The sequence below is a fragment of the Leucobacter komagatae genome (genome assembly GCF_000834055.1).
GTDB classification, from domain to species: domain Bacteria; phylum Actinomycetota; class Actinomycetes; order Actinomycetales; family Microbacteriaceae; genus Leucobacter; species Leucobacter komagatae_A.
The window spans coordinates 1-114303 of record NZ_JXSQ01000001.1 but is presented as its reverse complement, the minus strand read 5'-3'; the positions used below and the strand labels follow the sequence as shown (position 1 = coordinate 114303).

General features: G+C 63.9%; 109 protein-coding genes and 2 tRNA genes (1 of these 111 only partly in view). 38 read left to right on the top strand and 73 right to left on the bottom strand.

The features are described from left to right. The 3 genes in view from SD72_RS16685 to SD72_RS00535 are tightly spaced (at most 3 nt apart) and all read left to right on the top strand, a layout consistent with a single transcriptional unit that may run on beyond the window. On the top strand, positions 1-637 hold the 3' portion of the coding sequence (locus SD72_RS16685) for a copper resistance CopC family protein (protein ID WP_084766640.1). Its footprint begins 8 nt before the window's first position; 637 of the gene's 645 nt are visible here — the last part of the coding sequence; its start codon lies off the left edge, out of view; the stop codon is at positions 635-637. Positions 638-640: 3 nt separating this feature from the next. Next, positions 641-1255 carry a copper chaperone PCu(A)C gene (locus SD72_RS00540; protein WP_042542479.1) on the top strand — a complete coding sequence of 205 codons (615 nt, stop codon included), beginning with the start codon at positions 641-643 and terminating at the stop codon, positions 1253-1255. Further along, the gene (locus SD72_RS00535; protein ID WP_042542478.1) at positions 1248-2552 is read left to right on the top strand and encodes a Dyp-type peroxidase; all 1305 of its coding nucleotides are present in this window, start codon (positions 1248-1250) and stop codon (positions 2550-2552) included. The genes SD72_RS00540 and SD72_RS00535 overlap by 8 nt, the downstream gene beginning before the upstream one ends. Positions 2553-2656: 104 nt before the next feature. On the opposite strand, the gene SD72_RS00530 is transcribed toward SD72_RS00535, so the two are convergent. After that, positions 2657-3142 (bottom strand): winged helix-turn-helix transcriptional regulator, encoded by a 486-nt coding sequence (locus SD72_RS00530; RefSeq protein WP_232299591.1) that lies wholly within the window; start codon positions 3140-3142, stop codon positions 2657-2659. Between the two features lie 143 nt (positions 3143-3285). Between SD72_RS00530 and SD72_RS00525 the strand changes: the two genes are divergently transcribed. From SD72_RS00525 to SD72_RS00515, 3 genes are all read left to right on the top strand, one after another. Next, a complete protein-coding gene (locus SD72_RS00525; RefSeq protein WP_084766639.1) occupies positions 3286-3648 on the top strand; it encodes a DoxX family protein in 363 nt (120 codons plus the stop codon). Between the two features lie 263 nt (positions 3649-3911). Continuing rightward, on the top strand, positions 3912-5249 hold the full coding sequence (locus tag SD72_RS00520; RefSeq protein ID WP_042542477.1) for an NAD(P)-binding domain-containing protein: 1338 nt from the start codon (positions 3912-3914) through the stop codon (positions 5247-5249). Between the two features lie 170 nt (positions 5250-5419). Further along, complete coding sequence (locus SD72_RS00515) at positions 5420-8071, top strand: M1 family aminopeptidase (protein ID WP_052492346.1); 2652 nt, start codon at positions 5420-5422, stop codon at positions 8069-8071. A 55-nt stretch (positions 8072-8126) separates the two neighbouring features. Here SD72_RS00515 and SD72_RS00510 read toward each other — a convergent pair whose 3' ends face one another. The 4 genes from SD72_RS00510 to infC all read right to left on the bottom strand — a co-directional run bounded on the left by SD72_RS00510 (position 8127) and on the right by infC (position 10351). Then, entirely contained in the window at positions 8127-8927 is an 801-nt protein-coding gene (locus tag SD72_RS00510; RefSeq protein WP_042542476.1) for a TrmH family RNA methyltransferase, read from the bottom strand. A 94-nt stretch (positions 8928-9021) separates the two neighbouring features. Beyond that, the gene (gene rplT / locus SD72_RS00505; protein WP_042542475.1) at positions 9022-9408 is read right to left on the bottom strand and encodes a 50S ribosomal protein L20; all 387 of its coding nucleotides are present in this window, start codon (positions 9406-9408) and stop codon (positions 9022-9024) included. A 39-nt stretch (positions 9409-9447) separates the two neighbouring features. Next, entirely contained in the window at positions 9448-9642 is a 195-nt protein-coding gene (gene rpmI / locus SD72_RS00500) for a 50S ribosomal protein L35 (protein ID WP_042542474.1), read from the bottom strand. Positions 9643-9727: 85 nt separating this feature from the next. After that, positions 9728-10351, bottom strand: a complete 624-nt coding sequence (gene infC, locus SD72_RS00495) for a translation initiation factor IF-3 (RefSeq protein WP_084766637.1) — start codon at positions 10349-10351, stop codon at positions 9728-9730. Between the two features lie 223 nt (positions 10352-10574). On the opposite strand from infC, the gene SD72_RS00490 reads away from it, so the two are divergent. Then, positions 10575-10970, top strand: coding sequence for a DUF1844 domain-containing protein (locus SD72_RS00490; RefSeq protein WP_042542473.1), 396 nt, complete (start codon positions 10575-10577; stop codon positions 10968-10970). A 69-nt stretch (positions 10971-11039) separates the two neighbouring features. Here the strand turns inward: SD72_RS00490 and SD72_RS00485 are convergent, their stop codons facing one another. Then, positions 11040-12131 (bottom strand): aldo/keto reductase, encoded by a 1092-nt coding sequence (locus SD72_RS00485; RefSeq protein WP_042542472.1) that lies wholly within the window; start codon positions 12129-12131, stop codon positions 11040-11042. A 148-nt stretch (positions 12132-12279) separates the two neighbouring features. Here SD72_RS00485 and SD72_RS00480 point away from each other — a divergent pair, with 148 nt between their 5' ends. After that, complete coding sequence (locus tag SD72_RS00480; protein WP_042542471.1) at positions 12280-13011, top strand: AzlC family ABC transporter permease; 732 nt, start codon at positions 12280-12282, stop codon at positions 13009-13011. Continuing rightward, complete coding sequence (locus tag SD72_RS00475) at positions 13008-13328, top strand: branched-chain amino acid transporter permease (protein ID WP_042542470.1); 321 nt, start codon at positions 13008-13010, stop codon at positions 13326-13328. The genes SD72_RS00480 and SD72_RS00475 overlap by 4 nt, the downstream gene beginning before the upstream one ends. 62 nt (positions 13329-13390) lie before the next feature. On the opposite strand, the gene SD72_RS00470 is transcribed toward SD72_RS00475, so the two are convergent. The 4 genes from SD72_RS00470 to SD72_RS00455 are packed head-to-tail and all read right to left on the bottom strand — an operon-like array spanning position 13391 to position 16507. Then, entirely contained in the window at positions 13391-14125 is a 735-nt protein-coding gene (locus SD72_RS00470; RefSeq protein WP_042542469.1) for a glucose 1-dehydrogenase, read from the bottom strand. Beyond that, positions 14122-15126, bottom strand: a complete 1005-nt coding sequence (locus SD72_RS00465; protein ID WP_232299590.1) for an NADPH:quinone oxidoreductase family protein — start codon at positions 15124-15126, stop codon at positions 14122-14124. Before SD72_RS00465 ends, SD72_RS00470 begins: the two co-directional genes overlap by 4 nt. Then, a complete protein-coding gene (locus SD72_RS00460) occupies positions 15068-15703 on the bottom strand; it encodes a TetR/AcrR family transcriptional regulator (RefSeq protein WP_042542467.1) in 636 nt (211 codons plus the stop codon). Before SD72_RS00460 ends, SD72_RS00465 begins: the two co-directional genes overlap by 59 nt. Before the next feature lie 60 nt (positions 15704-15763). Then, the gene (locus tag SD72_RS00455) at positions 15764-16507 is read right to left on the bottom strand and encodes an SDR family oxidoreductase (RefSeq protein ID WP_042542466.1); all 744 of its coding nucleotides are present in this window, start codon (positions 16505-16507) and stop codon (positions 15764-15766) included. Positions 16508-16676: 169 nt separating this feature from the next. Between SD72_RS00455 and SD72_RS00450 the strand changes: the two genes are divergently transcribed. The 7 genes from SD72_RS00450 to SD72_RS00420 all read left to right on the top strand — a co-directional run bounded on the left by SD72_RS00450 (position 16677) and on the right by SD72_RS00420 (position 24302). Continuing rightward, on the top strand, positions 16677-17450 hold the full coding sequence (locus tag SD72_RS00450; protein WP_042542465.1) for an ABC transporter ATP-binding protein: 774 nt from the start codon (positions 16677-16679) through the stop codon (positions 17448-17450). Next, positions 17447-18181 (top strand): ABC transporter ATP-binding protein, encoded by a 735-nt coding sequence (locus SD72_RS00445; RefSeq protein ID WP_042542464.1) that lies wholly within the window; start codon positions 17447-17449, stop codon positions 18179-18181. The genes SD72_RS00450 and SD72_RS00445 overlap by 4 nt, the downstream gene beginning before the upstream one ends. Continuing rightward, the gene (locus SD72_RS00440; RefSeq protein WP_042542463.1) at positions 18181-19059 is read left to right on the top strand and encodes a branched-chain amino acid ABC transporter permease; all 879 of its coding nucleotides are present in this window, start codon (positions 18181-18183) and stop codon (positions 19057-19059) included. Before SD72_RS00445 ends, SD72_RS00440 begins: the two co-directional genes overlap by 1 nt. Beyond that, entirely contained in the window at positions 19056-20141 is a 1086-nt protein-coding gene (locus SD72_RS00435) for a branched-chain amino acid ABC transporter permease (RefSeq protein ID WP_042542462.1), read from the top strand. The genes SD72_RS00440 and SD72_RS00435 overlap by 4 nt, the downstream gene beginning before the upstream one ends. Positions 20142-20150: 9 nt before the next feature. Continuing rightward, positions 20151-21422, top strand: coding sequence for an ABC transporter substrate-binding protein (locus SD72_RS00430; RefSeq protein WP_042542461.1), 1272 nt, complete (start codon positions 20151-20153; stop codon positions 21420-21422). A 96-nt stretch (positions 21423-21518) separates the two neighbouring features. Continuing rightward, entirely contained in the window at positions 21519-22811 is a 1293-nt protein-coding gene (locus tag SD72_RS00425; RefSeq protein ID WP_042542460.1) for an ABC transporter substrate-binding protein, read from the top strand. Between the two features lie 201 nt (positions 22812-23012). Next, positions 23013-24302: an ABC transporter substrate-binding protein gene (locus SD72_RS00420; RefSeq protein WP_042542459.1), complete on the top strand. Its 1290-nt coding sequence runs from the start codon at positions 23013-23015 to the stop codon at positions 24300-24302. Positions 24303-24443: 141 nt separating this feature from the next. On the opposite strand, the gene SD72_RS00415 is transcribed toward SD72_RS00420, so the two are convergent. From SD72_RS00415 to SD72_RS00400, 4 genes are all read right to left on the bottom strand, one after another. Continuing rightward, positions 24444-25949: an AMP-binding protein gene (locus SD72_RS00415; RefSeq protein WP_332307484.1), complete on the bottom strand. Its 1506-nt coding sequence runs from the start codon at positions 25947-25949 to the stop codon at positions 24444-24446. 37 nt (positions 25950-25986) lie between these two features. Next, positions 25987-27201 carry an acyl-CoA dehydrogenase family protein gene (locus tag SD72_RS00410; protein WP_042542458.1) on the bottom strand — a complete coding sequence of 405 codons (1215 nt, stop codon included), beginning with the start codon at positions 27199-27201 and terminating at the stop codon, positions 25987-25989. Then, positions 27201-28223 carry a phosphotransferase family protein gene (locus SD72_RS00405; protein ID WP_042542457.1) on the bottom strand — a complete coding sequence of 341 codons (1023 nt, stop codon included), beginning with the start codon at positions 28221-28223 and terminating at the stop codon, positions 27201-27203. The genes SD72_RS00410 and SD72_RS00405 overlap by 1 nt, the downstream gene beginning before the upstream one ends. A gap of 175 nt (positions 28224-28398) precedes the next feature. Further along, positions 28399-29034, bottom strand: coding sequence for a QsdR family transcriptional regulator (locus SD72_RS00400; RefSeq protein ID WP_042542456.1), 636 nt, complete (start codon positions 29032-29034; stop codon positions 28399-28401). Between the two features lie 354 nt (positions 29035-29388). Between SD72_RS00400 and SD72_RS00395 the strand changes: the two genes are divergently transcribed. From SD72_RS00395 to SD72_RS00385, 3 genes are read left to right on the top strand one after another with little or no spacing between them, the layout of a single operon-like run. Beyond that, positions 29389-30612, top strand: a complete 1224-nt coding sequence (locus SD72_RS00395) for an acetyl-CoA C-acetyltransferase (RefSeq protein WP_042542455.1) — start codon at positions 29389-29391, stop codon at positions 30610-30612. A gap of 55 nt (positions 30613-30667) precedes the next feature. Continuing rightward, positions 30668-31417, top strand: coding sequence for an SDR family oxidoreductase (locus tag SD72_RS00390; protein WP_042542454.1), 750 nt, complete (start codon positions 30668-30670; stop codon positions 31415-31417). Continuing rightward, entirely contained in the window at positions 31414-31869 is a 456-nt protein-coding gene (locus tag SD72_RS00385; RefSeq protein ID WP_042542453.1) for a MaoC family dehydratase, read from the top strand. Before SD72_RS00390 ends, SD72_RS00385 begins: the two co-directional genes overlap by 4 nt. Before the next feature lie 22 nt (positions 31870-31891). Here SD72_RS00385 and SD72_RS00380 read toward each other — a convergent pair whose 3' ends face one another. From SD72_RS00380 to SD72_RS00345, 8 genes are all read right to left on the bottom strand, one after another. Continuing rightward, on the bottom strand, positions 31892-32776 hold the full coding sequence (locus tag SD72_RS00380) for an SseB family protein (protein ID WP_052492345.1): 885 nt from the start codon (positions 32774-32776) through the stop codon (positions 31892-31894). Between the two features lie 14 nt (positions 32777-32790). Then, entirely contained in the window at positions 32791-33540 is a 750-nt protein-coding gene (gene priA, locus SD72_RS00375; protein WP_042542452.1) for a bifunctional 1-(5-phosphoribosyl)-5-((5-phosphoribosylamino)methylideneamino)imidazole-4-carboxamide isomerase/phosphoribosylanthranilate isomerase PriA, read from the bottom strand. Further along, positions 33537-34208, bottom strand: a complete 672-nt coding sequence (gene hisH, locus SD72_RS00370) for an imidazole glycerol phosphate synthase subunit HisH (protein WP_042542451.1) — start codon at positions 34206-34208, stop codon at positions 33537-33539. Before hisH ends, priA begins: the two co-directional genes overlap by 4 nt. Continuing rightward, the gene (gene hisB, locus SD72_RS00365) at positions 34205-34813 is read right to left on the bottom strand and encodes an imidazoleglycerol-phosphate dehydratase HisB (RefSeq protein WP_042542450.1); all 609 of its coding nucleotides are present in this window, start codon (positions 34811-34813) and stop codon (positions 34205-34207) included. The genes hisH and hisB overlap by 4 nt, the downstream gene beginning before the upstream one ends. A 10-nt stretch (positions 34814-34823) precedes the next feature. Then, on the bottom strand, positions 34824-35648 hold the full coding sequence (locus SD72_RS00360) for a cytochrome c biogenesis CcdA family protein (protein WP_042542449.1): 825 nt from the start codon (positions 35646-35648) through the stop codon (positions 34824-34826). Between the two features lie 9 nt (positions 35649-35657). Then, positions 35658-36455, bottom strand: coding sequence for a DsbA family protein (locus tag SD72_RS00355; protein WP_052492344.1), 798 nt, complete (start codon positions 36453-36455; stop codon positions 35658-35660). Between the two features lie 104 nt (positions 36456-36559). Then, a complete protein-coding gene (locus SD72_RS00350) occupies positions 36560-37645 on the bottom strand; it encodes a histidinol-phosphate transaminase (protein WP_042542448.1) in 1086 nt (361 codons plus the stop codon). A gap of 91 nt (positions 37646-37736) precedes the next feature. Beyond that, positions 37737-38177, bottom strand: coding sequence for a LysM peptidoglycan-binding domain-containing protein (locus SD72_RS00345; RefSeq protein WP_084766670.1), 441 nt, complete (start codon positions 38175-38177; stop codon positions 37737-37739). A 286-nt stretch (positions 38178-38463) separates the two neighbouring features. Between SD72_RS00345 and lexA the strand changes: the two genes are divergently transcribed. The 4 genes from lexA to SD72_RS00325 all read left to right on the top strand — a co-directional run bounded on the left by lexA (position 38464) and on the right by SD72_RS00325 (position 42016). Further along, positions 38464-39126 carry a transcriptional repressor LexA gene (gene lexA, locus SD72_RS00340; RefSeq protein WP_042542447.1) on the top strand — a complete coding sequence of 221 codons (663 nt, stop codon included), beginning with the start codon at positions 38464-38466 and terminating at the stop codon, positions 39124-39126. Positions 39127-39475: 349 nt separating this feature from the next. Continuing rightward, positions 39476-40204 carry a lipoyl(octanoyl) transferase LipB gene (gene lipB, locus SD72_RS00335; protein ID WP_042542446.1) on the top strand — a complete coding sequence of 243 codons (729 nt, stop codon included), beginning with the start codon at positions 39476-39478 and terminating at the stop codon, positions 40202-40204. Next, on the top strand, positions 40146-41243 hold the full coding sequence (gene lipA / locus SD72_RS00330; protein WP_084766636.1) for a lipoyl synthase: 1098 nt from the start codon (positions 40146-40148) through the stop codon (positions 41241-41243). Before lipB ends, lipA begins: the two co-directional genes overlap by 59 nt. A 230-nt stretch (positions 41244-41473) precedes the next feature. Next, the gene (locus tag SD72_RS00325) at positions 41474-42016 is read left to right on the top strand and encodes a hypothetical protein (protein WP_157000392.1); all 543 of its coding nucleotides are present in this window, start codon (positions 41474-41476) and stop codon (positions 42014-42016) included. A gap of 30 nt (positions 42017-42046) precedes the next feature. Here SD72_RS00325 and SD72_RS00320 read toward each other — a convergent pair whose 3' ends face one another. The 4 genes from SD72_RS00320 to hflX form a co-directional block, all read right to left on the bottom strand. Next, positions 42047-42940 carry a methylenetetrahydrofolate reductase gene (locus tag SD72_RS00320; RefSeq protein ID WP_042542444.1) on the bottom strand — a complete coding sequence of 298 codons (894 nt, stop codon included), beginning with the start codon at positions 42938-42940 and terminating at the stop codon, positions 42047-42049. Further along, positions 42937-44148: a hypothetical protein gene (locus SD72_RS00315; protein WP_052492342.1), complete on the bottom strand. Its 1212-nt coding sequence runs from the start codon at positions 44146-44148 to the stop codon at positions 42937-42939. Before SD72_RS00315 ends, SD72_RS00320 begins: the two co-directional genes overlap by 4 nt. Next, a complete protein-coding gene (metE, locus tag SD72_RS00310) occupies positions 44148-46484 on the bottom strand; it encodes a 5-methyltetrahydropteroyltriglutamate--homocysteine S-methyltransferase (protein WP_042542443.1) in 2337 nt (778 codons plus the stop codon). Before metE ends, SD72_RS00315 begins: the two co-directional genes overlap by 1 nt. A gap of 162 nt (positions 46485-46646) precedes the next feature. Then, entirely contained in the window at positions 46647-48155 is a 1509-nt protein-coding gene (hflX, locus tag SD72_RS00305) for a GTPase HflX (protein WP_042542664.1), read from the bottom strand. A 194-nt stretch (positions 48156-48349) separates the two neighbouring features. Here hflX and SD72_RS00300 point away from each other — a divergent pair, with 194 nt between their 5' ends. Next, complete coding sequence (locus tag SD72_RS00300) at positions 48350-48997, top strand: class I SAM-dependent methyltransferase (protein WP_157000391.1); 648 nt, start codon at positions 48350-48352, stop codon at positions 48995-48997. A 9-nt stretch (positions 48998-49006) separates the two neighbouring features. On the opposite strand, the gene dapF is transcribed toward SD72_RS00300, so the two are convergent. Further along, a complete protein-coding gene (dapF, locus tag SD72_RS00295; RefSeq protein WP_042542441.1) occupies positions 49007-49888 on the bottom strand; it encodes a diaminopimelate epimerase in 882 nt (293 codons plus the stop codon). A gap of 164 nt (positions 49889-50052) precedes the next feature. Here dapF and SD72_RS00290 point away from each other — a divergent pair, with 164 nt between their 5' ends. Further along, positions 50053-50385, top strand: coding sequence for a PadR family transcriptional regulator (locus tag SD72_RS00290; RefSeq protein WP_042542440.1), 333 nt, complete (start codon positions 50053-50055; stop codon positions 50383-50385). After that, complete coding sequence (locus SD72_RS00285) at positions 50382-51482, top strand: permease prefix domain 1-containing protein (protein WP_042542439.1); 1101 nt, start codon at positions 50382-50384, stop codon at positions 51480-51482. The genes SD72_RS00290 and SD72_RS00285 overlap by 4 nt, the downstream gene beginning before the upstream one ends. 251 nt (positions 51483-51733) lie before the next feature. On the opposite strand, the gene miaA is transcribed toward SD72_RS00285, so the two are convergent. From miaA to dapB, 19 genes are all read right to left on the bottom strand, one after another. Continuing rightward, a complete protein-coding gene (gene miaA, locus SD72_RS00280) occupies positions 51734-52678 on the bottom strand; it encodes a tRNA (adenosine(37)-N6)-dimethylallyltransferase MiaA (RefSeq protein WP_042542438.1) in 945 nt (314 codons plus the stop codon). Then, positions 52678-54216 (bottom strand): tRNA (N6-isopentenyl adenosine(37)-C2)-methylthiotransferase MiaB, encoded by a 1539-nt coding sequence (miaB, locus tag SD72_RS00275; protein WP_042542437.1) that lies wholly within the window; start codon positions 54214-54216, stop codon positions 52678-52680. The genes miaA and miaB overlap by 1 nt, the downstream gene beginning before the upstream one ends. Positions 54217-54262: 46 nt before the next feature. After that, positions 54263-55204 carry a regulatory protein RecX gene (locus SD72_RS16680; protein WP_052492341.1) on the bottom strand — a complete coding sequence of 314 codons (942 nt, stop codon included), beginning with the start codon at positions 55202-55204 and terminating at the stop codon, positions 54263-54265. Positions 55205-55206: 2 nt separating this feature from the next. Next, positions 55207-56337, bottom strand: coding sequence for a recombinase RecA (gene recA, locus SD72_RS00265; RefSeq protein WP_042542436.1), 1131 nt, complete (start codon positions 56335-56337; stop codon positions 55207-55209). 246 nt (positions 56338-56583) lie between these two features. Further along, positions 56584-56808 (bottom strand): DUF3046 domain-containing protein, encoded by a 225-nt coding sequence (locus SD72_RS17210; RefSeq protein ID WP_084766634.1) that lies wholly within the window; start codon positions 56806-56808, stop codon positions 56584-56586. 6 nt (positions 56809-56814) lie between these two features. Next, positions 56815-57138: a helix-turn-helix domain-containing protein gene (locus tag SD72_RS00260; protein WP_042542435.1), complete on the bottom strand. Its 324-nt coding sequence runs from the start codon at positions 57136-57138 to the stop codon at positions 56815-56817. A gap of 169 nt (positions 57139-57307) precedes the next feature. Next, complete coding sequence (locus tag SD72_RS00255; protein WP_052492340.1) at positions 57308-57883, bottom strand: CinA family protein; 576 nt, start codon at positions 57881-57883, stop codon at positions 57308-57310. Beyond that, complete coding sequence (gene pgsA / locus SD72_RS00250) at positions 57876-58481, bottom strand: CDP-diacylglycerol--glycerol-3-phosphate 3-phosphatidyltransferase (protein WP_042542434.1); 606 nt, start codon at positions 58479-58481, stop codon at positions 57876-57878. Before pgsA ends, SD72_RS00255 begins: the two co-directional genes overlap by 8 nt. Positions 58482-58562: 81 nt before the next feature. After that, on the bottom strand, positions 58563-61457 hold the full coding sequence (locus SD72_RS00245; protein ID WP_042542433.1) for a DNA translocase FtsK: 2895 nt from the start codon (positions 61455-61457) through the stop codon (positions 58563-58565). A gap of 131 nt (positions 61458-61588) precedes the next feature. Further along, positions 61589-62953, bottom strand: a complete 1365-nt coding sequence (locus SD72_RS00240) for a M23 family metallopeptidase (RefSeq protein WP_052492339.1) — start codon at positions 62951-62953, stop codon at positions 61589-61591. Between the two features lie 120 nt (positions 62954-63073). Then, positions 63074-64666, bottom strand: a complete 1593-nt coding sequence (gene murJ, locus SD72_RS00235) for a murein biosynthesis integral membrane protein MurJ (RefSeq protein WP_042542432.1) — start codon at positions 64664-64666, stop codon at positions 63074-63076. Further along, entirely contained in the window at positions 64666-65736 is a 1071-nt protein-coding gene (locus SD72_RS00230; protein ID WP_042542431.1) for a lipid II:glycine glycyltransferase FemX, read from the bottom strand. The genes murJ and SD72_RS00230 overlap by 1 nt, the downstream gene beginning before the upstream one ends. Before the next feature lie 2 nt (positions 65737-65738). Further along, complete coding sequence (locus SD72_RS00225) at positions 65739-67415, bottom strand: ribonuclease J (RefSeq protein ID WP_042542430.1); 1677 nt, start codon at positions 67413-67415, stop codon at positions 65739-65741. A 14-nt stretch (positions 67416-67429) separates the two neighbouring features. Continuing rightward, a complete protein-coding gene (gene dapA / locus SD72_RS00220) occupies positions 67430-68407 on the bottom strand; it encodes a 4-hydroxy-tetrahydrodipicolinate synthase (RefSeq protein ID WP_042542429.1) in 978 nt (325 codons plus the stop codon). Positions 68408-68518: 111 nt separating this feature from the next. Next, complete coding sequence (locus SD72_RS00215) at positions 68519-69031, bottom strand: dihydrofolate reductase (protein ID WP_042542428.1); 513 nt, start codon at positions 69029-69031, stop codon at positions 68519-68521. Then, positions 69028-69837, bottom strand: coding sequence for a thymidylate synthase (locus SD72_RS00210; RefSeq protein ID WP_042542427.1), 810 nt, complete (start codon positions 69835-69837; stop codon positions 69028-69030). Before SD72_RS00210 ends, SD72_RS00215 begins: the two co-directional genes overlap by 4 nt. Before the next feature lie 201 nt (positions 69838-70038). Further along, positions 70039-71637, bottom strand: coding sequence for an APC family permease (locus SD72_RS00205; RefSeq protein ID WP_084766631.1), 1599 nt, complete (start codon positions 71635-71637; stop codon positions 70039-70041). Between the two features lie 98 nt (positions 71638-71735). Next, the gene (locus SD72_RS00200; protein WP_042542426.1) at positions 71736-72212 is read right to left on the bottom strand and encodes a tetratricopeptide repeat protein; all 477 of its coding nucleotides are present in this window, start codon (positions 72210-72212) and stop codon (positions 71736-71738) included. After that, positions 72209-72964 carry a 4-hydroxy-tetrahydrodipicolinate reductase gene (dapB, locus tag SD72_RS00195; RefSeq protein WP_084766630.1) on the bottom strand — a complete coding sequence of 252 codons (756 nt, stop codon included), beginning with the start codon at positions 72962-72964 and terminating at the stop codon, positions 72209-72211. The genes SD72_RS00200 and dapB overlap by 4 nt, the downstream gene beginning before the upstream one ends. Before the next feature lie 41 nt (positions 72965-73005). Here dapB and SD72_RS00190 point away from each other — a divergent pair, with 41 nt between their 5' ends. After that, entirely contained in the window at positions 73006-74526 is a 1521-nt protein-coding gene (locus SD72_RS00190; protein ID WP_052492338.1) for a hypothetical protein, read from the top strand. 45 nt (positions 74527-74571) lie between these two features. Here the strand turns inward: SD72_RS00190 and SD72_RS00185 are convergent, their stop codons facing one another. Together SD72_RS00185 and SD72_RS00180 are read right to left on the bottom strand one after the other, a co-directional pair. Further along, positions 74572-75927 carry a M16 family metallopeptidase gene (locus tag SD72_RS00185; protein ID WP_042542425.1) on the bottom strand — a complete coding sequence of 452 codons (1356 nt, stop codon included), beginning with the start codon at positions 75925-75927 and terminating at the stop codon, positions 74572-74574. 59 nt (positions 75928-75986) lie between these two features. Further along, a complete protein-coding gene (locus SD72_RS00180) occupies positions 75987-76472 on the bottom strand; it encodes a MarR family winged helix-turn-helix transcriptional regulator (RefSeq protein WP_232299589.1) in 486 nt (161 codons plus the stop codon). Between the two features lie 87 nt (positions 76473-76559). Here SD72_RS00180 and SD72_RS00175 point away from each other — a divergent pair, with 87 nt between their 5' ends. Then, positions 76560-76808: a hypothetical protein gene (locus tag SD72_RS00175; RefSeq protein WP_042542423.1), complete on the top strand. Its 249-nt coding sequence runs from the start codon at positions 76560-76562 to the stop codon at positions 76806-76808. 124 nt (positions 76809-76932) lie between these two features. On the opposite strand, the gene SD72_RS00170 is transcribed toward SD72_RS00175, so the two are convergent. The 10 genes from SD72_RS00170 to SD72_RS00125 all read right to left on the bottom strand — a co-directional run bounded on the left by SD72_RS00170 (position 76933) and on the right by SD72_RS00125 (position 87097). After that, positions 76933-79182 (bottom strand): polyribonucleotide nucleotidyltransferase, encoded by a 2250-nt coding sequence (locus SD72_RS00170; protein ID WP_042542422.1) that lies wholly within the window; start codon positions 79180-79182, stop codon positions 76933-76935. A gap of 286 nt (positions 79183-79468) precedes the next feature. After that, positions 79469-81058: a phosphoglycerate dehydrogenase gene (gene serA, locus SD72_RS00165; protein ID WP_042542421.1), complete on the bottom strand. Its 1590-nt coding sequence runs from the start codon at positions 81056-81058 to the stop codon at positions 79469-79471. Between the two features lie 125 nt (positions 81059-81183). After that, a complete protein-coding gene (locus SD72_RS00160) occupies positions 81184-81480 on the bottom strand; it encodes a hypothetical protein (protein WP_084766629.1) in 297 nt (98 codons plus the stop codon). Continuing rightward, positions 81477-81953 (bottom strand): hypothetical protein, encoded by a 477-nt coding sequence (locus SD72_RS00155; protein WP_042542656.1) that lies wholly within the window; start codon positions 81951-81953, stop codon positions 81477-81479. The genes SD72_RS00160 and SD72_RS00155 overlap by 4 nt, the downstream gene beginning before the upstream one ends. A gap of 63 nt (positions 81954-82016) precedes the next feature. Further along, the gene (locus tag SD72_RS00150; protein WP_042542420.1) at positions 82017-82814 is read right to left on the bottom strand and encodes an SDR family NAD(P)-dependent oxidoreductase; all 798 of its coding nucleotides are present in this window, start codon (positions 82812-82814) and stop codon (positions 82017-82019) included. Further along, positions 82811-83506, bottom strand: a complete 696-nt coding sequence (locus SD72_RS00145; RefSeq protein WP_042542419.1) for a GntR family transcriptional regulator — start codon at positions 83504-83506, stop codon at positions 82811-82813. The genes SD72_RS00150 and SD72_RS00145 overlap by 4 nt, the downstream gene beginning before the upstream one ends. Positions 83507-83578: 72 nt before the next feature. Further along, positions 83579-84322 carry an acetoacetate decarboxylase family protein gene (locus SD72_RS00140; protein ID WP_042542418.1) on the bottom strand — a complete coding sequence of 248 codons (744 nt, stop codon included), beginning with the start codon at positions 84320-84322 and terminating at the stop codon, positions 83579-83581. 38 nt (positions 84323-84360) lie between these two features. Continuing rightward, positions 84361-85107, bottom strand: coding sequence for an amino acid ABC transporter ATP-binding protein (locus SD72_RS00135; RefSeq protein ID WP_042542417.1), 747 nt, complete (start codon positions 85105-85107; stop codon positions 84361-84363). A gap of 2 nt (positions 85108-85109) precedes the next feature. Next, the gene (locus tag SD72_RS00130) at positions 85110-86189 is read right to left on the bottom strand and encodes an amino acid ABC transporter permease (RefSeq protein ID WP_042542416.1); all 1080 of its coding nucleotides are present in this window, start codon (positions 86187-86189) and stop codon (positions 85110-85112) included. 26 nt (positions 86190-86215) lie between these two features. Further along, a complete protein-coding gene (locus SD72_RS00125) occupies positions 86216-87097 on the bottom strand; it encodes an ABC transporter substrate-binding protein (RefSeq protein ID WP_084766627.1) in 882 nt (293 codons plus the stop codon). Between the two features lie 202 nt (positions 87098-87299). Between SD72_RS00125 and SD72_RS00120 the strand changes: the two genes are divergently transcribed. From SD72_RS00120 to SD72_RS00110, 3 genes are all read left to right on the top strand, one after another. Then, positions 87300-88247: a hypothetical protein gene (locus SD72_RS00120; RefSeq protein WP_042542415.1), complete on the top strand. Its 948-nt coding sequence runs from the start codon at positions 87300-87302 to the stop codon at positions 88245-88247. A 117-nt stretch (positions 88248-88364) separates the two neighbouring features. Beyond that, positions 88365-90998: an ATP-dependent helicase HrpB gene (hrpB, locus tag SD72_RS00115; RefSeq protein ID WP_042542414.1), complete on the top strand. Its 2634-nt coding sequence runs from the start codon at positions 88365-88367 to the stop codon at positions 90996-90998. 304 nt (positions 90999-91302) lie between these two features. Beyond that, positions 91303-93447, top strand: a complete 2145-nt coding sequence (locus tag SD72_RS00110; RefSeq protein ID WP_157000390.1) for an Ig-like domain-containing protein — start codon at positions 91303-91305, stop codon at positions 93445-93447. Positions 93448-93500: 53 nt separating this feature from the next. Here SD72_RS00110 and SD72_RS00105 read toward each other — a convergent pair whose 3' ends face one another. The 12 genes from SD72_RS00105 to SD72_RS00050 all read right to left on the bottom strand — a co-directional run bounded on the left by SD72_RS00105 (position 93501) and on the right by SD72_RS00050 (position 104847). Next, positions 93501-94226: an amino acid ABC transporter ATP-binding protein gene (locus tag SD72_RS00105; RefSeq protein WP_042542412.1), complete on the bottom strand. Its 726-nt coding sequence runs from the start codon at positions 94224-94226 to the stop codon at positions 93501-93503. A 5-nt stretch (positions 94227-94231) separates the two neighbouring features. Beyond that, positions 94232-94891 (bottom strand): amino acid ABC transporter permease, encoded by a 660-nt coding sequence (locus tag SD72_RS00100; protein ID WP_042542411.1) that lies wholly within the window; start codon positions 94889-94891, stop codon positions 94232-94234. Positions 94892-94962: 71 nt separating this feature from the next. Then, positions 94963-95745 (bottom strand): transporter substrate-binding domain-containing protein, encoded by a 783-nt coding sequence (locus SD72_RS00095; protein ID WP_042542410.1) that lies wholly within the window; start codon positions 95743-95745, stop codon positions 94963-94965. Positions 95746-95764: 19 nt separating this feature from the next. After that, on the bottom strand, positions 95765-96151 hold the full coding sequence (locus tag SD72_RS00090; RefSeq protein WP_042542409.1) for a RidA family protein: 387 nt from the start codon (positions 96149-96151) through the stop codon (positions 95765-95767). A gap of 2 nt (positions 96152-96153) precedes the next feature. Next, positions 96154-97203, bottom strand: a complete 1050-nt coding sequence (locus SD72_RS00085; protein ID WP_157000389.1) for an alpha-hydroxy acid oxidase — start codon at positions 97201-97203, stop codon at positions 96154-96156. Continuing rightward, positions 97200-98153, bottom strand: coding sequence for a dihydrodipicolinate synthase family protein (locus SD72_RS00080; RefSeq protein ID WP_042542407.1), 954 nt, complete (start codon positions 98151-98153; stop codon positions 97200-97202). The genes SD72_RS00085 and SD72_RS00080 overlap by 4 nt, the downstream gene beginning before the upstream one ends. A gap of 117 nt (positions 98154-98270) precedes the next feature. Continuing rightward, positions 98271-99188: a LysR family transcriptional regulator gene (locus SD72_RS00075; protein WP_042542406.1), complete on the bottom strand. Its 918-nt coding sequence runs from the start codon at positions 99186-99188 to the stop codon at positions 98271-98273. 116 nt (positions 99189-99304) lie between these two features. Continuing rightward, positions 99305-100321 carry a ketol-acid reductoisomerase gene (gene ilvC / locus SD72_RS00070; RefSeq protein ID WP_420038405.1) on the bottom strand — a complete coding sequence of 339 codons (1017 nt, stop codon included), beginning with the start codon at positions 100319-100321 and terminating at the stop codon, positions 99305-99307. Between the two features lie 85 nt (positions 100322-100406). Next, positions 100407-100916, bottom strand: coding sequence for an acetolactate synthase small subunit (gene ilvN / locus SD72_RS00065; protein ID WP_042542404.1), 510 nt, complete (start codon positions 100914-100916; stop codon positions 100407-100409). A 2-nt stretch (positions 100917-100918) separates the two neighbouring features. Beyond that, positions 100919-102721, bottom strand: a complete 1803-nt coding sequence (locus SD72_RS00060) for an acetolactate synthase large subunit (RefSeq protein ID WP_042542403.1) — start codon at positions 102719-102721, stop codon at positions 100919-100921. A 71-nt stretch (positions 102722-102792) separates the two neighbouring features. Continuing rightward, complete coding sequence (ilvD, locus tag SD72_RS00055; RefSeq protein WP_042542654.1) at positions 102793-104487, bottom strand: dihydroxy-acid dehydratase; 1695 nt, start codon at positions 104485-104487, stop codon at positions 102793-102795. A gap of 120 nt (positions 104488-104607) precedes the next feature. Then, complete coding sequence (locus SD72_RS00050; RefSeq protein WP_042542402.1) at positions 104608-104847, bottom strand: hypothetical protein; 240 nt, start codon at positions 104845-104847, stop codon at positions 104608-104610. A 169-nt stretch (positions 104848-105016) separates the two neighbouring features. Between SD72_RS00050 and SD72_RS00045 the strand changes: the two genes are divergently transcribed. The 3 genes from SD72_RS00045 (at position 105017) to SD72_RS00035 (ending at position 106787) form a co-directional block, all read left to right on the top strand. Further along, complete coding sequence (locus SD72_RS00045) at positions 105017-105229, top strand: hypothetical protein (RefSeq protein WP_232299588.1); 213 nt, start codon at positions 105017-105019, stop codon at positions 105227-105229. A gap of 110 nt (positions 105230-105339) precedes the next feature. Further along, the gene (gene nhaA / locus SD72_RS00040; RefSeq protein WP_052492336.1) at positions 105340-106650 is read left to right on the top strand and encodes a Na+/H+ antiporter NhaA; all 1311 of its coding nucleotides are present in this window, start codon (positions 105340-105342) and stop codon (positions 106648-106650) included. Between the two features lie 64 nt (positions 106651-106714). After that, a tRNA-Lys gene (locus SD72_RS00035) sits at positions 106715-106787 on the top strand. Between the two features lie 313 nt (positions 106788-107100). Here SD72_RS00035 and SD72_RS17625 read toward each other — a convergent pair. Then, positions 107101-107439 (bottom strand): helix-turn-helix transcriptional regulator, encoded by a 339-nt coding sequence (locus SD72_RS17625; RefSeq protein ID WP_157000388.1) that lies wholly within the window; start codon positions 107437-107439, stop codon positions 107101-107103. 174 nt (positions 107440-107613) lie between these two features. Here SD72_RS17625 and SD72_RS00030 point away from each other — a divergent pair, with 174 nt between their 5' ends. The 3 genes from SD72_RS00030 to SD72_RS00020 all read left to right on the top strand — a co-directional run bounded on the left by SD72_RS00030 (position 107614) and on the right by SD72_RS00020 (position 110374). After that, positions 107614-108369, top strand: a complete 756-nt coding sequence (locus SD72_RS00030) for a hypothetical protein (protein ID WP_042542401.1) — start codon at positions 107614-107616, stop codon at positions 108367-108369. Positions 108370-108486: 117 nt separating this feature from the next. After that, positions 108487-108548: transfer RNA gene (locus tag SD72_RS00025), tRNA-Trp, on the top strand. A 674-nt stretch (positions 108549-109222) separates the two neighbouring features. Then, positions 109223-110374 carry a hypothetical protein gene (locus tag SD72_RS00020; protein ID WP_042542400.1) on the top strand — a complete coding sequence of 384 codons (1152 nt, stop codon included), beginning with the start codon at positions 109223-109225 and terminating at the stop codon, positions 110372-110374. 607 nt (positions 110375-110981) lie between these two features. Here SD72_RS00020 and SD72_RS00015 read toward each other — a convergent pair. Together SD72_RS00015 and SD72_RS00010 are read right to left on the bottom strand one after the other, a co-directional pair. After that, positions 110982-111191: a hypothetical protein gene (locus SD72_RS00015; RefSeq protein ID WP_157000387.1), complete on the bottom strand. Its 210-nt coding sequence runs from the start codon at positions 111189-111191 to the stop codon at positions 110982-110984. A 127-nt stretch (positions 111192-111318) separates the two neighbouring features. After that, complete coding sequence (locus SD72_RS00010; RefSeq protein ID WP_042542398.1) at positions 111319-111531, bottom strand: DUF378 domain-containing protein; 213 nt, start codon at positions 111529-111531, stop codon at positions 111319-111321. Between the two features lie 921 nt (positions 111532-112452). Between SD72_RS00010 and SD72_RS16675 the strand changes: the two genes are divergently transcribed. After that, a complete protein-coding gene (locus SD72_RS16675; protein ID WP_052492335.1) occupies positions 112453-113961 on the top strand; it encodes a VaFE repeat-containing surface-anchored protein in 1509 nt (502 codons plus the stop codon). Positions 113962-114303 lie beyond the last annotated feature (342 nt).

Below are 114303 nucleotides of genomic sequence, written 5' to 3'. Positions count from 1 at the left end.
GCATACCCAAATCCAGGCTGCTTCACGGTGGCCGAAGGCGGCAGCAGCGACACTTATCGCTGCCATGATTGGCTTCGCCTTCACAGTGTTCCTCGCGCCAATATCTCCCGCGCAGGCACACGATCAACTCATTGACGTCGCTATTGAGACGGCCGAGAGCGGAGAAGCATCTTCGCTCAAGCTCACCTTCAGCGACAACGTCCTCGAAGTTGGCACCGAGATCCATGTGACAGCACCGGATGGGGGCGACGCAGCGAACGGGCTTCCCACGTTCAACGGCCGCGATGTCACCCAACAGTTTGCGACTCCGATGGCTGACGGCAACTACAAGTCAGCCTGGCGGGTCGTGTCGAGTGACGGGCACCCGATCGAGGGTGGCTTCACGTTTGACATTGTTGACGGCAAGGCCGGGGACATCAGCCCGTACACGGGCGAAGCAGAGGCAACACCCGAGGAGCAGCCGGAGACCGGCACCCCCGAGGGTTCTGAGAACTCCGACGGAGCAGGCCTCGCGCTTCCGCTCACGATCGCTGCCGCGGCAATTGTCGCCGTAGCGGTCGCAATCCCAATGTTTATTCGCATGCGCAAGAGCGCATCATCCGCGGAGGGCAACGACCCCCGCGCACACGAGGAGTAATCCATGTTCAACACATACCGCACCAAGCGTTCGCGCCGTGCGGCGGTAGGTCTTGCCTCCGCCGCCGCAGCACTCACCCTGGCACTCGTCGGCTGCTCCCAGTCGGAGGACTCCACAACACCTCCCGCGAGCTCATCGGAGCACGACACGCAAACCGTCGTCACCGCACAGGACATGTGGGTGAAGGCAACCGATCCAGACATCACCCCGGGCGAAGCGATGAGCGGCGTCTTCGGCACGCTTGAGAACCACGGTGACGAGAACCTTGTCATCACGGATCTCAAGAGCGATGCGGCGGACGTCGTCGAGCTCCACGAGGTTGTCGACGGCAAGATGCGCAAGATCGAGGGCGACGTCACCGTCCCCGCAGACGGGTCGCTCCTGCTTGAGCCTGGTGCGAACCACATCATGCTCATGCAGATCACCAAGCCGCTGACTCCGGGCGATGACGTCACGGTCACGCTGACGTTCTCCGATGGCTCAACACTCGAGATCGTCGCGCTCGTCAAGGACACCAGCGGTGCGAATGAGAGCTACGAAGACATCGACGGGGACGAGGCGATGGACCACGGCGACATGGACATGTCAGGTGACGCCGACGCGATGGACCATGGCTAAAGATCCACTGGAAAACACTGATCAGCTCGAGGCAGATCAGCAGGCTCGTCGCCTGAGCCGCCGCGCCCTCCTCACGGGGGGCGCGGTCGGCGCCGGCCTTGGCGCGCTCATCGGCGGCGCTGGCGGCGCGTTTGGAGGTTTCTCCCTCGGTCGTGCAGACGCTTCGGCCAGCGCCCGATTTGACGACACCACTGAGCCAGCACTGAGCGTAACCGGAGACGAGCCTGGATTTGGTGGTGAAGCACTCCCCTGCCACGGGGAACACCAGGCGGGGATCGTCAGCGTTCCTGCGACCAACGTCAGGCACATCGCATATCGGCTGCGTGACGAGACGGACCGTGCATCGCTCGCGGGCATGTTCCGTGTCCTCACCGGCGACATCGAGGCGCTAACCGCTGGCGTCGGACCGCTTGCCGACCCGGAGCCAGAGCTTGCGGCCCGTCCCGCCCGTCTCTCCGTTACCGTCGGCGTTGGCGCAGGCCTTGTCGACAGAGTTGATCCACGATTGCGCCCCGCGTGGCTCGCACCGCTTCCCAAGTTCGAGCACGATGAACTGGGGCACGGCTTTGACGGCGGGGACCTCCTGCTGATTGTGCAAGCTGACGATCCGCTTCCCGTGGCGCACGCCGCGCGCATGCTCCACCGCGACCTCGACCGGTTTGCAGAGGTCGCATGGGTGCAGCAGGGCTTCAGGCAGTCTCGTGGCTCTGAGGCCAGTGACCACACCATGCGCAACCTCATGGGTCAGGTTGACGGCACCGTCAACCCGACGCCTGAGGAAGACGATTTTGATGAGGTGATGTGGGTCGACCGCGGCGACGGGCAGGCCTGGCTCGCTGGGGGCTCGGCGTTTGTGCTCAGGCGCATCCGCATGGAGCTCGACAGCTGGGATCGCGTGGATCGTCCCGGCCGTGAACAGACGATGGGCCGGACGCTGAGCGACGGAGCGCCGCTCACGAACCCCACCGGCGGGGAACACGCCCCGGTGGATTTCGATGCGAAGAATGCGCTCGGGCTCCCGGTCATTTCTTCGGCCGCCCATATTCGGCGCGCGCACTCAGTGGATCGTCGAGAACGCATCGTTCGTCGAGCGGTGAACTACGACGATGGGAACGAGGCAGGCCTCCTGTTCGGCTGTTTCCAGCGCAATCCGCTCACGCAGTTCGTTCCCATCCAGCGTCGTCTCGATGAGGCGGATCTGCTCAATGAGTGGGTGACCCACACCGGGTCTGCGGTGTTCGCGGTTCTCCCAGGGTTCAAGAGCGGCGAGATTCTGGGCGCGACTCTGCTCGCGTAGCACCCGCCAGTTCGTGGTTCGGGGGTCGGTGATTTGGCCCCCGAACCACGATGCCTGGGGTCTGCGCCCGCCTGCTGCGCGCGCGATAGCGCGGAGCGGTCGCGCTAGCGCACCCTCGGCGTATCGCCGGCGTCGTCCTGCGCGGCGTCATAGGCCTCACGAAACCTCACGATCTCCCGCTGGTGCTGCGACGCCCACTCGGCGACCGCCATCACCGGGCCAACGAGCGTGCTGCCAAGCTCGGTGGCAGCGTATTCGACGCGCGGCGGAATCTCCGCGTAGACCGTTCGGGTGACGAGGCCATCGCGTTCGAGCTGCCGCAGCGTGAACGTCAGCATCCGTGAAGAAATCCCGCGCGTCATGCGTTTGAGCTCCGTGAACCGGTATGGGCCCTGCTGCAACATTCCGATGAGCATCATGCTCCACTTGTCGCCAACTCTGCCGAGAATTGAACGGAACAGCTCGGCCTGCTCTTCGTCGAGAGCGCAGAAGCGCTCCATGGTTACGTCGAACGCGGATGGATCATCCTCTGCGCCCGCTGTGTGCGCTGGCATCCGATGCGATGCAATCGCTCCATGTGTTTCCGTCATCTGCATTCCTCAGTGTTCGCTGCCGCTGGTGACCCCACCGGTTACACCGGCGTTACTCAGACACGTTGCGGTGCCTGACCCTTCATAGCCGATACTTACTCACTGTATCTCAGTTACTAATAGTTACCTTTGGAGTAGATCTCGTGCTTGCACTCACCATCATCACCTGGACCCTGTCTGGGATCCTCTCGCTCATCTTCCTCATGGCCGGAGCCATGAAACTTGTGAAACCTCATGCAGATCTCCCCATGGTCACGCTGCAGGCGCTCACGCCAACAGCGGTGAAGCTCATCGGAGCGGCAGAGGTGCTCGGCGCGGTCGCTCTGATCGCCGCCCCGCTCACTGGGATCCTGCCCGTGCTCGCCCCGATCGCCGCCATTGGCCTTGCACTCACCCAGCTCTTCGCGATCTTCGCGCACAAGCGAATCGATGAGCCCATCCGGACAAACCTTGTGCTGCTGTTGCTCGCCCTCGCCGTGACGGTGCTCGGTTTCGTCAGGCTCTGACCGGGTTCTCACTCTCAAAAAACGCAAATGATATGGTTGAAAGGTTGCTAGCCGACGGATGGTTGAGATTTGACAATCTCCCACCAGCGCTGGACACCACAACTCGGCCGACGAAACGCCAGCCAGGGAGCACCGGTTGCAGTCAACCGGTGCGGTGCACAGCTGTGCCTGAATGCGCGGCTAGCGACCACAACAGAGTGAGGAAGCGTAGTTACGTGAGTGAGAAGAAAAGAGTCGCAATCATCGGGTCTGGCCCGAGCGGAATGGCCCAGCTCCGCGCATTCGAGTCGGCAGAGCGTCAGGGTGTAGACATCCCAGAGCTCGTCTGCTTCGAGAAGCAGTCTGACTGGGGCGGCCAGTGGAACTACTCCTGGCGCACCGGCCTCGACGAGTACGGTGAGCCCGTCCACTCGAGCATGTATCGCAATCTCTGGTCGAACGGCCCGAAGGAGGGCCTGGAGTTTGCCGATTATTCGTTCGATGAGCACTTTGGGCGCCCGATCTCGTCGTATCCCCCGCGCGAAGTCCTCTGGGACTACATCGCTGGCCGCCTCAAGCACAGCGATGTGCGCAAATATGTTCGCTTCACGACCGTCGTCCGCCTGGTAACGTTCGACGAGAGCACTCAGCTATTCACCGTGACGAGTGAGCACCTGCCGTCAGGAGAAACGACGACGGAGACATTCGATCACGTGGTCGTGGCCAGCGGCCACTTCTCGTTCCCGTTCACCCCCGAGGTACCGGGTATCGAAACGTTCACCGGGTTCATCACCCATGCTCACGACTTCCGCGGCGCAGAGTCACTCGCAGACAAAGATGTGCTCGTCGTTGGCTCGAGTTACTCAGCCGAAGACATTGGCAGCCAGGCATACAAGATGGGCGCGCGTTCCGTCACCGCAAGCTACCGCACCGCACCGATGGGTTATGCCTGGCCGGATGGCTTCGAGGAGCGGCACAGTGTCGAGCGCTTTGAGGGCAACACCGCCTTCTTCCGCGACGGCACTTCCAAGCACATCGACGCCCTCATCTTCTGCACCGGCTACGTCCACAAGTATCCCTTCCTGCCAAAGGACCTCGCTGTTTCCGGGCCAAACACCCTGTATCCAGAGCACCTGTACCGCGGCGTTGTCTGGGACGGCAACCCCGCCCTGTTCTACGTTGGCGCGCAGGATCAGTGGTTCACGTTCAACATGTTCGATACCCAAGCCTGGTATGTCCGTGACCTCATTCTTGGACGCTCCCAGATGCCCGATGCTGAGGAGCGCGCCGCATCCATGGCACAGTGGCAGAGCCGCTACGCCGCGACACCAACGAACTCCGCTGATCAGATTCGGTATCAGGCCGACTACGTTCGCGACCTGATGGATGCAACCGACTACCCGGAGTTTGACATCGACGAGGTCAGTGACACGTTCATCAGATGGTCGAAGGACAAGCGTGAGAACATTCTCGGGTACCGCGACATCTGCTACCGCTCGGTTATGACCGGCACGATCGCTGCACCCCACCACACCCCGTGGCTCGAAGAACTCGACGATTCACTCGAACGCTACCTCTCCCCAGGCAACCCAAGCCGGGAGCCCGCTGGAACGCAGGCGTAGCGCCATCCTCGCAGCGCGCGAGGCACCAGAGTCTCGCGCGCTGCTTTGGGGCTTGGAAATTCTGGTGCCGCGGCAGTAGAGTCGAAGCAGCGGCCGCGCTTTTCCTAGCATCCGCGACGATTCGCGCGGGGCCTCGCTGGCTCGCATCTCCCTCAACGCTGAAGGATTCCATGACCGCCACCAGCCCTCAAGGAAACACACGCCGAAGCGTCGCTGCCGCCCTCGCGTTCGCCCTCTCCATCGGGCTATCGCTCATCCCCGCGCAGGCAGCGCTCGCCGATCCGGGTGCCGCTGCGCCGATTGATGGGGCGCAGACGTCTGGCGACAGCATGTTCCCGAACGTCGGCAATGGCGGCTACGACGCTCTCGACTACGACGTGAGCATTTCCTGGTCCCCAGACGCCGAGCAACGAGGATCGCTCCTCGCTGGCAGCATTACGCAAGCTACGACAACGATGACGGCGCGAGCAGACCAACCACTCAGAACCTTCTCGCTCGACTTCGAGGGCATGGAGGTCGACGCCGTTAGCGTTAACGGCCAGGCCGCGGCATGGGAGCGCATTTCAGATGCCGCGACAATAACGCACAAGCTTGTTGTGGAGCCGCAAGTGCCCGTGTCAGGCGAGTTCGCAGTCACCGTCGATTATCACGGTGTCCCGGTCACGCACATCGATGCAGACGACTCCGCTGAGGGGTGGAGCCCGACGCATGACGGCGCGATCCTCCTCGGCCAGCCCGTCGGCATGATGGCGGGTTTCCCGCACAACAACACCCCGGGTGACAAGGCGACCTATACGTTCGCGATCGACATCCCGTCAACGCTCGCCGATGCAGACGGTTCCAACCCCGGACCGGCGGCAGCGGTCAGCAACGGCGAGCTGCACAGCAGAGTCCCTTCAGCTGATGGTGCCCGCACGACCTGGAAGTGGCGCCAGGACAAGCAGATGGCGTCGGAACTCGCCATCATCGGTATTGGGCGGTACGACATCATCGAGTCGACTGTCTCCCTAAGCGATGGCCGCACGATTCCGAGCTGGTCATTCATCGACTCTGAGCTGAGCGAGGCCGACAAAACCCTCGTCCTGAAGCGCATCAATGACATCGAGGCCGTCACACGGAACCTTGAATCAGTTTACGGACCCTACCCTGGCAACAGCACCGGCGTCGTCGTCGATACCGTTCCAACGGAGATCAATTACGCGCTCGAAACCCAGGATCGCTCCTTCTTCCCGTCACCGCGTTCTCTCGCAAGCAATACGTTCCTCCACGAACTCGTGCATCAGTGGTACGGCAACAACGTCTCACCAAGTACTTGGACCGATATTTGGATCGCGGAGGGGATGGCGTCATGGGGCCCGACCCACTACAACAGCGCGAACGGCTTCGGCACCGGGGGCACAACAGAGAAATCCTACTTCGATGCGTGGAACCGCATGCCAGCATCGTCCGCCAACTGGAAGATCCCTCCCGGCGCTCAGACGGACTCCGCAACGGTCTACGGCTACCAGACGTACACGCGCAGCGCACAGTTCTGGGAGGCGCTGAAGATCGCGATCGGCGACGACGTGTTCTTCACGCTGCTGCCGGAGTGGCAAGCCCGGTACGGGGGCACGAGCCAGAGCGGGGCCGAGCTCAAAGCGCTCGCCGAGGAGCTGTCCGGTCGCGATCTCACGGCTTTCTGGGACGCGTGGATCATGACGCCGGAAAAGCCCGCTTGGCCGGAGAAGCTCACCGCAGAGCTGAGCACTCCCGCTGAAGGCGCGGAAGCCGAGCGCGGCGATGAGCTGAGCTACACTCTGGTCGCGGACAACACCGGGATGGTCGATCTAGAGACGTCGGTGGTCGCGGTCGACGTCTCGTCGCTGCTGCGCAGCGCCGACCTCGAGAATCCGCTGCCTGCCGGGCTGGTGCTTGACGGTACAACCCTCAACTGGGCAGTGCCAAAGACCGCGCCTGGAGCGCAGGCGTCGCTCACTTTTGGGGCGACGGTCACCGCATCCGCCTCTGGCGGGTCGATCGACGTTGCTGCCAGCGTCGCAACGCTTGGCGGCACGTGCACTGAGTGCGCCACAAGCCTGAGCATTGCGGAGTATGAGATCTCGCCGGCGCCGGCGCCGACCCTCAGTGGTGAGCCCCGAGTTGGTGCGACCCTCACGGCTCATCCAGGGTCGTGGCCAGCGGACACCAAGCTCAGCTTCCAGTGGGAGATTGCAGGGGCTACTGTGTCTGGTGCGACAGACGCCTCGTTCGTCGTACCCGCCTCGGCGCTTGGGCGCACCGTGGCGGTCTCCGTGACCGGCGTTCGGCCAGGTTTTCTCCCGACGACCGTCTCGAGCACGCCCTCGCCCAAGATACAGGGGGCCGCGACCGATCCTGGGCCGGGAGTCACCCCGAAACCGGACGAGACAGAAACTGTTCCGCCAGCCCTCGATGCACTCACAGCCGCGCTCGAAGGCGCGATCACGTTCCCGCGAACCGTTCACCCAGGCGAGCGGATCACCGTTGGCATTCGCTCGGAACTGGCCGGTGAGAGAGTCGAAGCTTGGCTCTTTTCAGATCCGCGACACATCGGTTCAGCGTCGGTCCGCGCAGACGGGAGCATCGAGTTGACCGTGCCAGCTGACACCGAGATCGGATCGCACCGGCTGGTCATCGCCACTCCGGGCGGCGACGTCATTGGGTGGGGCCCGATCACCGTGGAGGCGGCTGCCGTGGCCGCAACCGGCGACTCTATCCCTATTCTCGGTGGCGCCGTCGGAGCGATGCTACTCATTGGCGGTGCAGCGGTGCTCCTCGCGCGGAGACTGGAGCGCACTCCGTAGGGAGCACGGCGCTAGCCCAGCCCATTTGGGGGCTCAGTGAGAGGGGCAGGCCACTCTATGCTCGCTGTGCGAATGCCGTCTCGTAGAGCAGCACACTCGCTGCGGTCGCGAGGTTCAGCGACTCAGCCTCGCCAAAAATTGGCAGCTTGATTGAGCGGCCAATCACGGCTCGCTCTGTCTCCCCGAGCCCGCGCGCCTCGTTACCGAACACCCACGCGACGTTCCCGCGGAGCTGCTCGCGCGCGTCTGTCACCTCCGTGCCGCGGACGTCGGCCGCGATGGTCTCCAGTCCGGCAGCCTGCGCGGCCTCGACGACCTCGCTGAGTGAAGCTGCCGTGGCGACTGGCAGGTGGAAGAGCGATCCGGTCGTGGAGCGCACCACCTTTGGGTGCCACGGGTCGATTGACTCCCCCGAGAACACGACGGCGTCTGCTCCCGCCGCGTCGGCGGCGCGCAGCACCGTTCCCGCGTTGCCCGGATCGCGGACCTCGTGCAGGATCGCGACGAGTTTCGCGCCGGCGAGCGCTTCGGTGAGCGTTATCTCTGGGATGCGCGCGACCGCAACCACACCCTGCGGTTGGACGGTCTCGGCCATCGCGGCGAGCACCTGAGGAGTCACGCGCTCGATCTCGACTCCCGCTTGTGCGGCAAGGTTATCGATCTCGAACTGCCACGCTTCATCCCCCGTCGTCGCATAGACCACGTCGGCGAGCCGGGGGCGGTAGGCGAGCAGCTCGCGCACAGCCTGCGGGCCCTCAACAAGAAATCGGCCCGTCTCGTTCCGTTCCTTCTTCTTCGCGAGCGACGCGACGCGCTTGACGCGCGGGGCCTTAGGGTTCTCAATGAGTTCATGCACGGATCAAGCCTACCCGTGGCCGGCTACGCTGCTTGCCTGAATACCCAAAAACCCCGCCACCGCAGAAGCGGGGCGGGGTTTCTTGGAGAGCTACTTACGCAGCAACCTTCGGTGCCGAAGTGTCCTCGGGGAGGGCCTTCTTGGCAACCTCGACGAGCGTCGCGAACGTCGCTGCGTCGTTGGTTGCGAGCTCGGAGAGCATGCGACGGTCTACCTCAACACCGGCAAGGCCGAGGCCCTGGATGAAGCGGTTGTAGGTGAGGCCGTTTGCGCGTGCGCCAGCGTTGATGCGCTGGATCCACAGGCGACGGAAGTCACCCTTGCGCTTGCGACGGTCGTTGTACGCGTAAACGAGCGAGTGCGTGACCTGCTCCTTGGCCTTACGGTACAGGCGCGAACGCTGTCCGCGGTAGCCGGAGGCGCGCTCAAGAATTACGCGACGCTTCTTGTGGGCGTTGACGGCCCGCTTTACTCTTGCCATTTCAGTTCTTCCTTAACAGAGATAAGTTGTGGGGCCGGCTTAGAGGCCGAGGAGCTTCTTCGCCTGCTTCGCATCACCCGGTGCGAGCGCCTGATCGGCGTTCAGGCGGCGCTTGCGGCGCGAGGACTTCACTTCAAGGTTGTGGCGCATGCCGGCCTGCTGCTTCATCAGCTTGCCGGAGCCAGTTACCTTAAAGCGCTTCTTGGCCCCCGAGTGGGTCTTCTGCTTTGGCATCGGTTTTCTCCTTGTTGTGGTGCACCGCCTGGGCGGCTGCGTCATGGGCGCGCGGGGATACTCGATCCCCGCGCCGCCACGGGTCTTATTCGGCGGTGGTGTTCTCGGCCGGCTTCTCAGCGCGGCGGCTCGCCTTTTCCTCGGCGCGACGAGCGTTCTGCTCAGCCTTCGCTTCGGACTTATTCTTCACGGGGGCGATGACCATCACCATGTTGCGGCCATCAATCCGAGGGTTCGACTCGACGGTGCCGTATTCGGCAATGTCCTCGGCGAACTGCTGCAACAAGCGCACACCCTGCTCCGGACGCGACTGCTCGCGGCCACGGAAGAGGATCATTGCCTTTACCTTGTCGCCCTGCTCAAGGAAGCCGACCGCACGCTTCACCTTCGTGTCGTAGTCGTGCGTATCAATCTTCAGGCGGAAACGAACCTCTTTGAGGACGGTGTTCGCCTGGTTGCGACGTGCTTCCTTCGCCTTCTGAGCTGCCTCGTACTTGAACTTTCCGAAGTCCATGATTTTGGCAACGGGAGGCTTTGAGTTCGGGGCGACCTCAACGAGATCGAGATCCGCCTCCTGGGCAAGGCGCAGGGCGGTATCGATGGGCACGACTCCGACTTGCTCGCCACTGGGTCCTACCAGTCGCACCTCGGAAACGCGGATTCGGTCATTCGTACGGGGCTCGCTGATCGCCTGCTCCTCTGATCTCATGTGATTAAGACTGCTCGACGGTGTCGAGGCTCACGGAAGCGAGATCGGGAACGCAAATGTACCCACACCCTTTAGCTGCCGCGTGAGCGGCGGAGTGCCAACTACCCGGTAACCTTAAGAGGTGCCGGGTGGGAGAAATTCCTCTTCCGTAGTTCCGGCAAGTTTGCCGATAACCTCAGCAAGCTTAGCACACCGATTGCAGACACAGACAGGGGCGCTTTTCATGAGCGAGCAGGACACCGCAGCGGCAGCACAGCCAACGGACCACGACGCGGTTTATCCGGACGGCGATGAGGCTACGCAGGCCGTTCGCGATATCGCAGACGTCGCAGCCGTTGAGGTGATTACCACCGCCGCCGTCCACCTCCTCAGCGCTGCAGCAGTGAAGGTCGGCCTTGCAGACGATCCAGACAACCAGATCGATCTCGATGAGGCTCGCAAGCTCATTAACGCGCTCGCCGGGCTCATCACCGCAGGTGCCCCAGAGGTGAGCGACATGCACGCTCGCAGCCTCCGCGACGGCCTCCGCTCAGTGCAGCTTGCGTTCCGTGAGGCCTCCCCCATCCCCGACGCGATCGGCAAGGGACCTGGCGAGAAGTACACCGGCCCCGTCAACTAATCGCATTCCCGTGCCCCGGGGGTATTGGCGCACAGCGTGCCGATTCCCTCGGAGCTCCGGGCGGTGGCGTCACCCGAGCACGGGCGTCTGGGCGAGCGGATCCCGACCCCGCGCCGTGTAGGGCGGCAGCGGCCCTCCCATCCGAGGAGCCTCCCACAGGTCGATGCCAGCGTCGACCGCGAACGCATCAATCTCGGCGAGCTCTTCGGCGGTAAAGGATGTGTGCGAGACCGCGCCGAGGTTTTCGGTGAACTGTTCCGCACTACTCGCCCCGGCGACGAGGCTCGTCATCCGCTCATCTCGGAGCGCCCAAGAGATGGCGAGCTGGGCGAGCGACTGCCCGCGGCGCGCAGCGATATCCGCTAGGCCACGTAGCCGTTCGACGACCACGGGCGTGAGGGCCTTGGTCGTGAACGATCCGCCATCAGCCGCCCTGCTCCCCTCGGGAATGCCAGCGAGGTACTTGTCAGTGAGCATGCCCTGCGCCAGCGGGCTGAAGCCGATGACTCCGAACCCTTCGTCAGCAGCCACGTCGAGCAGCCCGTCAGTCTCCACCCACCGGTTCATCATCGAGTACGAGGGTTGATGGATCGCGAGCGGCGTGCCGAGGTCGCGGAGCAGCCGAGCCATCTCGCGGCTGGCAGCAGCGCTATATGAAGAAATACCCACGTAGTGGGCGCGCCCTGAGCGCACAACGAAATCGAGCGCTCTGGCGGTCTCCGATGCGGGCGTCCCCGGATCAGGTCGATGGTGATAGAAGACGTCGACCCGTTCGACACCGAGCCTCCCGAGCGAGCGATCTAGGCTCTCAACCAGGTACTTCCTGCTTCCGCCTGAACCAAACGGACCGGGCTGCATGTCCCATCCGGCCTTCGTGGAGAGCACGATCTCGTCGCGGTGCGCCGCCAAGTCTTCTCGGAGGATGCGCCCGAGCGTAATCTCAGCCTGCCCTGCGAGCGGCCCGTAGTTATTTGCGAGGTCGAAGTGGAAGACTCCGCTGTCGAACGCGTCGAGCACTGTGGCACGCTGCACGGCAGGGTCGCGGTCGCTTCCAAAGTTCTGCCACAGCCCAAGGGAGAGCGCGGGAAGCTGCAAGCCGCTCCTCCCCGAACGGCGAATGGGGGTGCTGTCGTATCGGTCTTGCGAAGCAACGTAGCTCATAGCGACAGCCTAGTGCCGGGCGGATCCGGCACGGAAGAGCTGCCTCGCGCGAGCGGTTCGCTCCGCGCGTGGTGCCGGGCAGCACCGGCGGCGCATCCCGCAAAACCACGAGTGGCCCGCGCGCCTGAGAGTAGGGAAGAATGGGGGCATGTCGTCCCCCACCGCCGCACCCGACCACGGCGCCCGGCGGGGTGAGTCCCTCAAGGGCATCCGCGATTCGCTCGGTGTGGGAATCGCCATTTTCCCGCTCGGCGTCGCGCTCGGCATCCTCGTCGTACAGGCCGGACTCCCGCTGTGGGTTGCGCCAGCGCTCTCGATTGTCATTTTCGCCGGCTCTGTCGAGCTGCTGCTCGTCGGCATGCTCGCAACTGCGGCACCACTCATCACGATCGCCGTTACCGTGTTTGCGCTGAACTTCAGGCATGTGTTCTATGCGCTGTCTTTCCCGCTCTCCAGGGTGCGGCAGGGTCTCCCCCGCGCATACTCCGTCTACGCGCTGATCGATGAGGCGTACGCGACGTACGTGCTGATGCCCCCTGACAAACTCACGAGCAGGCGCATCGTGAGCGGGCAGCTTATGATGCAGCTCTATTGGGTGGGAGGCGGTCTCCTCGGGATCGGGATCGCCTCAGCACTTCCTGCACCCATCGAGGGTTTCGAGTTCGCGCTAGCGGCCACGTTCACGGTCATGACGCTCGACGCGGTGCGTTCTCGCAGGCAAGTCCCCTCGGCCCTGCTCGCGGCCCTCGCCGTCGCCGCCGCACTGACCGCGTTCCCCGAGAATACGATGCTCGCCGCGCTCATCATCTTCGCCGCTCTGCTCGCCGTACGCTACGCGGTCGAGGCTCGACGGCAGCGCGAGCAGGAGACCGACGCATGACCTGGTACCTCATCGCAGCGATTGCGATCGCCGGCATCATCACCTTCCTGCTCCGGGCGCTCCCATTCGCGATGCTCAAGCCGCTTCGCCGCTCGAAGTTCGTGCGCTCGCTGGGAGAGTGGATGCCCGCCGGCATCCTGCTGATCCTCGCGGTGGTTGTGCTGCGCGACGAGATCGTTGCTCGCGGCAGCGATTGGTGGATGGCGCTCGTTGCTACGGCTGTCACTGTCGCCGTGCATCTGCTCGGCGGACGGCGGGTCTTGCTCAGCATTGCGGTCGGCACCGCTTGCTACGTCCTCCTCGTCAACCTGTTCTAGCGCGACGCATCGCGGCGCCCTGACGGGAGACCGTCAGTGGCGCCGCGATGTTGCGCGGAACACTAGCGGTGCGGGATTCCCGCGATCATGCCGCCGTCGACCACGAACTCAGCCCCGCTCGTAAACGATGAGGCTTCGCTTGCGAGAAACACGATCGTTCCCACCAGGTCTTCGGGAACGCCCGGCCGCCCAAGCGGAATATCGAGCTTCTCGGGGTCGATCCGCGCCGACATAGCGGTGGTGATGTACCCGGGGTGGACTGAGTTCACCCGAATACCAGCCGGGCCGAGCTCTACAGCGAGTGACGCAGACATGCCGCGTACGCCGAATTTCGCAGCCGTGTAACCGTGCAGTCCGGGGCTACCGCGCATCCCCTCGACGGAGGAAATGTTGATAATTGATCCGCCGCCCTGTCCTTTCATCACCGGCACAACGGCGCGGCAACCAAGGAACACTCCGGTGAGGTTCACGGCGATCACGGCATTCCACTTCTCGAGCGTGAAATGCTCGATCGGCGCCGCGTTGGCGATACCCGCGTTGTTCACGAGCACGTCGAGCGAACCGAAGGCCGCAACGGTAGCGTCCACAGCGGATGCCCACTCGGCTTCCTCCCGCACATCGAGCGCAACGAACCGTGCGCCGTCACCGAGTTCTGCTGCGAGCGCCTCGCCCTCGTCCGTGAGCACGTCAGCGAGCATGACGCGTGCGCCGGCAGCGTGCAGCGCCCGCGAATACGCGGCGCCGATGCCGCGCGCGCCGCCAGTGACCAGTACGACTTTGCCTTCCAAGGTGATCATGGCGCGACCTCCACAACGACACGACCAACGGTATTTCCGGTCGCGAGCGCGGTGAGTGCTGCTGGCGCCTCGGCGAACGGGACCGTGTGGTCAACGACGGGCGAGATTTTTCCCGCCTCAAACAGCTTGATGAGTTCCTCGTGCGCCTCGGCCACGAGCTCTGGGGCACGCTCCTGGTAGAGCCCCCAGTAGAGGCCGAGGACCGCGTAGTTCTTGATGAGTGGCCGGTTCATTGCGAGCTCCGGAATTGTTCCGCTCGCGAACCCGATGACCACGATGCGCCCCTCGAACGCGATCGACCGGGTAGAGGCTTCGAACGCCGCCCCGCCAACCGGGTCGAATGCGACATTTGCGCCTCGCCCCTCCGTGATTCGCTTCACCTCTGCCGCAACATCGTCGCTTCGCAGCACGACGTGTTCTGCCCCGGCGTCACGGACGACTTGCGCCTTTGCCTCGGAGCCAACGACTCCGATCACTCTCGCGCCAGCTGCGACTCCGAGCTGCACGGCCGCCGCGCCGACTCCGCCCGCTGCGGCGTGCACGAGTAGCCACTCTCCCGACTGAATCTGGGCCCTGCGATGAAGCGCAAACCATGCCGTCTGATAGGCGATCATGAGCCCAGCCGCCCGCACGTTGTCGAGCGACTCTGGGATCCGCCGCACCGCGTTTGCCGGAACGGCCGCGTACTCAGCAAGCACTCCAATCATCGGCACCACGATGCGTTCCCCGACGCTCAGTCCGGTCACGCCCTCACCCAGCTCGGCCACGGTTGCGCTGCACTCGACCCCGGGGGTAAACGGAAGCTCAGGTTTGACTTGGTACTCACCGCGCGCGAGCAACACGTCAGGGAAGTTCGCTGCGACCGCGCCTACGCGGACGAGCACCTCCCCTGCGCTCGGGCGGGGAGTGGGGACGGTGGTGAGTGTCAGCGCCTCTGCTGGCTCACCGAGCGTTGTGACGCGCCAAGCTTGCATCGTCTCCGGCGCTTGTGTATTCGACATCTGCTCTCCTTAGGCTAGACATAAAGAGGTCGGTGATATGCACTGCTGTCAGCGTCCTGTCCTCCGGTTTCTCTTCCGAGTACCAGTAGGAGAGATAGTGAACGTCGCTGAAGAAGTGGGCGATGAGAACTGCGAGAGGAATGTCGTCTCGGTACTTCCCCTCGCGCTGCCCCCGCCTCACGAGGGCAGCGAACTCATCGTTGTACGCGCGACGGCGGCGCACAACTTCCTTCCGCCTCGGCTCAGAGAGCATGTCCATGCTTCGAAAGAACACGGTGCCCTCTGCGAGGTATTCGATTGAGGTCTCGAGTACGTCGACGCAGGCGGCTCGAAGCACGTCGTCGACATCACCACCGGCCTCGATGATTGCGTCGAGGTTGTCCTTTTGGAGAGAGAGCAACGAGTCGTAGATGCCGAACAGCAGATCGTCTTTGGACTCGAAGTAGTGGTACATCGCACCCTTCGTGACACCCGCTCGAGCGACAATGTCTTGAACGCTGGTGTTCGCGTAGCCGCGTAGCGCGAAAAGCTCAACCGATGCACGAATGACGTCTGTGGCTACCTGAGATTGCTTCATTCGAGCCATTCTTCCCTACTGCTCACGCCCGCCGAGAACCCCGGCTGGCACTGGTCCTGGTTAGAGGATGGGTCGGATGCTGCCGCCGCCATCGATCGGAACGGTCTGGCCGGTGATCCACGCCGCGTCAGCTGACAGCAGGAACGCAACGGGACCGGCGATGTCCTCGGGCTCGCCAAGCCTGCCGAGCGGGTAGGCTGCAGACACTTCTGCTTCCTGCCCCTCATACAGGGCGCGCGCGAACGCCGTCTTCACGACCGCCGGCGCGACCGCATTCACGCGGATCTTGGGCGCAAGCTCGAAGGCGAGCTGCACCGTCAGGTTCATCAGTGCCGCCTTCGAGATCCCGTAGAAGGCGATCCCCGGGCTCGCTCCAAGCGCGGACGCTGACGAAATATTCACGATGCTCGAGCGAAGCCCCGCGGCGACCGCGTCCCGGCTCCAGTCCAGTGATGCGATGACGTTGACGTCGAGAATCTTGCGAGCAGCACCCGCGTCTACGTCGACGATCGGCCCATACACAGGGTTGATGCCGGCGTTGTTCACGAGGTGGTCAAGCCGCCCGTGCCGTTCTGCAACGTGCGCAAATACCGCGGCGCGGTGCTCCGTGTCGTCTGCGCGCCCGGCCACGCCGGTTGCATTCGGCCCAAGCCCAGCGACGGCCTCGTCGAGCGCCTCCTGATTGCGGCCGGTGATAATCACGGATCCACCCTCTGCGACAAGTCGCTGAGCGATTGCGAGCCCGATTCCTCGGCTCGCGCCGGTAACAATGGTGACCGTTTCAGCGAAACGAGATGTAGTCATGGCGCCTCCTTGCGTCGTGCATACCGTCCAGTCGGTATGACTACCCTAGCACCGGTCACCCCACTCGCGCACGGAGCGCAACACCCTTCGGTAACTAATGCAACAATCGCATACCGTCCGGTCGGTATTTGATGTACTGTGATGCCACGAACGACACGAAGAGGTGCCGATGAAGTCTCAACTATCCAACCCAGCACAGACCACTCCCCGACTCGAGGTGGAGCAGCTCACCGTAAAGTTTGGTGGGCTGACCGCGCTCGATGACGTCACTTTCGACGTCAGACCGAGCGAAGTTGTCGCCCTGATCGGCCCAAACGGCGCGGGGAAGACGACGGTTTTCAATGCCGTGTGCAGTCTCCTGCGGAGTTCGGGCTCCATCAGGATCGACGGCAGCACCGTTCCGCGGAAGACCCCGCAGCTCGCGCGGCTTGGCCTTTCGCGGACGTTACAGGGGCTCGGCCTGTTCCCGACCATGACCGTGGCTGAGAACGTGCGGGTCCCGGTCGCCTACCGGAGAAACGCGGACGAACTCGTCGGCGCTCAGCTCGAGCGACTCGGTCTGAGCAGCATCGCCACCCGCCCGGTCGGCGAACTCCCCTTCCCGGACAGGAAACGGGTCGCGCTTGCCCGCGCTTTAGCAAACGATCCGTCGCTACTCCTCCTCGACGAGCCAGCCGGCGGTCTCAGCGTCGAGGACATCGACTCACTCAGCGACACGGTCAGGGACATTGCATCAAGCGGCAGGTCCGTTCTTCTCGTTGAGCATCACGTCGACTTCGTCATGGGCCTCGCCGACCGCATCGTCGTTCTCGACTTCGGCAGGGTCATCGCGCGCGGAACACCTGACGAGATACGCGCGGATCCGCGAGTTGAGGAGGCCTACCTCGGCGTCGCAGCAACCAACGGAAACGGCAGCGGCCCACGGACCGGAGCACACGCATGAACACAGAGACACAGCTCGGAGCCGCGCTCACCATCTCGGACCTCACCGTTGACTACGGTGGCGGGCCCGTGCTCCATGGAGTGAACATGGACCTTGTCCCTGGCGAGGTTGTCGCCCTTCTCGGCGCGAACGGTGCAGGCAAGACAACGCTCCTCGGCGCGTTAACCGGCCGAGTGCCGGTGTCTGACGGCAAGTTGATTTTCGACGGCACCGACCTCCGGCAACTTCGCACCGAAGACCGCGCGCGACTGGGCCTGGCGCTCGTTCCCGATGGCCAGAGCATCGTCGCGGAACTCACGGTCGAGGAAAATCTGCGGCTTGGAGCGCTCTGGCGGCACCAGGGGCATGCCCGCGAGCGCGCCATTCGAGGGATCTACGAGATGTTCGAACCGCTCGAGCGCCGCAAGCATGCCGATGGACATCAGCTTTCCGGCGGCGAGCGCCAGATGCTCGCCCTTGGACGGGCACTCATAGCGGAGCCCCGGCTCATAGCGCTCGATGAGCCGTCACTTGGGTTGGCCCCGCTCGTAGTCGTTCAGATCATGCGCACTCTCCGCGCAACGGCCAAGGAGCGCGGTTTGACGGTGCTCCTTGCCGAACAAAACGTCACGGGAGCACTCTCGATAGCCGATCGAGGCATCGTACTCAATCTCGGCAGGGTGGTTGTGGACGCCGAGGCATCCACGCTCGCGGACGATGCCGCCCTGCGACACGCATACCTGGGGTTCTGATGGATAGATTTACGTTCCTTTTCGCAACCGGACTCGCGCGCGGAGCGATCTTTGCACTGTTCGCGCTCTCGCTCGTGTTGATCTGGCGGGCTACCCGAATCATCAACTTTGCGCAGGGCGCCATGGCGCTCGTCGCGACCTACGTTGCATTCGCCGTCACTGGCGCGACAGGGAGTTACTTCACGGGATTCGCTGCCGGGATCCTCGCCGGGGCGCTCATGGGCTTCATCGTCGAGCGCGGAGTGATGCGCTTCGCGCCGCAGTCCTCGCATCTCACCGGCGTACTCGCAGCGATAGGGATAGTGATGGTGCTGCAGTCGCTGCTCGGGATATTCTTCGGAGCGCAATACCGGGCCATGCCAGCACCGTTCGACCGCAGCGCGATCGTCGTCGGCGGCGTGCCCTTACTCTCACCAAACGACCTCTTCACCATTGGGGTGACCCTCGTCGTGATGATCGGTCTTGCCATCGTGTTTACGCGCACGTCGCTCGGACTGCAGCTTCGCGCGTCGGCGTTTGCGCCAGCCGTATCCAGGCTGCTCGGGGTCAGGGTTTCCCGAATGACCACTGTCGGCTGGATGCTCTCGAGCGCGGTCGCGGCGCTCGCGGCGATTCTGCTCGTCCCCACTGAACTCGGGTTGAACCCCCACGCGACAGACATGCTCTTCGTGTACGCGTTCGCAGTTGCCGTGATCGGCGGCCTAGATTCCCCCCTCGGGGCACTCGTCGGCGGCCTAATCGTGGGGGTGGCGATGAGCTTGCTCACGGGATATCTCGGGGCGACAGTCGCGCCGATCGGAGTGCTCGTGCTGCTCGTTCTCATCCTGGTCGTTAGGCCAGGAGGGGTGTTCTCTACTCGGAAGGAGCGCAGCGCATGAACCGCGTATTGCCCTCACTGCGCGGTAACAGCCGCATCATTCTTTTCGGTGCGATCCTCACCGTGCTCGCTATCGCAGCGACGTTTGCTCTCGACCCGTACCGGAATTTCCAGTTTGCGACGATCGCAGCCTACTTCTGTGTGGCTGCCGGACTCACACTCCTCATCGGGCAGAGCGGTCAGCTCTCTCTCGGGCATGCCGCGCTCATGGCCTCAGGCGGGTACGGATACGCCCTCACGGCGAACGCGCTCGCTGCCGCCGACATCGGAGGGCTCCCGCGGTTCCTCATCGCGCTCCTTGCAGCCATGCTCGTCGCCGGGGTGCTCGGACTGTTGCTCGGACTCGCAGCGGCCAGGCTCCACGGCCCGTACCTTGCCGGGATCACGCTGGCCCTCGTTGTGGCGGTGCCAGCGGTGGCAGCGACGTTCAAGGCGCTCGGAGGCGATCAGGGGCTACCGAGCCCCTACCAAGGTGTTCCCGATCCGCTCCGCAGCCTGCTGGCCACTGAGCAGTGGCACGCGTGGGTGGCAGTCCTCGTCGCCGGAGTGCTCGTCACCTGGCTCGCAGTGCTGCGCGAGGGATCCTTCGGACTGAGGATGCGCGCGGTGCGAGACGACGAAACCGCCGCACGCCTCAACGGCATTCCGGCAGGCAGGGTAAAGGTCAGTGCCTTTATCGTGAGCGCCGTCTCAGCAGGTGCTGGCGGAGCATTGCTCTGCTTCATCACCCAGTCAGTGAGCCCTGGCGCGTACACGCTCCCGTTCTCGCTGCTGCTCGTGGTGGCCGTTGTCTTGGGGGGACTTGGCAGCATCGGCGGAGCGGCGCTTGGCTCCGTGCTCGTCGTGATGCTGCCGTGGCTCATCACTTGGGGCACCTCCCAGTTCTCGCTCTCGGCGGATCTCACGCAGCGTCTCACAGGCAACCTGCCAGTACTCGTCTTCGGTGCGCTGCTCACGGTGACGATCCTCGTGCGCCCTGGCGGACTTGTCGACCTGCTCCCCAAGCGAGGGACGAGGAACGCAACGGTCAGCCCGCAGCAACCCAAACGAAAACAGCGGAGCAGGGACATCTCCGCAACATAGGAGGCAGCCATGGTTTCAAGACGATATCGCCCCCAACGCACGCTTCTCGCAGCGACGGCTGCTTTCGGCCTGCTCCTCGCAGGCTGCAGCACACCGGCAACCACCGACGATGCGGCGACGCCCGGTGTCACCGACGACGTCGTGAAGATCGGCACTCACACCGCCCTCACTGGCCCTGCTGCTCCCGGATACACCGTAATCTCTTCGGCCGCGCGCGCGTATTTCGACTATGTGAACGACAGCGGAGGTGTTCACGGTCGCACCATTGAGTACATCATCAAAGACGACGCCTACAACCCCGCGAACACCCAACGCGTCGTCAGGGAGCTCGTCCAGGAAGACGAAGTCTTCGCCATCTTCAACGGCCACGGCACGCCGACCCACGCTTCAGTCGTCGACTACATCAACGAAAACGAAGTACCCGATCTCTTCGTCGCATCCGGCTCGACGCTACTCAACCAGCCGGACAAATATCCCTACACGTTCCTCCTCATCGCCAGTTATATTGCCGAGGGCGCGGCACTTGCCCAATACGCGGTCGACGAGAACCCAGGTGCAACCGTGTGCGTGCTCGGGCAAGACGATGACCTCGGGGAATCGATCCTCGATGGCGTGAAGCTCGTCCTCGGGGAGGACGGAATTGCCCACACCGTGCAGTACGCGACGTCCAACCCCGATCTCACCGCCCAGGTCGGTGCGATGCAGACCGCGGGCTGCGAAGTCAACATTCTCGCGTCGCTCACCCCGTATACGGCGCTCGCTTTGGGATCCGCCGCCCGAATCGGCTGGTCGCCGCAGTGGTTCGTTACCTCGGCTGGAAACGACCACGCAACGCTCGTCGACATACTCGGCGCAGACTCGGATCTCACCGAGGGGCTCGTCGGTGTGAACTATCTTCCCTCCGCGGCTGGCGACAGTGAGTGGATCGAGCTCTTCAGAGAGATCAATGACGACTACAACGACAGCGCCCAGTTCAACGGCAACGTTGTCTTCGGGATGAGTGCGGCCTACCTCTTCGTCGAAGCGCTCGCGGCTGCCGGCGAGCAGCCCACTCGGGAATCGATCGTGGAAGCGATCAACTCAGGAAAGCTCAAGGGAAACGGCATCGCACCGCTCTCATACGCGCCAGACAACCACGGCTCCTACTTCACGCTCGGCGTCTCACTCGTCCAAGACCAAATCCAGGATTTCATCGGAGTCGCGTATACGACAGCCGGAGACACCGTGAGCAGGACGAAGATCGATCCCGTGCCCTTCGTGCCGAACGGCATCCCCGGGTGAGGAACGATCGTGCGTCGAAGGCACGCCGAACTCCCCCGCCTCGAGCACACACACACACACACACCCTTACGACAACGAGAAAATGAGGTGACCACCATGTCTCGCACCCCTCGACGACCCGGTACAGTCGCAGCTGTCGCCCTCGTATCCAGCGCGGCGCTGCTACTTACGGCCTGCAGCACGCCAGGCGGCCCGGCCGCTGACTCCCAGGCGACGCCAGGGATCACTGCGGACACCGTAACGATCGGCACGCACACGCCGCTCACCGGGCCGGCTGCCCCCGGCTACTCGTCGGTCTCTGCGGCTGCGCTCGCCTACTTCGCGTATCTCAACGACAACGGCGGCATACACGGCCGCACCATCGAGTACATCGTGAAGGACGACGCGTACAACCCTGCAAACACACAGATGGTCGTGCGCGAGCTCGTGCAAGACGACAACGTGTTCGCGGTGTTCAATGGCATCGGCACAGCGCCACACACATCAGTGCTCGACTACCTCAACGAGAACGAAGTCCCCGATCTGTTCGTCGCGACGGGCTCACGGAATTGGAACCAGCCAGAGAAATATCCGTACACCTTTCCCTTCAATGCCGACTATGCGGTTGAGGGGGCTGCCCTCGCGCAATACGCGGCAGACGAGTACCCGGGTCAGAACGTTTGCGTGCTCGGGCAGGACGACGACCTCGGAGGTTTCATTCTCGAGGGTGTCGAGGGCGCGATCGGGCCGGAAGCGGTCACCCTCGCTGCGGAGTATTCGACGTCGAACCCCGACCTCACCGCGCAACTCAGTGCGATGCAAGCCGCCGGCTGCGAGGTGAACATCCTCGGGACGATCCCCGCGTTCACCGCACTTGCGCTCAGCACCGCCGCCCGGATCGGTTGGGATACACAGTGGTTCGTCACCTACGTCGGGCTCGATCAAACAACGCTCCTAGACATCCTCGGAGAAGCTGAAGGCCCCTCCCTCTTAGAAGGGCTCGTCGGGGTGAACTACCTCCCGATGACCGGAGGCGACAGTGAGTGGGTCGCACTTTTTCGTGAGATCAACGACACCTACAATGCGGGTGCTCCGTTCACCGAAAATGTTGTGTTCGGGATGAGCGTTGCCTATCTCTTTGCAGAAGCGCTCGAGAAAGCCGGGGAGACACCGACGCGCACGGGAATCCTCGATGCCATTCGCTCCGGCGAGCTTCGGGGCAATGGTGTGACGCCGCTCTCGTTCGGGCCCGACACCCACGGCTCATACTTCACTGTCGGTGTCGTCACCATCGAGGGCGGGAAGCAGGACTACATCGACGTCGCATACGAGATAGAGAACGGCGTTGCCACGCGTACCGCGTTAGACCCCGTGCCTTTTGTCCCTCGCGGGATCCCGGGAGGACAGTAGCCCGCGCCGCCCTGTTTGGATCTTGCAACCGTGCATCCACCACTGAGACAACGCCGAACATGGCTTTCCGAAAGAGCGCGGCGAATCTCCTTGCTGAGGCCTTCGAAACAGCAGAGCCGCGACCTGCACGTGCCCGGCTCATACTCCAACTCCAGTTTCCTCACCCCGATTTACCGACCTCGCAATCGAAGGAGCCAGACCATGAAATCACAGAAAAACAAGACCTTGCTTGTGCCCATTGCGGCGCTCGCCGCCCTCGGAATCGCGCTCTCCGGGTGCAGTACACCGTCGAGTTCCAACGGGGATGGCGTGGCCGCGTCTACACCGGGTGTCACTGATGACACCGTGACGATCGGAACCCACACCCCGCTCACGGGACCGGCCGCGCCAGGCTACTCGCAGGTGTCGGCCGCGGCGCTAGCGTACTTCGATTACGTCAACGACAACGGCGGCATTCACGGCAGGAACATCAAGTACATCGTCAAGGACGACGGGTACAACCCCGCGAACACGCAGATGGTCGTACGCGAGCTGGTGCAAGACGACGAGGTATTCGCCATTTTTAATGGTCTCGGAACACCGCCGCACACCTCGGTCATTGACTACCTGCATGACAACGACGTCCCTGATCTCTTCGTTGCCTCGGGGTCGACCACCTGGAATCAACCCGAACAGTACCCCAATATGTTCCCGTTCAACGCTGACTACGTCGTCGAAGGATCGGCGCTCGGGCAGTACGCCTCAGACGTCTATCCGGGCGAGAAGGTGTGTTTCCTTGGCCAAGACGATGATCTGGGCGGGGATTTGCGCCGCGGCGCCGAGATCGCGCTCGGCGACAACGCCCTCGTGCAGGTCGAGGAATACTCCGCGTCGAATGCCGACCTGACCGCGCAGGTGGGTGCGATGAAGGCCTCCGGATGCGAGGTAGCGATCCTCGCAACCATTCCCGGGTTCACGGCGCTTGCGATGACGACCGCGGCACGCCTCGATTGGGAGCCGCTCTGGATCACGTCTTCAGTCGGCTCGGACTACCCCGTGCTCCTTGAGCTCTTGGGAGACGCTGGCCCCGCCCTCCTCGACGGGCTCATCGCGACCGGGTATCTGCAATCGGCGGAGGCCGACAACGGCTGGTCGCAGCTCTTCAAACAGATCAACGACGACTACAACGGTGGCGCGCCGTTTACGGGTGCGGTTTTCAACGGCATGAGCGCCGCCTACCTCTTTACCGAGGCACTCGAGGCGGCCGGAGAACACCCCACTCGCGAGTCAATCGTCGAGGCCGTTCGCTCGGGGAAACTCGTCGGCAACGGGATGACCCCCGTTTCATTCAGTGAGGAGGACTACTCCGCCTACCGCGCCGTCGGCATCGCAGTCATAGAAGACGGGCTACAGGACTTCACTGAGTACGCATACCGCCTCGACGGCGAGGTCGTCACGGCAATTGAGCTTGACCCCGTCCCGCTCGTCGGCAAGGGGATCCCGGGATCCTAAACCGCGCACACACGAGAGGGGGTTCCGGGCAGATACCCGGAACCCCCTCTCGTGTCGCGCAATCACCTCCCTACGCGGGGGTATAGACCCGCTGCAGCTCGCGCTTGAGAATCTTGCCGCTCGCACCGAGCGGGAAGTCCGTCACGATGTGCACGACCCGCGGGTACTTGTACGCAGCGACGTGTTCTTTCGCGAACTCGATGATCTCGTCAGGTCGATCTCAACGCCAGCGCTGGGGAGCACTGCCGCATGGATCTCCTGTCCGCGCACCTCGTCGGCGACACCGAAGACGGCGGACGCGGCAACCTTGGGGTGCCTCGCAAGCACCGCTTCGACCTCCGTCGGGTACACGTTGTAGCCAGAGCGGAGGATCATGTCTTTCTTCCGATCAACAACAGTGAGGATCCCGTCGGCGTAGGTCCCGAGATCGCCCGTGCGGAACCACCCGTCGACGATTGCCTCGCGCGTCGCCTCCTCGCGGCCGACGTATCCCTTGAACACGTTGTGCCCGCGCACGATGATCTCGCCAAGCTCATCATCACCCTCGCAGAGCTCGATGCGGTCTTCCACGTCGGGATTGGCGAGCGCAACCTCGACTCCCCACAGGGTCTCGCCGACCGTGCCGGGAACGGTCGGCTTGCCGAAACTGTTCACGGTTACGGTGGGCGCGGTCTCCGTGAGCCCGTAGCCCTCGTGGGGTGGCACCCCGTACGCCTGCTCGAACGCATCGAGCAGCGCGACCGGCAGGGCGGCACCGCCGGAGTTCGCGAACCGCAGCGGCGGGCGTTCGTCGGAACGGCGGGCCGCTTCGACGAGGCCGACGTACATCGTTGGGACCCCAACAAACACGGTAGCGCGGTGCTTCACCATGAGCGCAAGCGCTTCGTCGCCATCGAAGCGCGGCATGAGAATCACCGCGCTGCCAGCACGGAACGCCATGTTCAGCACGGAGGTCTGTCCGAACGTGTGAAACAGCGGCAGCCCGCCGAAGGTCACGTCTTCGTTCGAGACCCCGATGCCATCGATGAGCACGGAGTGCACCTGCTCGATGATCGACAGGTGGCTTCCGACCGCGCCCTTTGGCGTTCCCGTCGTACCGCTCGTGAACAGGATCGTCGCAGCGTCGAGCGGCGCAGTGGGTTCGAGTCGCGTGATCGGTTCGGCCGCGGCAGCCTCGGCTTCGAGGCGCGGGATCCCACCAGGAGCGTCGGCTGGCAGCAGCACCGTCAGCAGCGGCACGCCGGTCTCCGCGGCCGCTGGGGCAGCCTCGGCGAGCGACGTCGCCGAGGCGACGAAGAGATCCGCCCCTGCATCCTGCAGGGCCACGGCGATCTCTTCGGATTTGAGGAGCAGGTGGATCGGCACGACAATTGCCCCGAGCGCGAGCACCGCGTAATACACCCGGGGGAAGTCCGGGACATTCGGGATCATCATCGCAACGCGATCGCCTCGCCCGATCCCCCTCGCACGCAGCGCGCCGGCATACGCTCGGGTTTGCTCCCATAGCTCGCGGTAGGTAATCGCCTCATCGTTGTAGAAGAGCGCGGGTCGGTCAGCGTGTCTTTTCGCCGACTCGCTGAGGATGCTCGCGACCGAGAGAGTCGTGAAACCTCTCCCGTCTACTGCTGGATCGTGCGGGTGTGCCATCGCTGTCTCCTTTGACATGTTGACGGTTTCTGAGGGGCTACTTTCTCAGCTGGGCCCTGCCGAGACTGTTGAGGTGCACCTCGTCTGGGCCGTCGGCGATCCGCAAAGTGCGAACCCCCGCATACAGGCCAGCGAGCGGTGTGTCGTCCGAGACGCCTGCCGCGCCGAATACCTGGATCGCCCGATCGAGGATGTCCCCGACCGCTCTCGGTACGGCAATCTTGATCGATTGAATCTCGGTCATCGCAGCTCGGTTCCCGACGGTGTCCATGAGCCACGCAGTTTTGAAGACAAGCAGCCGCAGCGCGTCGAGCTGGATCCGTGCCTCAGCGATCCACTCGCGAATCACGCCCTGCTCCGAGAGCGACTTGCCAAACGCGTGCCGCGAGTTCGCACGCTCGATGGCGAGGGCGAGTGCTCGCTCCCCCATTCCGAGCGCACGCATGCAGTGGTGGATGCGGCCGGGACCGAGGCGCGCTTGGGCGATCGCGAAACCGTCGCCCTCCGCGCCGATGAGGTTACTTGCGGGAACGCGCACCTCGTCGAAGCTGACCTCAGCGTGGCCGCCGTGATCCCTGTCGTTGTAGCCGAACACGGTGAGCGGGCGGACGACCTCAACACCGGGGGTATCACGCGGCACGATGATCATGGACTGCTGCCTGTGGCGGTCGGCCTCGGGGTCCGTCTTGCCCATGACGATGAGCAGCTCTGCTTCGGGGTTCATCGCGCCCGTTGACCACCACTTGCGGCCGGTGATGACGTAGTCGTCACCGTCGCGCCTGATGAGTGTGCCGATGTTCGTCGCGTCGCTCGAGGCGACGTCGGGCTCGGTCATGCAAAACGCGGAGCGGATCTCCGAGCGGAGCAGTGGCTGGAGCCACCGTTCCTTCTGCTCTGGGGTGCCGAAGTCGTTGAGCACCTCCATGTTTCCGGTGTCTGGCGCGGCACAGTTCATGGCCGCTGGCGCGAGCCGCGGGCTCCACCCTGTGAGCTCAGCCACCGCTGCGTACTGCAGGTTTGTGAGCCCGGCGGCACCGGTCTCGGCTGGGTCGCCGGGCAGGAACAGGTTCCAGAGGCCCCGCTCGCGAGCCTCAGCCTGGAGCTCGCGCACGATCGGCTGCGTGCCCCAGTTGTCGGGGTCCGAGGCGAGCTGTTCCTCGAGCACAGGCTCGGAGGGGATCACCCGCTCATCGAGAAACTCACGCACCTTCGCCGTGAGTTCGAGTGTTTTTTCGTCGAATGCGAAGTCCATCAGAGCACCTTCAATCCGTTCTCGGCAAGTGGCCCTACGAGCTCACCTATCCGGTCAAATCCTTCGCCGACGGTGTCGCCGGCCTGATAGCGGTAGTGGATCCCCTCGAGGATCACGGCGAGCTTGTACGCGGCGAACGCGCGGTACCAGCTGAGGTCTGGCAGTGTGATGCCAGATTGGGTTGCGTAGTATTCGGCGAGTTCGGCGAACTCCGGGTAGCCAGCTGCCGGGTCGACCGCACTCGCGATTGCGCCACGGTGCGGGAGCTTGCTGATGTCCCAGTACAGGGCAAAAATGCCGAGATCCACGAGCGGATCCCCGAGCGTCGCCATCTCCCAGTCAAGAATTGCTGAGATGCGCGGCGGCTTCCCCTCAACGAGCGCGTTGTCGAGGCGGTAGTCGCCGTGCACGATCCCCGTGCGCACCGTCTCCGGCACGCCTTCGTCGAGCGCGGCCTGCAACCGGTCGAGCGCCGGGGTTTCCCGTGAACGCGAGGCGTCGAGCTGCCTGCGCCAGGTCGCGAGTTGCCTCGCGAGGTAGCCGTCAGGTTTGCCGAATGTCGTGAGGCCGACCGCTTCGACGTCTACGGAGTGCAGCGCTGCGAGATGGTGGATGAGTTCAAAACTCAGCCCGCGCAGCTCTTCACGAGTGTAGGCCGCGTTCTGCTGTGGCGACCGCACAACCTCGCCCGGAGCCTTCTCCATGAGGAAGAATGGCGTCCCGGTGATCGCCCCTCCCGTGTCGTCAACGAGGTCGATCGCGCGGGGAACAGGGATCGCCGTTCCTGCCAAAGCAGAAATGACTCGGTGCTCACGCCCCATGTCGTGGGCGCTCGACAGCACGTGGCCGAGCGGGGGTCGCCGCAGAATCAGCGGGAGCTTCGCCCCCTGAACAGCGTATGTAAGGTTCGAGCGTCCACCGGCAATCACCGTGGCGCTGAGTGGACCGAGGGCAAGCTCGGGATGTGTTTCGCTCAACCACGCGGTCAGCGCAACAAGGTCTAGACCTGGAATCTCAGGCATCTGCACCGTCTTCCTGCGGCTCTTCCTCGGGCCGCACTCACAGCATACCGGATGGTCGGTATGTTCGCGAGCTGTCTTCGCCCAGACGCGTGCCCGCCCCTGCGGGCCGCGCGACGGCACACCGCCCACCCAGGTCAGGGCGGGACGGCGCTACGTGCGGGCCGGTGCGCTCTCGCTACGCGTCGACGCGCAACAACAAGCGGAACGCGACGCTCGCGCGCTCAACGCTTGGCTCGTCCCCGGAGATGAGGTCGGCGTACGAGAACGACTCCGAGACACGCGACAGCAGGTACGCAAGCCCTGCCGGGTCAATCGCTCCGCCGAGCGGACTCTCGCCGAGCTCCCGCCGAACGAGCCACTCGACAGTCGCGAGATAGCGCCGCTGGATCGGGCTCTCCTTCGTGGTGAGGAGCCGCAGCGCACGCGCCGGTTCGCGCCGCAGGAAGGTGCGGAAGTACGTCGCGTTGATGAGACCGTCGACAAAGTCCGTGAGGATCGCGACGAGGCGCGGCGCACCTGAGAGATGACTCGATGCCTGTTCTGCCTGCACAAACGTTGGGACGGCCAGCGACCAGAGCACCTCACCCAAAAGCGCGTCACGGTTCCCAACCCAGCGAAAGAGCGAGGTGCGGTCCACCCCGAGGTCTGCCGCTAGCTCACCCATGCTAATGCGATTTCCAGCAATGAATGCCTCGCGCGCGCTCTGAAAAGCGCGCATGACCTCGGGCCGGGCCTCGATACGCTCCGACAACAGTGACGGTGCGGCAACGAGGCCAACCTGGGCGATCGGCGCGCCTACTGTTGTGCTCATTCGTTTACTCTATCCGCCCCCTATCACCTCGGTGCAACATTTCTCGAAACAGTGTGCACATTCTGAAATATGATGCATACTGGTCACGATCACCGATGATCGGAGAGACGATGCCTCAGCCCAACGACGCGCACCAAGTCTGCGATGCCCCAACGGCAATTTCTGCCCGCCTGCTCGCTCGGCGCAGCGACCCCGCAGCCCCGCTTCGCGCGAATCGTCCTCCAGCTCCCACAGGCCAGCACACGTTTCTCCCCGTCTCGAACGCCCAGACACGTGTCATCACCTGCGCTCCGCCGAACCGCCGGCAGCGCCACTCTTAGCTAAGCCACCCCACCACTCACTGAGGAGATCCAGATGCCAGAGGCATACATCGTTTCAACCGCACGCTCACCCATCGGCCGCGCACGGAAAGGGTCGCTGGCATCGCTCCGCGGCGACGACCTCGCAGCGCGCATGGTGCAAGCGGCACTCGACAAGGTCCCCGGCTTAGATCCCACCAGGATCGAGGACATCATCCTCGGCACAGGCCAGCCAGCAGGCGAACAGGGCTTCAACGTCGCCCGGATAGTGTCTGTCCTGCTCGGCCTCGATACGGTGCCTGGCACGACCGTCAACCGCTACTGCTCATCCTCATTGCAGAGCACCCGCATGGCCTTCCACGCTATCAAGGCCGGAGAGGGCGACATCTTCGTGTCGGCAGGGGTCGAAATGGTGAGCCGTTTCACCCAGGGCATGGCCGACGCAACACCAGGGGCTGACATCGAGAATCCCGTCTTCGCTGAGGCCGTCGCTCGCACAGCAGCTCGCGCCGACGCTGGCGCGCCAACGTGGACGGACCCGCGTGCGGCTGGCAGCCTTCCCGACGCCTACATTGCGATGGGCCAGACTGCTGAAAACGTCGCCCAGCTCAAGGGAATTAGCCGCGATGAACAGGACGCGTTCGCAGCGCGTTCGCAGCAGCGAGCCGAGGCAGCGATTGCTTCGGGGTTCTGGGCTCGCGACATCACCCCGGTCACCCTCGCAGACGGCACGGTGGTCTCCGCCGACGACGGTCCGCGCCCGGGCGTGACGCTCGAAGCGCTCGCGGGTCTCGATCCCGTATTCCGCCCTGATGGTACCGTCACCGCAGGCAACTGCTGCCCGCTCAACGACGGCGCGGCAGCGCTCGTGGTGATGTCGGAGCGCGTCGTGAATGAGCTGGGACTGCAGCCACTCGCGCGCGTAGTCTCCACAGGCGTCAGCGGGCTCTCTCCCGAGATCATGGGGCTTGGTCCGGTCGAGTCGTCCAAGCGCGCACTCGCCAACGCCGGGCTCAGCATCGGAGATATTGATCTCGTCGAGATCAACGAGGCCTTCGCCGCGCAGGTCATCCCGTCGGCCCGCGAACTCGGGATCGACGAAGACCGCCTCAACGTGCATGGCGGCGCGATCGCCGTCGGTCACCCGTTTGGGATGACAGGGGCGCGCATCACCTCAACCCTCATCAACGGGTTGCAGGCGACCGGCGGGCGCTACGGCCTTGAAACCATGTGCGTTGGCGGAGGCCAAGGCATGGCAATGGTGCTTGAGCGCCTGTAGCCCCACTCCAGCGATCAAAGACAGCGAACGACACTCCCCCGAGAGGACACCACTAATGACCCGCATTGCAATTGTTACCGGAGCCGCCCGCGGCATCGGCGCCGCAACCGCCATCCGCCTCGCAGCAGACGGCCATGCCGTCGCGGTGCTCGACCTCGACGAGGCAGCCTGCTCAGGCACCGTGGAGGCGATCACCAACGCAGGCGGCAAGGCCACCGCTGTCGGCGCGAATGTCGCGGACAGCGCAGCGGTCGAGGCAGCGGTCGCTCGCGTCGCCGCTGAGCTCGGCGCACCAACGATCCTCGTCAACAACGCGGGAATCATCCGCGATAACCTACTGTTCAAGATGAGCGAGGACGACTGGGACGCGGTGCTCGGCGTCCACCTCCGCGGCGCTTTCCTCATGAGCCGCGAGGTGCAGAAGCATCAGGTTGAGGCTAACTGGGGCCGCATCGTGAACCTTTCGAGCACTTCAGCGCTCGGCAACCGCGGCCAGGCAAACTACGCCGCGGCAAAAGCCGGCATGCAAGGGTTCACGAAAACACTCGCGATCGAACTCGGCCGGTACGGCGTGACCGCGAATGCCATCGCCCCGGGATTCATCGTCTCGGATATGACGAAGGCTACCGCTGAGCGGATGGGCGTCCCGTTCGACGACTTCGTCGGCCACATGGTCTCGGAGATCCCCGTAGCCCGAGCAGGCAAGCCGGAAGACATCGCCGCAGCAGCGGCATTCTTCTGCTCGGAGGAGGCGAGCTTCGTCTCCGGACAGGTGCTCTATGTGGCGGGAGGTCCACGCGCATGACCATCAAAGTCTCAACCGCGGCCGAGCTGCCCCAACTGGTTGGCAGCACGGCGACCGGCGAGTGGCTGGACATCGATCAAGAGCGGATCACGGCGTTCGCCGAAGCGACTGGCGATGAGCAGTGGATCCACCTCGACGCCGAGCGGGCTGCTAACGGCCCGTTCGGCGCGACGATTGCGCACGGCTATCTCACGCTTTCGCTCATCCCGCGCCTCGCTTCTGGGCTCGTGAGCGTCGAGAACGCAACGATGGTCGTGAACTACGGACTCGACCGGGTGCGCTTTCTTCAGCCCGTCCGTGTCAACTCACGGGTTCGCGCAAGCATCGAGATCGTCTCAGCTGAGGCGAGCCGTCAGGGCTGGCGGGTAGGCAATCGCACGACCATCGAAATCGAGGGCAGCGAACAGCCAGCACTCGTCGCGGACACCATCGCCCTGTACGTCGCGCCGTAACGGGCGACTGCCCGCGGCGGCTTCACGCCACCCGAGGTACGAAGCGGAGCGAGTCGACGCGCTCAGCGATGAGCGCGTCGCTCGCCCAGCGTTCCTGCAGGCGTGTGAGCATCGCGGCGAGCGCATCCCTGTCGAGCCCCTCCTCAATGAGTAGGTGCACCTCGGTTTCAGGAGCGGTGAGATCCCCGATGGGATCTCCCGGCAGCAGGGCAAGCGCGCGCAGCGGCCCCTCGCCCGCGGCCGCCGTGAGAAACGCCGCCCGTACCTGAGGGTCTGCCCACGCCGGAACTCCTGCCTCACCCAACGCGACAGCCTCAAGCTCGGTCCGACGAACCCCAAACTGTGTTTCGGGCGAACCCGGGTCGACAATGATGAGATCGGTCCCCTCCTGTGCCGCTGCTACAGCGGCCTGCGGACCGGGGACCGGGATCGGGCGTGACTGCGGGTTCCAGCGCTGCATCGCATCAACCGAGGAAAACACGGGCATCACGCGCCTGCCGTCGGGGCTCGCGACCGTGACGATCGACAACTCTTGGGTTTTCTCGACGATCCTCCCGTCAGGCGTCTCCCCAAGTTCTCCTGCCTCAGCAAGCAACGGCACAAGCAGCCGCGAGCGCGACAACTCACGGAGCACCGCTTGACGCAGCCCCGCGAGCGCCTCGATCGCGGCAGGATCCGCCCCGCCAGCCCGATACTGTTCGCCGGCCTGCCGCATCGCCGAGATCGCGGCGGCGAGCGCCGCAGGCGTTTTCCCGTCGTCGTCAGCGAAGGCTGTTTCGTGGTGATCGAACGTTCGCCCGGCCCACGGGAACCCCGCGGAGTCGGCAGGCCCGCCTGGGACGAGGCTCTCTGGCACACCAGTCGAGCGTGGCGTATCCCCCGTTGAAGGAAGCTTCTTGATCGCCATCTCGGCCTCCGCCGCTACCTGCCCGCGACGTCGAGCGCTGCGGGGAGCGTGAACGCGCCGTCGTAGAGCGCCTTGCCGATGATTGCGCCCTCGACTCCGCGCGACACGACCTCGCGCAGCGCGGCGATATCGTCCAGGCTGGAGATTCCGCCCGATGCGATCACCGGGCGGTTGGTGCGCGAGCACACCTTCGTGAGCAGCTCAACGTTCGGCCCGGCCATCATGCCGTCCTTCGTGACGTCGGTGACGACGTAGCGCGGGCAGCCAGCTTCCTCAAGCCGCTCGAGAACGTCCCAGAGGTTGCCGCCCTCCTCTGTCCAGCCGCGCGCCGCGAGCGTTTCACCGCGCACGTCGAGTCCGACAGCGATCTGTTCCCCGTAGTGCGCGATAACCGCGCGCGTCCACTCGGGGTTCTCGAGCGCCGCAGTGCCGAGGTTCACCCGTGCCGCACCCATTTCAAGTGCGGCTTCGAGGCTCTTGTCGTCACGGATGCCGCCCGAAAACTCGATCTTTACGCGGTTGCCAGCGCGGGCGATTATCTTGCGGGCGATACCAACGTTGCTGCCACGCCCGAACGCCGCGTCGAGGTCGACAAGGTGGATCCACTCCGCGCCCTGTTCGATCCAGTCCATCGCCGCGTCAACGGGGCTGCCGTAGTTCGTTTCGGTGCCGGCAGCACCCTGCGTGAGCCGCACTGCCTTGCCATCGACCATGTCAATGGCGGGAAGCAGCTGCAGTTTCGGGCTCGTCGCGAGCTCGGTCATCGGGTCTCCTTGGTGGTGCGTGTGGGGGTGAGGGAGGCAATCCAGTTGCGCAGCAGGTGGATACCTGCCTCGCCTGACTTCTCTGGATGAAATTGCGTCGCGCTGAGCGGGCCGTTTTCGACCGCCGCCACGAAGGGCTCTCCGTACTCGGCCCAGGTGACCTTCGGTGCCGTTGCCGGTGTTCGGCCCTCGAGCGTCCACTCAGTGGCGGCGTTGCTGTGCACGAAATAGAAGCGCTCTGTCTCGATCCCGTTCAGCAACACGGTGTCAGCTGGGGCGGTGACCGTGTTCCAGCCCATATGCGGGAGTTTCGGCGCATGCAGCTCGCGCACGGTGCCTGGCCATTCGCCGAGCCCCTCAGTCTCGACCCCGCGCTCGATCCCGCGTTCGAACAGCACCTGCAGCCCGACGCAGACGCCAAGCACCGGGCGTCCCCCCGCAAGCCTGCGGCCGATGAGTTCGTGCCCCTGGATGGCACGGAGTTGCGCAATCACCGCATCGAACGCGCCGACTCCTGGCACAAACAACCCGTCGGCTTCGAGCACCAGTTCAGGGTCGTTCGTGAGTTCAACGTCGGCTCCTGCGCGCACGAGTGCCTTCACAGCGGAATGAACATTGCCCGAACCGTAGTCGAGCACAGCGACGCGGGGAGCAACAGCTCCGCTCACAGTGCACCCTTGGTCGAGGGAATGCCGGTCACGAGGGGATCCTTAGCCTTCGCGGTCCGGAAGGCGCGTGCGAATGCCTTGAACTCTGCCTCAGCGATGTGGTGTGGGTCGCGGCCGGCGAGCAGGCGCAGGTGCACGGACAGGCGCGCGTTGAGTGTGAGCGCCTCGAAGAAGTGGCGCACCATCGACCCGGTGAAGTGCCCGCCGATGAGGTGAAACTCGAACCCTTCAGGCTCGCCAGAGTGCACGAGGTAGGGGCGGCCAGAAATGTCGACGACCGCCTGCGCGAGTGCTTCGTCGAGCGGCACGCTCGCGTCGCCATAGCGTGAGATGCCGTGCTTGTCGCCGAGCGCAGCAAGAATCGCCTGCCCAAGGAGAATGCCGGTGTCTTCGACCGTGTGGTGCACGTCGATGTGGATGTCGCCCTCAGCGTGCACCGAGAGGTCGGTGAGCGAGTGGCGCGCGAACGCGGTGAGCATGTGATCAAAGAACGGCACCCCGGTGTCGATATCGGCCTCGCCCGTTCCGTCAAGGTTCAGGCTCAGGCGAATAGAGGACTCACTTGTGGCGCGCTCAAGCGTCGCAATGCGTGCAGCTTCGGTCATGCTGTCGATCCTACCGCGCGGCGTTCCCAGCGCGCAGACGGGTCCGCCACCGCACGGTGAGCCACACAGCGATGCCGATTAGGGCGGCGACGCCAACAACGAGCAGGTTCGAGACTCCCGAGGTCGCCCGCATCACTCCCGCCTCGATCTCGGCTTGGGCGCTCGCATCGAGCATGCCGCTAAAGCGTTGCGCCCCGTCGGTTGCGAGCATGAACACCCCAACGGCGATGGTGATGAGCCCACCGATCACGTTCGACCACGCGTTGCGCCAACGCCCAATCACCAGTTCGCGCGGACGCATGAGTTTCCTCACCCCCGGGATCCGGTTCCACACCAGCGCGAGTAGTGCGAGCGGCACCGTCATGCCCGCGGCGTAGGCGAGCATCGTGAATCCGCCCATAAGCGCGTTGCCGCCGAACGCCGCCATCGCGAGCACTGCCCCGAATACGGGACCAGCGCAGCCCCCGGCGAGACCGTACACCGCTCCGAGCGCGTACACGGATGCGACCGACGTGCCCTGAGCACTCTGCTGCTTCGTCAACGTGGGAAGCGGGATGCCAAGGAGCATGACCGCGCCGAGCACGACGACGATGATCAGCACGATCGTCATCAGGCCGCTGCGGTTCGCCGCAACCCAGGCACCAAGGGTGCCGGCGAGCAGGCCGAGCGGCACGAGAGCCGTTGCGAGCCCAAGGAAGAACGCACCTGTGCGAGAAAACAGGTCTCTCGGGCTGTGGAACGCGTAAGCAAAGAACGCGGGCAGCACCATCACAGAGCACGGGCTCAGCAGCGCGAGGGTTCCCCCGAGGAACGCTCCGAGCAGGCTCAGCTCCATGCGACCGCGCTACTTCTTCGCCGCGGCAAGCGCTGCATCGATCTGGCTGCGGAAGGTGTCGACAGGCTGCGCGCCGCTCATCACCTGCCCGCACTCACTCGTCGCAAAGAACGGCACGCCGGTCACGCCTATGCGCTGCGCCTCAGCGGTGTCCTCGCGCACGGCTGCTTCGAATTTTCCGCTCTCGACGGCGTCGGTAAACGCCTGAATATCGGCCACGCCCACAGTCTTCGCATGGGCGACGAGCGCGGCGAGATCGAGCTCGGCGTGGGCGTCCTCAGCAGCGCCCTGTGCGCGGTAGACCTCGTCATAGAACTCGAAATACTTGCCCTGTTCACCCGCGGCGCGCGCTGCGGCCGCGATGAGTACAGAATTGTCTCCGCCGACGAGAGCGGCGTCATGGATCTCGAGCCGCACTTTCCCGGTGTCGACGTATTCCTTGATGAGCACTGGCAGGGTGTCGCGCGAGAACGAACCGCAATACGGGCAGCGGAAATCTGTCCATTCGTGGAGCACGATCGGTGCATCGATGTCCCCGAGTGCGCGTGGGTCATCCTCATCGAGCCGGTCAACGACGGGGCAGCTTTGCGCCGCCGTGTCCGCTTCCGTGCCGTCTGCCTTCTCGTCGCTCGCCGGGGAGCCGGAGTCTGCGCCCGCAATGGGTCCGTCAGTCCCGCGGATCCCCTGCGCCCCGAGGGCTGCTCCAAGGAACACTGCTGCGGCTGCGAGAACAACGGTAGCGAGTCGCATCCGGCGGTACCGTCGTTCGAGGGTCGGGCGGTCGAGCGCTTCAATCGGCTTCGGCATGACTTCGAGCCTAACTGCCTTTTCCGGGAGCTTGCCCCACGATCCTTCACGCACGAACTTTCTGCGTCGAGGGATGCTGCGCTGAGGGGCAGCGCAACCGCGAGCTACACGGTGCCGGCTGCTCCGAAGGCCGTGATCGCGTCGATCACTGCCGTAGTCTCCTCCGGCGTACCGGCAGTGATTCGAATGTGGCCCTCGATCCCCAGGTCACGCACAAGGATGCCCTGTTCGCGAAGGCGCGCAAACACGAGGCCCGAGTCAACGAATCCTCCGACGAGCACGAAGTTCGCCCCCGAGTCGTGGACGGTATACCCGAGGGAGGTGAGGTGCGCGCCGAGCCGATCTCGTTCTGCACGAATTTCGTCGACGGTCGCAAGCATTGCAGCCGAGTGCTTCACCGCGGTTGTCGCCGCAGCCTGCGTAAGCCCGGAGAGGTGGTAGGGCAGGCGCACGAGGCGCAGCGCGTCAACCACTGCGCTGTCCGCCGCGATGTACCCAAGCCTGACTCCGGCGAACGCGAATGCCTTGCTCATCGTCCGGCTTACGATGAGGCGGTGCCGACCGGGCAACAGCGAGATCGCTGTCTCCGTAGCGGAGTCGAACTCTTTGTATGCTTCATCAACGATGAGAATGCCGTCAAAGGCGTCGTACGCTGCAACGACGGTCTCGAGACTCATCGGGGTGCCCGTCGGGTTGTTCGGTGCGCAGAGCACAACGATGTCTGGCTGGTGTTCGGTGATTGCAGCAACTGCGAGCTCAGGCGAAACGGTGTAGTCCGCCGCCCGCGGGACAGCAATCCATCCGGTGTCGGTGCCGTCGGCGAGGAGCGGATACATCGAATATGTCGGCGTGAAGCTCAGGAGGGTGCGGCCAGGGCCGCCGAAGGCCTGGAGGATCTGCTGGAGCACCTCGTTGGACCCGTTCGCAGCCCACACCTGCTCGGGAGTCAACCCATAGCCGAGATAGCCTGCGAGCGCCTCGCGGAGCCCCATAAACTCGCGGTCTGGGTAACGGTTGACGCCCCGCAACGCTGCGGCCAGCGCCTCGGTTGCTTCAGCGATGAACGCTTCCGGCAGTGGATGCGTGTTCTCATTCACGTTCAGGCTGACCGGGACGGCTGCCTGCGGGGCACCGTACGGGGTCTTGCCGACAAGGTTGTCGCGGAGCGGGAGATCGTGTAGTTCGGCCACCACGCCAGTCTAGCGAGCGGCGAGCCGCTCCCGAGCGTTGGCAATCCGCGCCGGATAACTCGCGTGTTGCCACACCCGAGCCACGCGCAGGTTACAGCGCCGAAGCGGCGAGCGTGTGCTCGCTCCCCTCAAACCGGAGCGGAACGGCGATTGCGTCACCGGCCTGCAAGCTTGCGCCGTCTATCTGGTTGAGTCGCACGATCTCTGCGACAACATCACGCGGGTCTGCTCCGGGTTCGAGTGCGGAGGCGATGCTCCACAGGGAATCCCCGGCTTGCACGAGCACGTAGGGGAACTCCTGCGTGCTCTCCGCACCGTTTGCGACTGCGCCTGGCGCCGCGAACGCGGCACCGATAGCGAGGGCACCGGCTACGAGTACGGTCGCGAGACCGCCAAAGACAACTCGACCCCTACGGGTGAGACGGAAGCGCGTCTGCGGCGCCGTAGCCACCGCGGCGTCACCGACGCTTGCGTTGGCGCGCGCCGCGTCCGTGCGGCGGATAACTGGGGTGACGATAGCTGTTGCAGTCATGAGGAGTTCCTCTCTCGAGATTGTTGGAGCGAATTCACTTCGTTCGAACATCTCTTTCGAATATATCTTCGATCTTTCGAAACCGCAACCGGTGTATTCGATGAAATACCGCACCAACTTGGGCGACACTCGAACGAATGTTTGCCTCGCATCGAACATACGGGCTATGGTTTCGAACAGTAGGGCCACTCAAGCAGTGACCACCGACATTCGCTGAGCGGCCCGGGAATTCGCGGAGATTGCCGCTCACGTCGAACCCCAGACACCACTACCGAGAGGACATGCGATGAGCGAACTGGCCTCAACGCCGATGAAGCCGCTAACTGAGAAGCAGCAGGCGATCCTCGAGTTCATCGCACGCTCCGTCGAATCGCGCGGCTACCCGCCGAGCATGCGAGAGATTGGCGACGCCGTTGGCCTCTCGTCGCTCTCGAGCGTCACCCACCAGCTCAGTCGCCTCGAACTTGGCGGCTACATCCGCCGTGACCCGAATCGCCCTCGCGCGCTCGAGATCCTCGTGGAGCTCGCGGTGACGAGCAGCGCGATTGCGGATGCCCCGACCACGCAGGCACAGGAGACAGCATTTGTGCCGCTCGTCGGACAGATCGCAGCAGGTGTCCCCATCACTGCCGATCAGCAGGTTGAGGAGATCGTCCCGCTCCCAAGGCAACTCGTTGGCGACGGCCAGCTCTTCATGCTCAAAGTCGTTGGCGAATCGATGATCGACGCCGCAATCTGCGACGGCGACTTCGTCGTCGTACGCCAGCAGCGTGAGGCAGACAACGGCGACATCGTCGCAGCCATGCTTGATGGGGAGGCAACGGTGAAGGTCTTCCGCCGCCGCGACGGTCACACCTGGCTCCTCCCCCGCAATAGCGCGTTCGAACCCATTCTTGGCGATCACGCAGAGGTACTCGGCAAGGTCGTGGCCGTCTTCCGTTCGGTATAACCGCACGCCACCACCCGTCGCATCACGCGCCGCACCGAGGCCGGCTTTCGGGAACCCTAGCCCATCCATCCGGTTCGTCCCGAACCGCACAGCATAGCTACTGGCGCCTGCCTTCTGGCGACCCGCGCCCCGCGGCAGCCGCATAGCCGCATAGCCGCATAGCCGCATAGCCGCATAGCCGCATAGCCGAGTGTCCGCATAGCCGGGCGTCCGCATAGCCGGGCACCTGCATTGCCGTCGACAGCAGGAGGGGCCCCGCTTCCCAACCCCTGGTAATGCCCCAGCTGCGCCGACGACGGTTTCTCGCCGCAGTTTGCTTTGTTGGACTGCGTCCATTTACTATGTTGGCATGCGTTCCACGTTCGATGTACGCCCCGCGCCCAGCGCGCTCCCCACACCCGAAGCCAGCCGAGCGACACCATCGCCGCGTTTCGAGACCGTTGGCCTCGCCCCCGAATTCGTCCCCTACGAGCGCGGCCTTGCGCTCCAGCAGGCTGCCGCCGACCGCCTCGCCGGCGACGCGGATGGCGGCACCGTGCTCTTTCTTGAGCACGAGCCCGTCTACACCGCAGGAAGACGCGCCGAAACCCACGAATACCCCGATGACGGCACCCCCGTTGTGCCAGTCAACCGTGGCGGCAAGGTGACTTGGCACGGCCCAGGGCAGCTCGTCGCGTATCCGATCGTGCGACTCGCGGACGGCCTCGGAGGAGTCAACCTCGTGCACGCACTCGAGGAGGCCCTCATTGCCACAATCGGCGACCTCGGTGTCGTCGGCTACCGCATCGCCGGGAGGACCGGGGTATGGACAGATCCGCCTGCTGGCTCCGCGCCAGGCACCCCCGAAGCCAAGCTCGCACAGATCGGCATCCATGTGAGCAGGCGGATTGTTACCCACGGCATCTCACTCAATTGCAACAACGCCCTCACCCCATTCACCCGCTTCGTGCCGTGCGGCATCACCGACGCGGGCGTCACCACACTGAGCGAGCGAGCCGGACGAACCATCACACCGGCGGATGCGGCCCCCGCGCTGCGCGAACGCCTCGCCCCCGTACTCGAAAGGCTCTCAGCATGACTGTCAAGATCCTCCCGTCGTCGGAACCCGACCCGAGCCGGAGGAGCGCCGGCTACTCCGGGTCGAGGCGAAGAACGCCGAGACCCCCATCGAACGCAAGCCCGAGTGGATCAAGACCCGTGCGCGCACCGGCCCCGAATACAAGGCCGTGCAGGAACTCGTGAGCCGTGAAGCCCTCCACACCGTGTGCAAGGAAGCGGGTTGCCCGAACATCTACGAGTGCTGGGAGGATCGCGAGGCGACGTTCCTTATCGGCGGATCGATCTGCACGCGCCGCTGCGACTTCTGCATGATCACGTCGGGCAAGCCGCTCGCGCTCGATCGCGACGAGCCCCGCAGGGTCGCAGAGTCCGTGCGAACCATGGGGTTGCGCTACGCGACGATCACGGGGGTCACGCGCGACGATCTACCAGACACTGGCGCGTGGCTGTACGCGGAGACGATCCGCCAGATCCACGCGCTCAACCCGGGCTCGGGTGTCGAGGTGCTCGCCGACGACCTCGGCGGACGCCCGGAGGATCTCGCGCAGGTGTTCGAGGCCCGCCCGCAGGTGTTCGCGCACAACCTCGAGACCGTACCGCGGATCTTCAAGCGGATCAGGCCGGGCTTCCGCTACGAGCGCTCGCTCGAGGTGATCACGCAGGCGCGCGACGCAGGGATGATCACGAAGTCGAACCTCATCCTTGGCATGGGCGAGACGCGCGACGAGATCATCGAGACGATGCGCGAGCTGCGCTCGGCCGGCTGCGACATTCTGACCCTCACGCAGTACCTGCGGCCCTCGAAGCTGCACCACCCCATCGACCGCTGGGTGCGGCCTGAGGAGTTCGTCGAGTTGAAGGCCGAGGCGGACGCTCTGGGGTTCGACGGCGTGCTCGCAGGGCCGCTCGTGCGCTCCTCGTACCGCGCCGGCAGACTCTGGGCTCAGACGATGGCGCGCAAGGGCATCGAGGTGCCTGAGCACCTCAGGCATTTGGCCGAGCGGGCTGCGGGTGCGGAGGCCGGTGCCGAGTTCCCGCAGGCGGTCGCCGCGGTGTAGCTGCGGGGGCCTCCCTTCCCCATCCCCTTCTCCCTCTCCCGCCGAAAGGACACGACCTCACCCAGGTCATGAGTCTTTGCCGGTTGAAAAGGCCTGACCTGGCGGAAGAGGCCTGACCTGACGGAAGGCGCGGGAGGGGCCGGGCGAGGGCGGATCGGGCGGGATCACCGCGATCGCGCTTCCGTGGTCTCAGATCGCTCAGATCCTCAGCGCGCCGCTACAGTGGCCTCATGGCTATCTCAGGGCGTCCTACCCGGTTCTTGCCAGTGGCGGCAGTCGCCGCACTGCTCGCTATCGCGCTGTCCGGGTGCTCGTTCAACTACCCACACGGATTCTCCTTGGGCCGCCCTCCTGGCGAATCCCCGCGGCACGGAGAGCAAATATGCGCGGAGCTCGCCGCCAGCGAGCTCGCCCCAACCCGCTGCGACGCCTGGGTCGGTTTCGGCAGCAAGGGCAAGGCATTTGCCGTTACCCTCGTCATCGAGCCGAGCTCCGTCAGCGCGGATCAGGTGCAGGAGATGTTCTCGGCGGTGAACGCGCACCACGATTCCTTCGGAATCGATGTGGTGACGATCCACGTCTACAACGATAACCCCGACTCGCCGCGCACGAACTACCTGGAAGATGTGCTCATGAACGGCCCTGCCCGCGAGGTCAACGCCCGCTGGGGGCTTGACGAGAGCACAGGCATCGCCGTGCGTCCGGCCTTTGACTCCGCGTACATGTCGGTGGCGACCAAGCGGCTCCCCGGGCTTGTCAAGAACTGGGAGTAGTCGGCCCCGCCCACAGGCCCGCCCGCTGCCCTAGCCTTCCAGCAGGTTTAGCTCCGCGAGCACGGCGAGCACCTGCTCGTGCCTGTTGAACGTGTAGAGGTGAATCGACGGCGCACCGCCCTCAAGCAGCTCCCGCGCGAGCGAGACCGTGTGCTCGACCCCGAGCTCCGGCGCGAAGCCACCTGCTTCCTCGAGCGCACGCTCAAGTGCCACCGGCGCAGGCCTCCCCGCGAGCGACGCGACCTTCCGCAGCTGCCCGCTCGTTGAGACGGGCATGAGCCCTGGCAGCAGCGGCATTGTCAGCCCCGCCGAGCGTGCGGCGTCGGCGAACGAAAGGTACTCCTCCGCCCGAAAGAACAGCTGCGTGATCGCGAACTGCGCCCCGGCCGCCTCCTTCGCAAGCAGCCAGTCAATGTCGGCCGACTGCCCCTGCGAGAGCGGGTGGCCGTTGGGGTAGGCGGCGACCGCCGTGCGGCCGACGCTCGTGAACGCAGGCCGCTCGGCACGGGCCTCGGCGATGAGCTCTGTGAGCTCGAGCGCGCTGAGCGATCCGGCAACCTCGGGGTCGTCTTCGTCGGTGCCGCGGGGCGGGTCGCCGCGAAGCGCGAGAAAGTCGTGGATCCCCGCATCCATGATGCGGTGGATCGTCTCCCGAATGACCTCCCGCGATTCCCGCACGGTCGTAAGGTGCGCCAGCGGCAGCGCCTCAGTGTGGTCGCGCAGGTAGGCGAGGAGGTCGAGCGATGCGTCACGGTTGGAGCCGTTCGCGCCGTACGTGACCGAGATGAAGTCGGGCCCGGCCGCTGAGAGGTGCTGCACGGAGCTCCCCAGCGCGAGCGCTGCTGCGCCCGAGCGCGCCGGAAACACCTCGAACGAAAACCGCGCCCTGGTTGGCGCACTTCCGGTGAGCAGTGAAGCCGTCATTGTGTACTCCCCGTTGGTGACCCGGACAGCTCCGCCGAAGCCAGCTGCGTGCCGCGCACGCGAGCGGCGATCTTGGCGAAGGCAACGTCGCGAGCGAAATCGGGTGAGCCGTGCCGTGGCTTCTCATCGACGAGGTAGGGCGAGAACCCGCAGTCGTCCGTCGAGCCGAGAAGCTCCGCGGGCACGAACCTCGCCGCGCGCACAAGCTGATCGCGAATCTGTTCGGCTGTCTCGAGCTTCGGGTTCGTCGGGTTCGTCACCCCGAGCAACACCCTCGGCGTCCGCCGCCCTGCCGCGCTGAGCGACGTGATCTCACGGCCGACGAGCCGTGCGACCCTGTCTTGATCCTTCTCTCCTGCTGCCTGCACGAGGAAGTATCCGGCCTCAATTTGGAACAGCTCCGGGATGAGTTCCGCATAGTCAACATCGGCACTGTGCTCGGAGTCGTTGTCGTTGCCCGGACAGGTGTGCACCCCAACTGCTTCGCGCTGCTCCGGCGTGAGCTCGCCAAGCACACGGTTGAGGAGCTCGATGAACCCGCCGAGCGCCAGCGGCCCGGCCCACGGTGCGCGCAGGTCACGGCGAAGCGCAAGCCTGCCCTCGGTGAAGTCGATCGACACACGGCTGGCGCCCGCAGCAAAGCAGCGCCGAATATCCTCAGCGCAGCCCGCGACAACGTCGCCGATGAATTCCTCACGCGTGTACCCGCCAAGGCCATCCTCTGGAACCGTGAGCGAGAGCATCGATGGCGAGATGACCGCCTGCTTCAGCGGCAACGTGGTGTGCGCGCGCGCTCGCGCGACGTCGTCCGCGGCCCACGCACGGAACCGGAATGGTGCGGTGACGAGTCGCGGAACGACCCGATGGTGGCCATCGGCAAAGACCGCAAAGACTGGCCCCTCGGTGACCTCGCCGCCGGCAAGCGGGTAGCTCGCAAAGCTCTGCCTGCGTTGCTCGCCGTCGCTAACGATCGGCGATCCGGTCTCGGCGAGCCTGGCGAGGGTATCTCGAACGGCAGTCTCCTGCTCTTGCGCGAGTTCCTCCGCTGACGCGGCACCAATCTCAGTGTCGAGCACGGCTCGCTGCAGGCGCGCCGGCCGCGGAAGCGATCCAACCTGTTCGGTCGGTAGAGCGCCGACGGGCCAGGCGGCCGCCGCCGCGGGGGCGCCGCCGTCGCCGGCGCCGCCCCCGCTCGCTGCCCCCGTCACTACGCGCCCGCGCGGACGGCCTTCGCGGCCAGCACGAGGTTCGTGAGGCTCGCGACGGTCTCGTCGTAACCGCGCGTCTTCAGGCCGCAGTCGGGGTTCACCCAGAGCTGCTCACCGGGGATCCTGGCAGCAGCGATGCGGATGAGTTCGGTCTGCTCGTCAACGCCAGGCACTCGCGGCGAGTGAATGTCGTAGACGCCTGGGCCGATGCCGCGCGAGTAGCCGTGGTTACCAAGCGGCTCCACTACATCCATGCGGCTGCGCGCAGCCTCGATGCTTGTCACGTCGGCGTCGAGGCCGTCGACCGCGTCGATGATCTCGCCAAACTCCGAGTAACACAGGTGCGTGTGGATCTGCACCTCCGGTGCCGCCCCACCCGTCGCGAGCCGGAAGGAGCCCACCGACCAGTCGAGGTACGCAGCCTGGCGCTCGCGGTCGAGCGGCAGGAGTTCGCGCAGTGCGGGCTCGTCGACCTGCACGATCGTGATCCCCGCATCGACAAGGTCGGCGATCTCACCACGAAGAGCGAGCGCGACCTGGGAGGCGGTATCGCCGAGCGGCTGGTCGTCGCGCACGAAGGACCACGCGAGGATCGTCACCGGGCCGGTGAGCATGCCCTTCACTGGGCGCTCGGTGAGCGACTGGGCGAACGCAGACCAGCGGACAGTCATCGGGGCCGGACGAGATACGTCGCCCCAGAGAATCGACGGCCGCGTCGCACGGCTGCCGTAGGACTGCACCCAGCCGTGCTCAGTGACGGCGAACCCATCAAGCAGCTCGGCGAAGTACTGCACCATGTCATTCCGCTCGGCCTCGCCGTGCACGAGGACATCGAGACCGATCTCCTCCTGCAGCCGGATGACACGCTCGATCTCGGCCTCAAGGAATCCCTCGTACGCCTGCTCGTCGATCTCGCCCTTCACAAAAGCGGAGCGGGCCTTCCGGATCTCACCGGTCTGGGGGAATGAGCCGATCGTCGTTGTCGCAAGCTGCGGAATACCGAGGCCGCGCTGCGCCTCACGACGATCCTCTTCCGAGGCACGATTGCGGTCGGCGTCGCCCGCCGCCGCGACCTGCGAGCGGATATCGTCGATACGAACACCAGGGGCAGCGGCGCGGTCTGCGAGAACGCGATCCACCTCGGCGAGGTCTTCCTCGATCGATGCTGCGCCCTCAGCTAGCCCGCGAGCGAGGACGGCCACCTGCGCCACCTTCTGATCGGCAAACGCAAGCCACGACTTCAGTCGCGCATCGAGCTTCTGCTCGTCAGCGACGTCGTGGGGCACGTGCTGCAGGCTGTTGGAGGTGCCAACGACGGTCTCGACGCCGGCCTCCGCGAGCGTCGTCAACGTCGCGAATGCCGCACGAAGGTCGGTGCGCCAAATGTTTCGACCATCAACGACGCCGGCAACAAGCTGCGTACCAGCGAATGCGCGAGCAAGCGAGCCGTCTGCGAGCGCAGCTGCGGGGAGGGTGCCACGCACGAGATCAGCTTGCACGGCTTCGACCGGCAGCGCGCCGAGTCGTGCGAGCGCTCGCGACGAATCGCCGTAGGGCGCGGTGATGAGGATCTGCGGGCGGGCAGGCGCCTCGCCTGCCGTGCTCGCAGCGCCAAGGACGGCGTACGCGCGCTCGACGAGTGCGAGCGTGTCTTCGCGGCTGGTGCGAAGCGAATCTGAGACGAGCGCTGGCTCATCGAGCTGCACCCAGGTGGCGCCAGCAGCGGCGAGCGCCGAAAGGATCTCGGCGTAGACCGCCGTGACCTCGTCGAGGCGGTCTACCGGGTCGAACCCATCAGCGGCACCATCAGCGGCCTTCGCAAGGAGCAGGTAGGTGACGGGCCCAACCAGCACGGGACGCGACTCGATGCCCGCCTCGGCTGCCTCAGCGAGCTGGGTGAGCAGCTGCGCCGGGTTCGCGGCAAACGGGGTGCGCTCGTCAATCTCGGGAACGCTGTAGTGGTAGTTCGTGTCGAACCACTTCGTCATCTCAAGCGGCTGGTGCTGTTCGTCGCCGCGGGCCAGCGTGAAGTACGTACCAAGGTCTGACCCCGTTGCGCCCGCAAAGCGTTCGGGGATCGCGCTGAGCGCGAGCGTCGCGTCGAGCACCTGATCGTAAAAACTGAAGCTCTCGGGAACGGCTCCGCCGGCAGCCGGCAGCCCGAGCTCAACGAGGCGGGCGCGAGTCGCAGCGCGCAGCTCGCTCGCCGTTTCGATGAGCTGCGCCTCGGTGATGCGTCCGGCCCAGAAGGACTCGACCGCGCGCTTGAGCTCGCGGCGTCGGCCGATCCGGGGGTAGCCAAGGATCGTGGCGTGTGGGAGCGGTGCAGCGGTCATGGTGGGTCCTCCGTCTGGGCAATGCGGTGCGAAAGACGGGCGGTTCACTGCGCCCGTATGCTGCAAAAGTACCGCGCACACTCGGGCAAACAGGCCTGAATTGCGCACTGTTACAGCGTGAGACGAAGTGTTACGACCGCGCTGGGCCGCAGCCCACCGAGGCTATACGAGGAAGTCGTCGAGCTTAGAAAACATCTCGGGAGTGACGAGGGCACGCACGCGTGTACCGGCCTCGTCGTAGTCCAACTCGAGGATGCGGTTGCGCTCGTGAAGCTCCGCGACAAGGTCTCCCCGATCATAGGGAACCACGACGGTGACCTCGCGGTCGGGGGTCGGGAGCGCGGCGTCGATGCGCGCCTTGAGCTCGTCGATTCCCTCACCCGAGCGAGCGGACACGAAGACTCCGTCAGGAGCGAGTCCGTGGAGCAGCATGCGCCGGGAGTCGTCGATGAGGTCCGCCTTGTTGAAGACCACCACTTCGGGGATCGCCTGCGCGTCAACCTCAGCGATGACTCCGCGGACGGTGTTCAGCTGCGCCTCGGGGTCGGGGTGTGAGCCGTCAACAACGTGGAGGATCACGTCCGCCTCGCCAACCTCCTCGAAGGTCGACCGGAACGCTTCAACGAGTTGGTGAGGCAGGTTGCGCACGAAACCGACAGTGTCGACGTAGGTGAAGGTGCGCCCATCGGTGGTCTCCGCGTGCCGCACAGCCGTGTCGAGTGTCGCGAAGAGCTGGTTCTGCACGAGTTCCTGCGTGCCGGTGAGCCGGTTCAGCAGGCTCGACTTGCCAGCGTTCGTGTACCCGGCGATCGCAACCGACGGCACCTCGCCGCGCTTGCGGTTCGCACGCTTCGCCTCGCGGGCGGGAGCGAACTCTGCGATCTGCTTGCGAAGTCTCGCCATTCGGGTGTTGATGCGACGCCGATCGAGTTCAATCTTGGTCTCACCCGGGCCACGGGAGCCCATTCCGGCGCCGGCCGCGCCGACCTGGCCGCCTGCCTGACGCGACATCGAGTCGCCCCAGCCTCGCAGGCGAGGAAGCAGGTACTGGAGCTGCGCGAGTTCCACCTGCGCTTTGCCCTCGCGGCTCTTCGCGTGCTGGCTGAAGATATCGAGGATCACCGTCGTGCGGTCGATGACTTTCGCGTTCACCACGTCCTCAAGCACACGCCGCTGGCTCGGTCCAAGCTCGTCGTCAGCGATCACGGTGTCTGCACCGAGTGCCGCGACCAGCTCAGCGAGCTCCTTCGCCTTGCCCTTGCCGAGGTAGGTGGCAGGGTCTGGGTTCGCGCGTCGCTGCAGTACGCCGTCGAGCACTGTCGCGCCAGCGGTCTCAGCGAGGGCGGCGAGCTCGCGCAACGAGTTCTCTGCCTCCTCAAGCGCGTCCTGTGCTGACTGCGAACGCGACGAGGAATACACCCCGATGAGTACGACGTTCTCGAGCCGCAGCTGGCGGTACTCAACGTCGGTGACGTCTTCAAGCTCGGTCGAAAGCCCCGCGACACGGGTGAGGGACGCCCGATCCTCGCGATCCATCTGGATCCCGTGGTCCGCGTCACCAAGGCCGTCGTCGGCTGAACTGCCGAGCGCTTGCGCCTCGGAGAGGTCACGGATTACGGAGGCGCCAGCGCCAGCGGCACGGCGCAGCACCCGCTCAAGCGGGTCGGTCATCTCATCCGCCGGGTCCGCGGCGTGTTCTGGCTCGCTCGCGTCAGTCACGGCGGCGTCGCCGGTCACGTTCTCGTCAGTCTGGTCTTCGGTGAAATCGCTCATGTGCTTCCTAAGTGTACGGTGAGTGGCCGCTTACGGCACGGATGTTCGCTTCGAGCACGCCCGCCGGCCAAGTCCCTGGGATACTTGACCTCGTGAATCAGCACTACTTTTCCGAGTCCCCAGCTGGCGACTTCACTCCGCGCGAGATCGAGGTCGAGCTCCAGGGCGCCATCCGGAGCGTCCACACCGCTGGCGGAGTATTCAGCCCGGAGCATCTCGACCAGGGAACGGCGACCCTGCTCGACGCCCTCCCCGCGCTCTCCGAACTGCCTGCAACGGCACCTGACGCGGACGCCGCTGCCGCTGGGACTGGGGCAATTCTTGACATCGGTTCCGGATGGGGCCCGATCGCGCTCGACGCGGCACTCGCATACCCGGATCGCGAGGTCTGGGCAATCGACGTGAACGAGCGCTCGCGGCATCTCACGGCCACTAACGCCGAACGGCTCGGCCTCACGAACGTACACGTGGCCGCCCCCGAGGAGGTGCCGGCTGGCCTGCTATTCGCAGAGATCCGCTCGAACCCTCCGATTCGAGTCGGCAAGGAGGCGCTCCACGGCATCCTGACGAGCTGGCTCCCCCGGCTTGCTCCCGGTGGCGCGGCATACCTGGTGGTCGCGAAGCACCTCGGCGCCGATTCACTGCAGCGGTGGATCGACGAAACGTTTGCGGAGCTCGCCGTCGACCGCGCCGTGCGCAAGAAGGGGTTTCACGTCATCCGTGCCGCACGTGCGAGCTGACCCGGCGAGCTAGAAGGCAGGTACCTCGATCTCGCCGCTGTAGACGAGCTCGGCTGGGCCCGACAGCGACACGTGTTCGCCCTCTTCCGTGGCGAACATGCGCACGGCGAGCCGACCGCCAGGAACCTCAACGCTCCAACTGTTCGGCATCTGCTCGCCGCCCCAGTGCCGGAACGCCAACGCCGAGGCCGCAGCTCCGGTGCCACACGAGAGGGTCTCGCCCACGCCGCGTTCGAATACCCGCATGCGGATGTGCGCGATTCCGTTGTGCAGCAGCGGCTCAGCAGGCACCACGAACTCGGCGTTCGCGCCGGCCGCCGGGGTGGGCTCGAAGCTCGGCTGTACCTCAAGGTTGAGCCCGTCGAGCTCCGCCTCGTCCGCGAGTACCGCAACGACGTGCGGATTTCCTACCTCGATACCGAGGCCGGGGCGGGCGACATCGAGACCACTCGCGGCGACGAGCCGTTCCTTCCCCAGGCGCCAGCGCCCAAGGTCGACGGTGTAGCCCGATGCGCCAACGAGCACGTCTCGCACGCCAGCGCGCGTTCCGAGCGGCAGCGTGTCGTTGGACTTCGGCGCAACCAGACCCTCGGCGATGAGATAGTGGGTATAGACCCGGATACCGTTGCCGCACATCTCGGCGACGGTGCCGTCGGCATTCCAGTAGTCCATGAACCACTCCGCCTCTGGCTCCTGCTCGAGGATCGTTTCCCCTTCGGGCAGTGCGCGCGACCGGACAGCACGGATCACGCCGTCGGCACCGATTCCGAATCTGCGGTCACAGAGAAAACGCACGAGCTCGGGAGTGAGGTCGATCGCCCCTTCCGGATCGGTCAGCAGCACGAAGTCGTTGCCTGTTCCGTGGCCCTTGGTGAACGAGAGTGTGGTCATGGGGAGCTCCTTCGATGGGCCTTGGCAACTTTCCTGCCGTTTAGGCTATCGCATAGTCCAGGCGCCTTCGCTTGACGTACTACGTTAGGCGTAGTACGTTTGGCGGAGCGAGGTTCGGCCTCGTTGGAACAGCACGCAAACACCCAACCCAAGGAGAGGCCAACATGATCGGTGCCGACGCAATCCGCGGCTACGTCGACCTCATGGTGCTCTCCCTGTTGCGCAACCGGCCCTCGTACGCCTACGACCTCGCGCAGCAAATCAGTGCCGTGACCGGCGATGCCTACGCCATCAAGCAAACAACCCTCTACTCAGCCGTCAAGCGCCTGGAAGCAGCGACCCTCGTGACGTCATTTGCTGGCGCGTCCGACTCAGGCAAGCCACGCACCTACTACCAGATCACCACCGCGGGCCTCGAGCATCTCGAGCAAAAGCTCGCGGAATGGGAAGTCACAAAGTCCGTCGTCGACCGGTTTGTCGAAGGAGCCGCATCGTGAACGTCATCATCGCCTATCTCGAAACCATGTTTAGCGCATACCCTGTCACCCCGAGGATGCTCGAGGCCAAAGCCGAGCTCCAGGCCATGATGGAGGACGCGTACGCGGCGGCAACAGCCGCCGGGCTCTCCGAGAACGAGGCGGTCGGCAAGGTCATCACCGAGTTCGGCAACCTGGACGAGCTCGCGCCCGTGCTCGGCATCTCCCGCGAGATCCACCCTGAGATTGCGCCGCCACACCCCGATCCAGCGCTCACGCAGCCAGCACTCGCGAGCCCCGCTGCCGCGAACGTGACGGCCCAACCTGCACCCGCGCCCGCCGCAGCACACGCGTACCCGCCGATCACGACGGCAGAGGCAACCGGATACGCCGCAGCACGTGAAACGACCCGCTACCGCAGCGCCCTCGCCGTTGCGCTGTTCGTCGTCTCGCCCTCGGCCGTTATCCTGCTCCCCACCCTCGCGCAGCAGGGACAGCTCGGCCTCACCGCGGGCACGGCGACCCTGATCGGTATCCTCGTGCTTTTCGCATGCGTCGCCACCGGCGTCGTGATGCTCGTGCGCACAGGCGCCTCGGTCTCTGAGTTTGCTCGCGTGAGCGCACTCCGCTTCTCTGCGGACCCCGGTGTAACGCGCTGGGCAACGGACCTCGCCAAGCAACACGAAGCTGGCCGCCTCAGGGGCCTGCAGTTTGCGGTACTGCTCTTCATCCTGTCCCCCACCCCGCTGATCGCGCTCGCGCTCGGCATGACGGGGTCACCGCACCATGCGGCGTGGACCGTGTTCGGCGTGGTGATCCTCCTCTTCATCGTGGCCGCCGGGATCCTGTGCATCATGCCAGCGAGTTGGGCCAAGAGCGCCGCTGAGCAGCTCACGCTCACAGCCGATGACGGGGCCTCCGACAGCGATGACAGCAGCATCATCGGTGTCATTGCCTCGTTCTACTGGCCGATGCTCGTCGTGATCTACCTTGCCTGGAGCTTCATCGGCAACGCCTGGAGCCACTCCTGGATAGTCTGGCCGATCGGTGCGGTGCTCTTCGGGGCGATCTCCGCAGGCAGCGGGGCTCTCGAATCGTACCGCTCCTCGAAGCGGTAGCTGCGGCTCCCCTGCCCGGTAGCTGTTGCCGTTGCCCGGTAGCTGTGGCTCCCCTGCCCGGTGAGCGCCCCGGCCCTCCGCAGCGCAATATAGGCAAACTGCGATAACTCTTAGGATTTCCGGCGAAATCTCGATACCTATCGCAGATTACCTACGTTGTGCGCTGCCCGGCCGGTGTTCCGCACCGACCGAGTCGCGCTGCGAGATTACCGACCCCGGTCCCCCGGTCGGCGGGCGGCATCCAGCCGCGGCTAGCGCGGAGCTTCATCCACGAGTGCGTCGAGTGCGGCGGTATCCCGCCCTGCCGTCTGGTCGATCCAGTGCACGGCCGGGTAGCGTTTGAACCAACTGACCTGCCGACGTGCGTAACGCCGAGTCAGGGCCTGCGTCTCGGCAATCGCGTCGGATTCACTCAGTTCGCCACGCAGCTGGGCGAGCGCCTGAGCGTAGCCGATCGCCCGGCTAGCGGTCTTGCCCTGCTCAAGGCCTTTCGGAAGGAGCCCGCGCACCTCCGAAAGCATGCCCCCAGCCCACATCCCCTCAACTCGGCGATCGAGCCGTTCGGTGAGCACCTCTCGCGCGCACGCCACACCGAGAATGCGGGTCGCGTCGTGCGCGTCACCCGCGGACCAGTGCTCGGGCTCGCTCGGAAGCGTGACGCGTGCGTCTCCGCCGAGCAGCGCGACCTCGAGCGCGCGCACAACGCGCCGCGGGTTTCGCTTGTCAACCGCGTCCGCCACGTCGGGCGCGAGCGCGCGCAAGCGTTCGACGAGGCTCGCAACGCCGCTCGACTCAAGGTCAGCCTCGAGGCCCGCTCGCACAGCCTCATCGCGGGGCGGGAACTGGAAGTCGAAGACCACACTCGAGACGTACAGGCCCGAGCCCCCGACGAGGATCGCATCGGCCCCGCTGGCGAGAATCTCAGCGATCCGCGCCCTCGCCTCGGGCTGGTAGCGGGCCACCGTCGCCTCCTCGTGGGGCTCGAAGGCGTCGAAAAGGTGGTGGCGGATCCCCCGCCGCTCTCCCTCAGGGAGTTTGGCGGTGCCGATGTCCATGCCACGGTAGAGCTGCATGGCGTCGGCGTTCACGATCTCGGGCTGCTCGCCCGTTGCGGCAGCGAGGCGCTCAGCGAGGTCGAGTGAGGCCTCGGACTTTCCGGTGCCCGTCGCACCGACAACGGCCCACAGTGTTGCCACTACTCGCCGATGCGCAGCGTCGGGAGCCCGAGGTTCACGGCGCGGCCGCCGCTCGCCGCAGCGGTGCCAGCAGGCACCCCGCAGCTCTCGGCCTGCCGGCGATCCCACGCGTCGCCAGCTCGCGTGCGCCGGACCGCGTAGGCCGCGGTGTCGTCTGCAATGAGGAAGTGCGGTGCGGCCGCCGTGATCGTGGCCTTGACCGTGTCACCCGGACGCGGCTCGTCCGCGCCATTGGGAACCGCGAAGTGCACGAGGCGGTTGTCTGGCGCGCGGCCGGACAGGCGCAGCGTCGCACCGTCCTTGCGTCCCTCGCTCGCCTGGACAAGCACCTCAACCGTGTGTCCGATCTGCGCCTGGTTCTCTTCGAGCGAGATGCGCTCCTGCAGCGCGGCGAGCCGCTCGTAGCGCTCCTGCACGACCTCCTTGGGGATCTGGTGGTCCATTGTGGCGGCAGGGGTGCCTGGGCGGATCGAGTACTGGAACGTAAACGCGCTCGCGAACCGCGACGCCTCGACGACCCTGAGGGTGTCCTCGAAGTCTTCCTCGGTCTCCCCGGGGAACCCAACGATGATGTCGGTGGTGATCGCAGCTCCCGGGATACGGGCCCGAACGTCGTCCAGGATGCCGAGGAACTTCTTCGAGCGGTACGACCTGCGCATCGCCTTGAGGACCGTGTCGGAACCTGACTGCAGCGGCATGTGCAGCGAGGGCATCACGTTGTGCGTCTCGGCCATCGCAGCGATGACGTCGTCGGTAAACGCTGCGGGGTGCGGGCTCGTGAAGCGCACGCGCTCGAGCCCGTCAATCTCGCCCATCGCGCGCAGCAGCTTGCCGAATGCCTGACGGTCGCCGAACTCGACGCCGTAGGTGTTGACGTTCTGGCCGAGGAGCGTCACCTCGATGGCGCCGTCGTCGACGAGGGCCTGCACCTCGGCGAGGATGTCGCCAGGCCTCCGGTCTTTCTCCTTGCCGCGGAGTGAGGGGACGATGCAGAACGTGCACGTGTTGTTGCAGCCGACGGAGATCGATACCCAGCCGCTCGACGCGGAGTCGCGCTTCGTCGGAAGCGTTGACGGGAACACCTCGAGTGCCTCGAGGATCTCGACCTGCGCCTCCTCGTTGTGTCGCGCGCGCTCAAGCAGGGTGGGGAGGGAACCCATGTTGTGAGTGCCGAACACGACGTCAACCCAGGGCGCCTTCTCGACGATATCGCCCTGGTCCTTCTGAGCGAGGCAGCCGCCGACGGCGATCTGCATACCGGCGCGCTCACGCTTCACCGCCGCGAGCATGCCGAGGTTGCCGTAGAGCTTGTTCGCCGCGTTTTCGCGGACGGCGCACGTGTTGATGACGTACACGTCTGCATCATCAGCGCTGTCAGCTGCGACGTATCCTGCGGCCTCGAGCGAGCCAGACATTCGCTCGGAGTCGTGGACGTTCATCTGACAGCCGAGTGTGCGCACCGTGTAGCTGCGCGGCGAGCCGTCAGGGCGGATCGCGGCTGGCGAGGATTCGATCTTCACTGCTTCGACGGTAGGCATGGCACCGATTCTACCCGCGCCGACCGTCCGGTTCCGACGCCAGCACTCAGTTGAAGCGGACCGTGCCGCGACCACCGCGGGCGCCGCCGGTGGTGCCGTCGAGCGCCTCCCGTGCCGCTCGCGTGGCCCGCTCTCCAGACCAGCCGCGCCTGGCGAGAAAACCGAGGAGTCGGCGTTCAGCCGTCTGACGATCAAGCCCCGTCATGCGCCGCGCACGATCGACGGCGGTTTGTGTGAGCAGTTCCAACTCCGCCTCGTCGTCAAGCCCGTCGAGAGCCGCTTCAATCGCGGTGTCAGGGAGGTGGCGTTCGCGGAGCTTTTGTCTGATGCGGGCCTTACTTTCTCCCTTCGATTCGCGAAGCTTTGTCGCGACCGTCGTGGCGAGGTCATCATCGTCGAGGTACAGCGACTCCTCGCAGCGCGCGACGGCCTCCTCCGCGTCAATCTCTGGGTGCCCTGCGGCGATGAGGGCGCGCTGCAGCTCACCGCTCGACAACGCTCGCCGAGCGAGCAGCTTCACGGCAGTCTCGTAGGCGGTGGGGCCGTCATCGATGAGTTCGTCTTCGACGGCGGCCGCGTGCGGTTCACCGGCCTGTGCGCCCTCGAGGTCGTTGGCCCAGGGAGAAGCGGTCGCTGGCGCCTCGGCGGACGAGGGGCGAGCCGCTCGAGGCGCACCAAACGGCACCTCGATGAGCCGCGCCCAGCTGCGCTGGGCGCCGGCAGCGCCTGCCGCTGGCTCCTTCCCCGTCGCCTCAGCCTCGGGCCGCTCGTCGGCGGCCTCGGGCGCTGGAGCCCACGACCCCGGTTCGTCGCTGCTGCCGGCATCCCCGCCTTCGGAGTTCGCCGGAGCCGGCTCAGCAGCCCACGCGGACGCCGGCGCGGGCCGACGTAGCTTGCTGCGGAACTCGATGACCTCGGCGAGATCTCCTCGTTCCTCACGTTGCGGCTTCGGGCGCTCCTCGGGAGGGGGAAGGAACCTGACGGCCATGGCTACGCGCTCGCTGCGAGTTCGTCGCCCTTGCCCTGCGCCTTGACCGCTGCTTGTGCCTTCGCCTGTGCGCTCGTCTTCGCGGGAGCATCAGTTTTCGCGGGAGCTGCGGCCTCGGCTGGCTCTTCTTCTGTGCGCCCGTTGACACCGAGCTTGGTCAAGATCTTTTCTTCGATCTCGAGCGCGGTTTCCGGGTTCGCGATGAGGAAGCGGCGTGCGTTCTCCATGCCCTGGCCGAGCTGGTCACCGTCGTAGGTGTACCAGGCACCGCTCTTCTTCACGAGGCCGTGCTCAACGCCGTAGTCGATGAGTGAGCCCTCGCGGGAGATGCCAGTGCCGTAGAGGATGTCGAACTCTGCCTGCTTGAAGGGCGGAGCCATCTTGTTCTTCACAACCTTCACACGGGTACGGTTGCCCACCGCGTCCTGCCCGTCCTTAAGGGTCTGGATGCGGCGAATATCGAGGCGCACGGAGGCGTAGAACTTCAGCGCCTTGCCACCAGAGGTCGTCTCAGGGCTGCCGAAGAACACGCCAATCTTCTCGCGGAGCTGGTTGATGAAGATTGCGGTGGTCTTTGTGGTGCTCAAGCTGCCGGTGATCTTTCGAAGCGCCTGCGACATCAGTCGCGCCTGCAGGCCAACGTGGCTGTCGCCCATGTCACCATCGATTTCCGCCTTCGGAACGAGGGCGGCAACCGAGTCAATGACGACGAGATCCACTGATCCGGAACGAATGAGCATGTCAGCGATTTCCAGCGCCTGCTCACCGGTGTCTGGCTGGGCAACCAGCAGCGCGTCAATGTCGACGCCAAGCTTCTTTGCGTACTCGGGGTCGAGCGCGTGCTCAGCGTCAATGAACGCCGCGATGCCACCTGCGCGCTGCGCATTTGCAATCGCGTGCAGCGTCAACGTCGTCTTACCGGAGGACTCGGGGCCGTAGATTTCAATGATGCGCCCGCGGGGAAGCCCTCCAATGCCGAGCGCAACATCCAGCGCAACGGAACCGGTCGGGATCACCTCAACCGCGGCCCGCTCCTGGCTCCCCATGCGCATGATCGCGCCCTTGCCGAACTGGCGGTCGATGAGGGCGAGGGCCGATTCGAGGGCCTTTTCGCGATCTTTTGGTGCTGCCATGATGACTTCCTTCGTATTCGCGCGGACTGACCGCTGAGTTGCTGCCTACCGACTGTCACTGCATCGCTCTCGATGCTGACAAGGCTGGGTATCTCCCTGACTTCAGACCCTAGACCGGGCCTCCGACATTGAGCGTCGGAGGCACCGGACTGTGGATACAGCAGACCAGTTTGCTACCTGTGGACGAAGATAACACTCTTCGAACACATCTTCGAATACGGCGCGACGGCGTGTCGCGCAATGGGGTCATTTTTCCTGTGGATCGCTGAGCCCACGGCCATGGCGGCGGGACTCGGGGACGTCAAACTCGGAGCAGAGCGCGTCCCACACATCGCGTGGGGACACGCCTCTCGCAAGGGCATCATCCGGTGTCGAGCCGAGAGTCGCGAGCCAATAGTCGCGCAGCAAGACCCCGGAGTGCGCCTCGCCAAATTCCTCGGCTACCGCCGTGCGGAAAGCGCGATGACGCATAACCCGCTAGCGGGAAACGAGCTCGGAACCGTAACCGGAAACGAGATCGACGGGAACCGTGTCTGGTACGCGACTCGGCATGGGGAGAGCGAGTCCTTCGACAATCGCGAGGCGTTCACTCACCTCGCCAAGAATCACCGAGAGTGGGGTGTCCAACGCATCTGCGACAGCAGCGAGAATCTCGCTTGACGCTTCCTTCTGCCCGCGCTCTACCTCGCTGAGGTATCCAAGCGCCACGCTTGCGTCGCCGGCCACCTGTCGGAGCGTCCGCCCCTTCTGCAGACGGAAGTCGCGAAGCACATCACCAATTTCTTGACGTACTAGCAGCATGTGCAACCTCCTTGAATCTGCGCGACCCCTCGGTCGTGCATGTTACTTTACCCGGCAAACACCGATTCGGCACTCGCCGTCACTTATCGTGACACTGGGAACAACCAAGAGACTACCCGGTCTATTCCCGAAAACTCCTGAACTTGAGTCGGGTACGCTCAGGTTTTTGCTAATTCTCAGGGTTTTCCAGGGAAACACTGTGGCTCGAGGCCGCAAGAGCCTCCAGCTCCTCCAGCACGAGTTCGAGTGCCCCGGTAACCGAAGCCTCGCGGACTCCCGGCCGGTCGAGCCCAGCTGCGGGCAGCAGCACCGCCCGGTCCCCCAGTCGCGAACTGACCCCCAACCAGACCGTCCCAGCAGGCTGACCTGACTGTGGGTCTGGAGCAGGGCCGGCCACGCCCGTCGTCGCAATACCGACATCTGCTGCAACAACTCCGGCGTCGGCCACATTCCCGCCGCCTCGGACGGCGCACGCAAGGCGTACACCCGCGGCCATCTGGCGTGCCACCTCGCCGTCGACGGGGCCGCGCTTCAGCAGCAGCGACCCGTCCACTCCCAGCAGTGTGTGCTTGAGCCCGGTGTCGTATGCGACCACGCCCCCACTGAACACCCGAGAGGCGCCAGGAACGGACACGATCTCTGCGGAGAGCAAGCCGCCAGTCAGTGACTCTGCAGCCGCGATCCGAACACCCAGGGCAGCAGCGCGCGCGACGACCTCCGCAGCAAGCACCCCACCATCACGCATTGCGGGCCGCGGTTCCTCGCCCCCGGACATAGGCGATGATGTAGTCAATTCCGCTCGCGAGCGTGAGCAGCACCGCGACCGTCATCGTGATGATGTTCAGCCACGTGAAGATTGTGCCTGTTGCCCCGTCGAGATGCGCAAGTGGGGTGAGTGCGAGAGTGATTGCGACGGACTGCGCTACCGTCTTAAGCTTCCCCATCCACGCAGCAGCAACGACAACGTCGCCCGCAATCATCAGTCGGTGAATCGTGACGCCGATCTCACGCACAAGCACCAGGGCAACGATCCACCAGGGCAGCTCGACGAGGATCGCGAGCCCGACAAGAGCCGCCCCGGTGAGCGCCTTATCCGCGATCGGATCGAGGAGTTTTCCGAGGTCGGTGATGAGCCCTCGTGATCGGGCCAGGTAGCCGTCAAGCGCGTCCGTGGCGATCGCAATGACAAAGAAGGCGGCGGCCCCCCACCGCATCGCGACACTGTCACCAGCGGCGAGCAGCAGCCACAGGAAGAACGGTGTCGCGACTATGCGCGCCATCGTGATGATATTCGGGGCGTTCCAATTGCTTGGCTTCGCGCCAGTGACCGCCTGAGTGCTCATACGCCCACTCTACCCGGCACGGACGCTCGCCCTGCTGGCAAGCGCCGTGAGGCGCCGCTCCCGCATCCCAGGGCGGCTAGCTTAGTCGCGGCCGGTCAGCTGCCACGCGTCCTCTGAACCCTCGTCATCGTCGCTGTCGCCGTAGTCGTACGCCTCGGTCACTGCCGATTCGCGCTGGGCCAGTGGGTCGTCGTACCTGGAATCGCTACCAAAGCCCGGTGCCGCGTCTCCGGCAGCCGCAATGACCTCGGTTGGCGCTTCTCCTCCGGCCGCAACGTGCTGCTGGGGAGGCTGCTGTGGAGGCTGCGGTGCCGGCGCTACAGGCTCGGCGAAGCCGGGCTGTTGGCCGCCACCGCGGATCCGGTTGAGCACTTCGCCGAGTTGCTCGGGTGCTACGAGGACGTCGCGCGCCTTGGACCCTTCGGAGGGGCCGACGATGTCGCGTGACTCCATCAGGTCCATGAGCCTGCCAGCCTTCGCGAAGCCCACACGGAGCTTGCGCTGCAGCATGGATGTTGAGCCGAACTGGGAGGTGACAACCAGCTCGATGGCGGCAACCAAGACATCGAGATCGTCTCCGATGTCGGCGTCGATTTCCTTCTTCTCAGCAACCTGGGCGACGTCGGGGCGGTACTCGGGTGTTGCCTGCTCCTTCACGTGCTTCACCACGCGGGCGATCTCGGTCTCGTCGACCCATGCGCCCTGCACGCGAATGGGGCTGGATTCGCCGTTCAGCAGCAGGAGACCATCGCCCTGCCCAATCAGCCGTTCAGCTCCCACCTCGTCAAGGATGACGCGTGAGTCCGTGCCGGAGGCCACTGCGAACGCGTAGCGGCTGGGAACGTTCGACTTGATCACACCGGTCACAACATTCACCGAGGGGCGCTGTGTGGCAAGCACGAGGTGGATACCGGCCGCGCGCGCAAGCTGGGTAATGCGCTGAATCGAATCCTCAACATCGCGCGGAGCAACGAGCATGAGGTCCGCGAGCTCGTCAACGACCACGAGCAGGTATGGGTAGGGCTTGAGCTGACGCTGACTGCCCTCTGGGAGCTGGATCGAGCCGTCACGCACTGCAGCGTTGAAGTCGTCGATATGACGGTAGCCGAACGACGCGAGGTCGTCGTAGCGCATGTCCATCTCTTTGACGACCCACTGCAGCGCCTCCGCAGCCTTCTTCGGTGCGGTGATGATCGGGGTGATGAGGTGCGGAACGCCCTGGTAGACCGTGAGCTCAACACGCTTCGGGTCGACGAGCACCATGCGAACATCTGCCGGTGTGGCGCGCATGAGGAGGCTCGTGATCATCGAGTTGATGAAGCTTGACTTACCCGAGCCAGTCGCGCCAGCCACGAGCAAGTGGGGCATCTTCGCGAGGTTTGCGAGAACGAACTCCCCCTTGACGTCTTTGCCGACACCGATGGTCATTGGGTGCGCGTTGCGCTGTGCCTTCGCAGAGCGCAACACGTCGCCAAGCGCGACGTTTTCGCGATCCTTGTTCGGGATCTCAATGCCAATCGCGCTCTTTCCGGGGATGGGCGACAGGATGCGCACCTCGTTGGACGCCACGGCGTAGGAAAGGTTGCGCGAGAGCGCCGTTACCTTCTCGACCTTTACGCCTGGACCGAGCTCGACCTCGTACTGCGTGACCGTCGGGCCACGCGAAAAGCCGGTGACGACCGCGTCGACCTTGAACTCTTCGAACACCCGCGCAACGGCGGCCATGATCTGCTCGTTGGCTTCGCTGTGTGTCTTCGGCGGCGTGCCAGCGGAAAGCAGCGTCTGTTCCGGAAGGGCGTAGTCAGCTTGCGCTGCCGGTGTGTGCGGCGGGGCAACTACGAACTCGCGCCCCTCGTTCGCCGGCTCATCCGCTTGCACAGGATCAGCGAAGCTGTCGAAGGAATCGTCCCCGAGGCCGGACCCGCGGTGCGAACCGGACGCGGCCTGTTCGACGCCCTCGAGGCCTGCGAACAGGTCCGTCTCGAAGACATCCGTCGCCTCCTCAACAGCGAGAGCGGACTCAAACGCCCCTGCTTGCGCTTCTTCGCTCGGGGCGAGGACCTCGTCGATGGCAGTGGGCTTCGCCGCATAGTCAGGGTCTTCCTCGCGACCTGTCGCGTTGCGCCGCCACCACGGGAGCGCTTCGTCCTTATCGTCCGAGTGGTCAAACAGCTCGCCTGTTTTCTCCGCATCGGCTGACTTCTCTGCGAGCTGCTTGCTTTCCCGCGGTTCAGGCGCCGGAGCGCCAAACAGGTACGCGTATCCCTCGCGCAGGCGATGGGCGATGCGGCTTGGCGGGGTTTTCGTGATGATGAGCAGTGAAAACGCCAAGACAATGCTCAGAACAGGCACTGCGACCCAAACCGTCGCAAGATTGAGCGGCGCGCCAATGAGCCAGCCGAGCAGGCCCCCAGCTTCGGCGAGCCCAGCCATGCCGTCGCGCGGTTTCGGTGCGCCGCCGAGCACATGTGCGAGACCCGAGGCGCTGGAAAGCGCAAGAAACAGCCCAATCGCTATCCTGCGGTTGTCGTTCACCGTCGAGGGATTATTGAAAAGCCACAGCGCAAAGCCAGCCATGATGATGGGAAGGCCGAATGCCACCCGACCGAACAGTGCACCAAACGTCCACATGTCGAGCTGGGCTGCGACACTATTGCCAATCAAGAACCACTCGACGATTGCTCCAACAAGTGAAAGTAGGAGCAGCAGCATCGGGAAGCCGTCGCGTCTGGCCTCAGGCTCGAGCGGTTCAGCGCGGAACGCACGCGCCCCGGCCCCGACGGCGTGCGACAGGCCGTTCCAAGACCGAACGATGACGCCCTCGCGCTCGTCCTCCACCATCAGCACCTTCGTCGTCGCCGAGGTGCGGGTCGAGCCCCGCGAAGAGGAGGTGCGCGATTGGGCACCCTTCGAGCGGGTGCTCTGCGTCGATTTCGACTGTGCAGAGCCCCCGCGCGGCGAAGCGTTTTTGGCCATGTGAATACGGTACAAGGCACCGCTGACAATGGCGGGACGGCCTGCGGCGTGGCCCCAGACTGGCCCGCAACGACCGCCGCGGAGGCGGTCGTTGCCCCGGAGCGGAAAACCCGCTCCGAGTTGGCGTGAGGTTAGAAGTTCACGCCTCGGTTCGCCATGAACGGCCGCGGGTTCTGTGGCACGCCGCCGACGAGTGTTTCAAAGTGCAGGTGCGGCCCGGTCGAGTTTCCAGTGCTGCCGACATAGCCGATGAGCTGGCCCGCACCCACGCGCTGGCCGTATGCCACCGATGGGGTGTACTGCATGTGCCCGTACAGCGTTGATACTCCGCCGCCGTGGTCGATGCTCGCCATGTTTCCGTAGCTGTATTCACCGGCCCAGCCTGAGAATGAGACAACGCCAGCTGCGGCCGCGTAGATGGGGGTTCCCTGGCCGATGGCGAGGTCCATGCCGGTGTGCCCGTAGTATCCCCACCACTCGGTCGATACCCAGTAGCCGCGCGGAAGCGGCAGGGTCCAGCCCGACGTGTTGCCGCCACCTGGGTTGCCACCACCGGGGTTACCGCCACCGGGGTTGCCACCACCTGGGTTGCCACCACCCGGGTTGCCACCACCGGGGTTACCGCCGCCGTTGTTCGCGTTGTTCGCGGCTTCTTCCGCAGCCTTGCGTTCGCGCTCGATGCGCTCGGCTTCGAGGCGGTCGCGCTCCTGCTGCTCGAGCACGAGGCGCTGTTGGTAGCCCTTAGTGGTGTTGGTCGTCTTGTCTTCGAGCGCTTCGAGTTGCTGCTGGAGCTGTTCCTGCTGTTGCTCCTGCTCGATCTGCTTCTCGCGCGCCGAAGCCGCGATCTCTGCTGCCCGCTGCTGGTTGTCTGCGGCTTCCTTGGCAAGCTTGTCGCGTTCTTCACGCGCTGCGTCTGCCTGGTCGCTCAGCGTCTGTGCTGAGTTCATGGCGCGCTCTGCGTTCTGCCAGATCGTTGTGTTGCGCTCCGTGGCCTTCTCGGTCTGCGCGAGCCGATCGAGGAGCGCGTCCGCCGTGCTGCCGTCCGATTCGAGGAAGAGGCTAAGGTTACGGTCAACGCCGCCAGAGCGGTAGATCTGAGAGACGAGGGCTGCTGCCTGCTCCGAGGCCTGTGTCGCCTCGGCTTCGCTTGCCTTCGCCTGCGTGTCAAGCGCCTCCATGCGCGCCTGAGCGTCGCGGAGCTGGCTCGCCGCCTGATCGTATTTCACTGAGGCAGCCTCAGATTCGGCGCGGGTGCGCTCAACTTCTTTCTGCACCTGCACGAGCAGCGCCTTGATCTCGGTCACCTTCGCGGATGCTGCCGACTCGTTCTGCTTGGCCTTCTCGACGTCCTGCCACGTTGGGAGGTCTGAGACGATGGCTGACGCAGGCGTACTCGCGCCCATGCCGAGTCCGCTGATGAGGATCGCGCCGACAGCGGCCATTCCGAGTGCGAGGCCTGCCCTGCGGCGGAATCCGTGGTGTGACGTGCTCGTCATCGTAAAATCTCGCTCCCTGAGTACATCGGTGCTGCAGCCGGTCCGGCGGAAACAACCATCCACCGTAACCTATCAGTTGAAGTGTAAGGTTTCCAGGCTGGTTGTGCCTGCATGCCTGCCTTACCTCTTCCCGAGGCGTCGCAGGATTCCCTGTACCTCCGGGACCCGGAGCAGGATGAGCATCACCAGGTAGATCACGCCCATGACAGCGGCAATCACAAACGCGAATACGACGGCGAGCCCCATTCCGTAGTCGGGTGCGATGCGTGTCGCGGCGCCGACGAGCAGCATCCCGACAATAATCGTCGGGATCGCCGCGATGACGTAGCGCGCGATACCGGACAGCAGTTCTCGCCCGCCAATGGAGCCGAGCCTGCGGCGCAGCAGCCAGAGCGCGAAGGCCGATTGTCCGACGGTAGAAGCCGTCCAGATCGCAGCGTAGGTCACCCCAATATGCGCCGCTTCGACGAATGACACCGCGATGAGGAGTCCCCCGATCAACGCGACGAGTTGCGCGGTGATGAAGATGAAGGGCGTCCGCGCATCCGAAAGCGCGAAGAATGCGCGCTGGGTGGTGAACATGAGGCTGTACGCGGCGAGCCCGATCGAATAGACGCGCATGACGAGGGCCATGGCTTCGATGCCCTCTGCTGTGCCGGTCGGCCAAAGCACACGTGTGACAAATGGTGCTGCCATGAACATGAGCGTTGCAGCAAACAGCATGAGCATCGTGACCTGCTTCGCCGCGGCAGTGTAGGCCTCGCGGAAGTCAGGCATGTTGCCGGTCTGGCCAAGCTCCGAGAGTCGCGTGAAGTATGCGGTGACCAGCGAAACGGCGATCACCGAGTGCGGCAGCATGAACACCAGCCAGATGTTTTGCATCGCAGCAGTGGCTGGCCCCTCCCCCGATGCGAGGTTCATGATCGGAGTCACGACAAGCCCGCCCATGGTCATGAGCGTCGCGGTGAGCAGCGCCCAGAACGCGGTTCGTCCTGTCTCGCCAAGTCCGACACCTCGCCACTTGAAGTCAGGCCTGTAGGACAGCCCAGCTTTGCGCCAGGGAACGATGAGGATGAGCGCCTGCGCTGCGATACCGAGTGTTGCGCTGCCACCAAGGATTCCGATGGAGAGCGGCGACCAGTCGGAGATCGGCGGGTTGTTGTCTGTGCCAAACAGGAAGATGTACACGAGGATGCCGGCGATCGCGACAACGTTCGCTATCGCCGGGGCCCAGGTGAAGGGTCCAAACACTCGCTTGGCGTTGAGCGCCTCGCCGAGGACGGTGTACCAGCCGTAGAACATGATCTGCGGAATGCACCAGTAGGCGAACGCAACGGCGAGCATGCGTTGCGAATCTGGCCAGCCTGGCGTGAGCAAGTGCAGCACATACGGCGCGCCGATCATCGCGAGGGCCGTGACCGCGAAGAGTGCGACCGAGACGAGCGTGAGTACCTTGTTCAGGTAGGACTTCCCGCCGTCTGCGTGTTGCACAGACTTCACGATTTGCGGCACGAGGATCGCGTTGAGCATGCCGCCAGCGAGCAGCATGTAGAGCGTGTTCGGGAGAATGTTGCCGTTCGCAAACGCGTCAGCGGATCGCGAGAGCTGCCCAATGGCTACGCCCAGCAGCGCGGTCTTCACGAATCCGAGGATTCTCGAGACCATCGTGCCTGAAGCCATGATCGCGCTCGCGCGCTGCAGGGCTGAAGCCATTAGTAGAACACATCCTTGCGTATGGCGAGCGTGTGGCGCCGGGCGATCCGATCTCCCACGGTGCTCCACAGCATCGCTTTTCGCGGTAGCAACGCGAGATCGAGGGTCCCGACGAAGTCCGTCACGTCTTTTGAGAGCCGCAGCTTATACTGCCCGACTCCATAGAGCCTGTGGGATTTATCGTCGAGCCGGTCGCTCGGTGGTGTCCCAATGAGGTCGTGGCGGGTCGCACCCTGCTCTTTGCCCCAGCGAATGAGTTCGAGTTGCATCCGGTACATCGCGCCCGTCGGGAGCTTCGCTTTCGCGGACGCGCCATCCTTGTAACCGCTCGTCTTTCCGAGGGCAGTGACAAACATTCCGGCGACGGGTGAATCCCCGTCGTAGCCGAGCACGAGCTGACCGCGGCCTGCGGCCTGGAAGCCCTGCCAGAAATCACGGAAGTACTCGTATGGGCGGAGCTCGAACTTGTTCTCCGCTGTTCCCGAGAGGAGGTCGAACATGATGCGGCAGTTCGCCTCAGTCGCCTCGACACGGCGGACGTCAAAGCCTTCGCGATCCGCCTTGCGGATCTTTGTGCGCGTGCTGGCGGAGAACCCGGCCATGATCTCGTCTTCGTCGCCCGAAATATCGAGCACAATCGTAGACACGTGCGGCAGCACGTGCGTGCCGAGTTCGTAGCCAGCTGCGCGGAGCGTCCGCACTGCCTCATCGCTCGCGTGCAGGCGAGGTTCAACCTTGAGCAGGAAGACGCCCTCCGCGCGCGCAAACGCGGCAAGGCGCTGGCCCCTCGCGACATATTCCGCAGCACTCATGGGAGTGCCGTCCGCGTCGATCGAGACGTCGGGCCCACCGGGGACGTACCAGAAGCGACCGAGGAAGGGGATCCGCTTCTCGAGTACGAGCGTCGCGGGATACTCCTCGCCGACAATGTAGCGCGGTGTGTAGCGCTGGTGGCGCTTTACCTCTGCGTATTCACGGCTCTGCCAGATCTCGCCCCCGCCTGGGGCGAGCTCGACGAGCTCGTCCCAGCGGTGAACTTCTTCTGCGGTCGCGTAACGGAGTTTCCCCACTGCTAGACCACTACCACGACAGGAACAATCATTGCCTTGCGGCGCAACTTCGTCCCTACCCAACGCCCGACGGTGCGTCGCACGACCTGCTGCAGCGCGTGCTGGTCCGTCACGCCATCCTTCATTGCTGCTTCAATGGCATCGGCGACCTGCGGCTTGATCTTTTCAAACACATGGTCGGCCTCGGCGACGCCCTTTGCGTGGAATTCCGGGCCTGACACAATCTGTCCGAGCGTGGTCTCCACAACGGTGATCACCGAAATGAAACCCTCCTCGGCGAGCGTGCGACGGTCTCGCAGGTCGTCGTCAGTGATCTTGCCGACGCTCTTACCGTCAACGTAGATGAAATCGATCTGCAGCTGGCCGACCTCGCGCGCGACGCCGTCGTGCAGGTCGACAACGGTGCCGTTCTCGGCAATGATCGTGCGGTTCTGCGGCACACCGGTCTCGATTGCGACGCCGGCGTTTGCGATGAGGTGGCGGTACTCGCCGTGGATCGGCATCACGTTCTTTGGGCGAACGATGTTGTAGCAGTACATGAGCTCGCCGGCGGAGGCGTGCCCCGAAACATGGACCTTGGCGTTGCCCTTGTGCACGACGTTCGCGCCGAGCTTCATGAGGCCGTTGATGATTCGGTAGACCGAGTTCTCGTTGCCTGGGATGAGGCTCGAGGCGAGGATGACGGTGTCGCCCTCTCCGACCTCAACCTGGTGCTCCTTGTTCACCATTCGGCTCAGCACAGCCATAGGCTCTCCCTGCGACCCGGTCGACATGTAGACGATGCGGTGGTCGGGGATGTCGCCGCTCTTCTTGAGATCGACGAGCACGCCCTCAGGGACATTGAGGAATCCAAGGTCGGAGGCGATCTTCATGTTGCGCACCATGGAGCGGCCCAGCAGTACGACGCGGCGACCATTCTTTGACGCGGCATCGAGTACCTGCTGCACGCGGTGCACGTGGCTCGAGAAGCTCGCAACAACGACCTTGCCGCTTGCCTTCTCAATCACACGCTCAAGCACAGGACCAATGTCCTTCTCGAGTGCGGTGAACCCGGGCACTTCAGCGTTGGTTGAGTCGGTCATGAAGAGGTCTACGCCCTCTTCGCCAAGGCGCGCGAACGCTCGCAGGTCGGTGATGCGCCCGTCGAGCGGGAGCTGATCCATCTTGAAGTCACCCGTGCCAATGACCATTCCGGCGTCGGTGCGGATAGCGACCGCGAGAGCGTCGGGGATGGAGTGGTTCACCGCGATGAATTCGAGGTCAAAGGGGCCGAACTTCACTCGGTCGCCCTCGGCAACAAGCCGGCTCTTCGGGCGGATGCGATGCTCCTTGAGCTTCGCCTCAACGAATGCGAGCGTGAGCTTCGAACCAACGAGCGGAATGTCCTCGCGGCGCTTCAGCAAGTACGGAACGCCGCCGATGTGGTCTTCGTGACCGTGCGTGAGCACGACCGCAACGATGTCCTGCAGGCGGTTCTCGATCTGCGTGATATCGGGGAGGATCAGGTCGACACCCGGCTGGTGCTCCTCGGGGAAAAGCACACCACAATCAACCACAAGCAACTTGCCGTCAATCTCGTAGACGGTCATGTTGCGGCCGACCTCACCGAGGCCGCCGAGTGGCGTAATGCGAAGGGTGCCCTTGTTGAGCTTGGGCGGAGCGTAGGGTGGGTTGGGCACTTGGCCTCCTGTTATTAGCGGGTGGTGCCTGCAATCTTGGGCAGGGCACCGCCGGCAGCCGCGTTGCGGTCCGGCCTGAAGTTTGAAAGGTCGACGCCCGGCACGTCGCGTACGAGTGCGAGGTCGTCTTCGATGAGCGCGGCTTCCCACTCTTCCGGCCCGACGAGCGGGAGGCGGACGCGGGGGCTCGAGATACGGCCGAGGCCGTGCAGGATGTACTTCACCGCGACTGTGCCAGGCACGTGCGTCATCGCAGCGCGGACAAGTGGCTCAAGCTGCTGGTGCGCGGCCTTGGCGGTGTGGAGGTCGCCAGCGTTCACCGCGTCGACGATGGCACGGTACGGAGCGGCTGCGACGTTCGCGGTCACTCCGATCAGCCCGGTTGCGCCGATTGAGAGGTGCGGAAGCACATTCGGGTCGTCGCCCGAGAAGTACATGAGGTCTGTCTGGTTGAGCACGCGGCTGACTTCGCTGAAGTCGCCCTTGGCGTCTTTCACAGCAAGGATATTCGGGTGCTTCGCGAGACGGAGAATCGTCTCGTACTTGATTGGCACGCCAGTGCGACCGGGAATGTCGTACAGGATCACTGGCAGGTCGGTCGCGTCAGCGACCATCCGGAAGTGCGTGAGCAGGCCCGCCTGCGTTGGCTTGTTGTAGTAGGGCGTGACGATCATGACACCATCGGCGCCAGCCTTCTCGCTTGCACGGTACAGCTCGATTGCGTGCGCGGTCTCGTTCGAGCCGCCGCCCGTGATCACCTTTGCGCGGCCGCTGCTGACCGACTTCGCGACCTCAACAAGCTTGAGCTTCTCGGGGTCAGTCAGCGTCGACGTCTCACCGGTTGTGCCGGTGACGACGATGCCGTCTGCTCCGCTCGCGATGCAGTCTTCGATGTGCTGTTCAGTCGCAGCCCAATCGACCTCACCCTCGGAATCGAAGGGGGTGATGAGAGCGACGAGCACCTGCCCGAAAGGATTCTCTACGTTTGCCACTTCACTAGGCTACCGGATTGGTCACCGCCGTGACGCCAGCACGCGAAAAGCCACGGGTGTAAGTCAGAGCTTTGCTCTGGTTTCTCAGCGAGCCGGGCGCGGCGAGGGGACTTACCGCTGCCGAATATCTGGGATGAGGCGCTCGTAGCGCTCGAAGCGGTACGAGGTGCCGTTGGCGGCCGTCAGCGTCTCGCCGCGATCCACGAGCACCCACGCCGAGCCAATCTCGGGCGCGAATGTGTCAGCATCTGGCACGTCGATGTCGATGCGGGTGACGAGCAGTTCGTTGGCCTTCGGCATGGCTTCGCGGTACAGCTGGCCGCCGCCCATGATCCACGCCCGCTGCTCACCGAGCCTGTCCAGTGCGGCTTCGAGCGAGGAGGACACCACCGCTCCCGATGCGACATAGGCGGCGTCACGCGAGACGACAATGTTCTCGCGCCCAGGCAGCGGCCGGAATCGCTCCGGAAGCGATTCCCAGGTGCGGCGGCCCATGACGACGGGATCGCCAAGCGTCACGCGTTTAAAGTATGCGAGATCCTCGGGTAGGTGCCAGGGCATCTCGCCACGGCGACCGATAGCGCCGCCGTTGGCCTCAGCCCAGATCATCCCGAGCACGGTCATACCGCCACCGGGGCCTTAATCCCTGGGTGGTGCACGTAGTCAACGAGTTCGAAGTCCTCGAACTCGTAGTCGAAGATCGACGAGCGTTCTGCGATCTGCATCTTCGGGTACGGGAACGGTTCGCGACTGAGCTGCTTCGTGACCTGTTCAACGTGGTTGTCGTAGATGTGGCAGTCGCCACCCGTCCACACGAATTCTCCTGGCTCGAGACCAGTCTGCTTGGCGATCATGAGCGTGAGCAGCGCGTACGAGGCAATGTTGAATGGCACGCCAAGGAACATGTCGGCCGAGCGCTGGTAGAGCTGGCACGAGAGTTTGCCGTCAGCTACGTAGAACTGGAAGAACGCGTGGCACGGTGCAAGCGCCATGTCGGGGATGTCCGCGACGTTCCATGCGGAGACGATGAGGCGCCGCGAGTCTGGGTTGGTGCGGATCTGTTCGATCACGTCGGCGATCTGGTCAATGTGCTCGCCTTCCGGCGTCGGCCAAGAGCGCCACTGGACGCCGTACACGGGGCCAAGGTCACCCGCTTCGTCAGCCCATTCGTCCCAGATCGTCACACCGTTGTCGCGCAGGAAACTCACGTTGCTCTCGCCCCGAAGGAACCAGAGCAGCTCGATCGCAACGGACTTGAAGTGCACGCGCTTCGTCGTGATGAGCGGGAACGATTCTGCGAGGTCGAAGCGAAGCTGCTTTCCGAACAGGCTGCGCGTTCCTGTCCCGGTACGGTCAGACTTGGGCGTGCCGTGTTCGAGGACCTCCCTGAGTAGGTCCTCATATGGGGTGGGAATCGCCGCTGCAGTCATAGAACAATCGTACCGCGAGGGCCATGGGAGCGGAATCCAGCCGAGTCAACACGGGCGATATTGCGGGCGCGGAGCATCGCGAGGAAGCTGTCACCGCGCGAGCCCATTCGCGGCACCACCAGCCAGCAATACACGAAACGGCCCGTCAGCGGGGTGACGCGATCGCGTCACCCCGCTGACGGGCCGTTGAGGCTTCCTGTGCTAGCCCTCGAGCCCGTCGTCAAACAGCTCAAACGCCGACGTGTCCGTCGTGGCGTCGGCCTTGCTCAGCACCTCGCCCTTGAAGAACCGTGGTGAGAAGCGAGACTGGACGAACATCAGGACGACGCCGATGCCGAGCATCACGATCCCGATGAGGCCGACGAGGCCGATGCCCGCAATGTTGCTCCCGGAGCCCGCGGACGGGTCAAGGCTGTCGACAGTGGTCTGCACGAAGACGACGAGCAATAGCAGGCCGCCAAGGCCGGGCAAGATCACCTTCGACAGCATCGATCCAAATCCCTCACCGAGCGCGGACTTCCTGAAGTACCAGGTGCTCGCAAGTGCCGTGATGCCGTAGTAGAAGCAGACCATCATGCCGAGGGCGGTGATCGTGTCCCAGAGCACGTCCTCGCTGATGAAGCGCATGATCGCGTAGAACACCGAGGCGACGATCGACGAGAGGAACAGGGCAACGTATGGCGACTTGTGCTTCGGGTGGATCTTCTTGATCGCAGCTGGAAGCGCCCCGTAGTGCGACATTGCGAGCAGTGTACGCGCTGGCGAGATCGCCGTGGAGTTGATCGATGCCATAGCTGATACGAGGATCGCGAGCGAGAGGAAGATCGCCGCGGGGCCCATCACCGGGTGTGCGAGCGCCGCGAAGACGTTCTCAGCAATGTCTGAGTTGCCAAGGCCGGTTGGCCCGTCGCCGATCCCCGCGAATGCGACGGTCGCCGCAGCGGTTCCGACGTACATGAAGACGAGGATGAGCACGAGGATCATCGCAGCCTTGCTCTCAGTCGAGAAGCGACCCTTCGACTTCTTCGTTTCCTCACCCATGGTAAGCACGGTGTCCCAGCCCCAGTACACGAAGATCGACACGGCGATGCCCGCAGCAAACGCGCTGAAGCTCGGCACCTCAAGCGGGTTGAACCAGGAGAGCTCAGGCATGCGGCCCTCGGTGTTCGACGGGTCGGCTGCACCTATGAACATCGCGACAGCGAACCAGATCATGACGCCCATCTGGAAGACGACAGTGATGTACTGGAACACCTTCGTGGAGGTCATGCCGCGGTACGAAATGAAGGTCGCGATCGTCATGAACGCGAGACAGACGAGGATGTTGATGAACTTGTTCTCGGCGATGAGCGCAATGTCGGGGTTGTCCGCGATAATCGCAATCGACTGGAAGAGGAACTCGACGGCGACGCCGGCGAGGTTCGATAGCACCAGCACGGTCGCGGCGATGAGGCCCCACCCGGCCATCCACCCGACCCACGGACCAAAGGTCCTGGTCGCCCACGTGAACGACGTCCCCGAGTCCGGCATCGCCGTGTTCAGTGCACGGTAACCGATCGCGACGAGCAGCATGGGCAGAAAGCCCATGAGGAAGATCGCCGGGGTCTGGTAACCGACCTCGCTCGCCGCTGGCCCGATCGCCGAGGTGAGCGTGTAGGCCGGAGCGCAGACGGAGAGGCCAATTACGAGGGCTCCGACGACACCGACGGTGCCGGACTCGAGGCCCTTCTTGCTGATTCCCGAAACTGAGTCGAGTGTTCGGGTTGAGGGGTCCGCCTCACCGAGGTCGTACTTGCTCATTGCGTTGCACCATTTTCAATCGCATGAAGCGACCGGCCCATGTCGGGCGTAGTCGCTGTGATCCGCCGAAAATTGTAAGCCGCAAGCAACGAAATGCCCTAATTCTTGGGCACGATTCCACGAAACTCGTTGCGATTCAGTGAAATCGCGTGCCGAATCGCACTTCTTGCGCGCTTTCGATCGCCGGCGGCATCGTAGACAAGCCCGAGCCGCATGTATGACCGCCAGTCGGCGGCGTCTGCCTCTGCCGCCTCCTTGTACCGCGGAAATGCCGCGTCGGCGATGTCACGAACAGTGCCCCGCGTAACCTCGGGGTCGGTGAGTTCCTCGGGCAGGGCGCCCTCCTCCGAGAGCGCGTCCACGAGCTTCGTCGAGGTGAAACCGAACATGATTTCGCGCACGAGGGCCCAAGCCCCGAGCAGAGGCAAGACCAGGAGCGCGACGCCCATTGCGATCGCGATCGGCTCGGCGGACTGCAGCAAGGCGACTGCGCGAACGCCAGCGAAGACGAAGTACAGCACGAGCAACACGCTCATGAACGCGACGCCGGCTACAGCGCGGATACGGGGGCTCATGCGACGCCGCCGATCCCGAGAATGCGGTCAAGGCCGACGGTGAGCCCCGAGCTCGTGCGAAGCGCTTCGAGCCCGGCTCGCACGCCCGCAACATAGGAGTCGTTTGAGAGGGTGTCGTGCTTGATCGTCAGGGTTTCGCCTGCTCCCCCAAACCGCACCTCCTGCTGGGCGGCAATGCCGCTCAGCCTGAGGCTGTGCACCGGCACACCGGCAACCAGTTCACCGCGAGCTCGTTGGTCGGCGTACGGCGCACTGACCGGCACCGCTCCGGCAGCGGCGCGAGAGGCTGCGATGAGTTCCGCCGTGCGCACCGCGGTGCCTGACGGTGAATCGATCTTCGACTGGTGGTGCGCCTCGACAACCTCGACAGATGCGAAGAAGGGTGCGGCGATCTGTGCCAGTGCGGTCCCAAGCACCGAGCCGAGCGAGAAGTTGGGCACAAGAATCACCGCGGCTTCGTCGACCTCGTCGACGATCCGCTGCAGCCCTTCGATCCGCTCCGCGGACCAGCCGCTCGTGCCGACGAGAACGCGCTGCCCGCGTCGCACCGCACGCTCGACAAGCTCCGGCGACGCCTCGGGCGTCGTCACGTCGACGAAGATGTGTGCTTGCGCGCCATCGTCCGGGCCGCTCGCGCTCGTGAGCCGCGCTGCGAGCTCAAATTCGGGATGCGCTTCGACCACCTCGCAGATCAGTCGACCTAGTCGTCCGGATGCCCCGGCCACCGCAACACTCATCACACTCGCGCTCATGTTTCGATTCTACCTAGGCGCGCCTGCGGTACCCTCGAAGTATGACTGCTGCTCAGCCGCCGAAGGCGACGCTCCGCACACTCGCCGAGATCAAGACGTACCTTGCCGAGTCTTTGCAACCGATCTTCTACATCAGCCGGAGCGCGACGAATCTCCTCGGCGTAGACCGGGCCGTCGGCGGGTTCAGGTACATCACGCTCAGCGACAGCTGGGACGGTGCCAACCCGCATTCGTTCTCACCAACGAACGTGCCAAAGCTTGAGCCGCGCGGCAATCTCAACGTCGTGAAGTGGCTGCTCGGGAACGAGCAGGTCCAGGCGTACATCCGCAAGCACACCCCGGCCGGGTTCACACCGCAGGTCGTTATTTCGATGTTCGATGAGGCTGCGGAGCGGCTCTGCAGGGAGCTGGGCTACGAGCTCATCATGCCCCCAGTCCAGCTCCGAGAGCACCTGGACTCCAAGATTGTGACCACCCAGATCGGCAACGACGCTGGGGCCCAGAGCGTGCCGAACATCCTCACCACTGTCGCGAGCTGGGACGATCTCCGCTCGCAGGCAGATGCCGCGGGGCTCGGCGCCGAGCTTGTCGTTCAGCTGCCGTACGGTGACTCCGGCCGCACCACGTTCTTCGTCTCTTCGGAGCAGGACTTCGACCGCGTAGCCGGCGAAATCTCGGGCACAGGGAGCTCCGCCCCGACGATCAAGGTCATGCGGCGCATCAACCATCGCTCGTTCGCTGCCGACGCGGTGATCACGCGCGCAGGCACGGTCGTCGGTCCGGTACTGCGAGAGGTTACCGGCCATCCTGAACTCACCCAGTACAAGGGCGGTTGGGCAGGCAGCGAGCTCTATCCAGACGTGATCCCCGAGGACACCCGCCAGCGAGCCGTTGACCTGGTGCAGCGATTCAGTGATCGCCTCGCCCTCGAGGGCTATCGCGGAACCCTCGGAATCGATCTCCTCGTCGACACCGACACCGGTGAGGTCTATCTCGGCGAACTCAATCCGCGGATCACTGGGTCTGCTTCGCACTCCAACCTGCAGGGGCTGTCGCACTCGCCGGGCGGCCACGAGGCGCAGTCAACGCTGCCGATGTTCGCCTACCACGTGCTCGAATACTCTGGGGCTGAGTTCACGCTCGACCTCGAAGAGATCCAGGCCGAGCGAAGCCGCGCACTTGGCCACCAGACTTGGAGCACGCTCGTGATTCAGCACCAGCGACCGGCGACCGAGCGCACCGTCGTCGCCCCGCGCACTGGCCGGTACCGCATTGGCCCGGGCGGTGCACTCGAGTTCCTGTCTGCCGACATTGACTGGCAGGAGATCGCCGAACCAGATGAGGCGTTTTGGTTCCGCAGCAGTGGGCCCGGGGAGATTGTGGCGCACGGAGTCGACGTTGGGATGCTCATCACACGCCGCCGCGCGCAGGAGGAACACTACGCGCTCACCGCAGACACGAAGCAGCTCATTCCGTCGATCCTCGCGAAGTACGAGGGCAAGCGGCTTCCGACCATTCAGCTGTACTGGCGGGCCGGACTGCGCCGGCTGCGGGGCGAGTAGCCTCCCTGGGGTGCGGCGACCAGCGTCGCCCCACCCCCTGGTGTACTAGAGTCCCGACTTCGTCGTGTCGCCGACAGCGACTACGGTGAGCGGCGCGTTCGCAAAATGCGCTGCGACTGCTTTAATCTCGTCTGCCGTCACCGCAGCGAACTGCTCGAGCGAGGTATCGAGGTCGTACAGCTCACCCGAGCCGAGCTCGGCGCGGGCCAACCGCCCCATCCGCGTCTCGGTGTCTTCGAGGGCGAGCGCAGACGAGCCGGCGATCTGGCCGAGCGAACGTTCGAATTCCTCCTCGGTGATGCCGTCGGAAGCGATGCGCGCGAGCTCAAGCTTGCTGAGCTCGATCACCTGCGCTGTCTTCTCCGGCGCGCTGCCAGCGAAGATACCGAAGAGGCCTTCGTCGGAGTAGCTCGCGCCGAATGAATAGGTCGTGTACGCGAGGCCGCGCTTCTCTCGGATCTCCTGGAACAGGCGGCTCGACATTCCGCCGCCGAGCACGGAGTTCATCATCCCGAACGCGAAGCGGCGCGGGTCGCCTGCGACGAAGCCGCGGGTGCCGAGCAGGAGGTTAATCTGCTCGCTTGGGCGCTCGACCTTCACGATCTTGGGTGCTGCTGCTGCTGGAGCGTCAGGCGTCGTGCCTCGTCCACGGCGCACGGGGGTGCGCTCGCGGTCGGTGTGCCACCGTTCCTCGTGCGAGGCGGCCAGCGCCTGGAGTACGAGCTCGACGAGGCGGTCGTGGTCCACCGCACCAGCGGCGGTGATGACAAGCGTCGAGGGATCGTAGCGGTCGCGGTAGTGGTGGTCGACGTCGTCGCGTTTCGCTGCGCGGATGGTTTCCGGTGTTCCGCCGATCGGCCGCCCGAGCGGGTGATCGTGGAGCACCTCCTCGAAGAAGCGCTCGCTGGCGACGTCGCCGAGGTCGTCTGCGGCCATCGCGAGTTCTTCGAGGATCACGCCACGTTCGTTCTCGAATTCCTCCGGGTCGAGGAGCGAGTTGGTGACCATGTCAGCGAGCGATCCGACGGCGAGTTCGAAGTCTGCGTCGCGAACCTTCGCGTAGTAGCAGGTGTATTCTTTCGCCGTCAACGCGTTGTGCTCGGCACCAATCCGATCGAAGTCCGTCGCGATCTTGTACGCACTATTGGTTGGCGTGCCTTTGAACAGCAGGTGCTCGAGGAAGTGAGTGGAGCCGAGGCTGCCCGGCGCGTCGTTCCGCTCGGCCTGCTCGTCTCGTGAGCCGACGCCGATCCAGAAGCCGATGGTGGCTGACCGCGCTGCGGGCATGTGTTCGGTGAGGATCCGCAAGCCGCTCGGGTGGACCGTCCGCCGAATCCGCCCACCGCCGAGTTCAACGGAGAGTTCGGGCAGATCCAGGGGAAACAGAATGGGTTCGCGCATCCCACCAGACTAGCCCGCTGACCGGTGAGAGTGCTCCCTCAGCGCGTGTCTGAGCTGAGCTAAGCCTGAGCGGGGTCTGTCGCCCCGGTGTGCGCAGCGTCTGTATCACCCGCGCGCTTGGCAGCTTCCACGAGTCGCAGCATCGATTCGTGGATCGAGCTGAGCTCCTCGAGACTCATTCCGAGACGCCTCGCCATCTCGCCGGGAACGGCAACCGCGCGCTCGCGCAGCGCCTCCCCCGCTTCCGTGAGGGTGATCTCAAGCCGTCGCTCGTCATTCGCGCTGCGCACCCTTGCGACGAGCCCCTCACGCTCAAGGCGCTTCACGAGTGGCGACAGCGTCGACGGCTCCTGACTCAGGAGTTGAGCAAGTTCATTGAGCGAGAGCTGTCGTTGCTCCCAGAGCGCAAGCATGACGAGGTACTGCGGGTGCGTGATGCCGAGTGGATCGAGCACGGGCTTGTATGCGCCAATCACGCTTCGAGACGCAACAGAGAGTGCAAAGCACACCTGGCGCTCGAGCAGCAGAGGGTCTACGTCAGTCACACCCCTATTCTCGCGCATTGCGCCCACTTCACCTATACTTACTTCGTACCGCATTTATTAGTGCACGAATCATTAGCGAGGTAAGTTATGTCTCTCGGCGAATCGACCACCGAGAAGTCCGCACCCGAGCAGCTCTTCGAGCCAACCCCACGCATGCCAGCGTCAGAGATTCTGCTGATTCTGCTCGCCATGGTGCTCGTGTTTGGCGGGTTCTACATGATGGGCCTCGCGTTCAGCGTGCCCGAATGGGCATTCTGGCTCTTCGGCGGCGGCATCGTCGTCGACGCCCTCGGTTTCTGGGTGGCCTTCGGCATTATCCCCAGCCGCGAGAAGTAGCCGGCCCCGCTCGCGCTCAGCTCTGCCACACCACCCGTGGCGACGAGCCGCACGAGCGCAAACACGGCAAAGCGCCCGCCGCTCCCCTTCCGGGAAGCGACGGGCGCTTTTGTGTAGCGTGTGACTACTCGGCAGCAGCCTCAGCCGGAGCGTCAGCTGCGGCTTCCTCGAGCACTGGCTCGAGCGAGAGCTTGCCACGGTCATCGGTCTTCGTGATCTTCACGAGGATCTTCTGACCGACCGAGAGTACCTCGTCGACCGAGTCGATGCGCTTGCCACCGACGAGCTTGCGCACCTCGGAGATGTGCAGCAGGCCATCCTTGCCCGGGAGGAGCGAGATGAAGGCGCCGAACGCGGCGTTCTTCACGACAGTACCGAGGTACTGCTCGCCAACCTCGGGGTTCTGCGGGTTCGCAATTGCGTTGACCTGCAGGCGGGCAGCCTCGGCCGAGGGGCCGTCGACTGCACCGATGTAGACGGTGCCGTCGTCGTCGATCGAGATGTCGGCGCCGGTCTCGTCCTGGATACCGTTGATCGTCTTGCCCTTGGGGCCGATGAGCTCACCGATCTTGTCGACCGGGATCTGCACGCTGATGACGCGGGGCGCGGTTGGCGCCATCTCGTCGGGAGCGTCGATCGCCTGATCCATCACGTCGAGGATCGCCGTGCGGGCTTCCTTCGCCTGCGCGAGCGCGCCGACGAGGACGTCCGTTGGGATGCCGTCGAGCTTGGTGTCGAGCTGCAGCGCGGTGATGAAGTCCGAGGTACCTGCGACCTTGAAGTCCATATCGCCGAGCGCGTCCTCAGCACCGAGAATGTCGGTGAGGGTCGCGTACTGCGTCTCGCCGTTCACGGTGTCGGAGACGAGGCCCATCGCGATGCCAGCGACGGCTGCGCGAAGCGGCACACCAGCGTTGAGCAGCGACAGCGTCGAAGCGCAGACCGAGCCCATCGAGGTCGAACCGTTCGAGCTGAGTGCCTCCGAGACCTGGCGGATCGCGTAGGGGAACTCATCGCGCGCGGGAAGCACCGGCATGAGTGCGCGCTCGGCGAGGAAGCCGTGCCCGATCTCGCGACGCTTCGGGCTGCCAACGCGGCCGGTCTCACCGGTCGAGTACGGCGGGAAGTTGTAATGGTGCATGTAGCGCTTGCTCGTCACGGGTGACAGCGAGTCGATCTGCTGCTCCATCTTCAGCATGTTCAGCGTGGTGACACCCATGATCTGGGTCTCGCCGCGCTGGAAGATAGCCGAACCGTGCACGCGCGGGATGACCTGGACCTCGGCGTCGAGCGCACGGATATCGCGCAGCCCACGGCCGTCGATACGAGCACCCTCGGTGAGGATCCGGCCGCGAACGACCTTCTTCGTCACTGCCTTGTAGGCACCCGAGACCTGGCCGTCGGCCTCTGCGGGCAGTTCGCCTGCGGCGACCTTGGCCGCAACGGCCTCCTTGACGCTCGCCTTGAGGGCGTCGTCAGCGTTCTGGCGCTCGACCTTGTCGGCAATCTGGTAGATCTTCGAGAGCTCGGTCTCTGCGAGCGCCGCAACGGCCTCGTAGACCTCGTCAGCGAACGGCAGGAATACCGGGTACTCCTGCACCTCCTTCGCGGACTGCTTCGCGAGCTCTTCCTGAGCCTTCACGAGCTGCTTGAGGAACGGCTTTGCAGCGTCGAGACCCTGCGCGACGATTGCCTCGTCGGGCTTGGTCGCGCCGCCCTTGATGAGGTTCCACGAACCCTCGGTTGCCTCAGCCTCGACCATCATGATGGCGACGTCTTCGGTTCCGTCAGCCTTCGTGACGACGCGGCCGGCGACCATGAGGTCGAAGACGGCTTCCTGCAGCTGCTCCACGGTCGGGAACGCAACCCACTGGTCGCCGATGAGTGCGAGGCGCACGCCACCGATCGGACCGGAGAAGGGCAGGCCCGAGATCTGAGTCGACATCGACGCCGCGTTGATCGCGAGCGCGTCGTAGAACTCACCGGGAGCGATCGACAGGACGGTCACAACGATCTGTACCTCGTTGCGGAGGCCGTCGACGAACGACGGGCGCAGCGGGCGGTCGATGAGACGGCAGACGAGGATCGCCTCGGTCGAGGGGCGGCCCTCGCGGCGGAAGAACGAGCCGGGGATCTTGCCGGCTGCGTACGAACGCTCTTCGACGTCAACGGTGAGCGGGAAGAAGTCGAAGTGATCCTTCGGCTGCTTCGATGCGCTCGTGGCGGAGAGGAGCATCGTCTCCTCGTCGAGGTACGCAGCTACGGCACCCTGTGCCTGCTGCGCGAGGCGGCCTGCCTCGAAGCGAATGGTGCGCTTGCCGAACTTGCCGTTGTCGAGAACAGCCTCGGCGAACTTGATTTCAGGACCCTCCACGGGTACTCCTTACATACGTGAGCGCGCGGGGGCAGTCCGGAAGCGCGAGTGCGCATTCGCGGTGCGATCCGGAGCTGATGTTCAGTAGACGACCACCCTGGCCAATGATTCAGGGGGATCCACCACCGAAGACCAGCCCACCCACCGACGGGCTCGGTTCAACATTGATACGGGCGAACGCCCGCAACCCTCAGGATAGCACCGGCCCCCGAGAAACGCGCGAGAGACCTCAGAACCTCTATGCGTGTTTGTCGGGGGCCGGCGATGTTAAACCGACGCGCGGTGACTATGCGTCGATAAGAATCGCCTGGATCGACTCGGCGTCGATGGAGGTGGAGAGCGTCTCAACGAGCTCATCCGGTGCGGGCGAATCGATCGTCAGCACGGAGAGCGCCATCCCGCGCTTCTCGTCGCGGGCGATCTGCATGCTCGCAATGTTGATTCCAGCGTCACCGAGGAGCGCTCCGAGGGTCGCGACGATACCCGGGCGGTCGTTGTAGCTCAGCACGAGGAGGTGCTCGGTGAGCGGCAGCTCAACGTCGTACCCGTTGACCTCGATGAGCTTCTCAATCTGCTTCGGGCCGGTGAGCGTGCCGGAGACCGACAGCTGCGTCCCATCGGTGAGCGATCCGTGGATCGTAATGATGTTCCGGAAGCTCTCGGCAACCGCGTCCGCGGAGAAGCGAACCTCGACGTTGCGCTGCTCTGCGATCAGCGGCGCGTTGACGTACGACACGGGGTCAGAAACAATCTTCGAGAAGACACCCTTGAGCGCGGCCAGCCTGAGCGCCTCAACGCGATGCTCAGCGAGCTCGCCGTGCACCTCGATGTCGATCGAGGCGAGCGGGCCCTCCGCGAGGCCGGCAAACACCTGCCCGAGCTTCTCGGTGAGCGGCAGGCCAGGGCGCACGTACTCGTCGATGCCAGAGCCTGCGACGTTCACGGCGTCTGGCACGAGATCGCCCGCGAGCGCGAGCCGAACGGACTTTGCGACAGCAACGCCAGCCTTCTCCTGCGCTTCGGCCGTCGACGCACCGAGGTGGGGAGTGACGTTCACGTTGGGCAGGCCGGTGAGCGAGTTGTCCACCGGTGGCTCCTGCATGAACACATCGAGTGCTGCGCCCGCGATCTCGCCAGCTGTGAGTGCCTCAGCGAGTGCCTGCTCATCGATGAGCCCGCCACGAGCAACGTTTACAACGTACGCAGTCGACTTCATCGCCTTGAGCTGCTCGGCGCCAATCATGCCAAGCGTCTCAGGGGTGCGCGGCATGTGAATCGTAAGGAAGTCGGAGCGTTCCACGAGCTCCTCAAGCGTGACAAGCTGCACGCCGAGCTGCTGTGCGCGCGGCGCAGTGACATACGGGTCGAACGCGATGAGCTCCACGCCGAAGGGGCGAAGGCGTTCTGCGACAAGGGCACCGATTCTGCCGAGACCGATGATCCCGATCGTCTTCTCGTACAGCTCGGTACCAGTGTATGAGGAGCGCTTCCAAGCACCAGCAGACAACGAACCGTGAGCGCGCGGCAGGTGACGGGCGAGGCCGAGGATGTGCGCGACAGTGAGTTCCGCGGCACTAATGATGTTCGAGGTTGGCGCGTTGACGACCATGACGCCTGCCTGCGTGGCGGCCTTGATGTCGACGTTGTCGAGACCGACGCCGGCGCGCGCGATCACCTTGAGCTTGGGCGACCAACCGATCGCTTCGCTGTCGAGTTGCGTGGCCGATCGCACGAGCACCGCCTCGGCGGTCTCCAGCGCCGAACGGAGCGCTTCGCGGTCGGTCCCGTCGACGTTGCGAACGTCAAAGTCGGGGCCGAGGGCGGCGATAGTGGCGGACGAAAGTTCTTCGGCGATCAGCACGACCGGCTTTGTCACGAGTGGTTCCTTCGACGTAGAGAAGCATCACAGTAGCTGCGCAACAGCGCAGAGCACCCAGTCTAATGGCCGTGCACATCCCGAACATGCATGACGGGCTCAGTAGCGACCGAGAAGAGGTTTTGTTACGAGATGAGGTGCATGATTTCGAGCTGCGCAGCCGCAGCTACACACAGTCCCGTTGCGAGGAGCAGTACCCGCACCCAGGCGCTCCGCCCACGCGCCACAATGAGCGCGATGACCAGCGCACCGACGGGGAGGAAGATCGCCAAGCCAAGCAGCGTCCACGGGAGCGGCCCAAGCGCGTCGCCGAGGAAGCTGGACATGCCAAGCAGATTGCCGACTCCGGCAGCAACTGCGTAGGCGTACAGCGCGAGTATCGCGACCGCAGCAACCCAGGCCGAAATCAACTTCACCTTCACAGTGCTGCTCCGCTCAGAAAGACCATTGGGAGGGGGAATGTTACGACGAGGCCGATCACAAGCGCGAGCGTCAACTTGCGGGTCGAGTTTCGGGTGAGCACGAGCGCGGAAATAAACCAGAAGATAGGCGCGAGCGGGGCGATCCAGAACACGATCTGCTGCAGCACCCCTCCGATCGATCCGCTCCCGGCCACAACCGCGGCGTTCACGTCAGCGTAGTACTGCGCCCAGCTCATCCACACCCACGCATACAGCAAGAAGAGTCCCCCAGAGAGGCCAAGCAGCACCACGGTCAGGCTACTCATCTGCGCTGGCGCAGAAGCTGAGTCCGCCTCCCCCGCGTCACTCGTGTGAGCCGCTGCGTCCTCCTGCTCGGGGTCCGGAACAACCGGTTCAACAGTCTCTGGGTGTGCCTCAACGGTCCACCCGCTCTGCAGGGCGCTCTCGCGCTCCTCGCCACTTCCGGTTCGCATGCTCATAATGTTACCGAGATTCATGACACAACTTCTGGGAAGCGGCCCCGGGGCGTGACGGCGCTAGAACGCAACCAACCAGCCCCCGTCGACAAGCACTGTGTGCCCGGTGATGTACGAGGATGCGGAGGAGCAGAGAAAGACAACGAGCCCCTCGAGATCCGCGGGCGCGCCGATCCGGCCAAGTGGGATATGGGTATCGATGATCGACTGCTCCTCAGCAGCGTCGGGCAACAGCGTCGCGGTCATCGCGGTGCGCATGTATCCCGGAGATATCCCGTTGACCCTGATTCCATACTTCGCCCACTCGTACGCAAGGTTCTTCGTGAGTTGCACGACCGCGGCTTTCGACGCGTCGTAGACGGAGGAACGCGGGCCGTCGACAACGTGCCCGCCGATCGAGGCCAAGTTCACGATCACTCCCCCGCCACGCTCGCGCATCGCCCGTGCGGCCGCCTGCGCTACGAGAAAGGTGCCCTTCACGTTGACGTCGAACGTCAGGTCGAATTCTTCCTCGGTCGCCTCGATCGCGCTGTTGCGCAGCGACACCCCGGCGTTGTTCACCAGAATGGACGGCGACAGCCCGCGCTCGGCGAGCTCGCCGAAGGCTCGGCCGACGTCGGCGGCATCCGTCACATTCATCGTCACACCGTGCACGACGCACCCGTCGGCGGTGAGCGACACCACAGAATGCGCGACGCGCTCCGCGCTCACGTCGGCGAGCACGACAGTCGCGCCGGCTGCGGCGAGCGCTCCAGCCTGCGCCATGCCAAGACCCCCGGCTCCGCCAGTGACAAGGCCGACCTCCCCCGCGAGTGAGAATCGCTGCGCGAACGCAGCTACTGAAGCGGTCCCGGTCATAGCCCGTGTTCCCCGAGCAGCGTGATGATCTCCTGACCGTCATGGCCGACGTGCTCCGTGAGCTGCGCGGCCGCAGTTTCCTCATCGCCGTCGAGCATCGCTTGCGCCATCGTGACGCTGTCAACCGTCGTCCAGTTCTCGGATTCGAGGATTCGCGAGACGTAGTGCCACAGCCGGAGCGAGTGATTGAGATACATCCGCAGCGTTGGGATGAGGAATTCGTTGCGGGTGAGTTCGTAGACGCTCGAGTGGAAGAGCACGTCGAGGTCGAGTTTGTCTTGGAGTCGCTCCGAGTCGCGCTGCTTGACGGCGATCTCGAGCAGTTGCTCCTTCTCCTTCTTGGTGCCTCGCTGCACCGCGAGGCGCGCCGCGAGATCTTCGAGCGGAAGCCGCGCCTCGAGAATGGAGCGAGACATGCGGAGATTGATGGGCTGCACCATGGTCCCGCTGCGCGGAACGATCACGACGAGTTTCTCTGATTCGAGCCGCCGAAGCGCTGCGCGCACGGGCGAGAGCCCCACGCCAAGCTGCGCAGCGAGCTCCCCCTCACTGAGCTTGGCACCGGGCAGCAGATCGAGCCGCACGATCTGCTCTACGAGAGCGCTGTAAACCTGGTCACCAAGCATCGCTGGCGTGCTCTGCTGCGGGGCGAGCGGCCGGCCGGCGCCCTGGGTATCGGAACGAGCTGACACGTTAGATTCCTACGTTCTTTCTGTCGGAGACACGGTGCTCCACCCGAGCTCTCGGGTGGAGCGACGACCGGGTTAAACCAGCGAGTCGATCACGCGCGAGCGACCATGCTCTCTGCTGCAATTGTAGTAACCGACCGAGAACTCGCCACCCAACACCTCAGCGATTTCCAGTTTCACGCCGGCGATGCGCACGGAGTCGCCGAGGTCCACCTTCGCAGCACCGAACACCTTCGACTCGAGTTCGAAATCTTTCGAGGTGTCGCGCGAGACGATCTCGAACGTCTCAAAGCCGCGCTCGTTCGCTTTCGGGAGGTAGTGCACCTGCAGGTGCGGATAGGTGTGCATGTCTGCCCAAGCTTCGTTGCTTACGGTGTCGTCTGGCGTCATCTCGATGGCGAACTGTAGCTCACCCTCCCTGGTGACCTCCCCCGCGACCTGTTCCGCGGAGTCACGGAGGTCGATCTTTCCCCACTGTTTCGGATAGCCCCACACCTCGCGGCCGAGGAGGATGCTCCACGGCTGGTCTTCCCATTCGAAGGTGTAATTCGCCCCGACGGTGTCGCCGTAGCGCACGGGGATGACGATTCCCGAGTCGTAGAATGCGCCGACGCTCGACTGCGTGAAGTCGGCAATCTGCACAACGAAGCGGTCATCGGCAAGTTCGAACGGCGTCGCCGAGAGCAGATGTTCGAGGTTTTCGCGGTTGCCACGGCAGTACACCGAGAGGGTACGCAACCCGGGGCTCGTGTAGGGCGTATCACCGCTCGGGTAGCCAAGGAAATCGAAGAAGCTTGCCGGGTCGTAGTTGGTCTTCACAGTGTGTCTCCTAGTTGGGTCGGTGGTGCGCAGGCGCGTTAGTCGCGGCCGGCTTCTTGCAGCTTGCTGAGGAAGGCGGTGAGCTCGGGCGTCTTCGGACTGCCGAAAATCTCCGCCGGCGTGCCCTGCTCAAGGATGCGGCCCTGGTGCAGGAAGCAGATCTTCGAAGAGATCTCCCGCGCGAACGGCATCTCATGAGTGGTCATCATCATCGTCATCCCGTCGCTCGCGAGCTCGCGGACGAGGTTCAGCACTTCGACGACGAGCTCGGGGTCGAGCGCGGACGTGATCTCATCGAGCAGCATCAGCCGAGGGCGCATGAGCATCGCCCGCGCAATCGCGACGCGCTGCTGCTGGCCGCCTGAGAGCTGCGTTGGGTACGCCTGTGCTTTGTCACTCAGGCCAACGCGCGCCAGCATGTCCATCGCCGCCTGCTCGGCCTCGGGCTTGCCCATGACCTTGGCACGCACGGGCGAGAGCGTGCAGTTCTGCAGGACGCTGAGATGCGGAAAGAGGTTGTAACTCTGGAAGACCATCCCGACTTTACGCCTGAGCGCCACGAGGTCGACGCCGTCGCCCGAAATCACGTCGCCCTCGAGCGCGATGTAGCCTCCCTGGATCGTCTCAAGTCCGTTCACACAACGGAGCATCGTCGACTTTCCCGAGCCGGAGGCGCCGATGAGCGTCACCACCTCGTGCTTGTCGACGGTGAGGTCGATGCCTTTGAGAACTTCGTTCTGGCCGTACCGCTTCACGACATCAGAGAGCTCGATAAATGGCTGCATGGTTACTTCCCCTTCCGGGTGACGCTGGTTCGCGCGAGGAGGTAGTCGACGAAGCGGGTTTGCGGGATCGTGATGAGCACGAACACGAAGCAGACCGCTGTGACCGCCGACAGGTTGAAGTCGTTGGCCGCGTAAATCTTGGCCTGGCTGAACGCGTCGATGATCCCGACGACGATGACAAGCGCGGTGTCTTTCTGAAGCCCGATGAACTGGCTGAGCATCGGGGCGGCGATGTTGCGGAACATCTGGGGCACCATCACGAAGCGCATGACATCGGTCGGAGTGAGCCCGAGCGAGACCGCGGCTGCGTTCTGATCCGGGTTGATGGACTCGAGGCCCGCCCGGTAGAGCTCGGCGTTGTAGGCGCTGTAGGTGATTGCGAGGGCAACGATCGCGTATACGACGAGGCTGCCCTCCGAGAGGATCGGTACTTCCGTGAGCGGCAGTCCGAAGCACACGAGGTAAATGAGGACGACGGAGGGGATGCCGCGGAACACGTCGATGTAGGTAATGCAGAGCACGCGGATCGGGGCGAATCCGCGACCAGGGAGGAGGCGCCCGATCGCGAGGAAGAGCCCGAACACCATTGCAAGGATCTGCGCTCCGACGGCGATCTGCACGTTCACGAGCAGCGCACGGAAGATATCGCCGAGGCCCTTGAACATGAATTCGAGGTTGAAGAACGTCTGCTGCACGGCGCCACCGTTGACGAAGATAACCCACCCGACGACGCCTATGACGGCGAACGCGCCCGCGACGCCGATCGCGGTGACCGAGAAGTTCCGCGATCGGGATGCTGCCACTCGCGCCGCAACAGGATTGTGCGCCCGCCACAGACTCTCCGACTCGCTCGCCGCAACGAATGCACGCACCAGCGGCACTCCGATAATGAGCGCGGGCACTGCGAAGCCGATAGCTCCGAGGGCGAGCAGATTGCCCGGCACGAGTTCGCTGATGAATAGGCAGCACACCGCGATCGTGAGCGCCGCGAGGGTGGTAGCACCGCTGCGGTAGTGCTTCGTCGCCATCGGCTCGGCCGGTTGTTCAACGGCGTCAACTGTTGAAATCTCTTCTGTAAACATCTTGTCTCTCGCTGTGTTCCGTTGGGCTATGCCGTCCAGACTGCGAGAGCTGTCGGGTCGCCGCCGAGGATCTCGTTGAGCCAGCGGCTCATGATCTTGTCGAGCGTGCCGTCTTCGCGCATGTCGGCGAGGATCTCGTCGGTCGGGGCGAGGTTGGCTGAGCCCTTAGGGAAGAGCGCAGCGACGTCGCCGCCTACCTCGTACTGCGCGATGACCTCGAGCTTTCCGTCTGAAGCTGCCGCACGCGGCATGACTGTTGCGGTGTCGTTGAGCACGACGTCGAGCTGCTTCGCAAGGAGCGCATTGAAGAGGTCGTCGTTGGAGTTGAAGACGCGCACCTCCTTCGGGTGAAGTTGCCCGTCGACGAGCGTCTGCTGCCGCGACCCTGCGAGAACGCCGACGACGGAATCCTTGATGGACTCTTCGGTGACACCACTGTCTGTTCTGACGAGGACCCCAGTTTGGTAGGTGTTGTAGGGCGTCGAGAAATCGACGACGCTTTCGCGTTCCGGGGTCACAATGATGTCCCAGACCGCGAGATCAAAGTTCGACGATTTGGCCGTGACCAGCGCCTCGAACGGGGCGTTGACGAGCTTGACCTCGGAGAGCCCTGCGCGGTTCGCTATCTCTGCGACGAGGCAATACATATAACCCCCGTCAACGTCTTCTAGGGTATTGCCCCTGTAACCTGCCGGGTACGGCAGCGATGCGGCAACGGTGAGCGCCCCGTCCTTCAGCGGTGTCATCTTGTGGGTCTTGGGGTTCTCGGTGATGTCGCAATCGCCGAAGTTCGCGGCGCCTGACTCCCCCGTTTCGGGAGCGTTGGAGGAACTGCAGCCTGCGGTGAGCAGGAGAGCGGAGGCGAGCAACGCGGCGCCGCCTACGCGCGAGAGAGCTGTAATCATCATTGATCCTTGCTTGTGGTGAAAGATTTGATACAAGCCTACATTTCGGTGAAATGTCAGCAAAATGATTGTGACACCTCAGGTAAAGCTACGCAAGCCCCAAACTGTATGCCGACTTTATTAACCTCACCCCCTTCGCTGCGGCCCCTTCCCGAGCTACACTTATTGCGACTTCATAGAAATCCCTACAAAGGAATACAGAACCGTGGTTGAATCCAGTAACAACAAGGCTGTTCCCTCAGCCTCCGCTTCCGACGCCGCGACAAACGCTCCGCCCGCAGCGGGGTGGAAACCGACCGAAACCGCGAAGGCGCAGGCAACGAAGCTGCGCTGGATCGCCATGGCCCTCTGGATTGTCGCGATCGCCCTCGAGGCCGTCTCGATCTTCTGGCTGCTGCGTCAGCGCGAGTTCGTTGGGGAAGACGGCGTGCTCGTCCGCGTCGAGGAAACGGGCCTGATCGAAGCTCAGGGCGCAACGGCAACGTTCCCGCAGTGGGCGTTCGTCTCTCTCATCATCGCTCTCGTCGTCATCGCTGCCCTCGCGGTCACCGGCTCGTTCCTGTGGAAGAAGGCGAACCGCCTCGATCCAGCCAAGCAGGCCGACAAGGTACGGTTCTTTGTACAGAACCAGCTCGGCGCGATCATCGCGATCATCGCGTTCCTCCCGCTCATCATCCTGATCTTCACGAACAAGGACATGGACGGGAAGCAGAAGGGCATCGCCGGCGCAATCGGCATCGTGCTTGCGCTCGCCGCAACAGCGCTGAGTATCGACTACAACCCGGCCTCGGTTGAGAAGTACAACGCCGACCAGTCGACCGTCATCCAGCTCCTCGGCGCAGACGAGGTCGTCTGGGTCGCCGGCGGTAGCGTCTACCACGTGTGCGAGGACGTCTCCGACATCCAGACCGGCAGCGACAAGGTCACGGGCACCACTGCCGAGGCCATCGAGGCCGGCAAGACCCGCCTCACGCTGAAGTTCGCGAGCGAACTCCGCGCGTGCGGCTTGAACGTTCCAGAGAACGCGAGCGAAATCGAGTCAGCGCTCAAGGCGATCCAGGGCGGCGCGAACGATGTTACGCTCCCTGCGCCTGAGTGGGCGAACCCTGAGGATGCCCCCATCGCAATCAAGGATGCGCCTGCGACTGCCTAATCGCGTCCGCGCGACGGCACCAGCCGTGGCGACAGCCGCAGCGCCCTCTGGCCCCCGGGATGATTCCCGGGGGCCAGAGTCGTTTCTGCGGCAGTCGCGCTCTCGTAGGATGAACGGGTGATCCCGCACAGCTTCGACCTCGCCGCAATCGGCTCAGGCCTCCCCGTCGCGGCCGCGCGCGAGGATCTCGAGCTGGCAATCCGCGGCGGAGCCGTCATCGTGACCGCCCCGCCTGGAACGGGCAAGACCACGTATGTTCCGGCGCTCGTCGCGAACGTCCTCGCTGACATCGCCGCAGCACGAGACGGGGCTCCGAACAGCGGAGCCACCCCCGCGCTCACGCTCCTCAGCCAGCCTCGCCGGGTCGCAGTGCGCGCGGCCGCGCGGCGCATCGCGCAGCTCGACGGCAGCGAGCTTGGCGGGCCCGTGGGATTCACCGTGCGCGGCGAGCGCAACGTTGGCCGCGGGACCGTCATCGAGGCGCTCACTCCCGGGGTGCTGCTGCGCAGGCTACTCACTGATCCTGGCCTCGACGGCGTCGGCGCCGTGATCCTCGACGAGATACACGAGCGCTCAGTCGATGGGGACCTCCTGCTCGGCATGCTCGCCGAGCTGCGCGAGCTCCGGCCAGAGCTCATCGTTGTCGCGATGTCTGCGACGCTTGACGCTGCAGCGACGGCCGAGCTACTCGCTGCCACGATAGTGGCAGTACCCTCGGCCCTGCATCCGCTCACCGTCGACTACGCGCCGAGTGCGGCAGCGCGGCTTGACGAGCGCGGCGTTACCCGCGCTTTCCTCTCCCACGTCGCTGCGACTGCGCTCGCTGAACAGGCCTCCGCAGGCTCCGATGCGCTCGTTTTCCTTCCGGGCGCACGTGAGGTCGACGCGGTTGTCCGGCTGATTCGCGACGTCGCCCCCGCCTCAGTAGGCGAGACCCTCGAAGTACTCCCCCTGCACGGGCGGCTCTCTGCCCGCGAGCAAGACAGGGCGGTGTCCGGTCGGGGGCCGACCGATCCACCGCGGATCGTCGTGAGCACGTCGCTTGCCGAAAGCTCGCTCACGGTGCCCGGCGTGCGTCTCGTCGTCGACGCTGGCCTGTCCAGGGAAGTCCGCCGCGACCGCGGGCGGGACATGACCGGCCTCGTCACCGTCAGCGCTTCGCGCGCAAGCGCCGATCAGCGTGCGGGCCGCGCCGCCCGCGAGGGCGCCGGCCGGGCCGTGAGGGTCTTCTCCCAGACCGACTTCGCGCGGATGCCGGCGGCAGTCACCCCCGAGATCCTCTCAGCTGATCTCACCGACGCAGCGCTGCTGCTCGCCGCGTGGGGCACACCGGGAGGCACAGAGATGCGCCTCCCAACCACTCCCCCTGCGGCTGCGATGGCGCAAGCCGTCGCCACGCTCTTCACGCTTGACCTGGTCGACGGCGGCGGATCGTTGACCCCGCTTGGTGCGAGTGTCGCTCGCATGCCAGTTGGGGTGCGCGAGGCCCGTGCGCTGCTCTCTGGCACCCAGGCGGGCGCCGATGTGACACGCGTCGCCGAGGTCATCGCCGCACTCTCAGATGATTTTCGCGCCAACGACGCTGATCTCGCGGGCGTGCTGCGCGAGCTGCGAACGGGCAGAGCGCCTGGGGCGCGCCGCTGGAAGCGTGAGACGCAGCGCCTGGCGAGGCTCGCGAGCGAAGCGCGGGAGCAACAAGCAGCAGGCAAAACGCGCGAAGACTCAGCTGGCTCGCGGCAGTCGCCCGGACTCTCAGACGCTGGCATCATCGCGCTCACTCGGCCCGAGTGGATCGCGAAGCGAGCCGCAGCGCACTCACGAAGCTACCTCCTCGCGAGCGGAACGCGGGCGGCGCTTCCAGAGGGGAGCCCGTTGCTCGGAACCGACTGGATCGCGGTCCGTGAGGTGCAGCGTGCGGAAGGCAGGGCCGCGGACGGCACTGGGGCCGTCATCCGGCTGGCCGGCGCGCTCACCAAGGAGGAGGCCTTCCACGTTGGGTCCCCGCTGCGCAAGAGCACGCGGTCAGCGCGCATCGTGGAGGCCCGCGTGCAGGTGCGCGAGGAGGATCACTTCGGCGAGATCCTGCTCTCTTCACGCCCGACCGCCGCGCTCCCCGGAGACGCGGGCCCCGCATTCGCCGCCCACGTGCGAGAGAACGGGATCGCAGCGCTTGATTGGAGCGAGGCTGCAGTGTCCTTACGATCGCGCCTCGCGCTGCTCCATCATGAGCTCGGCGAGCCGTGGCCAGCCGTCGACGACGATGCGCTGCTCGCGAGCATCGACGACTGGCTCGGCCCCGATCTCGAGCGGTTGCGCCCCAACGCTTCGCTCCGCGACATCAGCCTCGCGCCGGCGCTGCGACGTCTCCTGCCCTGGCCAGCTGCCAGCGCACTCGATACGCTTGCGCCCGAACGCCTCGCCGTGCCTTCGGGGTCGAGCGCACACATCGACTACTCCGCGGCCGTGACCCCGGGCGGGCGCCCTGTCGTCGCCGTAAAACTTCAGGAACTGTTTGGGCTGTCAGATACACCCCGCGTCGCGGACGGCCGGACGCGTATCCTGTTCCACTTGCTCTCCCCCGCACGCAAACCACTCGCCGTTACCGATGATCTCGCGTCGTTTTGGAACGGCCCGTACCAGGACGTCAGGCGTGAAATGCGGGGCCGGTACCCGAAGCATCCCTGGCCGGAAGACCCGTGGACGGCGGAGGCAACCGCGCGAACCAAGCGAGCCCAGCGCGGCACGAACTGAGGCCAAAGTAGGGCGCGCGAACGAGCGCGCTAGGCGGCGGCGACGAAGCTGTTGCGCTGTACGGTGCTCGACCCCTGTCGCTGGAAGCGAATTTGAGGGCTAAATGCCCAACACTTGAGTAGTGGCTGCCGACCTGCCTCCTGCAGTGCGCGGCTAGGCTCGCGATGGTCCGTCATCCATTCCGCTGATCAGAGGAGCCACAGTGCTGCCCTTGCGCGACTCCAGCACCCCACACAACACCGCACGCAAACCTCGCACACGCTCCGGCACCGCGCCCCGTTCCGCTGCGCGTATCTGGCTCGCCATGATCGGCGCCGTAGCACTTGGGCTCACGGGTTCGCCACAGGCGGCACTCGCAGAGGGCGGAGACATTCCGGCTTTCACTGAACAGTATGTGTTCTCCCCGAAGCCAAACACCGGGGCTACCGTGGCGCGGGCCTCAGACATCGTCGGTGACACGGTCGCCTACGCTTCGGAACGTTCCGCTGAGCGCCAGTCGGTGATCGCAGCGGTCTCCATCGGAGGCAGCGACGCTGCGTGGGAAGAGTTCGAATTGACTCCGCCAGAACCGAGTGCGCTGACGGCAGGCTTCGGGCGGGCCGTCGCCGTTGCTCCAGATGAGCAGACCATATACGTCGCTTCCCCAGGCGAACAGCGAGTGTACGGCTTTCCGCGAGGCACAGGTGACTGGTCGGAGCTCCCACGCATCTACGATGCCCCTCCACCCCCTGAGCGGGTGAACGCAACCCTCAACGGGTATAAACGATCCTTCGCAGAGAACATCGCGGTGTCGGAGACTTCCCTCGTGCTCGGAGTCGCAAATGCCAACGTCGACGGTATCTCCAATGCGGGTATGGTGTGGCAGCTCGACCTCACGAGCGGTACCTGGATTGCGCTCCTGCCAAGCATCGGAGGTGCCATCAAAGACGGCATTCTCGGCCAAACAGTCGCCGTAGAGGGAAACACGGTCGTGGCCGGCGCTGTACAGGTGAGATCCCCGCAGAACTCCCCCGAGCGGATCGGTGGCATTGCGCTCTGGGATCTGGACCGGCCTGAAGAGCCGCTCTTCACCTCTCAGCCCCCGAACGGCCCAAATGAGTGCGCCCCGCTCGCGCCGAACGGCGGCGGTGGAGCGTTCGGCATGGGCGTCGCGATACAGCATGGGGTCATCTATGTTGGCTCACCGCTCGAATCCCGCCACGACGAGGGGGCAGCCTGCACAAACGCCGATGTCAATGAGGGTCGAGCCTCTCAGGGTGCCGTCTACCGCTTCAATGAAGAGCTCGCCCAGGTTGGCCCGAAGCTCGTACCGCCCAACGGAGTTATCAGCTTCGGCCATTCGATCGCAGTCTCGGGCAACACGCTCCTCGCACACGCAGACAGGCTCGGCCCAGACGCTACAGGCGAAGTGCTTGTCTATGACGCATCCCAGCTGTCCGACGACCCCTCGCAGCAGGCCGACGCGCTCGCTCCAGTGCAATCGCTCATCCCAGACAACTACGCAGGCTCCTCCTTCGGAACGCTGCCGTACGGCTCAGGGATCTCGCTGAGCGGCGGACGCGCGCTCAGCATTGATTGGGAGGGTGACAGCTACCTTTTCGCACCGCTCCTACCCGCCGTCGTTGCGCCTCCGCTCACCCTTGACGACGCATCCCACATTTATGGGGAAACTGGCACTCTCACTGCAACCGTGAGCGGTGACACAGCGAACCGCTACTCAGACACTATCGAATTCTTCGCCAACGGTACCGCGCTCGGAGGTGCGCCCATCGTGTCGGGCGTTGCTACCCTTCCCACTGCAGCAGCTGCGTTCCCGGTGGCACAGGAGGGTGTGCCGCTGAGCGCTCATCTCCCGCTCCTCGAACAGAACGGGCAGCGCACAGGGAACGCGCACGTCACTGCGGACGCGGTGCTCACGGTGCACCCGGCAAGCACCACCACTGAGATCACCTCAATCGACGCTGTGGCGGATCGATCGGGGTGGCGGGTCACCGGAACAGTCAGCGCGCAGTTCGGCACTGAACCGACCGGCGCCGTTACGTTCGGGGAGCAATGGGGCGATCAGGCCGCCCCGCTCATCGACGGGGAGTTCTCTGTGATTCTCGATGCGGCGGACCCCCTGGAGGCCATCGGCGCAGCCGCCACCGCCAGCTACCCCGGCGACGGCAATCACCTCGCGTCGGACGGTTCCGCGGACCTTCCCTCGCTGCCCGAGGTGACGCCCCCAGTGGGACCACTGCCAGAGGTCACCACCCCACCCGGCCCGCTGCCAGACGAGCATCTTCGCCAGGGCGACGATATCGAGCGCACAGGGGGCGGGCCAGCATGGATCGCGCTCGCCGCGCTCGCGACGGTACTGCTCCTCGCGGGAGTAACAGCGCTCGCCCACGCACGGCGCGCGCACGGGGCCGCTGCTCGGCTACGCAATGCCTCCGCCGACACTCTGTAACCGACGACACGCACCACAAGCCCGAGCTGCGGCGGCCACGCTACGGCATGCAGCTAGTGGAGCACCTTCGAGAGAAAAGTTCTCGTGCGTTCTTCGCGCGGGCTATCAAACAACTGGTCTGGCTGCGCCGCCTCGATAATCCGTCCCCGGTCGAAGAAGATGACCTCGTCGGCGACCTCACGAGCAAATCCCATCTCATGAGTCACGACAACCATCGTCATGCCCTCGGCGACGAGTCCGGCCATCACATCGAGCACTTCGCTCACCATTTCCGGATCCAGCGCGCTCGTTGGCTCGTCAAACAGCATGACGTGCGGGCGCATGGCAAGAGCGCGGGCGATGGCGACGCGCTGCTGCTGTCCGCCGGAGAGGCTGCCTGGAGCCGCGTCGAGTTTCTCCGCGAGGCCAACACGCGTGAGGAGTTCGTGCGCGCGATCGCGGGCATCACCTTTCGACAAGCCACCGACCATTGTCGGGGCCAGCATGATGTTTTCCGCGACCGACAGATGCGGGAAGAGGTTGAAGCGCTGGAACACCATGCCCATCTTCTGTCGCACCCTGTCGACGTTAACGCCCTTCGCGAGGATGGCCTCACCCTCGACCGTGATCGAGCCGCTCGTCGGCTGCTCAAGCAAGTTCAGACAGCGCAACACCGTGCTCTTGCCGGAGCCCGACGGGCCGATAATGCACTTCACTTTGGAGCGATCGACGTCGAGGTCAACGCCGCGGACAACCTCGTTATCACCAAACGACTTGCGGAGACTTCGGACTTGAATCATTGCGTTCATTGGACTACCACGAACCTTTTCTCGACAATGCGGGACACTCTGTAGAGGCTGTAAGTCAGGATCAGATAGATCAGACCAACGAGCGCAAGAATCTCGAAAGCTCTATAGTTCACCGCATAGATGCTCTGGCCCCGCTGGGTGAGTTCTGCGACGCCGATGACGGCGAGCAGGGAGGTGTCTTTCACACCCATGATGAACTGATTCATCATGGGAGGAATCATACGTCGGCTTGCCTGAGGAATAATGATCCGCCGCATGGTCTGGCCGTGCGTCAATCCGAGCGAGCGCCCGGCCTCAGCCTGACCCTTATCTACTGATTCGATACCTGCCCGAAAGACCTCCGAGACATACGCACCGATATGAAAACTGATCGCGATGATTCCCGCGGTCAGCGGGGTGAGTTTGATGCTCGTAGCGCCGGGGAGACCAAAGTAGATGAACAGGATCTGCACGAGCAGCGGTGTGCCACGAATGACGTTGACGTACAACCGCGCAGGCCCGTAAATCCAGATCTTTTTTGACAGTGTCATCAGCCCGCTAATGAGTCCGATGATCGTTGCCAAGATGAGTGATACCACCGCAAGATAGACAGTTAGACCTAGACCTTTGAGCAGCGTCGGCAAGGCATCGATCATCACATTGAAGACGTCGGCCATAATTTCCTCTTCGTTGAGTAAGTGTGTGGCGCAGTCCTAGAACTGCGCCACACCGGGAGTAGAGCGGCTAATTACTCAGCGCTCAGGTACTTAGAGAAGATCTCGTCGTATTTTCCGTTATCACGGATCTTCTTCAGGCCCTGGTTCAGAGTGGCGACGAGTTCCTCGTTGCCCTTGGGCACCGCGATTGCGGTCGGCGCGGACTCGAGCCCTTCCTCGAGCATCCGGACAGTCTGCTCGTTGGTGTCCGTTGCCATCCGATACTGGATACTTGATGTATCGATGACCAGGGCATCAGCTTGACCAGACGTCACTGCGAGAAACAGCGCGTCGCTCGCAGTGAGAGTTTGTACGGTTGCGCCGTACTCGTCTGCGACTTTCTGGGCCTGAACGTTGCCATTCGTCCCCTGGGTCGAAACGATGGTCTTGCCCTTCAAATCTGCGAGCGTCTTGATGTCGCTGTCTGCAGCGACTGCGAGTGACTGGCCGTCTTCGTAGTAAGCATCGCTGAAATCTACAACGGACTTCCGCTCCTCATTCACCGATATATCCGAGACGGCCAGGTCAATCTGATTTGACTGTAGGGCAGGGATGAGGCCATCAAATCCCATCACTTGCCATTCTCCAACGAGGCCTTCCTCGGCAAGAATCGCTTCAACGATCTCGATGTCGAACCCTACGAGTTCATCTCCGTCCATGTACTCGAATGGCGGAAAATTGTTGATCACTCCCATTTTGAGAGTCTCTGGGGATCCCGAGGAGCTGTCCGCGGTGCCACCGCCGGTGCAACCGGCAAGGCCGAGGACAAGAGCAGCGGAGGCGACGATGCCTGCTGCAGCCCGAATGTTCTTCATGTTGTTCCTTTCGTAGCTGTTACTTCAGTACTGCGAGGGCTTCGATCTCCACCAGGAAGTCCCCGGGGAGGCCAACGCAAATCGTGGTTCGTGGCGGTTTCACGTCGCCGACAAACGCGCTGTAGACCCGGTTCATCTCGGGGAGATGAGCAGTGTCCGTCACATAGACCCGCATCATGAGCACATCGTTGAGCGTCGCGCCCCCTGCTTCTAGAACGGCAACGACGTTGCGAAGCGTCTGCTGCATCTGCTCGGCAAAGCCGCCAGCGACGAGTTGGCCTGTCTGGGGATCCTGCGCGACCTGGCCCGAGGTCTGCAGCATGTTGCCGATGCGCACTCCCTGACTGAGGGCGAACTGCGGCCCAACAGCAGGTGCTGCAGTCGTGTTGATTTCGATACGTTCCATATCTATCCCTCTTCTCCAAAGATGACCGCTGGGGTGATGTCGGCGAGACTCGCAAGGCCGCACATTGCCATGGCTGCCAGGAACTCGTCACGGATGGTCTCGACGACGCTCTTTACGCCCGCGGCCCCGGCCGCTGCCAGACCCCAGACGTAGGGCCGCCCGATGAGCACGGCGTCGGCACCGAGCGCGAGTGCCTTGAGCACGTCGGTGCCGCGGCGGATTCCCCCGTCGAGCAGCACGGGCACCCTGCCAGCGACAACCTCCGAGACCGCCCGAACGCAGTCGATGGGGTGCGCGACCGTGTCGAGATTGCGGCCGCCGTGGTTCGAGACGTAGACCGCCTGGAGCCCGGCCTCAACGGCGAAGCGCGCATCCTCGGGGTGCAGGATCCCCTTGCCAATGATGGGCAGCTCCGTCTGCGCGACGAGCCACTCCAGGTCGCGCCAGGTCATCGACGGGTCGAGGTACCCTCCCGTGAGACGCGGAACTCCGCCCGACTCGAGGTTTGCGCGCCTCACACCCTCGGGTAGGCCAAGCATGCCTGCGTCCTGGCGGTAACGGATTCCGGGGACCGGGTTGTCAAGGGTGACCGCGATACCGCGTGCGCCGGCCTCCTCGGCCATCCGCACGAGTTCGAGCGTCAGCTCGCGATCCTTCTGCACGTAGATGTGCTGGAAGAACGGGCCAGCCTCACCGGCAAGCTCGCGCGTTGCAACGCTCGACTCCATGCTAATCACGGCAGTCGCGCCCGCGGCCTTCGCGCCGCGCACTGTCCCGAGCTCACCATCGGCGGCGAATAGACGCTGCAGCGCTGCAGGAGCGAGCATGATCGGATACGGAAGCTCGATCCCCAGCAGGTCCTGGCTCGTGCGCAGTGCGCTCACGTCAACACCGACCCGCGGAAGCAAACGGATCTCCGCAAAGCGATCCGGGTTTCGGCGCACCGCGAGCTCATCCACCGCACCACCGTTCAGGTAGGCCCACGCCGCCGGATCCATCGCGGATTCAGCGCGGCGATAGAGCTCGTCGAGCGGATGCAATAGTTGGCTCACTTCTCACTCCTCGGTCCTGCTACGGCGAGGCCTGCCTCGATGAGAGCCGCGGCCATCTTGTCGAGCGATACCGCATCGGCAATCGGCAGCTTCGGCTTCCGCGGGTAGCCTCCGGGCTGCCCCTGCAGGTTCATGACCGCCTTGAGCGCAGCCTGCATGCCGCCGAAACGCCAGTTATAGCCGTCACTGCCCTGCCTGATAGCGCCCATGAGCGCTTCGAAGCGGTCGGCGATCGCCGCGGCCTCTTCGAGCTCGCCGCGCCATGCGAGTTCGAAGAACTGCGGCATCTGCTCCCCGAGCGGCATCCCCGAACCGAAGTGTCCGTCTCCGCCCTGGCCTGAGTGAATCAGTGCGAGACCGATCCGGGACAGCATGTGGCCGAACACGACGAGCTCCTCGCCGACAGCCCGGATCGTCGCGTAGAACTCGCGGTCGTCGGGTGTGCTCTGCTTGATCGCCACGACGTTTTCGATCGCTGCGAGCCGTTCGATGAGCGGGACCGAGAGCGAGCTGTTACTCTCCTGCGGAAAGTTGTATAGCCAGCAGGGCAGCTCAGTCTCACCGAAGGCCTTTCGGTAGTACCAGTCGAGCTCGGAGTCAGTGAGACGTGCCCCGGGCGGCGGGGTAAGTAGTACCGAGTCAGCACCCGCCGCTGTGGCGTGGCGAATAAGATCAACCGAAGCGGCGAGCTCTGCCGAGGTCGCGCTCACGAGCACGGGCACTCGGCCGTCAGCGGCCGCAATCACAGACTCCGCTACGGCCTTGCGTTCACTGTGTGACTGTGACGTCCACTCGCCGGTGCTGCCGTTCACGAGGAGCCCGTGCGCACCCTGATCGATGAAGAGCTCGGTCGCCTTCTGGAGAGAGTCCAGATCGAGATTGCCCGACTCCGTGAACGGGGTCGGCAACGCCGCGTAGTATCCCCGCCACTGAACATCATTCCGGTCCATGTGCTGCCTCCTTGCAATCGCTACCTTCTGCGCTATTCCAAAGCTATTGCAAGTTCATGCCCATAACGATGTCAACTTCACACAATTCGATACCCAAAACAGCATGATTCATCGAGGTTATTTGCTCGTTCGCTGCGCGATGACGTGCCGCAAGTCTGCGAGTACCGCGGGCTCATCGTTCCGCCGCCACCCCATGAGTACATCCGACACAACAGGTGTGCCTGCGATCCGGCGAAACACGAGCCCAGGACGAGGTACCTTCGCGATTTCGCTCGAGACCAACCCAACGCCCTCCCCGCCCGCTACCAAAGCGAGCAGCATGGGCGTGCTGCCGGCCGCGTGAGCCACGGCAGGGCTAAAGCCAGCATTCGAGCAAGCAGCGAGGATCGTAGTGAGGATGCCGATCCCGAGCGAAGTCTCGTAAACAACGAATGGCTCGTGCTCGAGTTCAAGCAAGGGGATGACATCCGTGAACCTGCGTGCAAGTGTGTGCCGCTCCGATAATGCCACGACGAGCTCGTCCCGCCACACCGTTTCGAATACGAGTTCATCCGTCGAGCTCGTCGTTGTTCGGAGAAGTCCACAATCGATCGCCCCGTCGAGTAGCGCTTCAACCTGGTCTAGCGTGTGCATTTCACGCAGACGAAGATTGTGTTCCGGGTGCAGGTCTCTAAACGCGCCGAGCACTCGCGGAAGGAAATCAATTCCGAGGGGCTCCACATACCCGATCACGAGGTCGCCCGCCTCCCCACTGGCGACTTTGCGAGCTTGTTCGATCCCCCGGTCAAGCCGCTTGAGAACTCTGTCACACTCGACCTGAAACGCCTTCCCAGCCGGCGTGAGGTCGACGCTTCGCCCAACGCGCACGAACAGTTGCACGCCGACTACCTGCTCCAGGTTCTGAATGTGTCGCGTTAGCGGCGGCTGCGTGATGTGCAACAGCGCCGCTGCCCTCCCAAAGTGCAGCTCCTGAGCGAGCACCCGAAAGCAGCGCAGCTGCTGGAAAGTCGGATCTTTACCATTGCCGGCAACCATATTGCGATCCCCTCACGAGTTACCCCTCACAAAGCACTCGGGCTCGACGACTAACCGATCCGTACGGACGAGCCCGAGTATGTCGCACGAAAGTGTATCGCGCAGACCGGCCTCAGTTAGCGCGCTGCGCTGCCGTCGACGTAGTCCGAATCGGTCTGCTGCCACGCGAAGAGCTTGCGGAGCTCAGCGCCGGTCTTCTCGATCGGGTGTGACTCTTCCTTCTCGCGAAGAGCGGTGAACTCGGGCGCACCAGCGTCCTGATCGCCGATGAAGCGCTTGGCGAACGTGCCGTCCTGGATGTCGGCGAGGACACCCTGCATGCGCTCCTTGACACCGGCGTCGATGACGCGGGGACCGGAGACGTAGTCACCGTACTCGGCGGTGTCAGAGATCGACCAGCGCTGCTTAGCGATGCCGCCCTCCCACATGAGGTCGACGATGAGCTTGAGCTCGTGGAGCACCTCGAAGTACGCAATCTCGGGCTGGTAGCCAGCCTCGGTCAGCGTTTCAAACCCTGCCTGCACGAGGTGGCTCATGCCGCCGCAGAGGACAGCCTGCTCGCCGAAGAGATCGGTCTCGGTCTCCTCGGTGAAGGTGGTCTTGATGACACCAGCGCGCGTGCCGCCGATGGCCTTCGCGTACGACTTCGCCGTGTCCCAGGCAGTGCCCGAGGCGTCAACCTCGACGGCGATGATGTCGGGGATGCCGCGGCCAGCCTCGAACTCACGACGAACCGTGTGACCGGGAGCCTTCGGTGCGACGAGGATGACGTCGACGCCCGCGGGGGCTTCGATGTAGCCGTAGCGGATGTTGAACCCGTGAGCGAAGGCAAGCGTCTTGCCCTCGGTCAGGTGCTGCGCGACGTGGTCAGTGTAGATGCCACGCTGGTGCTGATCGGGAGCGAGGAGCATGATGACGTCTGCCCATGCCGCAGCGTCTGCCACGTTCTTTACCGTGAAGCCGGCCTCTTCGGCCTTCTGGATCGACTTCGAGCCGTCCTTCAGTGCAATGACGACCTCGACGCCTGAATCGCGAAGGTTCATCGCGTGAGCGTGACCCTGCGATCCGTAACCGACGATGGCAACCTTCTTGCCCTGAATGATCGACAGATCCGCATCGCTGTCGTAGTACATTTCAGCCACTGGTCGTTCTCCTTATGTTGTGTGGTTCAAAAAATCTGTGGTGTGCCGTTCAGTCGGAGCCAAGGCCCCGGGCGGGTCACACCTTAAATACGCGTTCCGAAATCGACTTCGAGCCTCGGCCCATCGCGATGAGCCCCGACTGCGCGATTTCTTTGATCCCGTACGGTTCGAGCACTCGCAAGAATGCTTCGATCTTTCCGGAATCTCCCGTGACCTCAATGGTGAGGGCCTCCGGCACGACGTCAACGACGCGCGCCCTGAAGAGGCTCACGGCTTCGAGCACGTGTGAGCGGGATTGATTGTCTGCACGGACTTTGATGAGTACGTGTTCCCGCTGCACCGAGTTGCTGGTGTCGAGTTCGACGATCTTGATGACGTTCACAAGCTTGTTGAGCTGCTTTGTCACCTGTTCGAGAAGCACCTCATCCTCGTCAACTACGACGGTGATTCGTGAGAGCCCATCCATCTCGGTCGGTCCGACCGCGAGGGATTCGATATTAAAGCCACGTCGGGCAAACAAGCCTGCGACGCGGGTCAGTAGGCCTGGCTTGTCCTCGACAAGGAGGCTGAGTACGTGACGAGCCATGATTACTCTTCCTCCCACTCGGGGGCTTGCTCAAGGACATACTGGATGTCACTGTTCGATGCTCCCTGGCGGACCATCGGCCACACCATCGCATCAGCGCTGACGACGAAGTCGATCACGACTGGGCGGTCGTTCGTCTCGAGCGCAAGCTTGATGGCTTCATCAACCTGGTCTTCGCGCTCCACCCTGATGGAGAGGCAGCCGTAGGCGTCGCCAAGCTTCACGAAGTCGGGGATCCGCTGCGAACCGTGCCCCGTGTTCAGCTCCGTGTTCGAGTAGCGCCCGTTGTAGTTCAGGGTCTGCCACTGCCGCACCATGCCGAGGGAGGAGTTGTTGATGACTGCCACCTTGATGGGAATGTTGTTCACCACGCAGGTTGCGAGCTCCTGGTTCGTCATCTGGAAGCAGCCGTCGCCGTCGATTGCCCAGACAACGCGTTCGGGCTCTGCCACCTTCGCGCCCATCGCGGCAGGAACCGCGTAGCCCATCGTGCCGGCACCACCTGAGTTGAGCCAGGAGTTCGGCCGCTCGTACTTGATGAACTGCGCCGCCCACATCTGGTGCTGTCCGACGCCAGCAGCGTAGACGCCCTCTGGGCCGGTCAACTCGCCGATGCGCTGAATGACATGCTGCGGCGAGAGGAGACCGTCTGAAGTCTCCGGGTAGCCGAGCGGGAACTTCTCCTGCAGCCCGCGCAGCCGCTCCCACCATGGGCGCATGTCGGCGAAGCTGCGGCCGAGCTGCGCCGTCGAGACTGCGGCGATGAGGTCGGAGATGACCTCTGCTGCGTCGCCGACGATCGGCACGTCTGCAGCTCGGATCTTCCCGATCTCAGCCGGATCAATATCGGCGTGGATAACCTTCGCGTCGGGCGCGAAGAGCGATGCACGACCGGTGACGCGGTCGTCAAAGCGCGCGCCGAGCGTGATGAGGAGGTCTGATTCCTGAAGCGCGAGCACGGCGGGAACGGTGCCGTGCATTCCTGGCATTCCCAGGTGCTGCGGGTGCGAATCGGGGAAGACGCCGCGTGCCATGAGCGTGGTCACCACAGGCGCCCCGACGAGCTCGGCGAGCTGCAGCAGCTCGTCGGACGCGCCAGCTCGGCCGACTCCGCCGCCGACGTAGAACACGGGCCGCTCAGCGCAGGCGATGAGTTCCGCCGCCGCCTGAATCTGCTTGCTGTTCGCCTTCGTGATCGGCCGGTAGCCGGGGAGGTCAACGCGGGGATCCCATACGAAATCCAACTCGCCCTCTTGTGCATCCTTCGTGATGTCCACGAGCACGGGCCCTGGGCGCCCCGTCGATGCGAGGTGGTACGCGGCGGCAATGGCTGCCGGCACCTCCTCGGCTGTACGCACCAGGAAGGAGTGCTTCGTCACCGGCATCGTGATACCGATGATGTCGGCTTCCTGGAAAGCGTCGGTTCCCATGAGGTGTGAAAACACCTGACCGGTGATCGCAAGCAGCGGCACCGAATCCATGTATGCGTCGGCGATCGCGGTTACGAGGTTGGTGGCACCTGGCCCGGACGTCGCAATCGCGACCCCGACCTTGCCGCTCGCTGCGGCGTACCCCTCAGCGGCATGCCCTGCGCCCTGCTCGTGGCGCACGAGTACGTGCCTGAGGTCGTGATCGCCCATGAGCGTGTCGTACAGGGGAAGCACCGCGCCGCCTGGCAGGCCGAATACATCGGAGACCCCAAGCGCGTCGAGGCTGCGGACAACAGCCATAGCGCCGGTCATGCGTTCGCCGCGGACGGGCGGCTCAGCTGATTGACGTGGAATAGCGTTCGACTCCAAGGTCATGTTTTGCTTTCTTACGGTAGAGGTTGGATCGCGGATCACGGGCGGATCGGCTCTCGGCAAGAGACAAAGGGCTAACCAGTGATGGCGCCCTCAGAAGCCGAGTGTACGAGCTTTGCGTACTTCGCAAGCACACCGCGCGTGTATCGCGGGGGAAGCGGGGCCCAAGTTGCACGTCGGGCCTCAAGCTCAGCGGGATCTACCAGCAGGTCGAGCGTCTGTGCCGCGATATCAACCCGTATCAGGTCACCGTCGTGCACGAGCGCCACTGGGCCTCCATCCGAGGCCTCAGGCGCAATGTGGCCGATACACAGGCCGGTTGTGCCGCCTGAGAATCTGCCGTCTGTCAATAGTAGTACATCTTTGCCGAGCCCCGCGCCCTTGATCGCGCCGGTGATTGCGAGCATCTCACGCATACCAGGCCCACCCTTGGGGCCTTCGTAGCGAATCACCACGATGTCGCCCTTACCGATCTTGCCCTCGGTCAGCGCATCCATCGCTGCCCGCTCGCGCTGGAAGACGCGCGCTGGGCCCTCGAAGACCTCAGCATCGAAGCCTGCGGTCTTCACGACCGCTCCCTCGGGGGCGAGGGATCCGTGCAGGATCGTGATGCCGCCGGTCGCGTGGATCGGATCATCGAGCTGGTGGATCACCTTGCCATCGATGGGGTCCGGGTTAAGCTCTGCAAGGTTCTCAGCCATGGTCTTGCCGGTTACCGTGAGTGCGTCGCCGTGCAGCAGGCCCGCGTCGAGTAGTGCCTTGAGCACTACGGGCACGCCGCCCTGGCGGTCGATGTCTGCCATGACGTACTGCCCGAACGGCTTCATGTCGGCGAGGTGTGGCACCTTCGCACCGATCCTGTTGAAGTCCGCGAGCGTCAGGTCAACCTCCGCCTCGCGTGCGATTGCGAGCAGGTGCAGAACAGCGTTGGTCGATCCGCCGTATGCCATGAGCAGCGTGATCGCGTTCTCGAACGCCTTCTTCGTGAGGATGTCGCGGGCGGTGATACCCTTCGCGATCATGTTCACGACGGCCTCGCCTGAGCGGTGCGCGAAGTAGTCGCGACGGCGGTCGTACGAGGGAGGCGCGGCCGATCCCGGCAGGCTCATCCCAAGGGCTTCTGCGATCGAGGCCATCGTGTTCGCGGTGTACATGCCACCGCACGCACCCTCGCCGGGCACGATCGCGCACTCGATGCGCTTCAAGTCTTCCTCGCTCATCGTGCCCGCTTTGCACGCGCCGACCGCCTCGAAGGCGTCGATGATCGTCACTTCCTTCTCCGTGCCATCGGTGAGCTTCACCCAGCCAGGCGCGACCGATCCCGCGTAGAGGAACACGGATGCGAGGTCGAGACGTGCTGCCGCCATGAGCATGCCAGGCAGCGACTTGTCACAGCCAGCGAGCAGTACGGAACCGTCGAGGCGTTCAGCCATCATGACGGTCTCCACAGAGTCAGCGATCACCTCGCGCGACACGAGCGAGAAGTGCATCCCCTCATGCCCCATCGAAATGCCGTCGGAGACGGAGACGGTTCCAAACTGGAGCGGGTAGCCGCCGCCCGAATGAACGCCTTCCTTCGCACCCTGCGCGAGCCGATCGAGGCTGAGATTGCACGGCGTGATCTCGTTCCAGGAACTCGCAATACCGATCTGCGGCTTGTCCCAGTCCTCGTCACCCATGCCCACAGCGCGGAGCATGCCTCGCGCCGCGGCCTTCTCAATTCCGTCGGTGACGTCGCGACTGCGCGGCTTCATATCGATATCTGCCATATCTGCCATCTCTGCCATGGACTCATCTTACGCCCTGGCAGATTCCCCTGAGGGGACGTACAACGCAGCGGGCGCCCAGGTCTTCGACCCGGGCGCCCGCTGCGTTCACACTACCTGCGACTACTTCCCAATCTTGGGAAGAATCGTGAACGGCAAAATAAAGCCGATTGTGGAGAGCGCGAGCCCACCAGCGAAGACAAAGAGTTCGGTGCTCGCGCTGAGCTCCGGGTTGAAGCCATAGGTTGCGAGCACGATGCCACCCATTGCGAGAGCGAAGGAGAGGATAAACACGATCGCCGTTACAGCGCTCACCGCCCCCTGTGAACTCTCCTCGAACAGTACCTCGCCCTGCTTTGCCATGTCTCTATTTTCCTCCGTGATTGAACGTGTGAGCGCGTCAATGCGCGATACCTCCAGCGTAGCCTAGAGGTTCCTCCGAAGCCCAGCGGAGCTGCCCACCCGTTAGGCTGGGCGCAGACGCCGCGCAGCGCGAACGGTGTTTCAACCACGATCCTCACGGAGGTGTCACATGACTCGGCAACGCATTGAGGTCGGGAAGTACCTCACGAACATCGGTGTGCTCGGGGCAGCAGCCGGTGTCGTCTCGACAGCTCGTCGAACGAGCACGATGCCGCGCGACTGGCGCCGCTTCATTGTCTGGGGGGTCTGGGCCGCTGGCCTCATCCTCGCAGTATCGAGCGTCGCAATGCAGGAACGCGACGAAGACGAAGCCGAAATCTAGCGAGTGCCTGCACCTTGCCTTCACCGTCAAGGTGCGATAACTTTCACCAGTTAGGTGTGTCGGGAAGTCTGGTCGACGACGAATTCCGGCAACCCTCCGAGGAGACTGCTATGTCGAGCCAGACACCCACAACACCCATTCCCCATGACCCCGATGCGCGGAGCCAACGCCCACAACGGCGACGACTGTTCTCGTACATCAGCAAGCGCGAGCTAGCGCGGGTGAATCGCCTCCTGCAACGCGAGTTTTTCGGTGGGCTCATCATTATGCTTGCGGCCCTCATCGGGTTCATCGCGGCGAACTCCCCCATCGCGGAATGGTTCCTCGAACTGCGCGAACTCAAGCTTGGGCCCGAAGCGCTCGGCCTGAGGCTCAGCGTTGGGCATTGGGCGTCCGACGGGCTGCTCGCGATCTTCTTCTTCATGGTTGGGCTTGAGCTCAAGCGAGAGTTCGTCGAAGGCGACCTCCGCTCACCCCGAACGGCAATCGTGCCGGTCGCAGCAGCGGTTGGTGGCGTCATCGTGCCAGCGGGCATCTACCTCGCGGTCAACGCAGGCACCTCGACCTCGCATGGCTGGGCGATCCCGACCGCGACCGATATCGCGTTCGCCGTCGCGGTGCTTGCGCTCATCGCGCCTGGCCTCAACCCGTCGCTGCGCATGTTCCTACTCACTCTCGCCGTTGTCGACGACTTCATTGCTATCGCAATCATCGCCGTGTTCTACACCGACGGCGTCAACTTCCTCCCCCTGCTCATCGCGGTCGTCCCCGCGCTCGCATTCGCGACCCTCATCCGTTGGCGAGGCGAATGGTTCGCCCGATCGAAGTGGGGGGCGTGGCTGATCCTGCTTCCCCTCGGCATCGTCACCTGGGCGTTCTTCTACAACTCCGGTATTCACGCGACGATCGCGGGCGTGGTGTTGGCCTTCCTCGTGCCTGTGCGCGGAAAGACCGGCGGGGAGGTCGCAGAAACCCTTAACTCGCGTTTTCAGCCGCTCTCGGCGTTCATTGCGGTCCCGATCTTCGCCCTGTTCGCGGCGGGCGTGCCGCTCGGCGGCGCTTCACGATTCCCCGGAGACGTCGTCGCGATCGGCATCATGCTGGGACTCGTCGTCGGCAAACCGCTGGGGATTACCCTGACCACCTGGCTCCTCACTCGCTTCACTCGCGCGACGCTCGGGTCGAGTGTGCGCTGGAGCGAGATTGTGGGCGTTGGTGCACTCGCGGGCGTTGGTTTCACTGTCGCAATGCTCGTTTCCGAGCTCAGCTTCAGCGACCCAAGCGACGTCGACACAGCGAGGCTCTCCGTCATGGTCGCATCGCTGCTCGCCGTGGCCGTAGCCGCCGCAGTATTTATGCCGGGAGCGCGCCGCAGAAAGCAGGCCATGGCCGACGCGCAACACGCCCGCAAAACCGACTAACCCGGCCCTGATTTGGCACGCTGTTTTACCCGTGCTAACTTAGTTCTGTTGCACAGCGCAGCAGGCGCCTTTAGCTCAGTTGGTAGAGCAGCTGACTCTTAATCAGCGGGTCCACGGTTCGAGCCCGTGAGGGCGCACAGATTAGCCCCGAGATCATCACGATCTCGGGGCTTTTTTGATTTTCCGGAGTCGTAGCACCCCTTACTTACTCCTTACTTTGAAATTGACTCTTCCACTTCAGGCAGTCACTGCACGACCCCAGGGCACGCCCAACCTGTCGGGTAGGAAGCCTGCAACACCCGGTTAGTGGTCCAGGAGCAAGCCGACGCACTGGGGTGATCTGCCCATTGCGCGACGTGGGTTTGGTTGGAGGCTACAAACTATCCAATCCCCAGCCACTCCAATACATCGCGGACCCGGGAACGGTAAGACCGCCCCGCCACGCGGCGGTCAGAAGCCAAGCAAAGTGCGTCGATATTCCTCGACTTCGGAGGGCACAAAGGCATTGAGCCTCCCGTTCTTTCGTGGACGCGGAAAACCTACTGCACCCTCCGAGAGAGCGTTGTAAACGCTCTGGCGTTTCACTCCCAAGAAGGCAGCAACTTGCGCCGTTGTCCAGGTTGGTTCATAACCTGGAAGTAGCGCCTGCGTCATGTGTGCATCGTTGTCGCGGGCACAGGCAGCACAGGGCGCCACTCTGTCAACGCGCGCCGCTTCGTCCTTCATCGACGCCAGCACGCGAGCAACCTCGCTTCGAACAAGCTTCTGAATCTCTACTTCTACTCCCATCGATTCATTCTCGCTAGTACTGCCGTCAACCCCTGGACACAAGAACTCGCGCAATCTGAGAATTGCGCGTAAACTATCCCCCAGGACCACTAGTGGCCCGTCACAACTAGATCCCCCAGCAAATGGGGTGTCGATCTTGTGACGGGCCACTTTTCTGTTTTTAGAGGGGAAACCATGACTGACACGGCACGCGCAGTGGAGCGCCTCACCCAAACCCACGTCGAGGTCGTCGACGAACACGCATCAACATGGCCGCCGCTGCTGACCTGGCTCGACGACGCCGTACGAGACAAGATCCGCCGCCGCGACGGATCCAGCGGCGACACCGGCGTCTCGATCGACTTCGGCATGCTCGGAATCCAGGACCGCATCAAGCGCGAGTGCGCCAAGCTCCGGCAGGCTCTCTACCTCCCAGCGCCCCGCGACCTGCTGCACGCAGTCAGCGACCTCTGGGCTCAAGCTGATGCCGCACGCCGCAAGAACGAACTTACCGACGAGGCCCGCGAACACATCTCAGACAGCATCATCGCATGGGAGCAGACAATTGACGCCGAACGCGGGGCAACACCGCGCAAGCTCGAACTCACCGTCCCGTGCCCACAGTGCGGCAACCGCTGGATCCTCGAAGCCGACAAAGAGCAGCACGCCCGCATCGACGTCGCCCACCCCGAACGCGACCCGGAGGGAATCAGGAAGCCTGCCGTGGTGATCGAGTTCAGTGAGGGCCGCGCCCCGGGTCGCAGAGTGCAGGGTTGCTGGCTGCGAGACGCTCTGGGCGGGCTGGGCGCAGGTGGGCGCTCTCGGCGTCGCAGTCAACGCACGGCACGACATGGCCGTGCTCGCCGCGTGCGGGATCGACCTCGGCCCGCTCAACAGACTCGAATAGGTGTTTGCAACACAGCTTCGATTCGACTACGATGGGAGACGTAGGGGACAAATGTCTCTACGAAAGCCCCGGCCTCACCGCTGGGGCTTTCGTGTTTCCTGCGCACAACCGAATAGACAACCGAATAGCTCGCACACCGGTGCGAGCACGCCTTGGCCTGTAGCTCAGTCGGTAGAGCGCCGGTCTCCAAAACCGGAGGTGGCAGGTTCAAGACCTGCACAACCCGCAACGGCATGGCCCTGACTCTGGCTCAGGTAGCATAGGGCGGCTGCTCGGAACGTCTACGAACCAAGCCCATGCCTCGTCGAACGGCCGCCAGATCGCTCTCATCTGAATGCGTTCCTTATGCCATTTCGCTCTGAGCCTAAAGTTTGGATCATCGCCAAAATCAACTGGTCCCCAGACGAACCCTCCGCGCTGGGGGTCACCAGCGGATTCAACAGGCAAAAAGCCACTCGGCACTAGCGGATCCAGTAATTTGTGAGTTACCTTCCCGCGAACCGCAGCTAGAGCAGCCAGAACTTCACCACCGTGGAGCTCGTAATGCTCATCTTGGGCGGACATGTTTGCATCCAGTTCGGCGCCAAGCCTGTACGCCTCATGCAGCCCATAAGACGCTTCCAACGCGAAGAAGAGTTCAATACGAACCCACTCTTCGCTCGTGCCCAAACAAGCCTCCTTCAGCCGCTCAGTTGCCACTTCTAGAGCGTTGAGCCTCAGCAGTAGGTGAGGATCACGTGAATGCATAATTCATGACCCTATCCTTAACATGCCCTAGGCGCAGGACGGAGCTGCCCCCACTCGCGAAGACTTCCCGCGAAGCAGCACAGCATGGCAGGAGCGCTACTTTGTGATACTGCTAGTCCAGCATCGATTCGGCTAATAGACTCAAGCCTTATGGGTGAAGAGATTTCGCCACTTCCGAAACGCATGCGCCTCACCGGCGATCGCTTCAACGGAGGCAGGCTACCGTTTGATGCTCTCATTGAGCTAGAGAGATACCAGGAAGCAGTGCGCCTCGTTGCTAGACAGAGGTGGACCACAGAAAACCCGGGCAAGGATCTGCCTGTGGACTTCGATGAAGGCACGGGGCTTGTTATCGAATCGCTTCGAGATGGCAGCGCTGAGCTTCTTATTGGACCTGAGCAGACGCAGATCTACGCAGAGTATGCACAGCAGGCCACGGACGCCATTACTGCAGCAATTGATGCGGCATATTCCGATCGAGATAACGATGACTACGACCCAGCTGACATCGACTACGCCGCACGAGAGCAGCTCGCCCAACTAGGCAGCTCCCTGGCTCCAGGGCAAGCACTCGAGTTGTATCCGCATGGTAACGACCAGGAACCACTCATTATTGACGTTGAGTCGCGGGCTGTCGGCGCTGGCAACTTGCTGATCGAAACGTTCTTCATAGAGCCGACGGTGATCGTGAAGCCCGGTCTTGAAACACGCAGTGACGTAAGGCTCGGCCAGATCATTGAGCTGAACACTAATAAGTTCAGCTTCATCCTGAAACTGAAGTCAGGCGAAGAGTGCAGAGGTCAATTCAAGAAGTCTCCCGAGCTGCTTGATGACTTCATCAATGTGCTCGACACCGAAGAAGAAGGCCCAATCGTTCGAGTTCTCGGGGACGTACAGTTCAAAGGCGATAGCCCCTGGCGGATTACGGCGGTGAGTGCTGTGGAACGGCTTTCATTCGACAACCATCCATGGGAGCGGCAACTCACAGAGCTTGCCGATCTAATGAATCAATGGGGCGAGCAAGGCGACGAACGCGCCATCAGTTTCACCGCGCTTGACGCGGCGCAGTCAATTCTTGCCGACGTCAACGCTACGGATGACGCAGCTCCCGGGGTGTACCCGTTGGAAACTGGCGGGCTACTCATCGAATGGTCAAATAGCGAATCGTTAACAAGCATCGAGATCTCGCCAGATGCAACATTCGAACTATTCAAGATCAAGAGGGATCAGCGCCAAGGCGAGTTGTCCGAAACTCCGAACATTGCTGACGTCCAAGCCTTCATGAAGGAGGCAACCCGTTGACCAGCGCAACCAGTCCAGCGGCAGCACCGCGGATCATGTCCGATAGCGCGGAGATCATCTTCCGGCAAGTCACACGACATCACCTCAAAGAGAATGGTGCAGCAATTGGCAGTCATGCATTCGGCAGCTCGACGGATAAGGGCAAGCCCTCTTTCGCGCAATCAAGTAAGACAGACGCCCAAGCAGCACGCGACTGGCATATAGCTAATGTCCCATCAGGGTCGGTCGCGGTTTGCCAAGTCTCTGTCGGTGAGGCGAATGAGGTCGGGCTGGATGCTATAGACGACAGCCAGGAGCCAGTCCCCGAAGGTAGAAAGCGCGCTCCAGCTCATTGCTATGTGGACTACTCCACTTGCGATAGAGCCACAATGAAGTCTGCCAGGGCACACCTCATGTGGGCAGCGAAAGATCGAGGAATAGTGCCCACTTCCCCTATCCACGACGTAGAACTCGCATTCACAATGTGAATTAACGGAACGCACGAACCCCCTGAGCATCACCAGCTCGGGGGGGTTCGTCTTTTCAGGGACCACTCTTCCCCGCGCCGTACCGCTGACAACTCCCTAACTGAACCGGGTAACGAGCGCGGGGAACCTAGCAGGCATTCCTACTCGGCAATCCTCGTTGCTTTGCCCAGCTTCGTTGCGAAGTGTTGCCTCACGTCGTCTGCCTGCTCTTTGTCGAGCAGCCACTTCTCCCCTGGCTTCTTGTCGGGGTAGCGGGCACGTAAGTAGTCGCGCACTTTCTTCCCCGCGCGCGCTTCAGGCAGCAGGCCGAGTTCCTCTGAAAGCTCCAACGGAGTGACTGGGTAACGCATAGCCCGAGCATAGTGCGACGCTAGCCCGCATGTGAAGGCAACCTGCACCATGACACAGGCCACGCCCTGCGCTCACGCCCGTCTCGCACACCCGCGGACCAGCGTGAGCGCAGGATTCTAGTAATTGTCAGACTTGCGCACGGCCATCCCTGTCACGAGGCACAAGATCAAAGATCATCAAAAGGGCAGCGATGCCCACAAGACCATATACGACCCTCGACGCGACAGAGCCGACACCGAAAATCGAGTCAACAAGGTTGAAGTCGAGCAGGCCAACGAGGCCCCAGTTCAGACCCCCGACGATAACGAGGATCTTCGATATAACTAATGCGATATTCATGATGCTTCCTCTCCCTTGAGGGCAACGCTCATGCAGTTGCGCATGCGCGCTTGCTATCAACGGTACATCGGTTTCCACGGATCCGCTCAGAAATGTGCAAGAAGCCACCGAAGTGGGACACAGAAAGCAGGCACCGATGACCAGTGACCGCACCTGCACCGACTGTGGTGCTGTCTCCCCGTCTAGCCGTGCCGCTCTCCTCTGCTGCGACGAACAGTACCGGGGCGACCGATACACCGAAGAACAACGATGAGCCAGACACTACAAAACACATGGCCTGTCTCCACCGAACGCCCACCCCCGAGTGTGACGACCGCCAGGCCACCCAGGCACCCCGCTGCGGAGGCACGATTATCTGCGGCCAGCTCAGTACCACAGCAAGGGCGGCTCACGCCCAGGCGGAATGCGCGGAGGACGGCCGAGTCGAGGGAAGCTCAACCGTGAGCAGCTGCACCGAAATATGACTCCCCGGTTGAATAATCACGCATTTCTGTCCTGTTTACCTGATCAGGTCGCATTTAAAACATTTCGACTTGACTCCATGCACCTTCCAGGTGACTATGTAGTCCATGTCAATGGGGACATGGCTCGTGTCAACGACGATGCGAATTCCTTAACTGGAGAGGTCACCTGCATATGGATACCGAAAAGTCACCTCTGCGATGGATGGGGGCCGGAATAACTGGCCTTCTAGCCGCAGGGCTTATCTTCGCGGGGGCTTCCCCCGCTTTGGCGGACGGAGCGAACGGTGAAATCCGTGGATTCCTCTGGCCCGGCGGCAACGCCAACCCCAATTGGGAAGGTACTTACCGCATGCCAGATGGGCAGGAAGCTTGGTGTGCCTCTATCTGGTCACCAGAGCCTATATACGCGGAGGCCTACGGGGAACCTGTCCCCCTCACGAAGAACGATGGGTCGCCCATGACCGCCGCAGAGATGCAGACCATGGCTTATGTCATCTCAACGGCTAGCGATGCTGTTCTTTACAAAGTTGGCCAGGCTGCTGATGACCACGCTGCGGCGGCCTCAGTGATCGTGCACAACATGACAAACTCAGCTCCAGCCTCGTACAATCCGGAGTGGCCCCTCCTATCTTTTGATCAGAATCGTGATCCTTTGGGCACAGGGCAAATCACGACGGGTGTGCGCGGAGTATACGACTCCCTTCTAGGAGGTGCCGCGCAGTATGGGGGTCCTTGGCAAATCGTTTGGGACACGGCCCCAGACACGGCGCAAATCGGTGACGTGGTGACGCTTTCAGGAGTTCTATCTACTGTCGCAGGCACTAACGTACCGAATAGGGAGTTGCGTCTGCAGGCCGAGGGCGCAGCCCTCGATATCGGCGTAGCAACCACCGACGCAGATGGCCGGTTCTCAGTCACCGTGACTCTCCAAGAAGATCTAACAAGCGTTACTGCTTCGACGACATCTCCTGCGACCACAGTGATGATGAGGGAACCGCTGGGATGGACCACGGGCGAGCGGCCACAGAACATGATCCTCGTCGACAATACTCAACTGCAAGCAACCATCACAGTTGACACTACTGATCGACTAGTCCCACAGCTCGGAACCAGCGTCCGTGATCAAGCAGATGGAGACCGGATTATCCCCGCGGACGGGGGAATTGTGATTGATACTGTGTCGTACTCCAATCTAGAGCCCGGAAGCGAATACACACTCCACGGCGAGCTTTTTGATAAGCAGACTGGAACAGCAACAGGGCTCAAGGGAACAACTGTTTTCACCCCTGCAGGGGCGGAAGGTACAACCGAGGTCGAGTTCACCATCCCCGTTGGCTTCTCCGGAAGTACACTAGTCGTCTTCGAGTACCTCTATAACGCCGAAGGGAATGTCGTAGCGGAGCACGCCGACCTGGAAGACGAAGCACAAACGGTCACTGTTGAGGCCTACGTCCCAGCTATCGGAACATCTGCACGCGACCAATCGGACGGCGATCGTCTACTGTCGCCTGAAGGCGGAGTTGTAATCGACACCGTAACCTACAGCGGGCTGACGCCGGGCAGCGAATACAGCCTTGATGGTGTGATGGTCGACAAAGCCACTGGCAAGAAAACAAAAATCGTTGGGGCTAAGAAGTTCACAGCCGCCACGTCATCCGGCAGCGTAGAAGTGAAATTCACGGTACCCGCTGGGCATGGAGGGAAGACGTTCGTAGTGTTCGAGTACCTCCACGATGCCGATGGCGAGTTGGTGGCCGAGCACACGGATATCAACGACGAGGCTCAGACGATTACCGTTCGCAAGCCGACCGCCCCCACTCCCTCACCGGAACCCCATACGCCCCCGCTTGCGGCAACAGGAAGTGACGGACCGCCGCCTTGGTCCGGCCTAGCGTACGCAACGGTCATGCTATTCGTCGGGACGGCGGCGCTGGTTATCGCGAAAGGGAAGTCAATCCGACAGTAGTCGCCACTGACTCCCCACGGGGGAATAGAAACGCTCTCCAGCCCGCTCGATGGTGGAGGGCGTTTCTAATTCCTGTCACGATTTCTGCACGTGGCACGGACCTCACTAGGACTCAAGAGAAGGGGCCCAAAGAGAGCTACCACCGCCTCTGAGGGCACAGAGAAGCATGCCGAAGAGATCTAATGGCTCGATCGGCAGCACCAAAGGTTCTCACCCAACGCACCGGGGCCGTTCGTCGCTGTCTGACGAGGGCAACGTCACCTCCGACAAACACCAGGTATACGAGTGGACCTTCATCCCCAAGGCCCCCACAAACTAACCCCCCGGGAGGGGCGAGACAGA

Coding starts and splice junctions, on each gene's coding strand:
- ilvD (WP_042542654.1), bottom strand. CDS start 104,487: ATGGCAGATATCGATATGAAGCCGCGCAGTCGCGACGTCACCGACGGA.
- SD72_RS00470 (WP_042542469.1), bottom strand. CDS start 14,125: ATGATCACCTTGGAAGGCAAAGTCGTACTGGTCACTGGCGGCGCGCGC.
- SD72_RS00400 (WP_042542456.1), bottom strand. CDS start 29,034: ATGAGCACAACAGTAGGCGCGCCGATCGCCCAGGTTGGCCTCGTTGCC.
- infC (WP_084766637.1), bottom strand. CDS start 10,351: ATGAGATCAGAGGAGCAGGCGATCAGCGAGCCCCGTACGAATGACCGA.
- SD72_RS16675 (WP_052492335.1), top strand. CDS start 112,453: ATGACCGCCGCAGAGATGCAGACCATGGCTTATGTCATCTCAACGGCT.
- SD72_RS00190 (WP_052492338.1), top strand. CDS start 73,006: ATGACTGCTGCTCAGCCGCCGAAGGCGACGCTCCGCACACTCGCCGAG.
- SD72_RS00260 (WP_042542435.1), bottom strand. CDS start 57,138: ATGCTGCTAGTACGTCAAGAAATTGGTGATGTGCTTCGCGACTTCCGT.
- SD72_RS00380 (WP_052492345.1), bottom strand. CDS start 32,776: ATGGCGATCAAGAAGCTTCCTTCAACGGGGGATACGCCACGCTCGACT.
- SD72_RS00245 (WP_042542433.1), bottom strand. CDS start 61,457: ATGGCCAAAAACGCTTCGCCGCGCGGGGGCTCTGCACAGTCGAAATCG.
- SD72_RS00210 (WP_042542427.1), bottom strand. CDS start 69,837: ATGACTGCAGCGGCGATTCCCACCCCATATGAGGACCTACTCAGGGAG.
- SD72_RS00125 (WP_084766627.1), bottom strand. CDS start 87,097: ATGATGATTACAGCTCTCTCGCGCGTAGGCGGCGCCGCGTTGCTCGCC.
- lipA (WP_084766636.1), top strand. CDS start 40,146: ATGCGGCCCCCGCGCTGCGCGAACGCCTCGCCCCCGTACTCGAAAGGC.
- SD72_RS00385 (WP_042542453.1), top strand. CDS start 31,414: ATGACCATCAAAGTCTCAACCGCGGCCGAGCTGCCCCAACTGGTTGGC.
- SD72_RS00420 (WP_042542459.1), top strand. CDS start 23,013: ATGAAATCACAGAAAAACAAGACCTTGCTTGTGCCCATTGCGGCGCTC.
- SD72_RS00185 (WP_042542425.1), bottom strand. CDS start 75,927: ATGCGCGAACCCATTCTGTTTCCCCTGGATCTGCCCGAACTCTCCGTT.
- SD72_RS00095 (WP_042542410.1), bottom strand. CDS start 95,745: ATGAAGAACATTCGGGCTGCAGCAGGCATCGTCGCCTCCGCTGCTCTT.
- SD72_RS00135 (WP_042542417.1), bottom strand. CDS start 85,107: ATGCAGCCATTTATCGAGCTCTCTGATGTCGTGAAGCGGTACGGCCAG.
- SD72_RS00240 (WP_052492339.1), bottom strand. CDS start 62,953: ATGACGAGCACGTCACACCACGGATTCCGCCGCAGGGCAGGCCTCGCA.
- SD72_RS00425 (WP_042542460.1), top strand. CDS start 21,519: ATGTCTCGCACCCCTCGACGACCCGGTACAGTCGCAGCTGTCGCCCTC.
- rpmI (WP_042542474.1), bottom strand. CDS start 9,642: ATGCCAAAGCAGAAGACCCACTCGGGGGCCAAGAAGCGCTTTAAGGTA.
- nhaA (WP_052492336.1), top strand. CDS start 105,340: ATGTCGAGCCAGACACCCACAACACCCATTCCCCATGACCCCGATGCG.
- SD72_RS00430 (WP_042542461.1), top strand. CDS start 20,151: ATGGTTTCAAGACGATATCGCCCCCAACGCACGCTTCTCGCAGCGACG.
- SD72_RS00175 (WP_042542423.1), top strand. CDS start 76,560: ATGTCTCTCGGCGAATCGACCACCGAGAAGTCCGCACCCGAGCAGCTC.
- hisB (WP_042542450.1), bottom strand. CDS start 34,813: ATGACCGAAGCTGCACGCATTGCGACGCTTGAGCGCGCCACAAGTGAG.
- dapB (WP_084766630.1), bottom strand. CDS start 72,964: ATGAGCGCGAGTGTGATGAGTGTTGCGGTGGCCGGGGCATCCGGACGA.
- SD72_RS00045 (WP_232299588.1), top strand. CDS start 105,017: ATGACTCGGCAACGCATTGAGGTCGGGAAGTACCTCACGAACATCGGT.
- SD72_RS00110 (WP_157000390.1), top strand. CDS start 91,303: ATGATCGGCGCCGTAGCACTTGGGCTCACGGGTTCGCCACAGGCGGCA.
- SD72_RS00060 (WP_042542403.1), bottom strand. CDS start 102,721: ATGACCTTGGAGTCGAACGCTATTCCACGTCAATCAGCTGAGCCGCCC.
- SD72_RS00480 (WP_042542471.1), top strand. CDS start 12,280: ATGTCGTCCCCCACCGCCGCACCCGACCACGGCGCCCGGCGGGGTGAG.
- lexA (WP_042542447.1), top strand. CDS start 38,464: ATGAGCGAACTGGCCTCAACGCCGATGAAGCCGCTAACTGAGAAGCAG.
- SD72_RS00130 (WP_042542416.1), bottom strand. CDS start 86,189: ATGTTTACAGAAGAGATTTCAACAGTTGACGCCGTTGAACAACCGGCC.
- pgsA (WP_042542434.1), bottom strand. CDS start 58,481: ATGAGCACTCAGGCGGTCACTGGCGCGAAGCCAAGCAATTGGAACGCC.
- SD72_RS00100 (WP_042542411.1), bottom strand. CDS start 94,891: ATGGCCGACGTCTTCAATGTGATGATCGATGCCTTGCCGACGCTGCTC.
- lipB (WP_042542446.1), top strand. CDS start 39,476: ATGCGTTCCACGTTCGATGTACGCCCCGCGCCCAGCGCGCTCCCCACA.
- SD72_RS00360 (WP_042542449.1), bottom strand. CDS start 35,648: ATGGAGCTGAGCCTGCTCGGAGCGTTCCTCGGGGGAACCCTCGCGCTG.
- SD72_RS00520 (WP_042542477.1), top strand. CDS start 3,912: ATGGCCCAGCTCCGCGCATTCGAGTCGGCAGAGCGTCAGGGTGTAGAC.
- SD72_RS00540 (WP_042542479.1), top strand. CDS start 641: ATGTTCAACACATACCGCACCAAGCGTTCGCGCCGTGCGGCGGTAGGT.
- rplT (WP_042542475.1), bottom strand. CDS start 9,408: ATGGCAAGAGTAAAGCGGGCCGTCAACGCCCACAAGAAGCGTCGCGTA.
- SD72_RS00415 (WP_332307484.1), bottom strand. CDS start 25,949: ATGGCACACCCGCACGATCCAGCAGTAGACGGGAGAGGTTTCACGACT.
- miaB (WP_042542437.1), bottom strand. CDS start 54,216: ATGCCTACCGTCGAAGCAGTGAAGATCGAATCCTCGCCAGCCGCGATC.
- SD72_RS00535 (WP_042542478.1), top strand. CDS start 1,248: ATGGCTAAAGATCCACTGGAAAACACTGATCAGCTCGAGGCAGATCAG.
- SD72_RS00015 (WP_157000387.1), bottom strand. CDS start 111,191: ATGCGTTACCCAGTCACTCCGTTGGAGCTTTCAGAGGAACTCGGCCTG.
- SD72_RS00345 (WP_084766670.1), bottom strand. CDS start 38,177: ATGACTGCAACAGCTATCGTCACCCCAGTTATCCGCCGCACGGACGCG.
- SD72_RS00355 (WP_052492344.1), bottom strand. CDS start 36,455: ATGCCGAAGCCGATTGAAGCGCTCGACCGCCCGACCCTCGAACGACGG.
- hflX (WP_042542664.1), bottom strand. CDS start 48,155: ATGACCGACCCGCTTGAGCGGGTGCTGCGCCGTGCCGCTGGCGCTGGC.
- ilvC (WP_420038405.1), bottom strand. CDS start 100,321: ATGTACTACGACAGCGATGCGGATCTGTCGATCATTCAGGGCAAGAAG.
- SD72_RS00440 (WP_042542463.1), top strand. CDS start 18,181: ATGGATAGATTTACGTTCCTTTTCGCAACCGGACTCGCGCGCGGAGCG.
- ilvN (WP_042542404.1), bottom strand. CDS start 100,916: ATGGCTCGTCACGTACTCAGCCTCCTTGTCGAGGACAAGCCAGGCCTA.
- SD72_RS00320 (WP_042542444.1), bottom strand. CDS start 42,940: ATGACGGCTTCACTGCTCACCGGAAGTGCGCCAACCAGGGCGCGGTTT.
- SD72_RS16680 (WP_052492341.1), bottom strand. CDS start 55,204: ATGGCCGTCAGGTTCCTTCCCCCTCCCGAGGAGCGCCCGAAGCCGCAA.
- SD72_RS00445 (WP_042542464.1), top strand. CDS start 17,447: ATGAACACAGAGACACAGCTCGGAGCCGCGCTCACCATCTCGGACCTC.
- SD72_RS00010 (WP_042542398.1), bottom strand. CDS start 111,531: ATGAATATCGCATTAGTTATATCGAAGATCCTCGTTATCGTCGGGGGT.
- SD72_RS00215 (WP_042542428.1), bottom strand. CDS start 69,031: ATGACCGTGCTCGGGATGATCTGGGCTGAGGCCAACGGCGGCGCTATC.
- SD72_RS00080 (WP_042542407.1), bottom strand. CDS start 98,153: ATGGACCGGAATGATGTTCAGTGGCGGGGATACTACGCGGCGTTGCCG.
- SD72_RS00460 (WP_042542467.1), bottom strand. CDS start 15,703: ATGAAGCAATCTCAGGTAGCCACAGACGTCATTCGTGCATCGGTTGAG.
- SD72_RS00050 (WP_042542402.1), bottom strand. CDS start 104,847: ATGGCAAAGCAGGGCGAGGTACTGTTCGAGGAGAGTTCACAGGGGGCG.
- SD72_RS00150 (WP_042542420.1), bottom strand. CDS start 82,814: ATGACCGGGACCGCTTCAGTAGCTGCGTTCGCGCAGCGATTCTCACTC.
- murJ (WP_042542432.1), bottom strand. CDS start 64,666: ATGGCTTCAGCCCTGCAGCGCGCGAGCGCGATCATGGCTTCAGGCACG.
- SD72_RS00455 (WP_042542466.1), bottom strand. CDS start 16,507: ATGACTACATCTCGTTTCGCTGAAACGGTCACCATTGTTACCGGCGCG.
- SD72_RS00395 (WP_042542455.1), top strand. CDS start 29,389: ATGCCAGAGGCATACATCGTTTCAACCGCACGCTCACCCATCGGCCGC.
- SD72_RS00200 (WP_042542426.1), bottom strand. CDS start 72,212: ATGAGCCCCCGTATCCGCGCTGTAGCCGGCGTCGCGTTCATGAGCGTG.
- SD72_RS00155 (WP_042542656.1), bottom strand. CDS start 81,953: ATGCGAACCGGAAGTGGCGAGGAGCGCGAGAGCGCCCTGCAGAGCGGG.
- SD72_RS00255 (WP_052492340.1), bottom strand. CDS start 57,883: ATGCGTGATGGTGGGGTGCTTGCTGCGGAGGTCGTCGCGCGCGCTGCT.
- SD72_RS00435 (WP_042542462.1), top strand. CDS start 19,056: ATGAACCGCGTATTGCCCTCACTGCGCGGTAACAGCCGCATCATTCTT.
- SD72_RS00075 (WP_042542406.1), bottom strand. CDS start 99,188: ATGGTTGCCGGCAATGGTAAAGATCCGACTTTCCAGCAGCTGCGCTGC.
- dapF (WP_042542441.1), bottom strand. CDS start 49,888: ATGACCACACTCTCGTTCACCAAGGGCCACGGAACAGGCAACGACTTC.
- SD72_RS00390 (WP_042542454.1), top strand. CDS start 30,668: ATGACCCGCATTGCAATTGTTACCGGAGCCGCCCGCGGCATCGGCGCC.
- SD72_RS00485 (WP_042542472.1), bottom strand. CDS start 12,131: ATGAGCTACGTTGCTTCGCAAGACCGATACGACAGCACCCCCATTCGC.
- SD72_RS00410 (WP_042542458.1), bottom strand. CDS start 27,201: ATGGACTTCGCATTCGACGAAAAAACACTCGAACTCACGGCGAAGGTG.
- SD72_RS00490 (WP_042542473.1), top strand. CDS start 10,575: ATGAGCGAGCAGGACACCGCAGCGGCAGCACAGCCAACGGACCACGAC.
- priA (WP_042542452.1), bottom strand. CDS start 33,540: ATGACCGAGCTCGCGACGAGCCCGAAACTGCAGCTGCTTCCCGCCATT.
- recA (WP_042542436.1), bottom strand. CDS start 56,337: ATGGCAGCACCAAAAGATCGCGAAAAGGCCCTCGAATCGGCCCTCGCC.
- SD72_RS00020 (WP_042542400.1), top strand. CDS start 109,223: ATGGGTGAAGAGATTTCGCCACTTCCGAAACGCATGCGCCTCACCGGC.
- SD72_RS00450 (WP_042542465.1), top strand. CDS start 16,677: ATGAAGTCTCAACTATCCAACCCAGCACAGACCACTCCCCGACTCGAG.
- SD72_RS00205 (WP_084766631.1), bottom strand. CDS start 71,637: ATGAGCAAGTACGACCTCGGTGAGGCGGACCCCTCAACCCGAACACTC.
- SD72_RS00465 (WP_232299590.1), bottom strand. CDS start 15,126: ATGTCGAATACACAAGCGCCGGAGACGATGCAAGCTTGGCGCGTCACA.
- SD72_RS00530 (WP_232299591.1), bottom strand. CDS start 3,142: ATGACGGAAACACATGGAGCGATTGCATCGCATCGGATGCCAGCGCAC.
- SD72_RS00515 (WP_052492346.1), top strand. CDS start 5,420: ATGACCGCCACCAGCCCTCAAGGAAACACACGCCGAAGCGTCGCTGCC.
- SD72_RS00405 (WP_042542457.1), bottom strand. CDS start 28,223: ATGCCTGAGATTCCAGGTCTAGACCTTGTTGCGCTGACCGCGTGGTTG.
- SD72_RS00475 (WP_042542470.1), top strand. CDS start 13,008: ATGACCTGGTACCTCATCGCAGCGATTGCGATCGCCGGCATCATCACC.
- SD72_RS00290 (WP_042542440.1), top strand. CDS start 50,053: ATGATCGGTGCCGACGCAATCCGCGGCTACGTCGACCTCATGGTGCTC.
- SD72_RS00030 (WP_042542401.1), top strand. CDS start 107,614: ATGACTGACACGGCACGCGCAGTGGAGCGCCTCACCCAAACCCACGTC.
- SD72_RS00325 (WP_157000392.1), top strand. CDS start 41,474: ATGGCTATCTCAGGGCGTCCTACCCGGTTCTTGCCAGTGGCGGCAGTC.
- SD72_RS00090 (WP_042542409.1), bottom strand. CDS start 96,151: ATGGAACGTATCGAAATCAACACGACTGCAGCACCTGCTGTTGGGCCG.
- SD72_RS17625 (WP_157000388.1), bottom strand. CDS start 107,439: ATGGGAGTAGAAGTAGAGATTCAGAAGCTTGTTCGAAGCGAGGTTGCT.
- SD72_RS00105 (WP_042542412.1), bottom strand. CDS start 94,226: ATGATTCAAGTCCGAAGTCTCCGCAAGTCGTTTGGTGATAACGAGGTT.
- SD72_RS17210 (WP_084766634.1), bottom strand. CDS start 56,808: ATGCGTCATCGCGCTTTCCGCACGGCGGTAGCCGAGGAATTTGGCGAG.
- metE (WP_042542443.1), bottom strand. CDS start 46,484: ATGACCGCTGCACCGCTCCCACACGCCACGATCCTTGGCTACCCCCGG.